The organism is Anaerococcus ihuae (assembly GCF_928368155.1).
Classification (GTDB): Bacteria; Bacillota; Clostridia; order Tissierellales; family Peptoniphilaceae; genus Anaerococcus; species Anaerococcus ihuae.
In genome coordinates, this window is record NZ_CAKMRU010000001.1 from 1,016,715 (window position 1) to 1,099,435 (window position 82,721).

General features: G+C 29.6%; 70 protein-coding genes and 1 pseudogene (1 of these 71 only partly in view). 14 read left to right on the top strand and 57 right to left on the bottom strand.

Annotated features, from left to right (window positions below; genetic code table 11):
• The 8 genes from L6653_RS04940 to L6653_RS04975 form a co-directional block, all read right to left on the bottom strand.
• Positions 1-428, bottom strand: partial view of a cell division protein ZapA gene (locus tag L6653_RS04940; RefSeq protein ID WP_236785769.1) — the 5' portion only. Its footprint begins 97 nt before the window's first position; only the first 428 of its 525 coding nucleotides appear in the window; it begins with the start codon at positions 426-428; the stop codon falls past the left edge of the window.
• Between the two features lie 8 nt (positions 429-436).
• The gene (gene pheT, locus L6653_RS04945) at positions 437-2,815 is read right to left on the bottom strand and encodes a phenylalanine--tRNA ligase subunit beta (protein WP_236785770.1); all 2,379 of its coding nucleotides are present in this window, start codon (positions 2,813-2,815) and stop codon (positions 437-439) included.
• Between the two features lie 8 nt (positions 2,816-2,823).
• Positions 2,824-3,846 (bottom strand): phenylalanine--tRNA ligase subunit alpha, encoded by a 1,023-nt coding sequence (gene pheS / locus L6653_RS04950; RefSeq protein ID WP_236785771.1) that lies wholly within the window; start codon positions 3,844-3,846, stop codon positions 2,824-2,826.
• Positions 3,847-4,063: 217 nt separating this feature from the next.
• A complete protein-coding gene (locus L6653_RS04955; RefSeq protein ID WP_236785772.1) occupies positions 4,064-4,789 on the bottom strand; it encodes a TrmH family RNA methyltransferase in 726 nt (241 codons plus the stop codon).
• On the bottom strand, positions 4,789-5,142 hold the full coding sequence (gene rplT / locus L6653_RS04960) for a 50S ribosomal protein L20 (RefSeq protein ID WP_004815624.1): 354 nt from the start codon (positions 5,140-5,142) through the stop codon (positions 4,789-4,791). Before rplT ends, L6653_RS04955 begins: the two co-directional genes overlap by 1 nt.
• A 12-nt stretch (positions 5,143-5,154) precedes the next feature.
• A complete protein-coding gene (gene rpmI, locus L6653_RS04965) occupies positions 5,155-5,355 on the bottom strand; it encodes a 50S ribosomal protein L35 (protein WP_004815623.1) in 201 nt (66 codons plus the stop codon).
• Between the two features lie 9 nt (positions 5,356-5,364).
• The gene (gene infC, locus L6653_RS04970) at positions 5,365-5,919 is read right to left on the bottom strand and encodes a translation initiation factor IF-3 (protein ID WP_236785773.1); all 555 of its coding nucleotides are present in this window, start codon (positions 5,917-5,919) and stop codon (positions 5,365-5,367) included.
• A gap of 161 nt (positions 5,920-6,080) precedes the next feature.
• Entirely contained in the window at positions 6,081-7,457 is a 1,377-nt protein-coding gene (locus tag L6653_RS04975) for an NAD(P)/FAD-dependent oxidoreductase (protein ID WP_236785774.1), read from the bottom strand.
• Between the two features lie 135 nt (positions 7,458-7,592).
• Here L6653_RS04975 and L6653_RS04980 point away from each other — a divergent pair, with 135 nt between their 5' ends.
• Both L6653_RS04980 and L6653_RS04985 read left to right on the top strand, forming a co-directional pair.
• The gene (locus L6653_RS04980) at positions 7,593-8,234 is read left to right on the top strand and encodes an SdpI family protein (RefSeq protein ID WP_236785775.1); all 642 of its coding nucleotides are present in this window, start codon (positions 7,593-7,595) and stop codon (positions 8,232-8,234) included.
• 141 nt (positions 8,235-8,375) lie between these two features.
• Positions 8,376-10,118 (top strand): phosphoenolpyruvate carboxykinase, encoded by a 1,743-nt coding sequence (locus L6653_RS04985; protein WP_236785776.1) that lies wholly within the window; start codon positions 8,376-8,378, stop codon positions 10,116-10,118.
• Positions 10,119-11,318: 1,200 nt separating this feature from the next.
• On the opposite strand, the gene L6653_RS04990 is transcribed toward L6653_RS04985, so the two are convergent.
• The 12 genes and pseudogenes from L6653_RS04990 to L6653_RS05040 form a co-directional block, all read right to left on the bottom strand.
• Entirely contained in the window at positions 11,319-13,565 is a 2,247-nt protein-coding gene (locus L6653_RS04990; RefSeq protein WP_236785777.1) for an AAA family ATPase, read from the bottom strand.
• Positions 13,562-16,198, bottom strand: coding sequence for a DEAD/DEAH box helicase family protein (locus L6653_RS04995; RefSeq protein ID WP_236785778.1), 2,637 nt, complete (start codon positions 16,196-16,198; stop codon positions 13,562-13,564). The genes L6653_RS04990 and L6653_RS04995 overlap by 4 nt, the downstream gene beginning before the upstream one ends.
• Positions 16,185-18,194, bottom strand: coding sequence for a DNA methyltransferase (locus tag L6653_RS05000; RefSeq protein WP_236785779.1), 2,010 nt, complete (start codon positions 18,192-18,194; stop codon positions 16,185-16,187). Before L6653_RS05000 ends, L6653_RS04995 begins: the two co-directional genes overlap by 14 nt.
• A gap of 39 nt (positions 18,195-18,233) precedes the next feature.
• On the bottom strand, positions 18,234-18,341 hold the full coding sequence (locus L6653_RS08805) for a helix-turn-helix domain-containing protein (RefSeq protein WP_369806167.1): 108 nt from the start codon (positions 18,339-18,341) through the stop codon (positions 18,234-18,236).
• Positions 18,342-18,932: 591 nt separating this feature from the next.
• Positions 18,933-19,598, bottom strand: a complete 666-nt coding sequence (locus L6653_RS05005) for a hypothetical protein (protein WP_236785780.1) — start codon at positions 19,596-19,598, stop codon at positions 18,933-18,935.
• Between the two features lie 18 nt (positions 19,599-19,616).
• Positions 19,617-20,285, bottom strand: coding sequence for a hypothetical protein (locus L6653_RS05010; protein ID WP_236785781.1), 669 nt, complete (start codon positions 20,283-20,285; stop codon positions 19,617-19,619).
• A gap of 472 nt (positions 20,286-20,757) precedes the next feature.
• Positions 20,758-20,985, bottom strand: a complete 228-nt coding sequence (locus L6653_RS05015; RefSeq protein ID WP_236785782.1) for a helix-turn-helix domain-containing protein — start codon at positions 20,983-20,985, stop codon at positions 20,758-20,760.
• Positions 20,986-21,092: 107 nt separating this feature from the next.
• A complete protein-coding gene (locus L6653_RS05020; protein WP_236785783.1) occupies positions 21,093-21,428 on the bottom strand; it encodes a plasmid mobilization protein in 336 nt (111 codons plus the stop codon).
• 336 nt (positions 21,429-21,764) lie between these two features.
• On the bottom strand, positions 21,765-23,246 hold the full coding sequence (locus tag L6653_RS05025; protein ID WP_369806159.1) for a VapE domain-containing protein: 1,482 nt from the start codon (positions 23,244-23,246) through the stop codon (positions 21,765-21,767).
• A gap of 117 nt (positions 23,247-23,363) precedes the next feature.
• Complete coding sequence (locus L6653_RS05030) at positions 23,364-23,726, bottom strand: plasmid mobilization protein (RefSeq protein WP_236785785.1); 363 nt, start codon at positions 23,724-23,726, stop codon at positions 23,364-23,366.
• A pseudogene (locus L6653_RS05035) lies at positions 23,719-24,860 on the bottom strand (site-specific integrase). Before L6653_RS05035 ends, L6653_RS05030 begins: the two are co-directional and overlap by 8 nt.
• On the bottom strand, positions 24,844-25,038 hold the full coding sequence (locus L6653_RS05040; protein ID WP_002839721.1) for a hypothetical protein: 195 nt from the start codon (positions 25,036-25,038) through the stop codon (positions 24,844-24,846). Before L6653_RS05040 ends, L6653_RS05035 begins: the two are co-directional and overlap by 17 nt.
• A gap of 262 nt (positions 25,039-25,300) precedes the next feature.
• Here L6653_RS05040 and L6653_RS05045 point away from each other — a divergent pair, with 262 nt between their 5' ends.
• The 3 genes from L6653_RS05045 to L6653_RS05060 all read left to right on the top strand — a co-directional run bounded on the left by L6653_RS05045 (position 25,301) and on the right by L6653_RS05060 (position 27,218).
• A complete protein-coding gene (locus tag L6653_RS05045; protein WP_070737869.1) occupies positions 25,301-25,732 on the top strand; it encodes a helix-turn-helix domain-containing protein in 432 nt (143 codons plus the stop codon).
• A 684-nt stretch (positions 25,733-26,416) separates the two neighbouring features.
• Positions 26,417-26,791: a hypothetical protein gene (locus L6653_RS05055; RefSeq protein ID WP_019116623.1), complete on the top strand. Its 375-nt coding sequence runs from the start codon at positions 26,417-26,419 to the stop codon at positions 26,789-26,791.
• Between the two features lies 1 nt (position 26,792).
• Complete coding sequence (locus L6653_RS05060) at positions 26,793-27,218, top strand: MarR family winged helix-turn-helix transcriptional regulator (protein WP_004837506.1); 426 nt, start codon at positions 26,793-26,795, stop codon at positions 27,216-27,218.
• A 328-nt stretch (positions 27,219-27,546) separates the two neighbouring features.
• Here L6653_RS05060 and L6653_RS05065 read toward each other — a convergent pair whose 3' ends face one another.
• The 18 genes from L6653_RS05065 to L6653_RS05150 all read right to left on the bottom strand — a co-directional run bounded on the left by L6653_RS05065 (position 27,547) and on the right by L6653_RS05150 (position 45,345).
• Positions 27,547-27,798 carry a mobilization protein gene (locus L6653_RS05065; protein ID WP_072071454.1) on the bottom strand — a complete coding sequence of 84 codons (252 nt, stop codon included), beginning with the start codon at positions 27,796-27,798 and terminating at the stop codon, positions 27,547-27,549.
• 210 nt (positions 27,799-28,008) lie between these two features.
• Complete coding sequence (guaA, locus tag L6653_RS05070) at positions 28,009-29,544, bottom strand: glutamine-hydrolyzing GMP synthase (RefSeq protein WP_236785786.1); 1,536 nt, start codon at positions 29,542-29,544, stop codon at positions 28,009-28,011.
• 9 nt (positions 29,545-29,553) lie between these two features.
• On the bottom strand, positions 29,554-30,069 hold the full coding sequence (locus tag L6653_RS05075) for a GNAT family N-acetyltransferase (protein ID WP_236785787.1): 516 nt from the start codon (positions 30,067-30,069) through the stop codon (positions 29,554-29,556).
• Positions 30,070-30,115: 46 nt separating this feature from the next.
• Positions 30,116-30,928 carry a pyruvate, water dikinase regulatory protein gene (locus L6653_RS05080; protein WP_236785788.1) on the bottom strand — a complete coding sequence of 271 codons (813 nt, stop codon included), beginning with the start codon at positions 30,926-30,928 and terminating at the stop codon, positions 30,116-30,118.
• A gap of 8 nt (positions 30,929-30,936) precedes the next feature.
• Positions 30,937-33,006 carry a glycine--tRNA ligase subunit beta gene (gene glyS / locus L6653_RS05085; RefSeq protein WP_236785789.1) on the bottom strand — a complete coding sequence of 690 codons (2,070 nt, stop codon included), beginning with the start codon at positions 33,004-33,006 and terminating at the stop codon, positions 30,937-30,939.
• Positions 33,006-33,881 (bottom strand): glycine--tRNA ligase subunit alpha, encoded by an 876-nt coding sequence (glyQ, locus tag L6653_RS05090; RefSeq protein ID WP_236785790.1) that lies wholly within the window; start codon positions 33,879-33,881, stop codon positions 33,006-33,008. Before glyQ ends, glyS begins: the two co-directional genes overlap by 1 nt.
• A gap of 11 nt (positions 33,882-33,892) precedes the next feature.
• Positions 33,893-34,651: a DNA repair protein RecO gene (gene recO / locus L6653_RS05095; protein ID WP_236785791.1), complete on the bottom strand. Its 759-nt coding sequence runs from the start codon at positions 34,649-34,651 to the stop codon at positions 33,893-33,895.
• Positions 34,638-35,519 (bottom strand): GTPase Era, encoded by an 882-nt coding sequence (gene era / locus L6653_RS05100; RefSeq protein WP_236785792.1) that lies wholly within the window; start codon positions 35,517-35,519, stop codon positions 34,638-34,640. The genes recO and era overlap by 14 nt, the downstream gene beginning before the upstream one ends.
• Positions 35,516-35,920 carry a cytidine deaminase gene (gene cdd, locus L6653_RS05105; protein ID WP_236785793.1) on the bottom strand — a complete coding sequence of 135 codons (405 nt, stop codon included), beginning with the start codon at positions 35,918-35,920 and terminating at the stop codon, positions 35,516-35,518. The genes era and cdd overlap by 4 nt, the downstream gene beginning before the upstream one ends.
• A complete protein-coding gene (locus tag L6653_RS05110; RefSeq protein ID WP_236785794.1) occupies positions 35,917-36,735 on the bottom strand; it encodes a diacylglycerol kinase in 819 nt (272 codons plus the stop codon). The genes cdd and L6653_RS05110 overlap by 4 nt, the downstream gene beginning before the upstream one ends.
• Positions 36,732-37,196, bottom strand: a complete 465-nt coding sequence (gene ybeY / locus L6653_RS05115; RefSeq protein WP_236785795.1) for an rRNA maturation RNase YbeY — start codon at positions 37,194-37,196, stop codon at positions 36,732-36,734. Before ybeY ends, L6653_RS05110 begins: the two co-directional genes overlap by 4 nt.
• On the bottom strand, positions 37,177-38,115 hold the full coding sequence (locus L6653_RS05120) for a PhoH family protein (RefSeq protein WP_236785796.1): 939 nt from the start codon (positions 38,113-38,115) through the stop codon (positions 37,177-37,179). The genes ybeY and L6653_RS05120 overlap by 20 nt, the downstream gene beginning before the upstream one ends.
• 100 nt (positions 38,116-38,215) lie before the next feature.
• On the bottom strand, positions 38,216-38,653 hold the full coding sequence (locus L6653_RS05125) for a hypothetical protein (protein ID WP_236785797.1): 438 nt from the start codon (positions 38,651-38,653) through the stop codon (positions 38,216-38,218).
• Positions 38,653-39,594: a flotillin-like protein FloA gene (floA, locus tag L6653_RS05130; protein WP_236785798.1), complete on the bottom strand. Its 942-nt coding sequence runs from the start codon at positions 39,592-39,594 to the stop codon at positions 38,653-38,655. The genes L6653_RS05125 and floA overlap by 1 nt, the downstream gene beginning before the upstream one ends.
• Entirely contained in the window at positions 39,585-40,217 is a 633-nt protein-coding gene (locus L6653_RS05135; RefSeq protein ID WP_236785799.1) for an NfeD family protein, read from the bottom strand. The genes floA and L6653_RS05135 overlap by 10 nt, the downstream gene beginning before the upstream one ends.
• Positions 40,218-40,508: 291 nt before the next feature.
• On the bottom strand, positions 40,509-43,067 hold the full coding sequence (locus L6653_RS05140; RefSeq protein WP_236785800.1) for a S8 family serine peptidase: 2,559 nt from the start codon (positions 43,065-43,067) through the stop codon (positions 40,509-40,511).
• 89 nt (positions 43,068-43,156) lie between these two features.
• Complete coding sequence (fni, locus tag L6653_RS05145; RefSeq protein WP_236785801.1) at positions 43,157-44,176, bottom strand: type 2 isopentenyl-diphosphate Delta-isomerase; 1,020 nt, start codon at positions 44,174-44,176, stop codon at positions 43,157-43,159.
• An 11-nt stretch (positions 44,177-44,187) separates the two neighbouring features.
• Positions 44,188-45,345 carry an LCP family protein gene (locus tag L6653_RS05150; RefSeq protein WP_236785802.1) on the bottom strand — a complete coding sequence of 386 codons (1,158 nt, stop codon included), beginning with the start codon at positions 45,343-45,345 and terminating at the stop codon, positions 44,188-44,190.
• 87 nt (positions 45,346-45,432) lie between these two features.
• Between L6653_RS05150 and L6653_RS05155 the strand changes: the two genes are divergently transcribed.
• Positions 45,433-46,257, top strand: a complete 825-nt coding sequence (locus L6653_RS05155) for a Cof-type HAD-IIB family hydrolase (RefSeq protein ID WP_236785803.1) — start codon at positions 45,433-45,435, stop codon at positions 46,255-46,257.
• Positions 46,258-46,282: 25 nt separating this feature from the next.
• Here L6653_RS05155 and L6653_RS05160 read toward each other — a convergent pair whose 3' ends face one another.
• From L6653_RS05160 to L6653_RS05190, 7 genes are all read right to left on the bottom strand, one after another.
• Positions 46,283-46,489, bottom strand: a complete 207-nt coding sequence (locus tag L6653_RS05160; protein ID WP_236785804.1) for a hypothetical protein — start codon at positions 46,487-46,489, stop codon at positions 46,283-46,285.
• A complete protein-coding gene (gene sufU / locus L6653_RS05165) occupies positions 46,479-46,913 on the bottom strand; it encodes a Fe-S cluster assembly sulfur transfer protein SufU (RefSeq protein WP_004839286.1) in 435 nt (144 codons plus the stop codon). Before sufU ends, L6653_RS05160 begins: the two co-directional genes overlap by 11 nt.
• A complete protein-coding gene (locus tag L6653_RS05170; RefSeq protein ID WP_236785805.1) occupies positions 46,913-48,133 on the bottom strand; it encodes a cysteine desulfurase in 1,221 nt (406 codons plus the stop codon). The genes sufU and L6653_RS05170 overlap by 1 nt, the downstream gene beginning before the upstream one ends.
• A 1-nt stretch (position 48,134) precedes the next feature.
• Positions 48,135-49,181, bottom strand: coding sequence for a SufD family Fe-S cluster assembly protein (locus L6653_RS05175; protein ID WP_236785806.1), 1,047 nt, complete (start codon positions 49,179-49,181; stop codon positions 48,135-48,137).
• A complete protein-coding gene (sufB, locus tag L6653_RS05180; protein ID WP_236785807.1) occupies positions 49,181-50,596 on the bottom strand; it encodes a Fe-S cluster assembly protein SufB in 1,416 nt (471 codons plus the stop codon). The genes L6653_RS05175 and sufB overlap by 1 nt, the downstream gene beginning before the upstream one ends.
• 1 nt (position 50,597) lies before the next feature.
• The gene (gene sufC / locus L6653_RS05185; RefSeq protein WP_236785808.1) at positions 50,598-51,329 is read right to left on the bottom strand and encodes a Fe-S cluster assembly ATPase SufC; all 732 of its coding nucleotides are present in this window, start codon (positions 51,327-51,329) and stop codon (positions 50,598-50,600) included.
• Positions 51,330-51,746: 417 nt separating this feature from the next.
• Positions 51,747-52,013, bottom strand: a complete 267-nt coding sequence (locus L6653_RS05190; RefSeq protein ID WP_058990024.1) for an HPr family phosphocarrier protein — start codon at positions 52,011-52,013, stop codon at positions 51,747-51,749.
• Positions 52,014-52,570: 557 nt separating this feature from the next.
• On the opposite strand from L6653_RS05190, the gene L6653_RS05195 reads away from it, so the two are divergent.
• Positions 52,571-53,740, top strand: a complete 1,170-nt coding sequence (locus L6653_RS05195) for an IS110 family RNA-guided transposase (RefSeq protein WP_236785121.1) — start codon at positions 52,571-52,573, stop codon at positions 53,738-53,740.
• A gap of 395 nt (positions 53,741-54,135) precedes the next feature.
• Here L6653_RS05195 and pepD read toward each other — a convergent pair whose 3' ends face one another.
• Positions 54,136-55,554 carry a beta-Ala-His dipeptidase gene (pepD, locus tag L6653_RS05200; protein ID WP_236785809.1) on the bottom strand — a complete coding sequence of 473 codons (1,419 nt, stop codon included), beginning with the start codon at positions 55,552-55,554 and terminating at the stop codon, positions 54,136-54,138.
• A gap of 171 nt (positions 55,555-55,725) precedes the next feature.
• Between pepD and L6653_RS05205 the strand changes: the two genes are divergently transcribed.
• From L6653_RS05205 to L6653_RS05220, 4 genes are all read left to right on the top strand, one after another.
• Positions 55,726-56,772 (top strand): D-alanine--D-alanine ligase family protein, encoded by a 1,047-nt coding sequence (locus L6653_RS05205; RefSeq protein ID WP_236785810.1) that lies wholly within the window; start codon positions 55,726-55,728, stop codon positions 56,770-56,772.
• On the top strand, positions 56,769-58,148 hold the full coding sequence (locus L6653_RS05210) for a UDP-N-acetylmuramoyl-tripeptide--D-alanyl-D-alanine ligase (RefSeq protein ID WP_236785811.1): 1,380 nt from the start codon (positions 56,769-56,771) through the stop codon (positions 58,146-58,148). The genes L6653_RS05205 and L6653_RS05210 overlap by 4 nt, the downstream gene beginning before the upstream one ends.
• A gap of 47 nt (positions 58,149-58,195) precedes the next feature.
• Positions 58,196-59,128 (top strand): 1-phosphofructokinase family hexose kinase, encoded by a 933-nt coding sequence (locus L6653_RS05215; RefSeq protein WP_236785812.1) that lies wholly within the window; start codon positions 58,196-58,198, stop codon positions 59,126-59,128.
• A gap of 82 nt (positions 59,129-59,210) precedes the next feature.
• Positions 59,211-60,449 (top strand): YkvI family membrane protein, encoded by a 1,239-nt coding sequence (locus tag L6653_RS05220; protein ID WP_236785813.1) that lies wholly within the window; start codon positions 59,211-59,213, stop codon positions 60,447-60,449.
• 659 nt (positions 60,450-61,108) lie between these two features.
• On the opposite strand, the gene mgtE is transcribed toward L6653_RS05220, so the two are convergent.
• The 7 genes from mgtE to uvrB form a co-directional block, all read right to left on the bottom strand.
• Entirely contained in the window at positions 61,109-62,467 is a 1,359-nt protein-coding gene (gene mgtE / locus L6653_RS05225) for a magnesium transporter (RefSeq protein WP_236785814.1), read from the bottom strand.
• Between the two features lie 4 nt (positions 62,468-62,471).
• A complete protein-coding gene (locus L6653_RS05230; protein WP_236785815.1) occupies positions 62,472-63,677 on the bottom strand; it encodes a S41 family peptidase in 1,206 nt (401 codons plus the stop codon).
• Positions 63,678-63,830: 153 nt separating this feature from the next.
• Positions 63,831-64,415: a DJ-1 family glyoxalase III gene (locus L6653_RS05235; protein WP_236785816.1), complete on the bottom strand. Its 585-nt coding sequence runs from the start codon at positions 64,413-64,415 to the stop codon at positions 63,831-63,833.
• Positions 64,416-64,677: 262 nt separating this feature from the next.
• Positions 64,678-67,983, bottom strand: coding sequence for an Ig-like domain-containing protein (locus L6653_RS05240; protein ID WP_236785817.1), 3,306 nt, complete (start codon positions 67,981-67,983; stop codon positions 64,678-64,680).
• Between the two features lie 474 nt (positions 67,984-68,457).
• Entirely contained in the window at positions 68,458-68,793 is a 336-nt protein-coding gene (locus tag L6653_RS08810; RefSeq protein WP_369806168.1) for a MiiA motif-containing surface protein, read from the bottom strand.
• 574 nt (positions 68,794-69,367) lie between these two features.
• Positions 69,368-72,181, bottom strand: a complete 2,814-nt coding sequence (uvrA, locus tag L6653_RS05245; RefSeq protein ID WP_236785818.1) for an excinuclease ABC subunit UvrA — start codon at positions 72,179-72,181, stop codon at positions 69,368-69,370.
• Positions 72,182-72,616: 435 nt separating this feature from the next.
• A complete protein-coding gene (uvrB, locus tag L6653_RS05250) occupies positions 72,617-74,596 on the bottom strand; it encodes an excinuclease ABC subunit UvrB (RefSeq protein WP_236785819.1) in 1,980 nt (659 codons plus the stop codon).
• A 240-nt stretch (positions 74,597-74,836) separates the two neighbouring features.
• Between uvrB and L6653_RS05255 the strand changes: the two genes are divergently transcribed.
• Positions 74,837-76,684 (top strand): HAD-IC family P-type ATPase, encoded by a 1,848-nt coding sequence (locus L6653_RS05255; protein WP_236785820.1) that lies wholly within the window; start codon positions 74,837-74,839, stop codon positions 76,682-76,684.
• 30 nt (positions 76,685-76,714) lie between these two features.
• On the opposite strand, the gene L6653_RS05260 is transcribed toward L6653_RS05255, so the two are convergent.
• Positions 76,715-77,479, bottom strand: a complete 765-nt coding sequence (locus tag L6653_RS05260) for a hypothetical protein (RefSeq protein WP_236785821.1) — start codon at positions 77,477-77,479, stop codon at positions 76,715-76,717.
• 110 nt (positions 77,480-77,589) lie between these two features.
• Here L6653_RS05260 and L6653_RS05265 point away from each other — a divergent pair, with 110 nt between their 5' ends.
• Positions 77,590-77,865, top strand: a complete 276-nt coding sequence (locus L6653_RS05265; protein ID WP_236785822.1) for a GNAT family N-acetyltransferase — start codon at positions 77,590-77,592, stop codon at positions 77,863-77,865.
• Between the two features lie 417 nt (positions 77,866-78,282).
• Here L6653_RS05265 and L6653_RS05270 read toward each other — a convergent pair whose 3' ends face one another.
• The 3 genes from L6653_RS05270 to L6653_RS05280 form a co-directional block, all read right to left on the bottom strand.
• Complete coding sequence (locus tag L6653_RS05270) at positions 78,283-79,452, bottom strand: IS110 family RNA-guided transposase (RefSeq protein ID WP_236785121.1); 1,170 nt, start codon at positions 79,450-79,452, stop codon at positions 78,283-78,285.
• Between the two features lie 326 nt (positions 79,453-79,778).
• A complete protein-coding gene (locus L6653_RS05275) occupies positions 79,779-80,909 on the bottom strand; it encodes an MFS transporter (protein WP_236785823.1) in 1,131 nt (376 codons plus the stop codon).
• Positions 80,906-81,502, bottom strand: a complete 597-nt coding sequence (locus L6653_RS05280) for a hypothetical protein (RefSeq protein WP_236785824.1) — start codon at positions 81,500-81,502, stop codon at positions 80,906-80,908. Before L6653_RS05280 ends, L6653_RS05275 begins: the two co-directional genes overlap by 4 nt.
• A 78-nt stretch (positions 81,503-81,580) precedes the next feature.
• On the opposite strand from L6653_RS05280, the gene glsA reads away from it, so the two are divergent.
• Positions 81,581-82,510: a glutaminase A gene (gene glsA / locus L6653_RS05285; RefSeq protein ID WP_236785825.1), complete on the top strand. Its 930-nt coding sequence runs from the start codon at positions 81,581-81,583 to the stop codon at positions 82,508-82,510.
• Positions 82,511-82,721: the final 211 nt, after the last annotated feature.

An 82,721-nucleotide genomic window follows, 5' to 3' on the forward strand; every position in this document is an offset into this window, starting at 1 on the left:
TCTTTTGATTTATTTATCTTGTTTTTCTTATCAATTTCTGCATTAAGCCTATTTATTGTAGAATTAAGAGCGTCAATTTTTTTCATTGATTCCATAAAATCTTTTTTAGATTTTTCAAAATCATCCTTTATTTCTTGATTTTCTTCTTCTAAATTTTCATAAGCTTCTTTTATTTTTGGATAATTTTCAATTGGCTCCTCGGCTTTTTTTCTTAAATCTTTGTGCTTTATCAAAAGTTTATACATTTCATCAGCAATATTTAAGGATGCAAGAACCAATTGGTTTTCACGACTTAGCTTATTGTTGTCGATTTCTTTTATTTTTTTGTCGACATAAGCTGCTATTTGTTCAATTTGATTTTCGTCTTGGTCACTTATCAAAGTGTAGTCCATGCCAGCAATATTAACAACAATTTTATTATCTGCCACTTTAACTCCTAACTACGCAAGTTTATATTTTCCTTACTTAAATCTTCTAAAAATTCTTTTTCAATTTTTTCTACTTCTTCATCTTTTAATGTAGCGTCATTTTTTCCGTAGGAAACTTTGTAAGAAATTGATTTTTGTCCCTCATCAATTTGACTTCCAGTATAAATATCAAAAATTTCAATATTTCTTACCAAACCATTAGCTCTTGAAATAATCATATCTTCAATCATTTGACTTTCTACATTCCTATCACAAGTAAATGAATAATCACGTAAAATTGATGGGAATTTTGAAAGGGCCTTGTATTTTACTTGGTCGATTTTTTTATCTTTTATCATAGAAAGGTCAATCTCAAGGGCTAAGCAAGGATTTTTGATTTTAAATTCTTCCATAACTTCATAGGAAATTTGTCCCATTATACCAATTTTTTCTCCATCAAGATAAATATTTGCACATCTTCCTGGGTGGAAAGTTTTGATATTTTCCTCAGTTTCAAATCTAAATCCATAAAAACCAGTTTTAGCCATAGCCTTAATAAAGAAATCTTTCAAATCATAGAAAGAATAATCTCCATAAAGACTCATGGTCAAATATTGTTTTTCTTCTGGAAGGTCAGCTCCATCTTTAATAAAGGCTGTTCCAATTTCATAAAATCTCAAATCATTTTGTTTTTTGGAAATATTTTTATAAAAAGTATCAAGCATATTTGAAAGAAGAGTTGTTCTCATTACAGAATAATCTTCTCCCAAAGGATTTATAATTTTTATATAATCTCTTAATTTTGAATCTTCATCAACCAATAATTTGTCATAATCTCTTGGAGAAATAAAAGAATAGGTTGTGATTTCTGAGAATTTTTGTCCAAACAAATTATTTTTCAGTTCATCTTTTAAAAGTCTCATTGAAGTTTTCTCTCCCCTTTGTAAAGATGAATAAAGTGGTTTTGACTCAACTTTTCCCATACCATAAAGTCTTGCAACTTCTTCGATTAAATCTGCCTCAATTGAAATATCCATTCTAAAGTTTGGAATATTTGCTTCGATTGTGTCATCATCAATATCTTTAACTTCAAATTCTAAAGCTTTTAAATAAGAAATAGCTTCATCTTTTGAGAAATCTCTTCCAATTAAAGAATTTAGTCTAGAAATTCTAAGTTTCACCTTATTTTCTGGACTTTCTTTTATTCCTTCATCAAAATAATCTTCCAAAACTTCCCCAATTCCAAGATCTGTTATTAGTTTCATAACTCTTTTTGATGCAAAATCTGCATTTTCTACAGAAATTTCTTTTTCAAATCTTGATGATGCTTCAGATCTTAAATTTAAAAATTTAGAAGATTTTCTAATATTATCAGAATCGAAATTTGCTGATTCAAGAAGAATAGTTTTTGTATTTTCTGTAATTTCGCTATCCATTGAGCCCATAATTCCTGCAAGACCGATTGCTTCTATGCCATCAGATATTACCAAAACTTCTTCATTCAATTTTCTTTCTTCCCCATCAAGAGTTTTAATAATCTCTCCATCTTTTGCATCTCTTACAATAATTTTTCTGTCATGTAAAGTTTCAAGATCGTAAGCGTGAAGAGGTTGTCCTGTTTCAAGCATTACAAAATTTGTAATATCTACAACATTATTTACAGGTCTCATTCCAGCAAGCATCAAACAATTTTTAAGCCATTGAGGAGATTCTCCGATCTTTACATTTTTAATAATTCTTCCTGTAAATCTTTTACAATTATTAGATTTGATTTCAATCCCATTAAAATAATCATCTTTTTTATCAGAAACTGTTGGATATTCTAATGATGGGTAGGTAATTTTTTTATCAAAAGATGCAGCAGATTCTCTTGCCATTCCAATAATTGAAAGACAATCTGGTCTATTTGGAGTAATTTCATATTCAATAACTGGAGTATTTGAAAATAAAACTTCCACCGCTGGTGTTCCTGGTTTAAATTCTCCAGATAAAACTATAACTCCATCCTTTGATTTTTTTTCAATAACTGAATCATCATAGCCAATTTCTTTGTATGATGTGAGCATGCCTTGGCTTACGATTCCAAAAAATTCATGGTCATCAATTTTTTGTCCATTAATTTCTGAACCTGATCTTATTACTATAAGATAGTCACCTTCTTTAGTATTTTTTGCAGAAGTTACTATAGTAATTTCTTCTCCAACATCAATTGTAAGGACAAATAATTTGTCTGCATTTGGATGTTTTTCTTGTTTTAAAACTTTTCCTACAACAAGTCCATCAAGTTTATCAGAAATAAAATTTACACTTTCTACGTGTGAGCCTGTTTCTGATAATCTGTCTGTAATTGTTTTTAAATCTTTGTCTAATTTTATATAATCATTTTGCCAAATTAAAGGTACTAACATAATCCCTCCTAGAATTGCTCAATAAATCTTTTGTCATTATCAAATAGTAATCTAATATCATCTAGTCCGTACTTAACCATGGCAATTCTATCAACTCCAAGACCAAAGGCAAAACCAGTATATTTTTCACTATCTATTCCACAATTTTCAAGTACATTTGGATGAACCATTCCTCCACCCAAAAGTTCCATTGACCAACCAGTATTTGAACAAGCAGGACAGCCCTTGCCGCCACAAATTGGACAAGTTACGTCAACTTCAAGAGATGGTTCTGTAAATGGAAAATGGTGAGGACGATAACGCATTTTCATTTGGTCACCAAACATTTCTTTTATAAAAGTCTCAAGTGTAGCTTTTAAATTTGCAAGTGATACATTTTCATCAACAACCAAACATTCTAATTGGTGAAACATTGGTGAGTGAGTTGCATCAACTTCATCATTTCTAAAAACTCTTCCAGCTGAAACCATTTTTATTGGAAGTTTTCCTTCATTCATTACACGGATTTGCATGCTTGATGTGTGAGGACGAAGAAGTGTATTTTCATTTATATAAAAAGTATCAGAAAGAGATCTTGATGGGTGATTTTTTGGTGAATTTAAATCATCAAAAACATTTTTTACAGTATCAATTTCTGGTCCTTCTACAACGTCAAATCCCATATTTTGGAAAATTTCTTCAAGTTCTGCCATAGTTTGATTTATAACTGAAAAATGTCCACTAGAATAAAGGTCAAAATTTGCAGTTACATCAATTTTTTCTTCTTTTATTTTTTTATCTAAAAGAATTTTTTTGATTTCTTCTTTTCTCTCTTCAAGTTTATTTTCAACTTCGTTTGAAGTTTGGTTTATAAGTTTTCCTGCCATTGGCTTTTCTTCATTTGGCAATTTTGAAATATTTTTCTTTAATGAAGTTATTTCACCTTTTTTACCAAGATATTTAACTCTTAATTCGTCAAGAGATTTTAAGTCTTCACTTTTTTCTACGGCCAATGTGGCTTCTTTAACCAAGGACTCTAATTTTTCTTTCATTTTTTCTCCTTTAATTTTTGGTACAAAAAAACTGCCCTATAAAAGGACAGACTTATCTGCGGTACCACCTAATTTGATTTTAATAATCCACTCGAAAATTATAACGCATTACCGTATCAACTACTTTATTCGTATCAAAGCTAGGCGGTGAATTACTATACCGTTACAAGATGGCCTCTCATCATCTACCACTTGCTTTACTTGAATAGCATAGCTTTTATCCGCTTTGGCTAAAATTATTCATCAATATTGATGCAGCTATTGCTGCATTTAATGATTCGATTTTTCCATCCATTTTTATGGATACAAAATCATTTGATAAATCTTTTAAAGATTTGCTGATTCCATTAGCCTCGTTTCCTATAGCTAATATTATTTTATCACAAGATTTATAATGATCTACAGATTTCCCATTCATATCAGCCAAAATTAATTTGTAATCTTTAAAATTTTTCAAATCATCTATATCTAATTCTAAAAAATTTAACCTAAAAATAGATCCCATGCTGGCTCTTATAGTTTTTTCATTGTATAAATCTACACAATTGTTTACTAAAATTATATCCTTAAAGGAAAAAGCTTCAGCACTTCTTATAATTGTGCCAAGATTTCCCGGATCTTGCATATGATCTAAAAGTAAAATTTTATCAGAAGAAATTTCTTTTTCTTTTTTTATTTTAAGTAAGGCTGAAACGCCTTCAGGATTTTCAAGCAAAGATAGCTTATCAAATAATTTATTTGAAAAAACTATCTTTTTGAAATCAGTCTTATAATCTTTCATATCCTCATTTACAAAAACAAATTCGCATTCAAAATCTTCTGGGATTTGTTCTACTATCTTTATTGATTCAACTATGAAAGAATTAAACTTTTTCCTGTATTTCTTCTTTTTTAATTTATTTAAATACTTATATTTTTCGTTAGATTCTGATTTTATAATCATTAAGCTGCTTGGTTAGCAATCTCTACTAATTTTGTAAATTCTTCTGGATTTGATACAGCAATTTCAGCAAGCATTTTTCTGTTTATATCAATGTTTGCTTTTTTAAGATTTCCCATTAATTTTGAGTAGCTTGTTCCATTTGCTCTTGCTGCTGCATTTATTCTTGCAATCCATAATTTTCTGAAATCTCTTTTTCTTCTTTTTCTTCCAATATATGCATATTGTAAAGATTTCATTACTGCTTGGTTTGCAGTTTTGAAAAGTAATGATTTAGAACCGTAGTAACCTTTAGCTTGTTTAAGAACTTTTTTATGTCTTTTTTTTGCGTTTAACGCTCTTTTAACTCTTGCCATTATTTCCTCCTATTAGATATTTAATAATCTTTTGATGTTTTTAGCATCACCTTTTGCAGCTATTGTTGATTTTCTTAATCTTCTTTTTCTTGCTGGTGTTTTCTTAGCTGTAAGGTGTCCCTTGTATGCCTTATGTCTTTTTATTTTTCCACTGCCTGTAACTTTAAATCTTTTTGCAGCTGCTCTTTTTGTTTTAATTTTGTTTTTAGCCATATTTTCCTCCTAATTTTCTTCTGTATTTGGTGAGATGAATAATACAAGTGATCTTCCTTCCATAGCTGGTTTCTTATCAACTTGTGCACAATCTCCAACAAATTCCATAAATTTATCTAATAAATCATAGCCTAAATTTTTATGACCCAATTCTCTACCTTTAAATCTTACAGAAACTTTAACTTTGTCGCCATTGTTTAAAAATTTCTTTGTTTGATTAGCCTTAGTTGATAAATCATGATCTTCAATGTTTAAGCTAAATCTTGTTTCTTTTGTTTGAGTTGTTTTTTGTTTTTTCTTATTTTCTTTAGCTTTTTTTTCTTGGTCGTATTTGAACTTCCCATAATCCATAATTCTTGCAACTGGTGGCTTAGCATTTGGTGACATTAATACTAGATCCAAATGTTTGTCATAAGCTCTATCCAAAGCTTCATTTTTTGATACAACTCCAATTTGTGATCCATCTTCGTCTATAAGTCTAAGCTTATTGTCTCTAATTTCGTCATTAATTTTTAACTCTTTTATAATGTTACCTCCAAAATATTCGCATAAAAAAATGGGCACTCAAAGTACCCATTAAAATACAAAATATAATTAGAAAAATTCTAATATAGAGATTGTAACCTGAAAACTTATGTCGGCAGGTGAGTAGTGGGTACTTCTTAACTCTCTTTTGTTATGATACATGAATTTCTAATTTTTGTCAAATTTTTATTTTCGATTTTTTAATCTCTTTCATTTAATATTCTTGCCATCTCTACACCAGATGCTGATGCTTGAGAAAGTGAATGTGTTACACCCGATCCATCTCCAAGAACAAATAAATTTTCCTTGCTTGTTTCGAATTTATCATTAACTTCTACAACTGAATTATAAAATTTAACTTCTATTCCATATAAAAGTGTATCATCATTTGCCATTCCTGGTGCAATTTTATCAAGAGCATAAATCATTTCGATTATATCGTCTAGTTGTCTTTTTGGCATTACTAATGACAAATCTCCAGCAGTTGCGTTTAAGGTTGGTCTTAAGAAAGATTTTTTCATTCTTCTTTCTGATGATCTTCTTCCCTTTACAAGATCTCCAAATCTTTGCATCAAAACTCCACCACCAAGCATATTTGAAACTCTTGCTATTGATTCACCGTATTCATTTGAATCTTTGAATGGTTCTGTAAATTTATTTGTAACTAAAAGTGCAAAATTTGTATTTTCTGTTTGTAATTCTGGGTTTGCATATGAATGTCCGTTTACTGTCATAATTCCATTTGTATTTTCTGTTACAACTTCACCGTATGGATTCATACAAAATGTTCTTACAAGGTCATTATATTGTTTTGTTTGATAAACAATTTTTGCCTCATAAACTTTATCAGTTATGTGCTTGAAAACTTCTGCAGGAACTTCTACACGAACTCCTATATCCACCCTATTTTTTTTCATTTCTACATCAAATTCTTGGCAAGTTTCTGAAATCCATTTTGAACCAGATCTTCCTGCAGCAAGAACAAGATATTTACATTTTATTGTTTCATTCTTGTCGGTTTTTACAAAATAATATCCGTCTTCAAAATCTACACTTATAACTTTTGTCATAAATTCAAAATCTATAGTATCTTTTACATAATCGTAGATTTTTTGTAAAATTTCTCTATTTCTTTCTGTACCAAAGTGACGAACTTTTGCTGTTAACAAGTGAAGATCATTTCTTAAACATTCTCTTTTAAGTCCAGTATTTTCTGTAGAATAAAGTTTAGCATCCCCCTTGTCAAAACTCATCAAAACAGAATCCACATATTCCATTAATTCCAAGGCCTTCTTTTCGCCAATATAATTATGTAAATCTCCACCAAAATTTGTTGTTATATTATATTTTCCATCAGATAAGGTTCCAGCTCCACCAAATCCATACATTATATTACAAGGTTTGCATCCAATACAAGAATCAACTTTTCCTTCTGAAATAGGACATTTTCTAGCTTGAACTTTTCTCCCTTCATCTATTACACAAACTTTTTTATCTGAATTTAATTTAGTAAATTCGTAGGCCATAAAAGATCCACTAGCGCCACTGCCTACTACTACAACATCATATTCTCTCATAACATTCCTTTCTTTATTTCACATACATAATCATTATAGCATTTTAAATAATAAAAATGAAATAAATTTTATTTTTATATACTTTTATCTTAAAATTTAATATAATAAAATTACAAAATAAAAAGGAGGTCTAAAATGAAAGAAAATAAAAAAAATCTTCTTGTCTCTGGATTTATTTTTGTCCTATCAATTATAATTGCTACAATCTTTTACGACAGATTGCCAGAAAGAATTCCAATTTCTTATGATTTAAATTCAAACGCTAATTTTTATGCTAACAAAACCAAGGCGCTTTTATTTGTTATTATTTTTATGATTTTAATTTATATAGCACTTTTTCTAATAATTAGCCTTGATCCAAAATCTGATAAGCACGATCAAAATTACAAACATATATTTTTATTATTTATTCCTGTTTTAAATTTTTTAATCGTTACTTTAACAGTTTGGAAAACTTTTAACGATAATATCGATGTGGGAAGAATTTTATTGGTACTATTTTCAATTTTAGTCGCCCTTAGTGGAATATTTATGCCGAAGATAAAAAGAAATTATACTATGGGTTTTAGAACTTCTTGGGCTATGGAAGATGATTTTGTTTGGAAAAAAACTCAAAAATTTGCAGGCATTTTCTTTTTTCTTAGCGGAATTTTTTCAATAATGGCCCTAACAATTTCATTTGATTTTGGATTTTACTCCTTTATTGGGTCCTTGTTGATTTCTTCCTTACTAACTTTTATATATTCATATCTTATTTATAGGAAAAAATCCAAATAAATTTATGGGTTCTTTGCAAGAATTTTATTAATATCTATTTATTTTCTTGCAAGGAACCTTTTCTTGTTTTTTACTTTAATTTGATATATAATTAGTAAAATTATAAATTAAAATGGAAAAGAATTAAGAAAGTGAGAAAAAATGAGTAAAGAATTTTCAATAACTGGCAACAAAGCTATCCTTAATTTGTCAGAGCAATTTTTTAATGATGTAAATGAACTTTTAAATAGTGAGTCTTTTCTTGATTTGACAAAATCATTTATAAATTATCACAAAAAAGATTCAACAAGAGTTTATGCTTATATAGAACAATTTTTTATAAATTCTTCAGTAGACTCCCTTGCAAGAGAGCTTGTAGATATTTTAAAACTTCTTACAGTTATGAATATTGATGAGATTTCTTCGAAAATTAATAAATACCACAATTTAAATAAGGAAAAAGATGGTGTATTAAAAATTGTTGAAGAATTTTATAATTACTGGAGAAATCTTGAAAGATATTCAATCATCGAACAAAAAGAAGATTCTAGAGGAGTTGGAGTTGTAAATTTTGTTGAAATAAATGAAAAATTAAAAAACATGATTCTTCAAGCCTATAGAAGAATCGAGATGAACGTTTTGGGTGAATGGCCAAAAGTTTACAGGCAAGTCCCAGCAGCTGCCGATGCATCAATTATGATTAGAAAATTTGACAAAAAATATCCAGAAATTTACCAAAGTTTAAATGATATACCTTTTATAACCCAAGTTATGATCGAAACACCATACATAACCTACACAAAATCAAATAAAAGAGATGGGATTTTTGAAGAAGTTTATGAAAACCCGATTTTAGATTCTAATATAAATTCCCCTCACTTTTTTTGCTATCCTGCAAAAGTCGGAGATAATTTAATTTACATTTATTTTCACAGAGATTTACTAACCCACGGAGTTTCCGCATCAAACCTTTTTGAGCTAGCAGATGTAAAAGAAATTGAAAATAAAAAACCAGATGCTATTTATATTTACGGACCAAAAGATAAGGGCAAAAGAAAAAATTCTTTTTATTATGATAAAGAAAATAAATTATACGTTGGATACGTTGCCTACTCCGATAAAGTTGATTACTTTGGATATTTGAAAAAAATGGTCCTTACTTTAAATAATGTAATAAACATTAAAAAAGGATATTTACCAATCCACGGCGCTGGACTTTCTGTAGTTTTACAAAATAATAAAACAGTAAATATAGTAATTCTCGGCGACAGTGGAGCAGGAAAAAGTGAATCAATAGAGGCTTTCAGGACTCTAGCCAAAGATTATATAAAAGAAATGACCATAGTCTTTGACGATATGGGTTCATTTAGAATAAAAAATGGAAAAGTTTATGCCTATGGAACAGAAATTGGCGCTTTTGTAAGGCTAGATGACCTTGATGCAGGCTACGCCTTTAAACAAATTGACAGGTCAATTTTCATGAACCCAGATAAAATAAATTCAAGATTAATAATGCCAGTTGCAAGTTTTGATGAAATAAATTTAGGATACCAAGTAGACTTTTTCCTATATGCTGACAATTATTCAGCGGTTCTTGATGGATGTGACTCAATTGAAATTTTTGATAAAAAAGAAGAAGCTTTAAGAGTTTTCAAAAGAGGAGCAAGACTTGCCAAAGGAACAACAACAGAAACAGGCCTAGTCCAAACATATTTTGCAAATCCATTCGGACCAGTCCAAAAAAGAAAAGAATGTGATAAGCTATTAGATAAATATTTTGACAACTTATTTGAAAATAATATAAAAGTAGGAACAATAAAAACCCAATTAGGCATAAGCCACATGGAATTCGAAGGCCCAAGATCCGCAGCCATAGAGCTTTTTGAATTGATTAAAAATATGTAAAAAAATATATGAAAAAATCAAAACTACAAACTTTTATTTTATAGTTAAAAAGCACTTATAAGTCTCAAATGCCGACTAGCCCTATTGAGGATGCAAAATATTCTATCAATTACTATCAATCCAATAACTTCTTAAGACCATTTTTATTTACTGACTTACTCGAAAATTTTAACAGTATTCCTTTATACTTATTGGTTTATAAAGTAATCTTATTTTAATTAATTTTATATATTTTTTGTCCTCTATATTTGGGTACAAATTTTATATAACACAAATATTTCACTCGAAGTGTTAAAATTATTTTTATCTAATTTAACCTCCTTATTATAATTGTGCGTATGGTTAGCACAATTATAATAAGGAGGTTTTTTGTGCTTGAAGCTAAAGCTTAATTTTTCCACCTGCATAGCAGTTGGTTGGTTTTTTGTTTCGTTCTCTTTAGTTCGCTCAACTCACTTAAGTAAACACAAAAAAATGCAAGATGAAATTTACACCTTGCATTTAATACCCAAAATCCTGGAAGGTTTTTGGAAGGAAACTAGGTTAATTTTAATGATTTTAAATCATTTAGTACCATCTAAAACGTGTATTTTTAAGGATTTCCCTTTCAAGTAATCTTGTATCTTTATTTCCATTAGTAATAAAAAATGAAGTTTGTGAAATAACAAATTTCATCATTCCAAAATCAAATATAATAGCTTGATCAATATTATAAACTTCATTTTTATCTTCATTGTTATAATCAATCGTAATAATATCTATTACTATCTTTATACCTACAACTTGCTTATTGATTTCTTTTTATAGAGTTCTTGTTTCATAGAAGAAGAATCAAACTAATTATTTTTTAATATTTAAGCATCATAGTCTGCAAACTCTTCCGCTCCAAAATATGGTACTAATTTATAATGATTTTCTATTTCTATTTTTATATTTCCATAACTTATATTATAATCTTTCCAATCATCAGCACATATATTTACTATTGAATTGCCTTAACCTTTTTCAAGATATCTAAATCCTTGTCTTAAATAATTAATTCCATTAATTACCCACTTTAGATAAAATTAATTTTCTTTGATTTTGTATTATTTGAATTTTTTAAACTATAAAAGATTTATTTTTATATTATCTTAATTAAATTAAGTGTTCCTAATAATAACAACATTTGGAATAAACTATTATATTTTATAAATTTACTTATTCTGATATACCCATCATCATATTATAGTGTTCAATATGCCCTGTTTTATCAAAAACATCCCTAAAGATCCTTTTAAAAATATCGCTTATATCAACAGAATGCATGTCTATATGCAAATCATCAAAAATAGTGTGAGAACCATCATTTATCCAATGCAAAAGTGATTCACAAACAATTTTTTCTTCTTCAGTTTTAAACTTTGATATTATGTAGTCATCTTGCTTTTTACCAATTATTTTAAAATAGTTTTCAATAATTCTTCTCATAGTGTTTTGCATAGAAACAGCAGAAATATCTTTATCTTCTCTAAGCTCTTTCCATAATAATTCATATGTAGATGAAATCGGATTAACCATGTCATAACTTTGAATTTTTGATATACCATTATTTTTTCTTACAATCCAAAAATTAACATCTTTATCTTCCTTTATTCTTCCATTTATAAATGATGCTTCTTTGTGAAAATAAACATTATGAGTGAATATAAATAATTGTTCCACATCAGACTTACCATTTTTTATTTCAATTACTAACTCTTTGACCATAGCACTAACCAAATATAGTATATTGCTATCTAAACTACTTATAGGGTCGTCCAAAATAATTATTTTCTTTTCATTAACAAATTCTTTATTAGTGGAGCCCTTAGTCAATTGCATAAAATACAAAAAAGTAATAAAAGTCGACTCTCCTTCACTTAAAGTATGATTAGCCTCTGTCCCATCATTTCTAATTATGCGATATCTATTTAATTGTTCGCCTTTTACTTCAGAGTATGGTTCAAGTTCAAAATTCGTAAATCCATAAGCTACTAAAGTCTTATTTATTTGATCTACTGCAGGTTGCACACTTGTTAAATTATTTGACTTCTCACTTATTTCTTTTTTGATTTTCCCAATTTCATCACACTTATTCGTAACGTTTTTTTTCATACCTATTAAAGCTTTATTGATTGCATTCATATTTTTCTCATATCGCTTTATCAAATTTTCTGAATCATAAATGCAATAGCACCAAACATCATCAACTAGCTTTTTATATTCTTTATTGTATTTATTTACTAAATTATTATTATTTTCAATCTTAGCATTGAAACTAAATAACAAATTGTTAATCTCATTAAATGATTTTACTAGTTCAGAAAAGGAAATTTTATTTTCTGGAGCCTTAATCTTATTTTCTATTTTATTATTAGCACTTTCTATTTGTGCTTCTATTTTACCTATTAATGCATTATATGTATTCACATTTAATTCAGCAATATTGCAAGATTCTGTCATTTCTAAATTATTACGGAGACCATTTAATATTGAATCTACTTCATTATATAATTCTTTCTTTTTCAATTTCATATAGTCTAATTTTTCTATATACTCATTGTTAAAGAAATAATTTAATTTTTTTCTAAAGATATCATCTATCGTATTCTGTTGACAAAATGGACACACAGAGCTGTTTTCTTCTATGTATTCTATACCTTTATGAACCCAAGATGAATTATCCAGTTTTTTAATCAGCTTAGCTATTTCTACATCATCACTACCAAAAATAACTTGATTCCAAATTGAATCTTCACTTATTTTTTTTACATTTTTTATTAAATTATCTGGTATTTCATATAAATTTTCAACACTAACTGGCTTTCTTTTGAATAGCACAGAGGATCTTTCTATCAGATTTTTCCTTTCATTTAATTCTCCATTAGGATTTTTGATACGCCTTTGTAATTCTTCAATAAATTTATTTTTATTTCCTCTAAAACCTTCAAAAGCATTACTAAAATCATTTTCATTACGTTTAAGAATTTGTATCCATGCATCTTCCTTAAAATTTTTTTCTAATTCTTCTTTTTTATAATTTTTCTTTTCAATAGATTCTTTGGTTTTATTATATTTTTCTTCTTTTTTTCTTAAATCCTCTTTAAGCTTTTTAATAGCTTCGATATCTTCTATTGAGTCTTCTCCTAATGTAAATACACCTGGAATTCCTACTTCATTTTTAAAATTATTTTGTCGAAATTGACGATTGTAGACATATATTGGGGTTTTATTATTAGATTCCCATTTTATCTGACAAAATTTATATCTATCTGAATCTATTCCATAAGTCCTTAAATACTCACTAATGGTAGTCTTCCCACTACCATTAGCTCCGTAAATAAAATTTATTTTTTTACAATTACTTATATTAGCTCCCAAATCATTATAAGGAGTACAAGATTTTATACAAATTTCGTTAATCATTTTTCACTTCCCATTACACACTTCAAACTTATATCAAATTCTTCCATCCTATATTCCCTATTAAAGAATGGTAATCCTATAATCCTATACTTATTATCATCCACATAAGTTTTTGTAGGTATGCCCCTTTCTTCAATTTTTAGTAGAAAATCTTCTTTCCACTTATCATTTTCTTCTCCGATTAAATGACTTCCCTTTGGTTCAATATAAATTTGTTCTTGCAAATATCCGTTTGTTCCTTTCTTTTGTAAGAACAATAAAAAGTCTGGCTCAAATCTTTTGCCTGTGTCAAATTCATAAATAGCCAAGGCCGGAATTCTTTCATTTCTTACTAAATAAATCTCATCGTATTTATTTTTTAGATCTTTTACTATCCCTTTAAAATATTTTACAAAAGCTTTTTCTTCACCTGTTCCATAATTATCATTATAGATATACCATGGCTCGTATGACAAATCCAAAACATCTTCATTTGCAATCATGGATTGAGACACTCCTACTCCATCACCATGTGGATTAGATATATATTTTTTTTTATCTTTTAAAACCTCGTAAATCCTCTTAGCGTAGAATTCCTTTGTCCCTTCATACTCAGTCTCTATTTTTTGTAGATATAATGATATTTCTTTAAGTATTTTCATTGTTCCATCATAAAGATCTTTAGCTTGCAATTTTTCATATGGACTTTCTATTTGCAACATTATATTTCCTAAATAACTATTAGATTGTAAAAATTCTTTCTTCGATTTTAAGTTAGGAAAATATGATTTAAGTGTATTGAATTTTAAGATCTCATAATTTGACATTGCACCTTCAAGAATATTTAAAGGTATATTTTTAAATTCATATCGAAAAGTATTGGTCATCCCATTAGCCTTTACTTTTTCTTCATCAAATAATCTATATATAAAAGAACTGCCTGTTGATACTTTATGCTGATATAATCCATTTCGTATTTTTTTATCTATTCCTGTAACCGACTTTCTTGACTTTTCAACTTTCCTATTTGAAAATACATAGGCTTCTCTGAAAAAATTTGTTTGTTTAAATTCATCTTTCAATATATAATTTATTTTTATCGGAGCATCTGCTAATAAACCCGTCTGTTTTAGAGCATACCTTAACTCTCCAATATATCGTGAATCTTGCATTGAATGATATAAAAGTGTTTCTAATATCCTATTTTGATTACTTAAATCATAATCATATTTACGCTTATTTCTTGGCTGATCATCTTCAATTTTAAATGGACAATACCTGGCTCCACGACCTATTAGTTGAGCTTCACTAATAGTTGTTTTTCCTGGCTTTCCATTTTTTCCATCTCGTGTTTCATACAATCTTACAATATCAAAAAGATTTAATACATCCCAACCCTCATTTAGCATATCAACTGTAAAGATTATTCTATATGGATTATCTTTTGCTTCAAGAGAATTTACAGCAACCTGTTTTTCCTTTTCTTCAGATTCACTCTTAGAATTTAATATTATAGAATTTTCCGTTGAAAACCCTAATTTTATATCAGATACAAGAGCATTCAAACTTTGATCTTTTTTAAGAAAATATCCTATTGCGTTTGTTAAATATTCATTTTCAGAATCCTTATATTTTAGAATTTCTTCAGCCTTGAGATTATTTAATTTCTGGTAAAATTCATCATAAAATGCTTTTGACTCTTTAATGGTTTTTGATTTTAATAAAACAACCGGCTTTATATTTTGACCATTGTCTCCAAACAAATGTCTCCTATATTCACTTATTACAAGAGCAAGCAGGGTCCTCGTCCACCTATCATAATCACCTTGCATATTATTAAAATCTTTGGTGTATCCGCTCTCTCTAAACTTAGATAAAGTATAATCGTATACGATTTTATCCAAATATTTTTTCTCAACATTAGGATCTTTCAAGTCAGCAGTTGCTGTAAATTCTAACAAGACATTATCTCTATTTGCTCTGAATATTCTTTCAATTGTATATTCCCAGCTTTTGGTATTTTCTTCTAAGTTTATTTTCTCAGTCTTTGTAAGTCCCTTAGTAACAGTATTTATATGGTGGGATTCATCTGATATTAAAACAATCTTATCATCCTCAAAATCATCAATAGTAGGAGAATTCTCCTTTGGAAAATTCATGTCCATGTGAAGTTTTTGTGTGGAAGTAAAACAAATATTTATAGCATTTTTATCATAAAAGGCAAAATTATTCACTTCTTTTACTTGAACTTGATCTCCCATCAATTCAATATTATCAGCAAAAAGATACTTTATTGAAGATTGATTAAGGAAATTTTCTTTAGTCTTTTCGATAATATTATTCTGATTTACAAAAAATAAAAACTTTCTATATCCCTTAGTATATAAATATAGAATAAGTCCTGCCATGATAACAGTCTTACCAGAACCAGTTGCCATGTGAAATAAGTTATGGATTTGTTTATTTTTAATCAAATCACTTTCAACATATGTTATAAAATACCTAAAAGCGTTGTCTTGGTAATCACGCAAAATGATATTAGGATTTAAGTTTGACTCAATATAGGAAGGCAATTCTTTCAATGCTCCTATTTTTTTAATAACGTCTAACTCTTGGTACAAATATTGGTCATTCATAATATCACTCCTTGCCATAGAAGCTTCTGGTAAATGCCTTGTTAGCCTCACTCACCTTATAATCTTCATCATCAATATCTGATAAATTTACATAAAGCTGGTTTTTATTTAAAAGCTCCATAACAAGATTCTTTTGCTCATCAAGGCTAAGCTTATCAAAATCATCTTCATTTTCTTTTAAATCACCAGGAATAACAGAAGGAATCAGTTTTCCATTATCAATGGCCTTATTTAGAATTTCTTTAATGGCATCTGAGTTCTTGGCATCTTCTAATTTATTAACAATATTTTCATTATCTTCTAATAGTTCACAATAAACAAAGGAACCACCACCTTGCCAGTTTACATCTTCTTTATTTGATATTCCCGTTGAATCTCCATTTATTACATTATTCAATCTTTTTACTGCTTTATCTTCAATATAATCCATCTGTTCAATACCTATATATCTTCTATTCATTTTATGAGCAACTGCAGCTGTTGTTCCAGAACCTAAATGATAATCAATAACAATATCACCTGGTAATGTTGTCATTTTAATTATTCTATATATAAGTTTTTCAGGTTTTTTCCCATTATTTAATTGCACACCACCTTCACGTGCAATAGCTCCTGTCGTTTTAATGTCCTGCCAAAAATCACCTGGGTTTTTGTATATGTTTGTATCAGCAAATATTACTCTCAGTCTAGGCTGATCAGTATTTCTATTAAAGTCTGTAATATAAAAAAATAGAACTCCCTGAGATGATAATTCCGATCCTATATCTTGATTTGGAATGTTTTTTGCATTCATCACAACTTTTTTTAAACTTGAAGATCCTGCGGTTTTTATAATCCTGTAGCTATTCTCAAATAACCAATTCTTCTCATCTTCAAAACTTCTAAAAGTATATTCCTTTAGTTTTTCACTTAATGATTTTATTTTTACTTGATTTAATATTTCATTAGCTAATTCTCTATCTTTTTCATTATTAACATCTTTTTCTTCTAATATCCTTATAGTATCACGATCATTTTTTGTAAAATTTTCTAAAAAAATATTATTTTCGTTATCCCATTCCTCACTTTCATACTTATCTATTTCATAAAAACCATCAAAATTTGCTTTTTTATAGAATAATAGATATTCTTTCAATTTTGGAAATCTCTTTGAAGCGTGTGACATTTTTACACCCGTGGCTTCGCTCATTTTTACTGATATATTATTTATAAAATTCATCTCTCCAAATATTTCATCCATGAGCACTTTTAAGTATGCTTGTTCATTATCATCACATTGAACAAAAATTATACCATCATTTCTTAAAAGACTATAAGCAATAGCAAGTCTGTTCTTCATAAATGTTAACCAACTGGCGCGATTAAAGGAATCGTTGTATAAGAAAGAGTCTGATTTTGTGTTATAAGGTGGATCTATATAAATTAACTTAACTTTCCCTTCGTATCTTGATAGAAGAGAAGATAAAGCAAGCAAATTATTTCCCTTAATAATTAAATTATCATCATCCCTAAACTCTATATTCTCTTTAACACCATCTTTAGTATATCGCTTAGCATTTCCTAAAACTTTTGGAGCTAGAAGTCTATTTACCTGGTCTGGTGCAAGAGTTTCATTATAAAAAATTTCATCTCTTTTTTGATTTTCTTTGGTTTGTCCACCTTCAAGGATACAGTCTTTGTAAGGCCATACCAAAAAAACATCTTGTTTCTGACTAATTAGATTATTGTTAGAATCTACAAGTCCTATCTTATTTTTATACATAGTATATGAATCCGGAAGAAACTCTTTTGATTCTAGTACCCAGACAAATTTATTTTTATCAAATACATATATATCATCAACTTTTGTAAAAAAAGCTTCTTTCAATAAATCGTTATTTAGCAAGGCCTTTAATAATTTCTCATCATTAGCCCTTGCTACATCTGATACCTTTGTCTTAATAATTTGATTAGCTTCTCCAACAAAACGCTCGTCAAAACTCAAAACTTTTTGTAACTCATCTAAAAATTTCATAACCTACCTCACATAATCCATAATATCTTTAACCTTACACTAAAGAACACAACATATCTTTGCAAAAGTTTCCAAATCAATTCTTTTAACTTTATTATTACAATAAAAATTAAGTTGTGTTCTTTGAAGATTACTTATTTTTCTAATTTATTTTTGCCTATATCTTTTTCTTATAAAACTTGGTCTATTTTAAAAAATCTTGCTAAAACTTTTCATCGTTTTATCACTTGATTAAAAATATGAAAATTAATTCAATTATATTCTATCATAATTCCGAATCTTCTTATAGCTCTAAGATTATCTAATAAATTTATTTTACAGCAAAACAACTTATAAAATTAAATGCACAATTATAATTTATCTTATCTTCTTTAATTTTAATTATTGTTAGAAAAATAAATTTTTCAACAAAAAATGCAAGATGAATTATCAATCTTGCATTTAATATCCAAAATCCTGGAAGGGTTTTGGAAGGGAACTAGGTTAATTTTAATGATTTTTAATCAATTAGTGCCATTTAAAACGTGTATTTTTAGGGATTCCCCTTTCAAGTTATCTTGTATCTTTATTCCCATTCTTCTTTTCCAAACGTCCGATATATCCCAAACCATTCAAAATACAAGATTCTATTTTTTGCAGTACCACTAAATCCATCTAATTATAGGACGTTTTCAAATTTTTAGTCCCGTCCCAGTACCAGTACCAGTACCGACTTTATAATTTGTCTTAAAATTCATATTATTTATCTTTCATATCTTCAATCAGCTGTTTTATAAAGTTTAAAATTTCTTCGTTAGTCATCGTGCTAAAAATGACTATTGAACCAGAGTCAGAAATACTAAAACTAACATCATCTCCATCGTATGGATATGTTACTGCAATTGCACTAAGTTCACCCGCATCTAACATAGTACAATATAATTCAGTATCAGTGACATTATTTCCTGATAAACTACTACCATTAATAGTTTCTATTGTTAGTCTTCTAAATTGTGTTCTTTTTACATTTGTTGACTCACTTATAATATCTTGTAAATCTATTATATGTTTTTCAGAACTAGTTCCATAGTAGTTATTAAATTGGTTGTTTATTATTTCTGCACTTTTTTTATTTGCTAGTACCAAAAATATACCGTTTTTAAAGTTAAGAAATGCCTCATAAGTTGAGGTTATAATTACCTCAGATATTTCTTGTTCTCCTATTCTACCTTCAATAGCAAAGGGTTCTTCCATTCTTATATGGCACCTTATATACTCTTGTATCTTTTCGTTGAAAAATAGTTGAAATTCCAAACTTTCTTCTTTGTCATTAATAGTTTCTTTTCTTGATGTTTTAATATTTTTTAAGTCTTCATCTTTATATTCTTTTTCTACCACCGGCTCAAATATTGTTAATGATTGCATATTAATACCTCCTTAAAATTACATAGCTAAAATAATATTGGCAACATCTCTTAAATCATTAAAATCATCAGTTACATAACTTGCTTGATTCATATTAATTTGAATATCTTCCTCATTATCTAATTCAGAAGTGAATACTGAAGTAGATAAAATCATATAAAAATGCTTTATTTTATTAATCCCTACTTTAGTAATTGATTTATTTATGAAAGGATTACTTTTGTTAAAATTTGAAGAAAAACAATATCTTTTATTTTTAATACCATTATTATCCAATATATTTTTAATAATCAATTGTATTGTTTTTACATTTTTGCATGCCATTTTATATGTTGAATTGGAATTCTTTATAAAAATAGTGTTTACAAATTCTTCATATGGAAATTCCGATTTTTCAATTTTAACAATTAAATTATCCAACTGAAAGACTTCTTTTCTTTTAGATGAACTAATATTTTTAAATTCATGAGATGTTTCTTTTTTGAAATATTCTTTTATTTCTTTTATATTGTCAAATTGTCCATCAAAATCAAAAACAATGTTGAAATTAACATCTTTTTTCCTTTTAAAAATTCTATTAATGAATATAAAAAACCTTAATTTATTATAATAAAAGAAAGAAAATATTCCAATAATATAACCTATAGCTGGAATAATAATTCCAAATACATTTTGTAAAAATTCCATAAACCCTCCTTATGCTTAACAATGCTTTAAAAATAAAAATATAAGACTCTTCCATCTTTTATAATCTGTGGCATAAAAAATATGAACCAAAACCTATTTTTTTATATATAAATTTAAGCTTCATCATACTTTAAGTTCTGAATTGTTTATAATAAAACTAAATTATTAACTTATATAAATGCATTAATTAAATTATTGTTTCTCATAGATTTTACTCCTAGCCTTACAATTCTAGTATGAGATTAACTAGAGTCACTCTATAATTGACAAGATGATCGTCCAATTATCTAACCACATTAAGCAAAATTCACCCTATGGTATTCCATATATCACCTTTTACCAAGTTTGATTTATTATTTTTTTATATATTTCCCAAATAATCCTATTGAATTTATTGACTATGACAACCTAATAGGAGCGTTTTTAAATTCTAAATGAAGCTCACTTACTTCAGAAAATAAATTAATCAATTTTATCTTTTTATCTCATTTGCTTCGAACTCTACACATTCCATTATATCCGAAATATCACAATCCAATGTATTACATATTCTTAAAAGCACATCCGTGGTAACATTTTGCCCATTTTTTATTTTGTAAAATGTACTTTTTCTTATTTGTGATTTATCCATAAGGTCAGTACTTTTCATTTCTAAGTCTATAAGTTTTTTAAACAATTTTTTATAACTAAATTTGAGCATGAGATATTCGAAACAACTCCCTATATTTATCTATATTGTCATAATTATACCATTAAAACAATTCTTTTAATAGGCTTTTATTCTCTTATCTCGAACTAGCTCTAAAATTATTTACTTAATAACAAGGAATGTATATCCCATATTTCTTTTGCCAATTTTTCTATTTTTTCTCTCATATAATCTATATCTTTCTTGTAAATAACACCAGTTGTATTAGTTGCTTTTGCAATCTGGTTTATATTATTTGTTGCATTTGAAAGCAGCCATTGAAGATCTCTAAATGGTTCTAGATCTACTATATAAATTTCTTTTTCTAGTACACATTTTCTAAGAAAGTGGGACATGGTTTTGCAATTTGAAAGTTTCATTTTCTTTTCAAAAATTTCTTTTTCTTCATCTGTTAAATATATTTTAAGTTGATTTTTTCTTGTTCTATTATCCATACATTTCTCCTTTATATTTGTTTTTTGGGGTCTTAGGGTTCTCCCTAACAAGGTAAAAATCATAAAATTAGATAGTCTTAAAAGCTATTGATTTTTTGATTTTTTCGTAAGTGGGTACTCACTTACTGTGCTTGCTATTACTAACAAGTCTTTAATTTAATTTTCCATAATTTTTCAAATAGGAATTAATAAGTGTAACTGTAACTTATAAAATAAAAACTTCTAAAATTAGGCGAGCTTGTTTTAAGAGTTTGCGACAACTCCTTATTATCAAGCCATAAATTTATGTAATCCTAATTTAAGAAGATTTATAACGATGGGTTACAGGTTACAAAGTTACATTTGTATCTTTACTTGATTTGCAGTATCTATTTCTAATTGATTTTCTTTTTTCCATTCTTCTGGCAATAAATTCTTGTCAGCTTCTATAAAGTCAGTTTCATTTTCTGCTTTCTTTTCATAATATAGTTTTACTGGAATTGAGACTCCACTTGGTGATATTCTCTTGGTCTTTGATGACCTAACTGGAATCCATTCTTGGAAATAATTATCCATAATCTCTGAGAAAGATTTTGATTTTATTTGGTAGCCTTGCATGGTTAGTTCTTTGAAACAAGTTATATTAGGATCTGCACTTTTTGGCTTATATTCTTCCAAGAAATATCTAATGTCTTCCACATCTGGGTTTAGATATTTGAACTTTTCTTGTTCCTTATACAAGTCTTTTAAAAGATTTTTTGGTATAGTCCATGCGTGAGTCATGTTTTTAAAGATTTCATACCCTAAGGCTAGAGCCTGATTAAAATCTTCTCTTATAAGAGATATATATTCTTTATCCGAGAGTTTTTCCTTATTATTTTTATCTGGATATATAGTCCTTACTCTTTTATTTGGGTTGCATTCCACAGGCAAATATCTTCTTTCTCCAGTATGATCATTAAGAAAAGTTCTTTCGTTTAATGTCCCTATGAAGATACAAGTTCTAGGCACATCTGTTGCATATTTTTCGTAGGGTATTCTTATCCTATCACTTAATTTTGATAAAAAAGATTTAGCTTCATTAGCCGATTTTGCATTTCTTAAAGCAACAAATTCTTCGATTTCAACGACAGTTTTACCCATAAGGTTCATGACGGCATCCTTGCCTTGAATGTTTTCAATTGTGCAAAACCAATCATCTGTTATGGACAAGTATCTTGCAAAAGTCGATTTGCCTATACCTTGCCCACCAACTAAAACAATCATTTCATCAAACTTAGATCCTGGATTAAAAATTCTTTTTATCATACCCAATATCATATGTTCCATTATCCAATTATTTAGCTCTGTATCAGCAGCTCCTAAATACCTTGGTAATAGTTTTCTAATTGCATTTTTATCTCCATTCCATTTTAAATTTTGAAGATATTGCTTTGGCGGACTCACTTCATATTGATGAGCTACAAAACGAATAGCTTCCCACATTTTGTTTGCGTTATAATTAATTCCAAAATGTTTTTCTATCTCTAATCCTAATCTATTATTTAAAGAATCATCCCAAAGTCGTATTTGATTTTCCTTTATATTTCTTTCTCCAATAATTTTCCCCTGGAATTTTATTTCATTTGTGAATTTATCAAAGAATATTTGTCCATCAATGATTTTTTGATTTTGACAATATTTTGGATTTAAAATAGCTGTTACAATATTACCAGTAATTTGTCTAACCGTCCCCTTATCCGTAGTTTGTAAGTCTAAAAAGGCGTAAGTCTGATCTATTTCTGGGAATTTCAATTTAATATCTGTCATAAGGCTCACTCCTTTTCTTTTTACAATCATCTATTCTCTTTATTGTTTTATATGTGTTTTCCATTTTATCCTCCTGTCTGGTATAAATAAGACTCCTGTGGTAAAATGAACTTGTCTAGAGAACACTTCTCACAGGAGTGTATGCCTTTACTCTTCGTAGTAGGGGCTTTTTTCTTTTTTAATTTCTTCATATATTTCTAAAATATAGATTAAAATATCAGCTTCATCATCATTGAGTTTACCGAACTTTTTAATAACTTTTGCTAGTTGAAATATTTCCTTGGCTATATTATCAGAAAGTCTGTAATCACTTACTAACTTAACTTCGTGATTTAATAGCATTTGTATAAAATAATCTTGTTTTTTAAGTCCGCTTATTTCAATCTTTTTGTTTATTAAATCATATTCTTCTTCAGATACTCTGAAATTTAAAATTCGATTTCTTTTTCTGTTCTTCTCTTTATTTTTAGTTTTTTGTGAAATTTCATCTAATGAATGTCTTCTAAACATCTTGATCGTCCTCTTCTAATAAATCTTTCCAATCATTTGCCTTATTACTTCTTACTTGAGTTAAAGACAGAGCCATTTCTTTTTGCTTGCTAGGGAAGAGATGAGCATACCTATAGGTGATGTCAATCGATTCATGTCCAACCCTATCAGCTATTGCAGTTGCAGTAAATCCAAGTTCAATCAAGAGTGAAACATGAGAATGCCTTAAATCATGTATTCTAATTCTTTTTACTTGAGATTTCTTAGATCCCCTATCCATTTCATGGTGAAGGTAGCTCTTAGAAAAATTAAATATTAAGTCTTTTGGTTTTATCTTATAAAAACTGTCTATATATTCTTTAATCTCATCAGTTAAAAATTCAGGCATAACTATTGTCCTTATGCTTTTTTTAGTCTTAGGAGCAGTTATTACATTTTCCCATCAATCCTTTGTAAAGATTCATCAATTTTTAATGTATGCTTTTTAAAATCAAATTTTTCTTTTGTTAAGGCTAATAATTCTCCCATTCTAAGACCACACCAATATAAAAGTTCAAAAGCATAGAATGATTCAGGTTTATCTTTAATAGCTTCTATAAATCTTTCATATTCATCTTGAGTCCAAAATAGCATTTCATCAGCTTCTTTTTCTCCCATAGAACCAACATCACGAGCAACATTAGTTTTTAAATTGTAGTACCTACAAGCATGATTTAAGATACTAGATAACTGGGCATGAATAGTTCTCAAATAAGTAGGAGAGTAGTTCTTCCCATTCTTATCCTTAATCTTCATAAGCTCATTTTGCCATTGAATAATGGTTACATTACTTATCTCATTAAGCATTAAATCACCTATATATGGAAGTATTTTTTGATTTACAATTGCTTCTTTTGTCCTCCAAGTATTTTCTCTTATTCTTGGTTTTCTATCCCTCTTGTAAAGTTCAAAAAACTCCCTAAAGCTCATCTCAATTGATTCAGAATGTTGATTTAAAAATTCTTGTTCCCATTTTAATGCTTCTTTTTTCGTTAAAAATCCACGTTTTTTCTTAGTTAATTTTTCTCCTTTCCAGTTTGTATAATTAAATTTACAAAACCAAGTCTTGTTCCCGCTTTCATCTCTAAATGCTGGCACTTTAAACCTCCTTTGCATTTGTTGGTTTATAGCAATACTTTTCCATAAAGTATTCTCTATTTACCTTTCCTCTTTGCACACGATAACCTAATTTAAGTAGGTCTTGATTCATATCGTTTATTATCTGATATGCTGTTGTCCTACTTACATCAAGAAATTCTTGTACATCTTTTGCATTCATAAAAATACCTTTCATAATCTCCTCCTTTTATAGTTTGTAAGGTTCTACATCCTCAAAAGGGCGAGCATTAATTTATATGTCTTACAATTTCCGTTCAATAATGAACGGTATGTATATATAATAACAGTTCGTATTTGTTCTGTCAAGTTTTTTCTATTTATTCTTTTTCTAAAATATTCAGATATTTGCAAATATTAACAACAGAACAGTTTTGTTGAGCTTTTGTTCGTTTTGTGATAAAATATTTATAGTTATTGTGAAATAAGGAGGAGTTAGTTTGATTTCTGGAGAAAAATTAAAAAAGTTAAGACTTATGCGAAACTTAACTCAAAAAGAACTTGCCATTAAGTCTGGTTTGACAGATGCTGCTATAAGAAATTACGAGCTTGGAAATAGATCTCCAAGTAAAGAACAATTACAAAAAATATCTGAAGCACTTGATTGTGATATATCAGCATTAATTAATCATGAGCCTAATTCTATTTTTGAAATAATGCATATAATATTTGATTATGAAAAAGACATGAAGTTTAGACCTTTAGCAGGTGATGGAGAAATTAATGGACTTTTATCAAATGATGTAGACTTCAATAATTTTCTTATAGAATGGAATGAGATGAGAAAAAAGCATTACAACGATGAGATAACAGACGAGGAATTTGAAGATTGGAAGTTATCTTATCCTAAAAAATCAAGATTTTTAAAATAAAAATATGTACTCAAAAGACCGTAGCTTGAAACTACGGTCTAATTTTTGTCCAAATGTAAACCACTTGGAACTATTATTTTAATTATTTTTTTTACTCCCAGTACCATTTGAGTACCAGTAGCCATTTTTTACAACTTTCCTCTCGAAAACCATTCTGGTTTTCTCGCTTAATTGGTATGGATACAATAAATAGCACAATTTATTGTATCCATACCAGATCGCCTGACAGATGATGATGATGTCATGCTGTTGTTGAAACTCATTTTTCACAGGCAGGACACGCAGGAACTATTGAAAAAACAGCTGTAACGGGAGAAGCCTGAAATCCCTTAGTTTACTAAGGGCGTAATTATACACCACCCAGAGGTTGGTGCATTGTGTTCTCCGAAGGCTCCTCGCCAGAGGGCTGTGATTTTCCGCAGTCATGGTCTGTTCCAAATCAAAAAGAGGACACTACGCTTCCCCTGCACTGGCTGCCGCCAGCTACCCTTTGAAAGGAAAAATTTATAGAAACAGTATTTACTACGAAATTCACCACTAAAATATTATTTTAAGAGATATAAACTTAAAAACAAATTAGTTGACGCATCAACTAATTTGTGGTATACTTCACTTATTATGAAAAGTGATGTAAGAGTAATGAAATATAAACGTTATATTTTCCCTATATTGATGGGGAGTACAATGAGTTGCATTATGTCTCAGATGAATACTGGAAAAATTGTTTTTCCGTCTATACTTTTAATGATGTTATTGCAATCTATAGTTGCAAGTATAGCATCTTTGATTTTTCCGGCTGGACTTATAGGTGCAAAAGTAACAGAGAAACTATATACTGGAAAATCATATATTGTTTTTTTAGTTCTTTCATCAATAATTCCAGCGATATATTTTACTACAATTATGTCTGTAAGCGGATTGTTAAGAATGAAGGGATATGATGAGAATTTCTGGAAAATATATTTTTCCTCATTTCCTATTAATGTTGTATTAGGATATTTTTCGAGTATTTTTTGGAATGTGATATTGGACAAAGTTTTAAGAAGAAAAGAGGCATAAAGTGGAGAAAAGTATCGGAAAACTTATAACTTATTTATCGAGATGTATTCAGCAAGAATTAAAAAATGTAGTTGTTCCATTTGACATAAGTGTCGGAGAAGAGCCTTATTACATGGCACTTACAAAACAGGATGGATTGACTCAGGATGAATTAACAAAGCTTGTGAAAGTAGATAAGGCTGGTACGGCTCGAATGGTTAAATCATTAGAGCAAAAAGGATATATCACACGAGAAACAGACCCTAAAGATAAAAGAAACAAAAAAATACATCTTACAGAAAGAGGACGATTAAAATATGAACCTTTAAGTAGAGCATTAAAAGAATTTAATCAGAAGTTGACATCAGAATGGACAGATGAACAATATGAAATCGTTTATCAAAGTCTGGAAATGCTAAAAAAAAATTTTGAGATTGATAATAAATAACTTTCAATTTATTGCCCCTCTACACATCGGGTCAACTTGCCTCGAACTTTTACACCTTGGATTGTCAACACTTATTTGTACAATTTAAAATCGAACGCACTAATTTAAGATTAAATGATAATTACTAGTTAATCTTGATTGTCTATATTTAACTGGGGCTGTAAATAATTTTGTGTATCAACCTAAATCCTGACATAAGGGTAAGGGTTGATACATTTTTTGCTTTTAAATATCTATACACTCCTATAGAAATAGAGCATATCGTAGTATTATAAAACTTTAATTATTGAACTAGAAGTTTAAATATTATCATAATTTCTACATTTTTTCATTCCCTCCTTAATAATAGTGAATGCACATCCCACAACTCCTTGGATATTTTCTCTATTTTTTCTCTCATATAATCTATATCTTTCTTATAAATGACTCCCGTTGTATTAGTTGCTTTTACGGTCTGGTTTATATTATTTGTTGCATTTGAAAGTGACCATTGTAAATCTCTAAATTGTTCTAGGTCTATAATATAAATTTCTTTTTCTTCATATGTTGAGTATATTTTTAGTTGATTTTTTAAATTTATTTTATACTAGATGTCGCTTTTAATTGTACAACCTATCAAATAAAAAAGACCATAACACTTAAGTTATGATCTAATTTTTTGTCCAAATGTAAACCACTTGGAACTATTATTTAGTTTATTCTTTTTAGCTTCCAGTACCATTTGAGTACCAGTAGCCATTTTTTATTCTCTATATAGCTTGTAATCAAGCCATTTTAGAAAATTTTGCGATTATTCCCATTCAATAGTTCCTGGTGGTTTTGAGGTTATGTCGTAGACTATTCTTCCTACTCCTTTTACTTCGTTTATCATCCTGTTTGATAGGGTTTGTTGGAGTTCGTATGGCATATCGAAGGCTTCTACTGTCATTGCGTCTTTGCTTGATACTGCTCTTACTACTACTACATAATCGTAGGATCTTTCGTCGCCTTTTACTCCTACTGTTCTTAGTGGGGTAAATACTGTGAAATATTGCCAAATATCTCTGTTTAATCCTGCATTTTTCACTTCTTCTCTTAGGATTGCATCAGTTTCTCTTACTATTTCTAATTTTTCTTCTGTTATATCTCCTATAACTCTTATTGCAAGTCCTGGTCCTGGGAATGGTTGTCTCCATACCATTTCTTCTGGAACTCCGATACTTTCTCCAAGGGCTCTTACTTCGTCTTTGAAAAGTTCTCTTAGTGGTTCTACTACTCCTTCAAAAAGCATATCTTCTGGAAGGCCTCCTACATTGTGGTGGGATTTTATTACTGAACCTTTTCCTTTTCCACTTTCTATTACGTCTGGATATATTGTTCCTTGTACTAAATATTTTGCATCACCAAATTTTTTGGCTTCTCTTTCAAACACTTCTATGAAGTGGTTTCCTATTATTTTTCTTTTTTCTTCTGGTTCTTCTACGCCTTTTAGTAAATCAAGAAAATCTTTTGAAGCATCTACCATTTTTACATTTAGACCAATCTTTTTGTATTGTTCCATTACTGATTTTGATTCGTCTTTTCTTAGTAGGCCGTGGTCTACAAATATACATTGAAGATTATCTCCAATTGCTTTGTGAACGAGGGTTGCTGCTATTGTTGAATCTACTCCTCCTGATAGTCCACAAATCATTTTTTCTCCAGCATATTTTTCTTTTATGTTTTCTATTGTTTCTTTGGCCAAGTCTTTCATTATCCAAGTTTTTTTTGCCTTACAAATATTTAAAACGAAATTTTCTAATATTTGAAATCCATATTCGGAATGAGCAACTTCTGGATGAAATTGTACTGCATAAATATTTTTTTCTTCGTTTTCAAATCCTGCTATTGGACAATTTAATGACCAGGCAGTTTTTTTGAAACCTTCGCCTATTTTTGTAACTTGGTCTCTGTGGTTCATCCAAATTATTGATTCTTGGGCTACATTTTCGTATAATTTTGATCTTTGGTCAACAAATAAAGGAGTTTTTCCATATTCCCCTTTTTCTGCTTCTGTAATTTCTCCATCAAAATGAAAAGCTAAAGCTTGCATTCCATAGCATATTCCAAGAATTGGCACGTTTAAATTTAAAATTTCTGGATTTAATTTTAGGCTGTCGGCACTGTGAATTGATTGTGGGCCGCCTGTTAAAATTATTCCATCCAAACTTTCAAGATCAAGAGTTTTTAAATCTACATCACAATCGTGAAGTGTTGCATAAACTCCCATTTCTCTTATTCTTCTTACAATAAGTTGGTTATATTGGCCACCAAAGTCCAATACCATAATTTCGGATTTTTTTTCCATCTATCCCTCCTATATTTCTCCAAATATTGCAAAATATTTCATATAATCAAGATTATCCATCTTGTAGTAGCTATACTTCGTATCTTCATCATACTTTTTAAAGTTTAAATTTTCTATAAGAGATTTAAAAGCTCCATTATTTTTTTCTGCTTTTAAATATATTTCTTTTTTCTCGCCAAGGGTAAAGAAATAATCTATAACTGCCTCTAGGGCTTCTCTTCCATATCCCCTGTTTCTTAGTGATTTATTTATAATTATAAATAGACCCACTCCTTCGTTTTTGTCAAAGGCTTTAACAACTCCTATTGAATCATTCATTCCTTTTTTTACAATATGCCAAAATTTATAATCTTCTTTTTCTTTATAATACTTTGCAGTTTTTTCGATTAATTCTTCTTTTGTTTCTGTATTTGTAAAATAGAAAAATTTTGGATCTTCTATAAATTCCATATTTTTTTCTAAATCTGCTTTTTCAAATTTTCTAATAATAAGTCGTCTTGATAAAATAAGTTTGGTGTTTTCCATAAGCCTCCCTCACATAAAAAATAAGCTGCATTTGCAGCATATTTTTTTAAGAAAAATTCTTTTTGTAATATTCTAGAACGTCAGTTGCTGTTTGTTCTATTGTATTTAATGATACATCAAAAACTTTACAATCTAAATCTTCAAACACGCCTTTTGCATATTCTAATTCTCTGTTGATCCTCTCCTTATCAAAATATTCGCTTTTTGATTTTAAGCCAAGACCCTTTGACCTGTCTTCTCTGATTTTTGATAATTTGTCAGGATCTATGGTAAGACCAATGATTCTTTTTGGATCAATTTCAAAAACTTCTTCTGGAAGTCTAATTTCTGGGACCAAAGGAAGATTGAATACCTTGTAGTCCTTGGTTGCAAGAAGCATTGTTACTGGAGTTTTTGATGTCCTTGATACTCCAAGTAACAATATATCTGCCTCTTTTATTCCTCTTGGATCTTTTCCATCATCATATTTTACGGCAAATTCAATGGACTCAATCATAGAAAAATAATCTTTTGATAATTTTCTTGTGAGTTTTTTCTCTCTTAGGGCCTTTTGTCCTGTAACTTCTTCAAAAAGTGAAAGTGCAGGTCCCAATATATCTATAACTTTGATATTTTCTTTATCAGCTTTTTGTATTAGATATTCTTCGAGTTTTTTCTCAGCTATAGTTTGGATAATTATTGAATCTTTTGGAATTTTCTCAACAATTTTGTCGATTTTTTCTTCGCTATCTATATTAAATTTTCTCTTAACATCAAATTCTACATTTGGAAAATGAGTAACTACTGATTTTGCGAATGTTTCAGCTGTTGCTCCAGTAGAATCACTGATTATATAAACATTCAAAACATCACAAGCCATATTATCTCCTATTTAACTAAATCTTTTATATTAAATATTCTAGAAATATTTTTAGCTAGTTTATTTAATAAGGCCAACCTATTATTCTTAATTTCTTCATCTTCAACCATTATCATTGTGTTATCTAGATATTCGTTACCAATTTGTCTTGTTGATGCAATTTCATCGAGGGCTTTTTTATACAATTTTTGACTTAAATATTTTTCAAAATCTAGTCCTTCTATCGCATCATAATATTGTTTTTCTAGACCTTGGTCTAATTTTTCTACATCAACATCTACGCTTTCATAATCTTTTGTGAAGTTGTTGATTCTTGTGAAATAATTTAGGATTTCTTCACTATTTTCATTTTCAACAAATTCTCCCAAAACTTTTACCTTTTCTATTACAGAAAGTATATTTGTTTCTCCAGTATCTAAAACTGCATTTACTAAATCATACCTATATCCCTTATCAATAAGCATATTTTTAAGCCTGTCTATGAAAAATTCTGTAATTTTATCTAAAGTTTTGTCATAATCAAAGGAAATTTCATTTTTTTCTGTGTAAACAAAGAGAGAATCTTTAATCAAATCTTTTAAATCAACATTAATTTTATTATCCGCAAGAATATTTATAACACCAATTGCTGATCTTCTAAGTCCAAATGGATCTTGGCTTCCTGTTACATAATTTTCGATTATATATAAACCTGTTATTGTATCGATTTTATCTGCTATTGAAAGAACAATTCCTGCTACTGATTTTGGAAGAGAATCTTCTGAGCTTCTTGGCTTGTAAGCTTCCTCTATTGCATTTGCTACTTGGCTGTTTTCTCCAGAATTTGTAGCATAAATTCTTCCCATAGTACCTTGAAGTTCTGTAAATTCTATAACCATTTTTGTTACAAGATCTGCTTTTGAAAGGTAGGCTGCTCTTAATAAATTATCTGATACATCTTCACCAAGCTTAAATTCTTCAAGATAGTTTTTGGAAAGAGAAATAAGCCTTTCAGTTTTTTGATAAACTGAACCAAGTCCTTCAAAAAATGTAAGTCTTTTTAATTCTTCTACATATTCTTCTAATTTTTTATTATTATCTATATCATAGAAAAATTTAGCATCTTCAAGTCTTGCTGTAAGAACTTTTTTATTTCCATTTATTACATTTTCTTTTGCATAATCATCACCATTTCTTATCAATAAGAAATATGGCATGAGATTTTCATGATCATCTAAAATTGGAAAATATCTTTGGTGATCTTTCATTGGGGTTATTATTACTTCTTTTGGCAATTTTAAGTATTCATGATCAAGCTCACCCAACAAAACTGTAGGATATTCTACTATATTTATAACTTCTTCAAGTAAATCTTCATCTTTTAAGAATTTTCCGCCTATTTCTTTGGCATAGCGATTAAGACCTCTTAAAATTATTTCTCTTCTTTCTTTATATGATAAAATTACATAATTTTCTCTCAAAAGTTCTAGGTAATTTTCGATTTTATCAACAACAATCTCACTTTTCCCTAAAACTCTGTGACCCTTTGTTGTATTTGAAACTTTTATTCCTTCAGCTTCAAATTCTAAAATTTCATCATCTAAGAGGGATAAGAAATATCTGATTGGTCTTGCAAATCTAATTGATTTTCCTCCCCATCTCATGGATCTTGGGAAATTTAATGATTTTACAAGTTCATATACATTTTTTTGTAAAACTTCTTTTATTGAAGGACTTTCTTCTCTTTTTTCTACATAAATATATTCTTCGCCCTTAAAATCTTTGATTATTACATCAGATACTTCAGCTTTTTGTCCTCTCAAAAATCCTAAAAGTGCCTTTGAAGGATTTCCTTCTTGATCATAGGCGATTTTTTTTGAAGGTCCTTTTACACTAATAAGTTCATCTGATTTATTTTCACTTAGTCCATCAAGTAAAATCGCAAATCTTCTTGGAGTTGATTCTACTTTTATTTCTTCTAAGCTTAACTTGTTTTCTTCAATTAATTTTTTAAATTTTTCTTCAAGTTGGTTTTTTGTTGAATTAATGTAAGCTGAAGGAAATTCTTCAACTCCTATTTCTAATAAATATTTGCTCATTACTTATCCTTTCTTAAAAGTGGATATCCTAGTTCTTCTCTTTTTTCAATATATGATTTTGCTACCTTACTAGAAATATCTCTTACTCTTTTAATATAGTGACTTCTTTCTGATGCTGAAATTGCTCCCATTGCATCTAAAGTATTAAATGTGTGGGATGATTTTAAAACATTATCGTATGCTGGATATACAAGTCCCTTGTCAATTAATCTATTCGCTTCTTTTTCGTAAATTTCAAATAATTTTTCCAAAACTTCGCTATCAGCATCTTCGAATGAATATTTTGAATTTTCATATTCTGGCAATTTGAAAACATCTGAATATTTTAAATCTTTAGACCATTGTATGTCAAAAACATTATCTACATTTTGTAAATACATACAAACTCTTTCAAGGCCCATGGTTATTTCTCCACTTTCAAGCTCGCAGTTTATTCCTCCAACTTGTTGGAAATAAGTAAATTGGGTTATTTCCATTCCATCAAGCCAAACTTCCCAGCCAAGTCCCCAAGCTCCAAGAGTTGGTGATTGCCAGTTATCTTCTACAAATCTTATGTCGTGTTCTTTTGGATTAATTCCAATTACCTCAAGACTTTTTAAATATAAATCTTGGATATTTTCTGGAGTAGGTTTTAGTAAAACTTGTAGTTGGTGGTGTTGGTATAATCTGTTAGGATTTTCTCCATACCTACCATCAGCTGGTCTTCTTGATGGTTCTACATAAACAACTTTCCAAGGTTCTTTTCCCAAAGATCTCAAAAAAGTATGAGGATTCATTGTTCCTGCTCCTTTTTCTGAGTCGTAAGGAAGCATGATTGATGCACCTTGCTCTTCCCAATATTCTATTAATTTTAGCATTAAATCTTCAAAATACATTTTCTCTCCTATTATTTGACTAATTTTATTGCCCAATCAAGTGAGCTAAACTTTTTAATTTCTAAGCAATCTAGTACGTAGCTTGTTAGCAAATTTATCATTTTTTTCTTTTCAATTTTTAAATCAATCTTTGAAACCTGGTCTGTTGGAGTATATACTAATTTTAAAATATACAAATACTCTTCTCTTGTAAGATATACTATATCCTTTTTTATTTTCTTGCAAGATGAATCAATCATTCCCCCGTCTTTTATAGAAAAATAAGCATCTTCCGGATTAATTTTTGATCCACACAAGGAACATTCTTTTAAATTTGGTTTAAAACCTGAAAAAGATATGTACTTTAATAAAAAGCAAAGGAAAATATTAAAATAATTTTCGCTTGCTTTTTCAAAGCTATCAAAAGTCTTGTCCATTAAATTATAGACAAAATCTTTTTGGTCAAAATCAATTGTTCTCAACAATAAATCACAAATTGCCGATTTGTATACTATTATATCAAAATTTTTGTTTGATTTCGAATAAGATTTTAATAATGACGCATCTCTTATTCCAAAAAATTTTTCTCCAGACTTATAAAGATTGTATGATGCTTTGACAAATCTTTGGGTTGAAGAAAGATTAGGATTTTTTTTATTTAAAACTCCCTTTGCAATTATGGAAATTTTTCCCATATCTTTTGTAAAAACTTCTATGATTTTACTTGATTCTCTGTAAGAAAATTCTCTTAAAACGAAACCTTCTACATTTGAATTATCATTTGTAACCAAACCTGTTCACCAATTTTTGTTTTTTACGCCAGTCTTTTTCGACCTTAACCCACAATTTCAAATTTATTTTGCTATCCATAAAAACTTCGATTTCTTTTCTTGCTTCCATGCCGATTTTTTTGATTTTACTACCGTTTTTTCCTATTACAATTTCCTTGTGACTTGGTCTTTCCAAAATAAGACTTGCATATATGTCGTATAAATTTTTGTCATCTCTTTTTTTGAATTCATCTATTCTTACAAAAATTCCATGGGGAATTTCATTTGATAAATTTTTCAAGGCTTTTTCCCTGATAATTTCTGATACAATAAATCTTTCGTTTTTGTCAGTTATCATATCTGACGGATAGTAAAGTGGTCCTTCTGGCAAAATTTCCTTTACTGTTTTTATATATTTTTCAATATTTTCATCGTTTAAAGCTGAAATTGGAATTATGTAATCAAAAGTATTCAAGCCTATGTAGGTTTTTTTTATTTGATCAATTTCTCCTTCTTCTAAAAGGTCACATTTGTTTATAAGAAGAATTTTTGGAACCTTTACTTTTTCTAAAATTTCCAAAATCATCTTATCAAGTCTTCCAATTGTAAGAGAATTATCGACTATAAATGTCACCAAATCTGAATCTTTGAGGCTATCTTCTGAAACTTCCAAAAGATGTTCTTGAAGTTTATTTCTTGGTGTTTGGATACCTGGTGTGTCAAGAAAAATTATTTGTGAATTTTCGTCATTATATATTATTTTTATTTCATCTCTTGTAGTTTGGGGCTTATTTGAAATTATTGAAATTTTTTCTCCCAAAATTTTTTCCATCAATGTAGATTTTCCTACATTCGCCCTTCCTACTACCGATACAAATCCTGATTTCATTTCTCCTCCAAATCTTTTTTTGAAAAGATATATGGAAGAATATCATCAAGTCCATATATCTTGTAATTATTTATAGAATTTGCTATTACAATTTTTGAATCTGAATCCAAAAATTCTGCCATAAATTGCCTACAAACCCCACAAGGATAAGTCATTGTGCTATCTCCTGTAATTACTATCGTGTCAATTTCTCTATCTCCTGCACTTATTGCAGATGATAGGGCAGATCTTTCTGCACATAAAGTTACTGAATAAGCTGCATTTTCTATATTTACTCCCTTATAAATATTTCCTTTTTTTGTTAATACAACACTTGATACCCTAAAATTTGAATAGGGTGAATAGGAATTTTTTTTATTTTCTATGGCAAGTTTTATTAAATCTTTTAAATCTTTTTTCATGAAAAAACTCCAAATATTAAAAACGCTACCGCTGTTCCCAAAATTGCTCCCCTGATAATTTCTGGAAGGGAGTGGATATTTGCTTCAAAACGACTTTCTGCAACTATAGATGCAAGTCCATAAAATACAAAAATCAAAAATCCTTCATCAATTCTCATAGATCCAATTGTTGCAAGGCAAAAGGCTATTGATGTATGTCCTGAAACAAATCCTCCGTGAAAAGCTGTTCCGTGTCCCTTATAAAAAATCCCCTTTAAAAATATGGTCAAAATAATTACGATTGAAACTGTAATTAGGGCAAGGTGGGACGGTCTTCTAGAAATTCTTAAAACAACTGATGAGGAAAAATTTGCTACTTTATCAAAAAACACCAAATAGGCTATAAAAATTGTATTTAAGGCTGATACAAAAGTTGCAGCTGCTGACAAGTCCTTGCTGGCTTTGGCTTCTTTTGATTTTTTGCCGCCGCCGCCAAGATTGACCGCTTGTTCCAAGGAAGTATTTAAAAGTTCACAAGAAATTACAAAGGCAATTGAGAAAACCAAAAACATCATCTCAACTCTTGAAACATTTAAAAACAAAGAAACCAAAAGGACAAGAACAGAAGTTAGGATATGAAATTTCATATTTTTTTCATTGTTTATTGCAAAAACCAAGCCTTCAAAAGCATAGTCAAAGCCCTTTACAAATTTTTCTCCAGGAGTTTTTACACTAGGAACATATTTTTGGGCTTGGTCTTCCCTTTCCTTTTCTTCTTTTATTTCTTTTTTTACTTGGTCTTTTATTTCTTCAATTAGTTGTTTTTCATCTTTCATTTGAATACTCCAAGATTTTTCATAACTTCTTTTTCCTTAGCTCTCATAATTTTTTTATCATTTTCATCAATATGGTCATAACCCAAAAGATGTAAAATTGAATGGCAAGTCAAATACATTATTTCTCTTTCAAAAGAATGTCCCAAATCTTTTGCTTGCCTTCTTGCAACATCAAGGCAAATTACAACATCGCCAAGCATAAGATAGGGTTTTTTAAGTAAAGTTTTCCTATCTTCATTGAAAAAATCTTCAATTGGAAAAGATAAAACATCGGTCACCCTATCAATTGACCTAAAATCCCTATTTAATTGTCTTATTTTTTCCTCATCAACAAAAGAAAGAGAAATTTCACATTTTTTCTCTTCAATATCTTCAAGCTTTAAAACTTCTTTAATAACTTTTTCGAGATCTTTTTCAATGTTTAAATCTTTCTTTGTTTGATTATTTATTATAAGATTCATTTTTTTCTTTTTCCTTATCGGCCTTGTCGTAGGCTTCAATTATTCTTTGAACTAAAGGATGTCTTACTACATCAATTGCAGTAAATTCCATAAATTCTATCCCTCTTACATTTCTAAGAATTCTTGATGCAGATTTTAATCCAGAATTTTTTCCGCGAGGAAGGTCAATTTGAGTTATATCTCCAGTTATAATTGCCTTTGAACCATAGCCAAGTCTTGTCAAAAACATCTTCATTTGCTCGAAGGTTGTATTTTGAGCTTCATCCAAAATTACAAAAGAATTGTCCAAGGTTCTTCCTCTCATGTAAGCAAGAGGAGCAACTTCAATCACGCCTTTTTCAACCAAATTTTGATAGGTTTCAAAACCAAAAATTTCAAAAAGTGCATCATAAAGTGGTCTTAAATATGGATCGACCTTATCTTGCAAATCTCCTGGCAAAAATCCTAGGCTTTCTCCTGCTTCAACGGCAGGTCTTGTAAGAATAATCCTATTTACTTCGTTATTTTTGAAAGCTCTTATTGCCATGGCAACTGCCAAATATGTTTTTCCCGTTCCTGCAGGTCCAATTCCAAAAACCACATCATTATTTTCAATCATACTAACATAAGATTTTTGACCCAAAGTTTTTGGTTTTATAGGCTTCCCATTTGCAGTTGTAACAATCACTTGATCAAGTGTAGATTTTACTATTTCCTTATTTTCTCGAACGAGTAGGTCAGAAAAATATTTTAATTTTTGAAAATCAATATTTCCATCTTTTTTTATAACTTCGATGATTTCATTTATAAGTTTTTTTGTAAGATGTAAATTTACTTCATCTCCCACCAAACTTATATTTCCATTTTCAGTTTTTATTTTTACATCAAATCTATTTTCTATATATTTTCTATTTTTATCAAAATTACCGAATAAACCCATAATTAATTCGGTATTATCTATTTCTAAAATTTCCTTAATTTTAATCACTCCTTTGAGATTATTATACCATCTTAATGGCAAAAGAAAAAAGATGAGAAACTCATCTTTTAGCTTTCGGCTTTCCTATTATTTCTGAATAAATTATAGCCTTTTTTAATTCATTTTTATTTAATTTTATTTTTTCATCATCTGAAAAATTATTTTCAATTTTTTGGGAAATTTTTTTTGAATTTTTATTTAATTTTTCTTTTTTTATCTTATCGTAATATGCCCTTTTTTTATTTTCTCTTTCAATTTCTTGATAAGTTTTTTCATAAGATTTTTTATGGATTTTTTTTGGATCTTGTGCAAGAGATGACATTGCCTTTCCAAAAGCCATTTTGTTTTTTGGTTTTTTTAGATTATTATTTTCTTTTTTCTCTATATTTTTTAACCAAGTATCAAAATCAGGAGTTTCTTTTCCTTCTGCTTTATTATTTTCTTTGTCTAGTTTGTAAATAAATTTATAAAACTTGGTTTTAAAATTATCTTTTGCCATTAAAATTCATCTCTACTATCAGATTCTGATATTTTATTTCTCATTTGAGTGTCGGCGTTGATATTTTTCATATTATAATAATCTAAAACTCCAAGATTTCCACTTTCAAGTGCTTTGGCAATAGCTAGTGGTACCTTTGATTGGGCTTCAACAACTTTCGCCCTGTTTTCTTGTTCAAGAGCAATTGCTTGGGCACGTCTTTCTTCGGCTTTTGCTTGGGCAATATTTTTATCAGCTTCTGCTTGATCTCTTTGTAATTCTGCCCCAACATTTCGTCCTACATCAACATCTGCAATATCAATTGATAAAATTTCAAAGGCAGTTCCTGAATCAAGTCCTTTTTCCAAAACGGTTTGGGAAATATTATCTGGATTTTCTAAAACTTCTGCGTGAGTGTGAGATGAACCAACTGTTGTTACAATTCCTTCTCCAACTCTTGCTATAATTGTTTCTTCTCCTGCCCCTCCTACAAGTCTTTCTATATTTGCTCTTACAGTAACTTTTGCAATAACTTTAACTTCAATTCCGTTTTTTGCTACGGCTGCAATAGTTGGTGTATTTATTACTTTTGGATTTACAGAAACTTGAACAGCTTCAAAAACATTTCTTCCTGCAAGATTCATTGCGGCTGCTTGTTGGAAAGTCAAATCTATATTTGCCCTTTCAGCAGCAATCAAAGCATCTACAACTTGGTTTACATCTCCACCAGAAAGCAAATGACTTTCTAAATCAGAACTTGTAATTTGTATACCTGCTTGATGTGATTTAATCAATGCATAAATTATTCTACTTGGATTAATTCTTCTAAATCTCATCGCAACAAGAGATCCCATTGAAACTGGAACTCCTGATGATCTTGCTGTAATCCAAAGTCCAATCGGTACAAGTGATAAAAAAACTATTACAAAAATTACTATTAAAGCTGGAATTATTATTGGCATTTTCTATCCTCCTTAACATAAATATGTCCATCTTTTATTTCAACTACTTCTATTTCTACATCTTTTTTGATGAAATCTCCATAAGTTTTACCATCATAGATTTTCCCATCAATAATTATCCTACCTGTCGGTCTCAAAATACTGATTGTTTTTCCTTTTTTTCCACAAAGATAAGTGTAATCTTTTTTTGAATTATATCCCCTTTCCTTAGTTTGAGTATTTGTCAAAATTGACTTATTAAATAAATCTGCAGAAAATCCTAATTTTATAAAAACTGTAACACTTATAAAAACTGATGCTGCAGTGACTAATAAAACTATTATTCCAAATAAAGAATTATTTAAAGAATCCATTAGAGAATAAATGGTTAAAATCACTCCCAAGCTTCCCAAAATACCAAAACTAGGTGTAAATAGCTCTATAACAAGTAATAAAATACCAGAAATAAAAGCTATTATGGTTATGAGATCAGCCTCGCCCCTATCAAGGCCCGTTTTATAAAAATAAATAAAAAGACCAAGAGCTACAAGACCAAATAATATTTTTTTGTCTGTAAAAAATATAGCCACAATACAAATAAATGCAAGACTAAAAGATAGGGCTAATAAAATATCACTTAGCATAAAACTCCTTTCTTGATTAAATTATATATTTACATTAATTTTATACCCAAAAATAAATAAAAAAAGAGAGAAAAAATTTCTCTCTCAGAGCGTAGACAAAGTTAGTTTAATAATTCATTAATAGTTTCTACGCTATAACCCATCTCGACTAAGTGAGTGAAACGAACGCATGGAGAGATCTCATGAGATTTCTCCGCTCGTTGCACTCGGTCGAAATGGTCAAATTTTTAGTTTGTCAACAGTCTGAAAGAGAAAAAATTTCTCTCTAAAAATTTTACTTTATTTTTACTTTCAATTTATTTTTTCAAAATTATCTTCCAACAACTCTTCAAGCGAATTATAATTTTGTGTTGAGATTTTAATATAATCAACACCCTCTTGACCTATATCGTGGCCTTCAGTATTATATTTTAAAATTTTATTTTTAGAATCAATTGAATAATCCATATCAAAACCAAACCACCAATAAAGCCAATCAGCTTCAACATACAATCTATTATTATAAATTATTCCTGCATATTTGCTTTTAAGAAAATAGATATCTTCTTCTTTCATATAATCTTTATACCCAAATGAGAAGACCCCGTATTCTGGAAAATATTGATAAGAATAATTTGGCATATTTTCTGGAACATCAATATTTCCAGGGAACAAGCCAAAATAATATGATCCATCAGAATTTTCTTTTATATATTTTCCATTATTTTCTTCCAATATTTCATAAAATTTATTTCTAATATCTAAATCTTGAGGATCTGTAAAATAAGGGGAATCTTTCAGATAAATTTCATTTAATTTATCAACATCAATAAAATGGACATCCCCCATATCCAAAATTGAAATTTCTCCTTGATCTTTTCCATCTTGAATTATTTTATATGAATTTTCTGTTGCCATATTTTTATCACCATCATTACTAGGAGAATTTTTTTGATTGTCTTTGGAGGAAGAAGGAGTATCTTCATTTTCAACTTGTTTTAAATTTCCTTCATTATTTTTATTATCATCACTTTTATTCTCTCTTATTATTTTTTTATCCTTGGTCTTTTTTTCTTCTTTTTTATCTTCAAATTCTTTCTTAGCAAGTTCAGTTAATTTTTTTGCATCAACAAGTTTTGAATTCTCTCCATTAAATTCATCTATTACTTCAATATTTCCAGACTTAACTATTAATTCTTTTGCAATTTCACCATTCATTTTATCAGGATAGGCACTATATAGATTTGCTGCAAGTCCTGCTACAAAAGGAGCTGATGCTGAAGTTCCATACCACAAAACAAATTCTCCATATTGATTATATCCTGGAATACTAATACCTGGAGCAACTATATCAACATTATCAGTGTTTGAAAAATTAGCAAAGTCTAATTTTTTATTATGTTTAAAATATGGTGCAGCTGCCCCTACAACAATCACTCTATTTTTTAAATTTTCATCTAATTCCTTTAATCGACTTGTCCTTTTTATTCTAACATTTGAATATTTTTCTATCGTTCTAATCTCTTCTCCTTCATTTCCTGCACCTTTTACAATCAAGAAATCTTTATCATCTTTTTCCAATCCTTTAAGACCTAAATTCAACCTATCTTTTGTATTTTCAAAATAATTTTTGATATAATCAGCATATTCTTCTACATTTTGCGAATTTACATTTTCATTATATTTAGTAATTTTTTTTAATTTTTCATTATTAAAATCTTTTTTTATGTCTTTATTACTAGCATTAAGATAATATAAAGAATCTGGTATTAAGGCCCAGCTGATATTAAAAATTTTAATTTTATTATTAGATTGATCTATCCTATAAGATATCAAATAAGAAAGTAAAGAAGGATCAAATAAGGTCGGATAAATTTTTACATTTTTTCCAACTCCAGAAAAACCTATATCATTGTGCTTTGCTGCAAGAGTTGAAGAAACTAAATAGGTATGAAGTTTTTCATCATTACTAGCTTCTTTGTATCCTTTTTTAACACTTTCTTTAGCCGACTCATCCTTTAAGTCCTTTGGATTTAAATTTTCATAATTCAAATCCTCTCTTAATATTTTATTTAAGTTTAGAAAATTACTTATTTTTCCATTTTCAAATACTCCAACTTGAGCCTCTTCTTTATAATCTAGATTTTTCCACATATAAGCTAAATTAGTAACTTTATAGGACCAATAAGGATCATCATATAATATTTCAGTTTTGGAATTTTTATCTATCTTTATGCCTTCTTCTATATCATAATTTTCCCATAAGTTATTTACATCGTATTCTTTTATTTTTTCATTTTTTTCAATTTTAAATTTATCATTTGGATATGAATAATCATTATTTTTAAGAGGAACTAGCCTATGAACTTCAGATATTAAAACTCCCTTTTCTTTTTTGATTTTTTCAGAAATTTTTTCAAGTTCTTTACTTGATTTATTTGGAATATTTATTTGGTAACCACCCCAAATGTCACATTTTCCTACGATTTTCGCAGCGTACTTATCAAATATTTTTTCATCAAACTTATTTAAATCTACATCAACTAAAATTTCCCCATCAACATATTCCCCAAACTCATCTTCTTTAATATTTTCTTTTCCAGGAATTGTAAAAAAATTTTTCTTGTCGGAAAATTCCAATTTTTGACTTTTTTCTGGATAATTTTCTTTCATTGAAATCTTTTTTTCAACATACTTTGCTTTTACTTTTTTATTTGAACTTTCATTTGACACTACTTCGGTATTATTTGCATTTTTGTCATTATTGGTTACTATTTTATTTGACTTATAAAAATCTTTTACAAAATATACTAATATAAAACTAAATAAAGCAACTATAAGTCCTATTAATATCTTTTTCAAATTTTTCATGCCTTTTTCTCCTTGTATTTTCTTTTATTATAACAACAAATAAATATTTTTCATATATTAAAACGTAAAAAAAAGGAGAATCTCTTCTCCTAATCTTCTACTAATTCTTTTAACCTTCCAGTAAGTTTATATGGTACATTTTTTAATTCTTTTATATTTTTAACTCCAACAAGAGCCATGAATATTTTTATTTTTGTTTGAAGTTCTTTTAAATATTTTAAGGCATAATCATAATCGCCTCTTAAAAGAAAGGACAAAACTTCTCCAGAAATTGCACACATGTCTGCACCGATTATTATAGACTTACAAACATCACTTGCATTTCTTATTCCGCCACTTGAAATCAAAAAGAAATCATCTGATAAGCTCCTTACATCAAGAATTGATTTTGCTGTAGGAATTCCCCATGAATAAAATTCTGAATAATCCTTATCAAATATTCTCATATCTTCAATTTCTATAAAATTTGTTCCGCCTTTTCCAGCAACATCAATATATTTTACTCCTAAATCCAAAAGTTTTTGACCAACATCCTTGCTCATGCCAAAACCAACTTCTTTTACAATAAGTGGAACCGAAAGATTTTTACTGATATTTGCTAAATTTTTATAATTATTGGAAAAATCTCTTTCTCCTTCATCCATAACAAGCTCTTGAGCTACATTAAGATGGGCTTGAACCGCCTTTGCTCCAATCAAGTCTTTTGCAAATTCAAAATTTTCTAAATTATTTTCCCAACCAAGATTTCCAATTTTTATTATATCTTCCTTCTCTTTTAATAGAGAAAAAGATCTCCTAGCTTCTAAATCTTTTATGGCAATAGATTCGCTTCCAACTGCCATGGGAATATTTAATTCTCTGCAAATATTTGATAAATCTTCGTTGATATCTTCACTTATTTCTGTTCCTCCTGTCATGGCATTTACCATAACCGGCATAGAAATTTTCTCACCCAAAAATTCTATCGATGTATCAATCTCATCAAAATTTACATCACTCAAAGCATTATGTTCAATATAAACATTGTTTAGTAAAGTTTTTGACCTAAATTCACTTCTGAGATAATTTTCAATATGTTCGTCTTTTCTTTCTCTTCTTTTTTCATCCATTATTTCACCTATTAATTATCATCCGTAAAACTATTCAAATCATCGTCAAAATAATTTCTATCATCAATTATATCTGTCTCTTCTTCATTCAAATCATCTTCTTGGTAATCATCTTCATTTTCTCCAAAATCATTTTGATTTTCTAAATCTTGATCTTTTTGAATTTCTTGATGATTTTCATTCAAATTTTGATAATCTTCATTTGATAAGTTTTCATCGTTAGAAAATCCAAAATTTTCATATTCTCTGTACCAGCTATCTTCCTTATTCCAATTTTTCAATTTATATTTTGAAAATACTTTATCAACTATCTCCCAAGTTTTTTCGTAATCTGGTATATAGTAGCTTACACCATCAATCATACTTGGAGTTCCTGGAACTGTGTAAGTTGAAAATTTATCTGAAGAAAAATTAGAAATTTTACTAGCCATATCAAGTATTGTAGCCATTGGTAGATTTGTTTTTACATCCTTAAAATAAGATTCAACCAAAGAAGTCATACTAATTGATTCTGATTTTCTTACCATTTCATTTACCATAGCTTTTAAAAATTGTTGTTGAGCATTAACCCTTCCAAGATCAGCATTTTCATATATTTTTCTAGTTCTAAGATACCACAATACATCTTCACCATTCATTTTATTCATTCCTGGTTTTATATGAGTGTTATCTTCATCAATTTTAACACCTTTTGGAACATTGTAATTAACTCCACCCATACCATCAACTATATTTTTAACTGCATCAAAATTAACTTCAGCATAATAATCTATATCAAGACCCAAAAAATCTCTCAAAGTTTTTAAGGTAAGTTCAATTCCACCATAAGCATGGGCGTGATTTACTTTTGTAAACTCATCCCTAACTTTCACCCTAGAATCTCTTGGAATTGACAAAAGATCAACTTTTCCAGTTTTAGAATTGATTTTACAAAGCATAATCGTATCAGTTCTAGTTGGCTCAAGGTTTTCTTTATTTTGGCTTGCATCAACTCCAACCAAAAGAACAAGTATTTCATCATCTACTTTTTTTCCTTTATTGCTAACAGCTGCTTCCGTTCCATAATCTTTTATATTTTTTTTGTCTTGTAATCTATTTAAATAAGCATTCGAAGTAAAATAAACAAAAAATGCTAAAAAAACTGTAATCAAAAATCTTTTAAACTTCATAATATCTCCTTCTCATCTTGTAATTATAGCATAAAAGAAGTCTTAATAAAAATAAGAAAATGTAAAAATATATGATATAATCAAGTTATGATTAAACTAATAACAATTGATATAGACGGAACCTTGCTTACTAATACAAGGCGTCTTCCTAAAAAAAATAAAAAAATGATATTAAAGGCAAAAAAAATGGGTGCCCACATAGCCCTTGTTAGTGGAAGACCATTTTCTGGAATTCTTCCTTATGTCAAAGAACTCGACCTAGAACATGAAGGTCATTTTTCAATTTCCCAAAATGGATCATATATTTTTGACAACCACACTAAGGAAGTAATTACAGGAGTTTTCCAAAAACCAAAAGATTTAATCGCACTTGATAAATCTTTGAAAGATTTTAAAGTTCAAGTTTCAGCCATGGATGATGATAGTTTTTATACAAGACATAAAAATCCAAATATTTTGACAAGACTTGATTCTTTTATAACAAAATTAAAACTTCAAAAAATTCCCTATGAAAATTTTGATGAAGATAAAAATTTTGGTAGGTTTTTAGTTATGGGCTGGCCTTGGAATATTGAAAAAGTCATGGACAATATGCCAAAATTTGTAAATGAAAATTATTACTACGCAAAAACTGCCCCTGTTTTAATTGAAGTTATGAACAAAAATGCAAACAAGGGAAATGCCATAAAATTAATGAGCGAAAAACTCGGTTTTAAAATCGATGAAATTATGGCAATTGGAAATGAAATGAATGATATTCCTATGCTAGATATGGCAGGATTTTCTGTAGCAATGGAAAACGCCAACGATTACCTAAAACCCCACGCAGATTATATAACCTTATCGAATAATAAGGCAGGAGTTGGAGAAGTTATAGAAAAATTAATAGAAAATAATTTTGAAAAATTTTAAATTTAAAAGCATTCCTAGATTTTTTCTAAGAATGCTTTTTGTTATCTTTAAATTTTTTGTATTTTACATAGGCGTTTGCGCCCATTAATATTGATACTAATAAAATTATCCACCAATATTTTTTGTCACTTATATATTGAATTATAGTTAGGATTATCAAAAGCACAAAAGTTATTGCACTTGTTACAAATTCTAATAACCTATAATCTTTGAAAATATTATTATTTGACATCTTTATCTATCACTTCGTCCAAAGTTTTCCAAGATAAAAGAGCGCATTTTACTCTTTGTGGCATATTTGAAATGTTTTGGAAAGCTGCAGCATCTCCAATTTTTTCCAAATCTTCATCGCTTATATCTTCTCTTTTTATCATTCCTATATAAATTTTTGCCATCTCTTTTGCTTCTTCAATTGTTTTTCCAACAATTTCATCACACATTACAGAAGTTGCAGCTTGGCTTATTGCACAACCGTGTCCCGTAAAAGCTGCCTCTGTTATTACATTTCCGTCATGTTTTAATTCCAAAACAATTTCATCTCCACATGAAGGATTGTGTCCTGGCTCTTTTATATCTGGATTTTCTAAATTTCTTTTATTTTTTTGATTTCTAGAATTTTCAAGAATTACTTGAGTATAAACATCATTTAAGTCCATTAAAGTCCCATCACCTTTCTTACATTTTTAAGCTCTTTTGCAAAATATTCTACTTCTTCTCTAGTATTATATATTGCAAACGAAGCTCTGCAAGTTGATGATACATCAAGGTAAGTGTGAAGTGGCATAGCACAATGATGGCCACTTCTTACAGCAATTCCTTTCATATCCAAAATTGTTGCAACATCGTGTGGATGAATATCATCAAAAGTAAAGGCTACAACTGATCCTGTATTTCTTTTTTCTGGGAAAAATACTTTTATATGATCAATGTCTTTAATCAAATCGTAAGCATATCTTGCAAGTTTATTTTCATGGTCATAAATATTTTCTAGACCAATTTCATTTATAAAATCAATTGCAGCAGAAAGACCTACAACCCCACCTACATCTTGTGTTCCCGCTTCAAATTTTTGGGCAGGTTTTGCAAAAGTAGATTCTTGTTCATAAACATATTCAATCATATCGCCGCCGAGATTATATGGTTTTAATTTTTCAAGCAAATCATATTTTCCATACAAAATTCCAATTCCCATTGGTCCATACATTTTGTGGGCAGAAAAAGCAAGAAAATCACAATCCAAATCTTTTACATCAATTTTTTTATGAGGAGCAAGTTGACAAGCATCAACAATTGAAATTGCTCCTACTTGATGGGCAAGTTTTGTAATTAATTTTTGATCAGTCATCTCTCCAGTCACATTTGATGAAGCTGTAATTGAAACAATTTTTGTTTTTTCTGTGATTTTTTCTTTTAACTCGTCATAATTTAAAGAATAATCATCATTCAAATAAACATATTTTAAAATTGCCCCAGTTTCCTTGCAAACTCTTTGCCAAGGAACCAAATTTGCGTGGTGTTCTAAAATTGAAATTACAATTTCATCACCTTTTTTCAAATTTTCTCTCGCATAAGAATAAGCAATAAGATTTAAAGATTCTGTCGCATTTCTTGTATAAATTATTTCTTCAGATCTTTGTGCATTTATAAAATCTCTAACTTTTTCTCTCGTATTTTCAAAAGCTTCTGTCGCCTTCCAAGATAAAAAGTGAGCACCTCTGTGAGGATTTGCATTTGAATATTTGTAATAATCAGCTTGAGCATTTATAACTGAAATAGGATTTTGGCTAGTTGCCGCAGAATCTAGGTAAATAACTTTTTTTCCAGTATTTTTTTCGTCCAAAAATGGAAATTCTTTTCTTATTTTTTCTATATCCATCTTAATCCCTCGTATTCATTGCATGAACTTTGTATCTTACTTTTTCTCTCAACTCTTTATGATCAATTTTATCAATTGTTGGGGCAAAATTTGCTTCAAGCATCAAACTTTCAGCCTTTCTTTTTGAAAATCCTCTGCTCATTATATAAAATAACATGGCCTTATCAAATCTTCCCACACTTGCAGCGTGCTCCCCTGCTACGTCTTTTTCTTCATTTAATAAAACTGGAGCAGACCTATTGATGGCATCTGGACTTAACATTACTGCATAATCTCCAATTTTTCCATCAGCGTGTTCGCAACCTCTTTTAAGATCAACAACACCCTTCCATCTTTTTTCGGCTTTTCCTTTAAGGGCACCGTTAAACATACAATTTGATTTTGTAACTTTTGCCTTGTGGTCATTGAAGGCACCAATATCTAAAAAGTCATCATTTTGTTTGAAATAAACTCCATTTTCTTCAAGATTTGATTCTTCTCCATCAAGGAAATTTCTAATATTTACATAAGACTTGTCTGCACCAAGTTCAATATAAGAAATATCAAAATTTGCCCTGTCACCTATAATTGATGAAATTTGTTGTAAATTAATAGAATTTCCTAATAAATCAACAACTACAACCAATTTTACAAAAGAATCTTCTTCAAGATTTACCCTTATTAAAGAATTTAGGTAAGATGAATCCCCATCACTTTGAGAAAAATTAATTAAAAATGAAGATTTGGATCCTTTTTTTGCATTTATATCAATCTTATTAACCAATTGATTTGAATTTTGGTCAAGATTTAGGTTTATAAATTCTAAATCTTTTTCTCCATCAATATCCCTATAAATATCTAAATTATTAAAATTTTTATTTTCTATTAAAAAATCTTTTGAAAGTCCGTAATTTTTTTCCCTAAAAATTTCATCTAAAGATTTATTTTCTTTATTTGAACTTTCAAAATTTTTATAATCTTTTTTTTCGTTTAAACTTGGAGCTTTTTTGCTATAATTTAGCTTGGTGTATGACCAAGTAGGCTCTCTCATTACATTTACTTTTTCCATCAGCCATTTGCTCCTTCCAATTCCATATCAATCAAATTATTCATCTCAACTGCATATTCCAATGGCAATTCTTTTGCAACCGGCTCTGCAAATCCTCTTACAATCATAGATTTTGCTTCGTTTTCTGGAATTCCCCTACTCATTAAATAAAATATTTGTTTTTGGTCAAGAGAACCAATTTTTGCTTCGTGTCCGCAATCAACTTCATCATTTCTGATATCAAGAGTTGGAATTGTATCTGACTTTGATTCGCGTGATAACATCAAATTTTCGCAATCAACAGTTGACTTTGAGCCCTTGGCATTTTTGCCAATTTTTACATAAGATCTTGTCATTGATTTTCCATTTCCTTGAGTAATGGATTTTGTAAGAGCAGTTGAATAAGTGTTTGGTGCGTTGTGAATCATTGAACAGCCATTGTCAATATATTGACCGTTTGATGCATAGGTTATTCCTGTATATTCTGCTCTTGCTCCTTCTCCATTTAAAATTGTGGTTGGATAAAGCATTGAAACTTTTGAACCAAAAGATCCAGAAATCCATTCAACTTGACCGTTTTCTTCAACAATTGCTCTTTTTGTATTAAGGTTGTACATATTTCTTGACCAGTTTTCTATTGTAGAAAATCTAACTTCAGCATTTTTGTGAACAAAAATTTCTACACTTCCTGCGTGAAGATTTACAACATTATATCTTGGTGCAGAGCATCCTTCTATAAAATGAACTTTAGCTCCTTCTTCTGCAATGATCATTGTGTGTTCAAATTGTCCAGCTCCTGGAGCGTTCAACCTGTAATAAGATTGGAGAGGAATATCAACATTTACTCCCTTTGGCACATAAATTAAAGAACCACCAGACCAAACTGCTCCATGAAGAGCTGCATATTTGTGTAGGGTTGGTGGAATTGCTCTTTGAAAATATTTATGAACAATTTCTTCATGTTCTTTTAAAGCTGTATCAAAATCTGTAAAAATTACACCTTGATCTGACAAATGTTTTTGAATTGAATGATAAACTTCCTCACTATCATATTGAGCCCCAACTCCTGCAAGAGATTCTTGCTCAGCTTGAGGAATTCCTAGCCTATCAAAAGTATCTTTTATCTCTTCTGGCAAAGCATCCCAATTGCTTTTTTTATCAGTTTTTGGCTTAACATAGGTTGTGATATCTTCCATATTTAATTCAGAAAGATCTGGTCCCCATGATGGATTATCAGTTTGTTCAAAAATTAAAAGAGATTGTAGTCTTCTTTTTAGCATCCATTCTGGTTCATTTTTCTTTTTTGATAATTCTTCTACTATTTCTTTATTCAAACCCTTGTCGGAAATGTCTGAGTATTCAAATTTGTCAATGACATCATAAATACCCCTGTCTATATCCTTAAAAGTTGATTCATCAAATTTCTTTTCTGTCATTTTAAACCCACTCGTATCCTTCTTTTTCGATTTTTTCCATTAGACTTGAATCAGATGTTTCTTTGATTACTCCATCTTTTAAAACGTGAACATAATCTACATCAATATTTTCCAATAATTCATTGTGGTGAGTTACAACTATAACTGCATTATCTTCATTTAAATAATTTTTGATTCCTTCACTTACAATTCTTACCGCATCAACGTCAAGTCCTGAATCAGTTTCATCAAGCATAGCAAGTTTTGGATTTAAAATTTTTAATTGCAAAATTTCAGATTTTTTTCTTTCTCCACCAGAAAATCCAACATTTACATATCTGTTTGCATATTCCTCAGATAATTTTAAATCATCCATTTCCTTTGTAAGTTCTTTATTGAAACCTAAAATTGATGGTTTTTTTCCTGTTACTTCTTCTTTTGCTTGCTTTAGAAAATCTCTAAGTTTTACACCATTAATTGCATCAGGTGATTGGAAAGACATAAAAATTCCTGCCTTTGCTCTTTTATCAGTTGTAAGATCTGTAATATCTTCACCTTCAAAAAATATTTTTCCTTCTGTTACATCATAAACTGGATTTGCCATTACGGCGTTCATTAATGTAGATTTTCCTGAACCATTTGATCCCATTATTACATGAACTTCTCCAGCATTAACTTTTAAATTTATACCTTTTAATATTTCAGTATCTCCAACTGAAACATGTAAATTTTCAACTTTTAATAATTCTTTCATCGCTTACCTCTTTTTTATATTTTGAGAAAATAAATTTATATACATTTAAAGTATACTGCTTTAGTACGGATTGTCAAAACTTGAAATATTAACATTCTAATATGAAAATTTTGACAATATTTGCAATTTTTATATTTTATTTATTTTCATATTTTTAAATTTTTCCAAGAAAAAGCACTTAAAAAAGTGCTCTCCCATAAATATTAAATTATTTCTAAAAATTATTATGTAATTTTTAATAATCACTTTAGAGTGTACCTAACCACAATTTTCCCATTTCGAAAAGATAGATAACCGCCCGTTTCACTTATTTATCCCGATTTAACACATCTAGTTATTAGAGATTGTAAAGCATAATTTAATTATAAAAAATTATTCATTATTTATAATTAGACTTTTTACTCTCTAATGTAACTTTCAATAATTACTTAATTTATTTTCAACCAAATCAACAAGGCTTTTTACAGCTTCTTCTTCTCCATCGCCTTGGGCTTTAATTACTATTTCTTCGCCCTTGCCAGCGCTCATAGATAAAACTGACATTATTGATTTTGCATTATAAACTCTACCTTCTTTTTCTACATTTATATCGCACGCATGCTTTACAGCCTCTCTGATAAATATGGAAGCAGGCCTAGCGTGTAAACCGATTTCATTTACAAGTGTAACTTTTTCCTCGTACATATTTCCTCCATTAATTGTTGATAAATTAAAATTTATAAATGTTATTTTTTTAACTATAATTCTTTAACTTAAATTTATTATACACGTTTTCCTAATAAAATACAATACTTGATTTTTTTAAAATACATGGTTAAAAAAATATTAATTTTATAGAAAATGATTTCCTTGTCTTTAAATATTATAGCATTTAATGAAATTTATACAAGGATATTTTATATTTCTTATAAGCAAAAATATAAAGAGGCCGAAGCCTCTAAGTCTATTGACAAACTAAATTTTTTTTCATTTCGAGCGAACATAGTGAGTCGAGAAATCTCGTGAGATCTCTTGTATCATATAGTTGTAGTCATTCTATGGAAATTTACAATAGAATATTATACACTAAACATAGTGTTGTGGAATGTTTGATATCTCTATAGCTTTGACTATTTCATGGAGACTACAACCACATAGCTATGTTTTTTTGTTTATTAGTTAGATAGCGCTTGACGCTTTATTGTACAAGGTTACATGACATTTCTTATGTGGATGCACAACTATTTTTTTCGGAGGTTTTTATGATTTTTTTGGGAATTGATGTTTCTAAGTTTAAACATAACTGTTTTCTTTCTGATGGGGATAATTTTGATATGGGGGAACATTTTGAAATTAAGAATTCTAGAGAGGGTTTTGATTTTTTAATTGATAAACTTTCTTCTTATGATAGGGATAATATTAGAATAGGATTAGAATATACTGGTAATTATCATCTCAACTTATCTAGATTTCTTCTTGATTTGAATTTTAATATTCACTTTTTTAACCCTTTTCAAACTTGTCTTTTTAGAAGAGCTGATAGTTTTAGAAATACTAAAACTGATAAGGTTGATGCTTTCTTCATTGCTAAGCTTTTAAAAACTACCTGTGATTCTAATCCTACTCTTTTTGAATTTTATCATAATTATGATCTTAAGTCACTATGTAGGTATAAGTCTATTTTGAAAAGGGATAGGTCTAGATTAAAAAACTCTATTGTTTCTTTTTTGGATATTGTTTTTCCTGAACTTTGTAATGTTTGTAATGATGTTTTTTCTAAGTATGTTCTTGCTATCCTTTATGAGTTTTCTTCTGCTTATGAAATTTCTAAGGCTAATATTACTAGGCTTTCTAATTTAATTAAGAATGCATCTAGAGGTGCTTATTCTAAGGATAAGGCTTTGATTATTAGGGATGCTGCTAGAAATTCTATTGGGTATTTTTCTTATTCTGTTTCTTTTCAATTGAAACAGTCTATTGATTATTTGTATTTTTTGGATAGGAAAATTGATGAGATTAATGTAATGATTAAGCCTTTACTTGATGATATTAATAGTCCTATTATGAGTATTCCTGGTATTGGTATTGAACTTGGTCCTACTATTATTTCTGAAATTGGGGATATTAACAGATTTGATTCTTCTTCTAAGTTGTTGGCTTATGTTGGTTTGGATCCTTCTATAAGTCAATCTGGGACTTTTCATTCTTCTTTTAGTACTATGAGTAAAAGAGGTAGTTCTTATTTGCGTGATAGTTTGTTTAAGGCTGCTTTTATTATTAGTCAAATTGAACCTGTTTTTAAAGAATATTATTTAAAAAAGAAGGCTGAGGGAAAACATCATTATGTGGCTCTTACTCATGTAGCAAGAAAATTGGTTAGGGTAATATTCTATTTATTGAAAGAAAATGAAGTATATGTGAGTAAAGTTTAAAAATAATATTAGAATATTTTAAACCATCAAGCTTGATGGTTTGTTTACTATGCTCATTTTTATGTTATTTTATATTTAAATCTCATATTTAATAGAAAAATAGGTTCATATTTAATGAATATTCATAAAATATAAACCTATTTTTATTAGTTTGATTTTTTTATTTTTTTCTTGACATCCGATAGTTAGTCTCCATGCGTTCGTTTCACTCACACTAAAACACGTTTGCTTCGCAAACTTCTTCGTGCTTTCGCACTTAGTTTTAGGGATTATTGTGCCAAATCAAGGCACAATAATCTAGTCGAGATGGGTTATAGCGTAATTTTGTTTTTGATTTATTAATGAATTATTAAACTGACTTTGTCTACGCTCTAAGAGCCCGAAGCCTCTTATTTTTATTTTAATTCTTTTAAAATTTCTACCAAGAATTTATAATTATTTTCTGTTGATTTAATATTTACTCTTTCTTCTGGTGAATGAGCTCCTTGGATTTCTGGACCAAAGGAAACCATTTGAGTTTCTTTCATATCTTGTTTTAGAAGTCCACATTCAAGTCCACCGTGAGTTGTTAAAACTTGTGGTTTTTCTCCATTTAATTTTTCCCAAACATTTTTCATTATCTCCAAAAGTTCACTGTCTTCTCTTTCCCAACCAGGGTATTCGTTTAGGCTTTCAACTTTCGCTCCAAAAAGTTCCACTTGGTTTTTAATTACATCACGTCTAAATCTTTTAGCTGATGTTACTTCGCTTCTTGCAAGAATTGTAAAGGTGATTTTTTCTTCATCTTCTTCAATTAGTCCAAGGTTTGAGCTTGTTACAAGATTTCCATCGTATTTTTTAACTGGACCATCTGCTACGATCAAGTTTGCTTTTACAATTTTTTCTGATAGGTCTTTTGTTAAAACTTCTCCATCAAATTGACATTCTTTTATTATAATTTCACCTTTTGGATCAGAATTTTTGTATTCGTGAAGAATTTCATCTTTTACTTTTGAAAGATTTTTTATAGCATCTTTTGCATTTTTTACTTCTATTATTGCAAATGCTTCTGATGGAATTGCATTTCTTTTTACTCCACCTGAAATTTTTCCGATTTTATATGAGTCTAATTCGTTTATAATTCTTACGAGACCCTTGATTGCGTTTAATCTGTACTTATCAATTTCCATTCCAGAATGGCCACCTTGGAAATTTTTAAGTTCTATTGAAATAAATTCTCCGTCTTTTTTTTCGTATTCTTTTTCAAATGAATATTTTATATCCATTCCTCCAGCACAACCAATGGTTAAAATTCCTTCTTCCTCGCTGTCAATATTTAATAAATATTTTGGATTTCCCAATTTTTTTGTATCTAGATTATTTACTCCAACCATGGAAGTTTCTTCTCCTGTTGTAATTAAAACAGAAATTGGTCCATGTGAAACTTTTTCATCATCTAAAATTGCAAGAGCATAGGCAACTGCAATTCCATCATCTGCCCCAAGAGTTGTCTTGTTTGCACGAATCCATTCGCCATCTACAACAAGTTCAATTGGATCTTTTGAAAAATCGTGGTCTGATCCGTTTTCTTTTACACAAACCATATCCATGTGTCCTTGGAGTAAAACTTCTGGATAATTTTCAAAACCCTTGCTTGCTTCTTTCTTTATATATACATTCAAAACATCATCTTGCCAATATTCTAAATTTCTTTCTTTTGCAAAATTTACCAAAAAATCTGAAATTTCTTTTTCATTTCCGCTTTCTCTTGGTATATTTGAAATTTCTTTAAACCAATGAAAAACTTCTTTTGGTTGTAAATCTTTATATTCCATAAATCCTCCTAATATTTTCTTTATCCATTATACTTTGAATTGCAAAAATAAAAATGAAAAAATTTAAAATAAAATAATAAATATTTATTTCAAAGCAATTAATTCTCCTTTTATTTGCTCTAATTTCCAATATGTAGTAAAATTTTTATATAAAATTAGATGGAGAAAGAAATGATTAATACTTATTTATTATGCGGTGGACCTTCAAGTGAGCATGATATTGCCCTAAGAAGTGCCCTTAATATTTCAAAAAATTTAGACAAAGAAAAATATAATTTAAAAATTGTATATATTGACAAAAAAGGAAGATTTTCAAAAGCTTTTGATTTTATAGATACAAAAGACGAATTTGATCTTGTAAAAACTTGCAAGGAAAATATTCTCGAATCAATTTCTGATTTTCTTTTAGAATTAAAAGATAAGGACAAGGACAAAACAATAATTATTCCATGTGTTCACGGAACCTACGGGGAAGATGGAACAATCCAAGGATTTTTGGATGCAATCGATGTGGCATATATTGGAAATGGACTCTTGTCTTCTTCTGTTTGTATGGACAAGGTTACTGCAAATGACATTTTCGAAAAAAATAAATTAAAACAAGCAAGATATCTTTATGCAAATGAAGAATCTTTTGATGAAGATTTTGCAAAAAAATGTGAGGAATATATAAAATTTCCAATGATTGTAAAGCCTTCAGCGAACGGATCATCAGTTGGAGTAAACAAGGCAGAAAATATTGAAGATCTTTTAAAATTTGGAAAAGAAGCATTAAAATATGATGAAAAAATTCTAATAGAAGAGGCGATTATCGGTCAAGAAGTAGAAATTGCCATAATTGGAGATAATGATTTAAAAGCATCAAAACCTGGTGCCTATGTAACAGACCATATTTTCCTTGATTATGATGCAAAATATTTTGATAAGGGCACAAAGGAGATGCTTCCTTATCCAATGGATGAAAAACTTGAAAAGAACTTGTTAGAATTTGCAAAAAAATGCTACAAGGCTTGTGGTTGTCAAGGTTTTGCAAGAGTTGATGTATTTTTAAAAGATAATGAATTTTATATAAATGAAATAAATACCTTCCCAGGTTTCACCCCTACTTCATTTTTTGCAAGGCTTTGCCAAATTAGTTTTGGCCTAGAATTTCAAAATATCCTAGATATGCTAATTGATGAAGGATTCAAAACTTTTCAAAAAAGGAGATTTAAATGATTGAAAAAAGATTAGATGAAATTGCAAAAATGCTAGGCGGAGAAATTTCTGATGATAAATTTAAGGATACAAAAATCAAGGGAGTTTCTATAGATTCTCGTACAATACAAAAAGATAATCTATACATTCCAATAGTTGGAGAAAAATTTGATGGGAGAATATTTATTGAAGAATGTGCGAATTCTGGGGCCCCTGCATTTTTGATTGATGAAAATTATAAAATTCCAAAATCAGTTTCAATTCCTTATGTAAAAGTTTCTGATACAAAAAAAGCCCTACAAGATCTGGCAAAAGCCTACAGGGATGAACTTGATATAAAAATCATTGCAATCACCGGTTCAAATGGAAAAACAACAAGTAAAAACTTGATTCATTCGGTTTTATCAGAAAAATACAAGGTTCAAAAAACCCATGGAAATTACAATAACAACATAGGTCTTCCCCTAACACTTTTGGATTTTTCAAAAGATACACAAATCGGCGTAGTTGAAATGGGAACAGAAGATTTTGGGGAAATTTCAGAACTAACTCATATAGCAAGACCAGATATGGCAATGATTACAAATATTGGCGATGCCCATCTTTTAAAGTTAAAATCAAGAGAAGGAATCGCAAAAGCAAAACTTGAAATTCTTGAAGGCCTAAAAGATGATGGAATTTTTATTTATAATGGCGATGATGAAATATTAAAAAAAATTCTCCCATCTTACGATATTAAACAAAAAACTATAAGTTTTGGAACAAGCACTGGAGTTGACTTTAAAGTAAGTCCAAAAGAATTTTCAAGCACCTACACAAAATTCACCTATGATAATGAAGATTATACAGTACCACTTTTAGGATCTCATCAAGTTTTAAACGGTGCCTTGGCAGTTTTAATTGGAAAATTATTTGATCTTTCCTACAAAGAAATTAACAAGGGTCTTTCTCTTGCAAGTAACAATGCAAACAGAAATGAATTAATTGAAAGAAATGGCTTTGATATTCTTGATGATGCCTACAAATCAAATCCTCAATCTTTAAAACAAGGGCTTGAGCTTGCAGGATATTTGGATGGATATTTAAATAAAATCGTAGTTTTGGGAGATATGTTAGAGCTTGGTGATGGAGAAAAAAATCTCCACTACAAGTCAGGACTTGATATAGACCCAAAAAAAATAAATTATTGCTTATTTTATGGCCCACTTTGTAAAGAAATGTACAGAGCAAGTCTAGAAAATTTCCCAGAAGATAGGAGTTTTTATTTTGAAAATAAAAATGACCTAATCGATAAATTAAAACTTCTCATCACAAAATCAAGCCTAGTTTTTGTAAAAGGATCTAGAGGCCTTCACATGGAAGAAGTTATAGAAGCAATTTATGATATAAGAGTGTAAAGTAATATTAGAAAAGATAGAAAAGAAAATAAGAATTTGGAGGAATTATGATTTACACAGTTACCTTAAACCCATCAGTAGATGTAATTTTAGAAGTGAAAAACCTAAATATTGGTGATAAAAACCATGTTTCTGATGAATTTACCCTTCCAGGTGGAAAAGCTCTTAACGTTTCAAGAGTTTTATCCCAATTAAAAATCCCAACAGTTGCAACAGGATTTATAGGCGGCCACCAAGGAAAATTTATCGAAGAATGGCTTGATAAAGAAAATATCATGACCGATTTTGTAAATATTGAAGAAGAAAGCAGAACAAATATAAAATTATTGTTGGATAATGAAGAAACAACAATAAATTCCAAAGGACCAAACGTAAGCCACTACGAGGTTGATGAACTTTTATACTATTTATCAAGAGTTGGCGAAGGAGATACCATTGTTATGGGAGGATCAGTCCCACAAATGGAAGAAAAAGCTGACGAAGATATCTACTCAAGGATGGTTTCAATAGCAAAAGCAAACGGGTCTCAATTTATTGCAGATATTCCAGCAGAGTATTTACCAGCAGTAATAAAAGAAGGTCCAATTCTTGTAAAACCAAACGTAGAAGATTTGATGGAAATTTTTAAAACAAAAATTGAAACAATAGAAGATATGGACAAGTATGGCAAAAAAATTATAGAAATGGGAGCCCAAAATGCCATAGTTTCCTATGGAAAAAAAGGATCTATGTTCTTTAATAAAGATGGCCACTCATATATTTCTGAAGAAATTCACATAAATGAAGTAGTTAATTCTGTAGCCTGTCGTGATGCAATGATCGGTGGATTTATAGGAACTTTGGTAAGGTCAAGCGATACAATCGAAGCTTACAAAGTTGCCGTGGCATCCGCAACAGCAACAGCAGAAGTTCTAGATCTTCCAACAAGAGAAGAAATAGAAAAAATAATACCAAAAGTTGTAATAAACCAATTTTCTTAAACAAAAAGGGACTCTTGCAAAACTATGAATAATAAGCAACAGTCCCTATACTTATTTTAAAAAATTTATAAAAGGAGAAAAAATGAACAAAAAAACTGTAAGCATAATGCTTGCCTATGTTGGAGTTTTGACTGGAGCAGGACTTGCAAGTGGACAAGAGCTTATGCAATATTTTATTTCCTTTGGAAAAGCTGGACTTTTTGGACTAGCAGCCATAGGAATCCTACACATCTTAGTCGGAGGAATAATCCTTCAACTTGGTTCGCATTATTTGGCAGAAAGTCACATCGATGTTCTTGAAGAAGTTTCAAACAAATATATGACAAAATTTATGGATTACGCCCTAATAATAAATTGTTTTTTGATGGGCTTTGTAATGATAGCTGGAGCAGGTTCAAATTTAAACCAACAATTTGGCTTTAAACCATGGGTTGGATCATTAATTTGTACAATCCTTATAATTGTAATAGGAATGTTAGACTTTGACAAAGTTACAAAAGTAATAGGAGCCTTTACACCATTAATAATTATTTTCGCAATTATCGGAGGAATTTTTACCTTTGCAACAATAAAACCAGATTGGCAAAGTCTTGATCAAATTGGAAAAGCAGTAAAATCTCCCCTACCAAACATAGCCCTTTCCACCCTAAATTATTTTGGTTTATGTATGATTAGTGGAATTTCTATGGCATTTGTACTTGGAGGAAGTAAAACAGATTCAGCCGAAGCCGGACTTGGAGGAATGCTCGGAGGACTTATGGTTGCAATTCTAACAGCCCTTGTTGGCTTTACCCTATTTTTTAATTTGCCACAAATAAAAGATGCCGACATACCAATGCAAGTTGTTTTGCAAAATGTAAGACCAGTATTAGGACTTATAATGTCATTAATAATATTTGGAATGATTTTCAACTCATCCATTTCCCTATTTTATTCAGCAGCAAGAAGATTTTCAGATACAGAAAATAAATTTCGAAGAAACCTAATAGTATTTACCCTAATGGGCTTTGGACTTTCATTTTTAGGCTTTAAAAAATTAATGTCAATTCTATATCCAATCCTTGGATATCTTGGATTAATCCTTACAATAATTCTAGTAATAGCTTGGTTTAGAGAAAGAGAAGAAATAAAACGCGAAATCAGAAGAAGATTTGCCATATCCGTTCTTACAAGAAGAAAACTCGACGATGATTTAGAATTTGGAAAAATGGAAAAAGACAAACTAAACAGACTTGCAGAAAACTCAATAATAGACAATAAAGATATAAAAGAAGCCGTCCATGAAGAAGTAAAAGAAGAATTAGAAGACGAAGAAGAATAGTAAAAATACCAGATAAATAAGTAATAAAGCTTATAAATCTGGTATTTTTTTAATCTTTAAAAATTATTTTTGTGATTTCAAATAATTAAAGAAATATTTATATTACAAGTTTTGTAAAAAAAAATTATTTATGAAAATTAAAACTTTAGCTCAAATATAAAGCAAAATATTACCCATCTCGAGCTGATAAATGTGCCTTGATTTGGCACATTTATCCCTAAAACCAGTGTGAAAACACGGAAAAGTTTGCAATGCAAACGAGTTTTAGTAATCGAGAGATCCCTTGATTAACTTTATCCATAAATTAACCAAATCCATGAGATCTCTCCACTCCTTTCAGTCGGTCGAGATGGTTTTTAGTAATGCTTTTATTCGCTAAAGATTAGGTTTTTTTTGATTCTTTCTAAATTCTTATAATTAAATTTTCAACTCATTTTTATTCTTCAGTTTTTAATTTCATAAAAAATTTACCCATCTCGAGCCTAGTCGAGAGATCTCTTTTATTAACTATATCCATAAATTTACCAAATCATTGAGATCTATCCAATTCTTACATAGTTCGAGATGGGATACTTTATTCTAGATTCTAGAAATAAATTTAATTTTATCTCTAAAAATTTCTAAAATAAAAAAGCTTACTAATCAAAGTAAGCTAATTTCTATATTCCCATTATTATTTTTGCAACTTCAAAATAACAAATAAGTCCTATTGAATCTACTATGGTCGTAATTAGTGGACTTGCCATTATTGCTGGGTCAAAGCCTAATTTTTTGGCTCCCATTGGAAGTAGGGCACCTACAACTTTTGCTATAATTATTATTGCAAAAATTGTTATTCCTACAATCCCTGCAACTTCCATTGCCACATGATCAAATAATAAACATTTCAAAAATGCCAAAATTGACATTACTAGTCCAACTATTACTCCAACTTCAAATTCCTTAAAAACTACTTTATACCAATCTTCAAGTTCAACATCGCCTGTCGCCATTCCGCGTATTACTAGGGTTGATGATTGACTTCCTGCGTTTCCGCCTGAGTCGGTTAGCATTGGTATAAACATATTTAGGGCAATTATTGATTCTATTACCCTTTGACTTGATTTTAAAATTGTTGATGTAAATGATGCCGATACCATCAAAAACATTAGCCATGGCAATCTATTTTTTGCAAGTTTTAAGGCTGATGTGCTTGAGTACTCTTCTTCGTCCGGTGTAGTACCAGCCATTCTTTGGAAGTCTTCTGTTGTTTCAAGTTCCATTACGTCCATGATGTCATCAACTGTAATTATTCCAATCAATCTTCTTTCACTATCAACAACTGGAAGAGCAGTAAAACCGTATCTTCTAAAAGTTTTTGCTACGTCTTCTTGGTCTTCATAGGCTTCCACGCTAATTACATCTTCATACATCAAATCTTTAACTTTTGTATCCAATGAGCTTGTTACAATCAACCTTAGTGAAACATATCCCAATAAAGATTTTGTATTATTTGTTACATAACAAGTATATATTGTTTCTTTTGTAGAACCTACTTTTTTTATCCTATCCAAAACTTCTTGGCAGGTCATTTCTGGATTTACTTCTACAAATTCTGTTGTCATCAAACTACCAGCAGAATCTTCTGGAAATTGTAAAAATTGATTTACTTTTTTTCTCATTTCCGCATCAGAATTTCTCAAAATTCTTTTAACAACAGTTGCCGGCATTTCTTCAAGAGTATCTATAACGTCATCAAAATTTAGGGCTTTAACTATAGCATCAAGTTCAGGATCTGTGATCGATGTCAGAAGTCTGTGCTTTCCATCACGTTTTAATTCCGCAAAAACTTCTGCAGCATCATCTTTTCTAAGTAGCCTATAGACTATAAGACTTTGTTCGCTATCAAGCTCAGACATAAATTCTTCTATATCTACTGGGTTGGTTCTTCTCAAAGAATCCTTTAGAGCTGGAATATCTTTTTTTGCCAAAAGTTCATTTAGCTCTTCAATCCTAAGCTCGCTGTTGTAGCTATTCATAATATCACCCCTTAATTTCTTCTAACAATGTTTCAAGTGCCTTGTTGAATTGGTCATCTTCATCAAGTTTTTCAATGTCCAAAGCCTTGTCTTCATTTTTATTTTCAACTTCTATATCTGGTTTTACACCAATTTTGTGAATTTTTGTTTTATTTGGTGTAAAATATTCGCTAATTGTAATTTTTACCCCAGATCCATCATCAAGTGGGAAAAGTTTTTGAACAATCCCCTTGCCAAAAGAAGTTTTTCCAACAATTTTTGCCCTATTTCTATCCTTAAAAGCTCCAGCCAAAATTTCAGACGCTGAGGCAGAATTTTCATTAATAAGAACAGTCATAGGAGTCTTGTCCATTTCCTTATCACTTTTTTCAACTATTTTTTCACCTTTTTTGTCAACAGTTGAAACAATTACACCCTCATCCAAAAATGTATCAGCAATTGCAAGACAAACATCAAGATTTCCACCAGGATTGTTTCTAAGATCCATAACAATACCTTCAGCGCCTGCATCTTTAACAGCCTTTAATTCCTTGGCAAATTCTTCCTTAGTAACATCTTCAAATTGTTTAAGCTTAATATATCCAATTTTTTTATCATCTTTTTCTACAATTTTGCTTTCAACAGTATCAACTTTGACATCGGCTCTTTCAACTTCAATATCTTTTTCCTCAGCCTTGCCCTCATCATTTTTTCTTAGAACAGTAATTTTGACCTTTTCGCCAACATTACCCCTGATTTTTGATACAGCCTCTTCCAATTGCTCAGAAGAATAAGACACATCATCAACCTTGGTTATAAAATCTCCAACCTTAATACCAGCTTTTTTTGCAGGAGATTCATCAAAAACAGAAATCGCCTTGATATATCCTTCTTCACTGGCTTGGACAGCCACACCAATACCAGCATATTTCCCATTAACATCTTCCATAAGTTTATCAAATTCATCTTTAGTATAATAAGCAGTATAAGGATCGCCCAAGTTTTCAAACATACCCTTCAAAGATCCGTCATACAATTGTTTATCATCATAATCAAAAAGAAAATTTTCATCAATCAATTCCTTCATAGCTTCCATTTGAGCCATATGCTTTTGATTATCTTTAGAAATTAGAGGATTGTCCTTAGACGAATTTTTACCAAGAGTAAAACCCGTAAAGCCAATACCAATAACCAATAAAAAGGCCAATAAAACCTTACCAATTTTTTTCATAATACCTCCAATTAAAATTTAAAAGCCCAAAAAAAGCTTTTATTAAAATAAAATACCTATCAGTATTCTTATATTTTAACACATCTAAAGCTTTTTTTAAATAAAGGAAATTTTCCAATAAAAAACTGGAAAAATATTTTTCCAGCCTAATTTTTAATACTTAAAAGAAAAATAATTTTCAATAAAATCTTGTTGGATTCCAGGTTTTAATTTTTCTTTCGCATCATTTCCTAAAATTTTTTCTATCAATTTAAAAGACAAATAAATACTTGCACTGGCCCCTCTTGATGTTAAGATATGAGAATCTTGGGCTACAAGCTGGTCTTTTTCATATTTTCCAATATTTTTTAAATCACCTTCTACACTTGGATGAGAAACCACTCTTTTATCAGAAACAATTCCTGCTCTTTCAAGAACAATCGGTCCTGCACAAATTGCAGCAATTATTTTCTCATTTTTATCAAAATTTTTAACTATATCAATAACCCTTTGGTCATCCCTTAATCTTTCAGCACCCTTTGTTCCTCCTGGAATATAAAGGGAATTATAATCATCCAAATTAATATCATCAAGCAATTTATCAGCCTTAACAATAATTTGATGAGAACCATTAACAAAAAAATCATTTTTTATAGAAACAGTGTCAACAAAAATACCAACACGTCTAAGGTAATCAACAATAGTTAAAGCCTCAACCTCCTCAAAACCATCCGCCAAAAAAACTAAAACTTTATCCATAAATTCCTCCTAATAAAAATATACCCTAAATATGATTTTAAATACTTATTTTAAAAATATACAAAAATTTGAGATTTCTCCGCTCGCTAAACTCGGTCGAGATGTTTCTTTAAATAAATACTTTTGTGTATTTTGGCATGAAAAAAACCCCTCCATCCGTATTGCGGATTTTGGGGTTCAGTTCAAAAGTGCTTGTCATTATTTATGAAAAACTCATTAACATCCTAATATAATATTAAAAATGTTTTATATTACTTAAAATTTATTTATTCTTTCTTTTTTTGCTTACTACCAATCCACCAATTGAAGCAGACAAAGTAGCAATTATTCCAGATAATGAACTTACACCTGTTTGAACATTATAAGATGTTGATGATGGTTTTACATATTTTACTTTATATATATCATCATTTGTTTTATTTTCTTTTACTATTTTTTTATCAGTTTCATTATTATTAGATGGTTTTTCTTGTTTTCTAGGTTTTTGTAATTCTGTCCAAGGTGTTACTATTTTTTCATAAACGTAAGTTATTTCTTGTTTTACACCTGGTTTAAAGTTACCTGTTGTACTTTCACCTTTTTCGTTGTAGCTTGGATCTTCTACTGGATTTTCTGTTCTTACAAATTTGAAGCCATCTTTTTCAGCTTTGCCTGTTGTGTAAGACATGTCTTTTGTTCCATCACTTACTTTGCCATCTACTACTTCTCTTTTGATTACTTTTCCATTTTCATCTTTTGTGATGTAGATATGGTGTTCTTGGAAGGATCCCTTTTCTTCAACTGGTTTAGATGGTTCCAAAGGTGTCCATGGTGTCTCTATTTTTTCATAAACATAAGTTATTTCTTGTTTTACTCCTGGTTTGAATTTTCCTGTTGTACTTTCACCTTGTTCGTTGTAACTTGGGTTTTCTATTGGATTTTCTGTTCTTACAAACTCAAAGCCGTCTTTTTCTTTCTTACCAGTTTCGTAAGTCATGTCTTTTGTTCCACCACTTACATCACCGTTTTCTACTTCACGTTTGATTTCTTTGCCATTTTTATCTTTTGTAATATAGATATGGTGTTCTTGGAATTTTCCTGTTTCTTCGATTGGTGTCCAATCATTTTGTGTTTTTACATATACATAAGTCTTTTCTAAAGTTTTTCCTGGTACATAGTTTTCTGATTCTAGAGTAGTTTCTGAATTGTATTTGTAACCATCTTTAGGTTGTTGAGCTGTGCTAATTTTTTCATTGCTATAACCTTCTTTTGCTGGTTCACCTTCTTTAGGATTGTTTACTGTATAATCTGTTGAAATTTCTTTTCCATCTTTATCTACTGTCTTGTAGATATGGTGTTCAATGAATCTTCCTGGTTGTTTTACATATTCATATGTTACAGCTAGTTCTTTATCTTCAACGTAGTTTCCTGATTGAACTTCTTTTCCATCTTTGCTGATTGTTACTTCGTCTGAACCTTTATCTGCTGTTACTTTTGTGAATACATAACCGTCTTTATCAACTTTTGATGATGTGTAGGATTCTTTTTTTGTTCCCTCTGTTGATTTTCCTGGTTTTGTTATTGTCTTGTCTTCAATTACATTTCCTTCAAAGTCTAATGTTTTATATACGTGAGTTTCTTTGAAGGAACCTTTCTTTTCTGTTTTTTGATAAATGTAAGTTACTTCTAACTTCTCGCCATTTACATAGTTTCCAGTTGTTTCTGCACCTTTTGAATCGAATTTTACTCCTAGTTTTGCAGATTGATCATTTGTTGCCTTTACTTCAGTTAGAGTGTAACCATCTCTATCGATTTTAGATGTTTTGTAGGAATCTTCATCAATACCTTTTGTTTCATCTTTATTAACAGTATCATCTGTAGATATTACATTTCCCTTTTCATCTACTGTTTGGTAAATATGGTGTTCTTGGAATTTTCCGCTTGTTATATCTCTTTCATAGATATAAGTAACTTCTTTAGTTTTGCCAGGTTCGTAGTTTCCACGAGCAATAGTTCCATCTTCATTATATACTGGGTTTTCTACTAATTTATCTGTATCAACTTTTATAAATTTGAAATCATCAATTACATTTTTGCTTGTAAAGTATTTGTCGTAATCGTGACCTTCAGTTTTGTTTGAATGAAGAGTAAATGTCTTATCTTCTTGAAGTACGCCATCTACTTTTGTGTAGTAAACGTGATGTTCTTTGAAGTAACCAATTTTATCGCCTTGTGCTTCAGTATCTCCTTCTGTCGTTACAATATTGTTATCCATTATATGGAATCTAGTTCCATCACCATAAAGAGTTGCTCTTGAGTATACGTTGTTTCCAGTCTTGCTTGGTGCAGCAGTGGATGTAACTGTAACAATATATGGACTGTCAATATTATCATGACGTAGTTTGTCATCTCCATTTTCAGCAAATGTGATTTCAATACCGCCATCTCTAAAAACTGTTTTTACCACGGTTTCTTCATCTGTTTGTACTGGATTTTCTATAATCGCAGATGGAACATCAGTGCCTGCAGGTAGTTTTTGAATTGTTACTTTTGTGTTTTCTTCCGTATAGTTCACATCAGAAGGAGATCCATCAGGTGTTATTCCGTCGATAAACATAGCAACTTTACCAGTAGCCCAGTTTCTATTAGATGTGGTGATAGTTTTTGAATCAGGGTTTATATAAAATACTTGAGTATATTCACCGGTTTTAGGATCAAATTCAGTAAATTGACTCATACCATTAAGCTTATCGCCAGTGTAAAATGGTTTGCCATATTGAACATTAATATTGTGTTCATCTACTGTATCTCCTAATGCAATAGAGATTTTTTCATCTGTTTTGTTATTAGGAACTTTTGTCTTATCAATATAAGCAAAACCCTTAACAGATACAACTACATTTCTTTCATCATTAATATTTTCGTTGAAAGTGTATTTAATAGTGCTTCTGTCAACTCTCACACCATCGGCAACAACTTTTCCGTCGATATCGATAGGATATTCATTTTCGTGATCCGGTTCAATTCCCTTTAAAGATAGGTTATCTGAAAGGTCAATTGTAAAGTAATCTCCTGCCTTTGTTCCCTTTGGAGATGTGAAAGATACTTCCCAACCAATTGCTTCACCAGCGTCTGGTTTTACAGTTCCCTTTGTTTCGTGTCCTTCTTCTGTTAAGGCAACATATTTGCTTTGAACATCATTAGATACATCTTTTGCTTCTCTAGTTTCCTCTGCTGATACAGCTTCTGGTTTAGAATCTTCAGCCATTTCAAGTTCTGAAGCATTTTCTTCTTTTTTATCTTCTTCACTTGCTTCTTGTGGAGTTAATTCTTCACTTGATTTTTCTTCTACTGGAGCTTCTTGTGTTTGTTTTTCTTCTGTTGTTTTTTCTTCTACTGATTCTTCAACAGGTGTTTCTATATTTTCTATTTTTTCTTCTTCAGCTACATTTTCATTATTTGTTATAGCTTCTTCTTTAGTTTCTGCTTCTTCTGCTACTACTTGACTATTACTATCAAGTTCAGCAGCTTCAACGGAAGATGGAGATACTAAAAGTGCGTATCCAAGCATACAAGAAACTAATCCCATTGATAATTTTCTTGTTGCGTATTTTGGTTTCTTTTTAGAACCATTTAACTTTTTTTCTTCAATGATTTTTTTAAAAATGTCATTTTTTTCCTCCTGGATTTAATTCACATATAAAACTACTTATAGAACATATGCTTATAAAATCTTGTAAAGATTGATATATTTAAATCAAATACTATCAATTCCTAAAGTTATTTTATTTGTTTTTGATTATAAATCAATAGAAATTTGAGAAATATTTATCGTTTTATTTATATTTTTATTTATTTTGCCTAATAAAATGAATAATTCTAAATTATTATTGATTTTATTTCAAATTTAAATTAAATTTTATTTACAAATATAAAAATCTTCCATAATATATAAAAAAACAGGCCCTCATTTGAGAGCCTGTTTAAATTTAAGAAAAATCAAATAAATATTTAAGATCAGGAATCAATCAAGGTTCCCCTCAGTCAATCAATTTTTCAAAAATTATTTTCTTTTCTTTTTCTTAGAAGCAAATAATCCACCTATAGCTGCTGTTAAAGTTGCTAAAGTACCTGCAAGTGATTCTACACCTGTTTGAACATTGTCAGATTTTCCACTAGCATTTCTACCTACATTAACTTTTTTAGATTTTCTATCAGCTTCTGTTGTCTCTTGAACAACAAGTTTTGATCCTTCGATCGTATTTATTGATCCATCTGGATAAGTTAAAGTTGCAGTTCCATTATCAGCTACAACTACCTTAGTAGCTTTTGGAAAGGTGATCTCAGCCTGTTGACAAACTAAAATTTGACAATTTCGAGCAGATAAACAACCGTTGATTTCGCTTGTTTATCCCGATTTATCGTACGTAGTGAGTGGAGAAATCTCACGAGATCTCCGTGCGTTCGTTTCACTCACACTAAAACATATTTTCTTTGCAAATGTCTCCGTGCTTTCGCACTTAATTTTAGGGATAAATGTGTAAAATCAATGCACATTTATCTGCTCGAGATGGGTGTTGGTTTTATTTGATTTATTACTGAAGGTCTGATTTTTCTGATATTTGAGTTTGATTAATTTTTTTCTAATCATTTTAATAACACAAACGTTAGCCATTAAATGAATATCCATCTTACCCATCTCGACTAAACGTAACGAAGTGAAGTGCATGGAGAGATCTCTTTTTTTATTTTCGCCAAAGGTTAGGTTTTATTTTTAGATAAATTTAATACAGAGATCTCTCGGCTGGTCTCGAGATGGGTTTTGCTTTGTTTACTTTAATTGTAGGGTAAGTTTTTATTTTTTTGGCTCTATTTTAATTAAGTTCACACTTTATCTACAATCTGTGCCCTTTTTATGGTCTTTTTTTCTATATATTTTATACTAATAGGTTTATATATTATAGTAATAAGTTTTATAAGATTTTTTTAAGAAATTGCCCTGTATAAGATTTTTTGCATTTTGCTATTTCTTCTGGACTTCCTGTTACTAGAAGTTCTCCTCCGCCATCTCCTCCTTCGGGTCCTAGGTCTATTATGTGGTCGGCGACTTTTATTACGTCAAGGTTGTGTTCTATTACTACTACTGTATTATTTTGGTCGACTAATCTGTTTAAAACTTCTATTAATTTATGAACATCTGCCATATGAAGACCTGTTGTTGGTTCGTCTAAAATATATAGAGTTTGGCCCGTGGATCTTTTTGCAAGCTCGCTTGCAAGTTTTACTCTTTGGGCTTCTCCTCCGGAAAGTTCTGTTGATGGTTGGCCGATTTTTATATAGCCAAGTCCTACATCATAAAGTGTTTGCAATTTTCTTACTATTGATGGGTGGTTTTCGAAAAATTTTAAGGCTTCTTCTACTGTCATATCCAATACTTCAGATATATTTTTTCCCTTGTATTTTACTTCTAGGGTTTCCCTATTATATCTTTGGCCGTGACAAACTTCGCACGGAACGTAGACATCTGGCAAAAACATCATGTCAACTTTTATGGTCCCATCGCCCTTACATGCCTCACACCTTCCACCTTTTACATTAAAGGAAAATCTTCCCTTATCAAAGCCTTTCATTTTTGCCTCTGTTGTAATTGCAAAAACATCTCTGATATTGTCAAATAATTTGGTGTAGGTTGCAGGATTTGACCTTGGTGTCCTTCCTATTGGGGATTGGTCAATGGAAATTATTTTGTCAATTTGTTCAACGCCTTCGATTGAATCGTGTTTTCCTGGGTGGGTTTTGGATTTATTTAATTTTTTTGTGATTGACTTATATAAAATTTCATTTACTAGGGAAGATTTCCCTGATCCTGATACTCCTGTTACTGCTGTAAAGGTTGATAGAGGAAATTTTACATCAATTCCTTTTAAATTATTTTGTCTGGCGTTTTTTACTTCTATATATTTGTCCCATTTTCTTCTTTCTTTTGGTACTGGGATTTTTTCTTTTCCTGAAAGATAGGCGCCTGTAATTGATTTTTTGCATTTTTTTATATCGGAAAGAGATCCTTTTGCTACAATTTCTCCTCCATGAACTCCTGCTTTTGGTCCAATATCTACAAGAAAATCTGCAGCTTTCATGGTATCTTCGTCGTGTTCTACTATTATTAGTGTATTTCCTATATCGGTTAAATTTCTTAATGATTTTATTAATTTATTATTGTCTCTTTGGTGAAGTCCGATTGATGGTTCGTCCAAAACATAGCAAACTCCAACAAGGCCTGAGCCGATTTGGGTTGCAAGTCTTATTCTTTGGCTTTCTCCTCCGGAAAGGGTTGATGCTGCTCTTGAAAGTGAAAGATAGCCAAGTCCTACGTCTTGTAAAAATTTGATTCTTGCCTTTATTTCTTTTATTATTAGTTCGGCAATTTTTTCTTTCATTGGGGAAAGTTTCAAATTATCAAAAAATTCTATGCCTTTGTCGACTGACATATCTGCAATTTCTGAAATTGATTTGCCGTCAACTTTTATAGCTAAAATTTCATCTTTTAATCTTTGTCCGTGACAAGTTTTACATTCTTCCTCGCTCATAAATCCTCTCATTCTTTTCTTTTGAGCGTCTGAATTTGTTCTTTCGTACCTGTCGGATAGGTTTTTGATTGCTCCTTCAAAATGTCCTGTATAATTTTTTCTTCCTGAAAAATGACTGTCAAAAGTAAAGGAAACTTCTTTTTTTGTTCCGTACAAAATTTCATCAATCATTTTTTTGGGAGCATTTTTGATTGGCTCATCAATGGAAAATTTGTGATTTTTGGCTATGGCCTTAATCATTTCGTTATAATAAGTTCCTTTTCCGCTTGTGGCGTATGGGTCGATGGCCCCCTCATTTATGGAAAGATTTTTGTCGGGAATTACAAGTTCAGGGTCAATTTGCAAATGAAATCCAAGTCCGTTACATTCAGGACACATGCCTTGGGGAGCGTTGAAGGAGAACATATTAGGTGTAATTTCTGGAAGGGAAATGTGACCTTCTGGGCAGGCAAGTTTTGATGAAAGGATAAAATCTTCTCCGTCCAAAACATTTATTTCTACAAGTCCATCTGTAAGTTCAAGGGCAGTTTCTAAGGAATCGGAAAGTCTTGAATTTATTCCTTCTTTTATTACAATCCTATCTACAATTATTGAAATATCGTGTTTTTTTGTTTTTGAAAGTTCAATTTCTTCTTCTAGATCATACCTTTCGCCGTCAATCATCACCCTAACATATCCCATTTTTTGGATATTTTGAAGTTTCTTTTTGTGTTGACCTTTTTGGGCCCTTACTACTGGTGCAAGGATTTGGATTCTTGTTTTTTCTTCAAGTTTTAAAATCCTATCAACCATTTGGTCAATTGATTGTGCCTCAATTTTTTTGCCACAAACTGGGCAATAAGCATCTCCAATTCTTGCAAACAAAAGTCTATAATAATCGTAAATTTCTGTTACGGTTGCAACTGTTGATCTGGGATTTCTGTTGGTTGTTTTTTGGTCGATTGAAATTGATGGGGAAAGTCCTTCGATTGAATCGACATCTGCCTTGTCCAAATTTCCCAAAAATTGTCTGGCATAGGACGATAAACTTTCTACATATCTTCTTTGACCTTCGGCATAAATTGTGTCAAAAGCCAAGGTGGACTTTCCCGATCCGGAAAGTCCAGTAAATACAATCATTTTATCTCGAGGGAGGGTAAGATCAATATTTTTTAAATTATTGGTCCTCGCCCCCTTTATTACTATTTTATTTTCACTCATTTATACCTCCGCAAATTTTCTTTCGTAGTTTATAGTATGTTAATTTAGAGTTATATTGGAATTTTAAAAACAAAGTAAATTAAAAGATAAACTTAATCACGAGATCTCTCCACTCGCTTTGCTCGGTCGAGATGGTACCTAGCTTGTTCTTTAATAAATCTTACTTTATTTCTAATTTTTTTATTATAAAATTAAATATTATTTTAATTCATATTTTTACGTTTAGCTTTTTATTTGCAAACTCATATTTTAGGTAAATTCTAAATATGAAAAATAATTAAATTAGACTCTCACCCATTTCGAGCGAACGTAGTGAGTCGAGAAATCTCATGAGATTTCTCTATACGTTAGTTTAACTCATTCGAATGGGTTAGAGCTTGTTATATCTCTTATAAAAATATTACTTTATTCTACTTTTTTTAATATATTTAACTTTTATACCCCAGCAAAATCTCTCTTCATTTTCGCTATTTGATCACGAATTTCTGCTGCTCTTTCGAAATCTAGCTCTTCTGCAGCCTTATACATCTCTGTTTCTAAATTAATTATAATATTTTCAACTTGTTCGTGTGAGAATTCTTCTTTTACTTCTTCTATTTCATTTGTTGATTTTGTTACTTGGATAATTTCTGCTATATTTTTCTTTATTGTTGTTGGGGTTATACCGTGTTTTTCGTTAAATTCTGTTTGGATTTTTCTTCTTCTTTCGGTTTCATCAATGGCTTTTTTCATTGATCTTGTAATTTTATCTGCATACATTATTACTCGACCTTTTGAATTTCTCGCAGCTCTTCCTATGGTTTGGATAAGGGAGGTTTCACTTCTTAAAAATCCTTCCTTGTCTGCATCCAAAATTGCAATCAAAGAAACTTCTGGTAAATCAAGTCCTTCACGAAGAAGGTTAATTCCAACTAAAACGTCAAATTTCCCAAGCCTTAAATCCCTAATTATTTCACTTCTTTCGATTGTTTTTATGTCTGAGTGAAGATATTTAACCTTGATTCCATTTTCTGATAAGTAATCGGTCAAGTCTTCTGCCATTCTTTTTGTAAGTGTTGTAACAAGAACTCTTTCTTTTTTCTCGATAGTTTCGTGTATATTTTCTATCAAATCATCAATTTGATTCTCCACTGGTTTTACTTCTATTATTGGATCCAAAAGTCCTGTTGGTCTTATGATTTGTTCAATAACTTTTCCACCAGTTTTTTCCATTTCGTATGGGCCTGGGGTTGCTGAAACATAAACTGTTTGATTGATTAATTTTTCAAATTCAGGAAATTTTAGAGGCCTGTTATCAAGGGCTGATGGAAGTCTAAAACCAAAATCTACAAGATTTTGTTTCCTTGACCTGTCTCCTTCATACATTCCACCAACTTGAGGAATTGAAACGTGGGATTCGTCTACAAAAAGGACGAAATCGTCTGGGAAATAATCTATTAATGTATAAGGTCTTGAGCCTGGTTCTCTTTGGGATAAGTGTCTTGAATAATTTTCTATTCCTGAACAAAATCCAATTTCTTCTAGCATTTCTATATCATAATTTGTCCTTTGCTCAAGCCTTTGGGCCTCGACCAATTTATTTTCGTTTTCAAGCTCAGCTAATCTTTCCTTTAATTCTTCTTTTATAGTTGTAATGGCTGCGGCAGCTTTTTCGGCACTTGTTGCATAGTGACTTGCAGGATAAATATAGCCGTGGGATATATGGCTTATGACTTTTCCAGTCAATGAATCAAATTCTGAAATCCTGTCAATTTCATCTCCAAAAAATTCTACCCTAATTGCTTTTTCTTCGTTTCCTGCTGGGAAAATATCCAAAACGTCCCCTCTTTTTCTAAAAGTTCCACGAGAAAAATCAAAATCATTTCTTACAAATTGTCTTTCGATTAATTCTTTCATGACTTCTTCTGGAGAAATTTCTTGGCCCGGCCTTAATGATAAAACCAATTTTCTGTATTCTTCCGGATCTCCCAAGCCATAAATACAAGAAACACTTGCCACAATTATTACATCTCGTCTTTCAAATAAACTCATGGTTGCTGAGTGTCTTAATTTATCAATTTCATCATTGATTGAAGAATCTTTCGCTATATATGTGTCGGTTGCCGCAACGTAAGCTTCTGGTTGGTAATAATCGTAATATGAAACAAAATATTCAACGGCATTGTCCGGGAAAAATTCTTTAAATTCTGTAAATAATTGGTAGGCTAGTGTTTTGTTGTGGGCAAGAACAAGAGTTGGTCTTTGGACATCTTGAATTATATTTGCCATAGTAAAAGTTTTACCAGAACCTGTAACTCCCTGGAGGATTTGGTGATGTTTTCCTTCTTTTATTCCTTCAGCAAGTTCTTTTATTGCCTCTGGTTGGTCTCCTTTTGGAGTGTAGTCTGATTTTAAAATAAATTTATTTTCTTTCATTAAACACTTCCTTATGTAAATCTTGAATTATTTTATTTCTTTTAAAAGTCTAATCTAAGTCTTTTCCAATATACGCTTATAGGATTTAAATTCAACCTATTTGGTCGGGATTAAAAGCTTTAAATCTTGCCACAAATCCCCCTTTCTGCTATAATTTTTTGTGAATATAGATTTGATTTAAACTATATTTTAAAAGAATGAAATTATAGAATAAGAACTAAAGTATGAAAGGTTATATAAATGGAAATTTTTATAAATATGAAAAAAGAAAGAAAAAAGGATTTAATAAGTTTGGTTTTTTTTGCAATTTTATTAGTCCTTATTACATATTTTTATAGGCACAGAGGGAGAAATTTTTTTATAATTATAAGCTATCTTGCAATGTATCTAATTATTGGAGATGATATTTTTATAAAAGCTATAAATGCTTTTTCAAAGAAAAATTTTAGAGATGAATCTTTTCTCATTACTCTAGCAAGTTTTCTTGCATTTTTTATAGGATTTTTTCTTGAAGCTTGTCTAATTATGCTTATTTATGATTTTGGAAGATTATTTCAAAAACTTGCTTATGATAAGGCAAGAGAAAATTTCAAAAATATGTCTAATATAGTTCCAAAAAATGTAAATAAAGTTTTAAAAGATGGGTCAATTGTAAAAATTTCCACAAAAAACATAAAAAAAAGCGACATTCTTCTTGCAAAAGAAGGTGAAAAAATTCCCGTTGAAGGAATTGTAATCTCGGGTGAAGGCCTATTGGATACTTCAATTTTAAATGGAGAGACTCTTCCTATTGAAGTTAAAGAAAAAAGCAAGGTCTTTTCTGCTTCTGTTTTGAAAACTGGGCAAATAAGATATGAAGCCAAAAAAGTTTTTGCAGATTCTTTAGCCTATGAAATTGTTGAAATGATTAAAAAATCTTCAAAAACAAAAGCTCAAAGTGAAAAAATAATAGTAAATTTTTCTAAGATTTTTACTCCAATAATTTTTACACTTGCAATTTTTCTTGCTGTTGTTCCTGCAGTTTTGGGAGCAAATATTGGGAAATTTTTGCAAAAATCAATTTCTTTTATGATTATAGCAAGTCCTACAAGTCTAATTTTGGGAACTTCTCTTCCCTATATTTATGGCTTGATTTTTTCAAACAAAAATAAAATTCTAGTCAAAAATAAAAAAACTTTTGAAAAATTAATTGATAGCCATTATTTTTATACAAATATGACAAAAACTTTGACTGTCGGCGAGTTTGAAGTTAAGGATATAATTTTTTATGGAGATTATAATAAGAATTTGATTTTGGATTATCTTTATAATTTGGAGAAATTATCAAAAAGTCCAATTGGAAAATCTATTGTAAATAAGCTTAAAAGAAGGGATAATCCTTCATATTTTTTGGCAAGTAAGCTTGTAAATGACCTTGATATTTGGGCAAAAACTTATGATAATGAAGAAATAAAAATTGGTAGAAAAGAATTTGTAAATATCGATGATAATTCTTTTGACAAGGCAATTTATATGAGCTTGAATAACAATTTGGTTTGTAAAATTGTTTTGGAAGATTTTTTAAAAGATGATGTAAAAGAAAGTATAGATTATTTGAAAAATGAATTTTCTGATATAGGAATTCTTTCTTCAAACGATGAAATAGAAGTTGAAAATCTTGCAAAAGATCTTGAAATTTCTTATGCATATGAACTTAGCCAAAATGACAAATTAGATATTATTTTGAACGAGAAAAAAAATGGAAAAAATATAGTATTTGTTGGTGATGATCCTTTCGATAAGGATATTTTGAAAGCCTCAAATGTTGGAATTAGTTTGGCAAAAAAAGATTGTGATTTTTGTTTAAAAAATTCTGATGTCATAATATTTGACAAGGCCTTTGGAAAGACAAAAGATTTGGTAAAAATTGCAAAAATTATTGATAAAAAAGCGAAAAAAAGTCTCGCCTTAATTATTCTAACAAAAATTCTTCTTATGATTTTGACCCTTATTGGATATGGGCCAATTTGGCTTTCAATTGTTGGCGATGTTGGAATTTTGATTTTTACAATTATTTCATCAGTTAATATTTTAAAGAAAAAAATATAGCAGGAAAGCTTAGAGCTTCCTGCTAATTTTTTATACATTTCTTGTTATAGTGAAATCATCTTGATTTTCTATATTTTTATTTTCTTCTTCTATATCTCCTGTTAAATTTAAATAATTATCTGCAAGTCTTGCTGCTATAAGAGGAGAAATTAAGAAAATATATATTCCTAAAATTCCACCACCCAATATAATAATTCCAATCCCCATTTCAGGACTTTTTGTTCCAACGCTAATTCCAACAATTATTCCAAAAATAAGGATAATTGGTAAAACTATATACAAGAAATATAATAGGATAGTTTTACCAAATAATTTTGCTCCAATTGAAAATACACTTTTAAAAGCATCCATAATTGATTGGTCTTTATTTCTAGGATCTGAAACTATGTGATTTGCATAGGCTGTGAAAATTGAAAGAATTCCACCAAGAATTGTTCCAAGTAAACCAGCTGATAAAATACCTAATGGGTTATCTTTTACAGCTGCAAGTCCAGCTCCTCCTCCAAATGCCACAGTTAATAAAACTGTTATTGCTATAAGCAATAAATTTACAATAATCGCTTTTTTATCTAGTCTTCCAATTTGATTTAAATAATCTCCAATGCTTCCTTTTCTATTATTTATTAAAGCTGAAGCAATAATAAATGATCCTAACCAGGTTATAATAGAACTAAAAATAGAGTAAATTACACTTTCATTTGCCTTATCTCCAAAAGCCATATAAAGACCAAAAGCTAGAACTGCAATTATAATTTCAACTAGGATAACTGATCCATAACTATATTCTCTTTTCATAATTTTCCTTTCTATCTTAATAAATTTTCATCTTACATAAATTTTATACCCAAATATAATTGATTTTCTATAAAAAATAATTATGGCTATAAAGATAATGAGGTGATAAAATGCAATACAAAATTAATGAAAAAGAAAATCAAGTACAAGTTTTTGATGGAGATAAAAAAATTGGTTTTATAAGTTTGATAAACAAGGGCGAATTGATAGATGCTCCCCACACAGAAGTTGACAAAGAATATAGCGGTCAAGGAATAGCAGGAAAGTTAGTAGACAAATTGGTAGACTATGCAAGAGAAAATAATAAAAAAATAATACCAACCTGCCCTTATATAAAAAATAAATTTGAAAAAGATGAAAAATATAAGGACGTTTATTTTAAATAAAATATTTTAATATAAAAAATCTCTCGATTTATTTTCGAGAGATTCACAGCGTAGACAAAGTCTAATTATTAAGAATTATTAGTAAATTAGAATTAAATTAATACTAACCCATCTCGACTAGATGATTGTGCCTTGAGTTGGCACAATCATCCCTAAAACTAGTTCGAAAGAACAGAAAAATTTGCGAAGCAAATGTGTTTTAGTGTGAGTGAAACGAACGCATGGAGACTAACTATCGGATGTCAAGAAAAAAATAAAAAAATCAAACTAATAAAAATAGGTTTATATTTTATGAATATTCATTAAATATGAACCTATTTTTCTATTAAATATGAGATTTAAATATAAAATAACATAAAAATGAGCATAGTAAACAAACCATCAAGCTTGATGGTTTAAAATATTCTAATATTATTTTTAAACTTTACTCACATATACTTCATTTTCTTTCAATAAATAGAATATTACCCTAACCAATTTTCTTGCTACATGAGTAAGAGCCACATAATGATGTTTTCCCTCAGCCTTCTTTTTTAAATAATATTCTTTAAAAACAGGTTCAATTTGACTAATAATAAAAGCAGCCTTAAACAAACTATCACGCAAATAAGAACTACCTCTTTTACTCATAGTACTAAAAGAAGAATGAAAAGTCCCAGATTGACTTATAGAAGGATCCAAACCAACATAAGCCAACAACTTAGAAGAAGAATCAAATCTGTTAATATCCCCAATTTCAGAAATAATAGTAGGACCAAGTTCAATACCAATACCAGGAATACTCATAATAGGACTATTAATATCATCAAGTAAAGGCTTAATCATTACATTAATCTCATCAATTTTCCTATCCAAAAAATACAAATAATCAATAGACTGTTTCAATTGAAAAGAAACAGAATAAGAAAAATACCCAATAGAATTTCTAGCAGCATCCCTAATAATCAAAGCCTTATCCTTAGAATAAGCACCTCTAGATGCATTCTTAATTAAATTAGAAAGCCTAGTAATATTAGCCTTAGAAATTTCATAAGCAGAAGAAAACTCATAAAGGATAGCAAGAACATACTTAGAAAAAACATCATTACAAACATTACAAAGTTCAGGAAAAACAATATCCAAAAAAGAAACAATAGAGTTTTTTAATCTAGACCTATCCCTTTTCAAAATAGACTTATACCTACATAGTGACTTAAGATCATAATTATGATAAAATTCAAAAAGAGTAGGATTAGAATCACAGGTAGTTTTTAAAAGCTTAGCAATGAAGAAAGCATCAACCTTATCAGTTTTAGTATTTCTAAAACTATCAGCTCTTCTAAAAAGACAAGTTTGAAAAGGGTTAAAAAAGTGAATATTAAAATTCAAATCAAGAAGAAATCTAGATAAGTTGAGATGATAATTACCAGTATATTCTAATCCTATTCTAATATTATCCCTATCATAAGAAGAAAGTTTATCAATTAAAAAATCAAAACCCTCTCTAGAATTCTTAATTTCAAAATGTTCCCCCATATCAAAATTATCCCCATCAGAAAGAAAACAGTTATGTTTAAACTTAGAAACATCAATTCCCAAAAAAATCATAAAAACCTCCGAAAAAAATAGTTGTGCATCCACATAAGAAATGTCATGTAACCTTGTACAATAAAGCGTCAAGCGCTATCTAACTAATAAACAAAAAAACATAGCTATGTGGTTGTAGTCTCCATGAAATAGTCAAAGCTATAGAGATATCAAACATTCCACAACACTATGTTTAGTGTATAATATTCTATTGTAAATTTCCATAGAATGACTACAACTATATGATACAAGAGATCCCATGAGATTTCTCCGCTCGTTACACTCGGTCGAAATGGGAAATTTTTTAGTTTGCCAACAGTCTGATCTCTCGATTTAGTTTCGAGAGATTATTTTTTTATTCTTCTATAAAATATTCCTATAATAATTAAATAAATTATCACAAATCCGATAAATCCTTTTGATAAAGAATTTGTCTTAAGGATTTTATCCATAATTTTCATGAAAATTGGTGCTAGAAATACTCCTATATTACAGCCTATAAAAATTAAATTTGTGGCAATTCTTGAGCTGTGTCCTTTTACATATTTGGGAACTTCTGCAAAGATATAGGGCATACACATGGATTGACCAAAGGTCAAAAGCAAAATGCAAAGTAAAAATCCAAGAAGATTTTTGTCAAAATTAACTATCAAAAAATTTGCCAAAATAAAAAATCCAAGTCCAAAAAATATGGTCTTATTTTTTAATTTTCTATTTATTGGCGTAAATAAGAATGCTGAAAGCATACCAATAATTGGAACAAAATTTAGATAAAAACTTATATTTACGTCCATACCACGACTTAAACTTGCCACAAAGGGAAATCTCATTGTCATGGCACTCGCGTTTAATAGAACAAACATTGCAAAAATTATAAAAAGAAAGATATTTGAATCAAAGTTTATTTTTGTCCTTTCTTTACTTATTTTCACTTCATCTACACTAGTTTTGAAAAAAATCAAAATCAAAAAAGCCGAAGTGTAAAGTAAAAATGTATAAAAATAATCAACTTTTACAAGAATTCCTGCAAGTGTAAATAAGATAATTTGACCAATAAATTCCGCTGCATTTCTTAGTCCGTGAAGTTTGGTTCTTTCTTTATTATCATGATAAAGCAAATTTATATAATTTGCCGAATGCCCATTAAACAAGCCTAAGCCTGCTCCCAAAAAAAGTCTTGAAACAATTATTGAAGGATATGTTTTTAAAATTACAGGAATTATTCCACTAAGTCCAACCAGAAAAAGTCCCAATAAAACCGTATTTTTTATTCCTATAAAAAGAGCAAGATATTCTGCTAAAAATATAAAAACCATAACCGCAAGGCTTGAAAGGGTAATTATAAATTCAGCTTCATTTCTTGTAAGATTGAAAGCTTCTTGGATATAGACCAAACTTCCAGAAATTATACTATTACTTGTTAAAATCAAAGAAATTGATAAAATTGCAAGCTTCTGTCTTAAAGAATTTTCTTTCATTGGCGCTCCACATATTTTTCAAATAAAACTTGTGAAAATTCGATTAAATCGTGAGAAAACTCATTTCTCAAATATTTTTCATTCAAATCTCCAAGCCTAACCCTATCAAGAGCATCAGCATCTTTGAAAAGTCCTGACAAATATTTTGCCCTTGAAATATTTTTTACAAAAAATTCATCTATGGTTTGATCCATAATTTTGTCAGGTCTTGAATGAACTGCCAAAACTGCTTGGAGAATATTTTTATCATTTTCCTTTATTTTTGCATAATCTATTGAATATAAAGCTGCCCTATAACCATGTTCAGTATCATAAGAATCATCAACTCTTTTTGTATCGTGAAGAGCTGCAGCATATCTTAATATATTTGTATCATCTTCATTTAATTTATAATAAAAAGCCAAAAGCATAGAAAGTAAAATAACTCTTTCAATGTGACCTTGACCGTGAATATGACTTTGGTAAAGAATTTTTGTGTTCAAGTTTTCATAAGTATCTAGTAAAATTTCATAATATGAAGAATTTTTAAAATCTTTGAAAAATTCATAATCTTCTAGCCACTTATCTTCATTTAAAATTTCTAAAATAAGCATAAATTACTCCTTTTTTCTTGCTAATTATTATTATATCAAATTGGGTAAATATTTTATATAAGTAAGTAGGTGATAAAAATGTTTACGAAAAGAGAAGATATAGAAAATAAAATAATAGAATGTATAGAAAAATCAAAAAAATACAAGGGAGTTGGAGAAGTTGCATCATACATACCTGAACTTGAAAATGTCGACAAAGATGCTTTCGCCCTATCTATTGTTACAACAAGTGGAGATGTTTATAATTTTGGAGAAAGTGAAAAAATATTTTCTGTTCAGTCAATTTCTAAAATTTTCACCTTGATTATGGCATTAAAAGATAACACAATCGATGAAGTTTTTTCAAAAGTTGGAACAGAACCAACCAGATACGAATTTAATTCCCTAATTCCAATTGACCAAAGAGCTGCAAATCCATTTATAAATGCAGGAGCAATCACAACAACTTCAATGATTTATGGAAAAAGCAAGGAAGAAAAATTTGAAAGAGTTATAGAATTAATAAATGAAATGAGCCAAGGTGGAAATTTTTCTTTTATGGAAGAAATTTATAAGTCAGAAATTTCAACCACAGACAGAAACAGGGCCATTGCCTATTATTTAAAAAGCAAAAATATTTTTAACCAGAACGCCGACGAAGTTTTGGATTTATATGTAAGAATTTGTGCAATAGGAGCAAACGTAGAAACACTTGCAAGATTTGGGGCAGTTCTTGCCAACGAAGGCTTTGACATATATTCCTCAAATTTAATAATTCCACAAAATATTGTACAAATGACAATCGCCCAAATGGCATCATGCGGCATGTATGAAACCAGTGGAGAATATTTGATGAAAGTAGGAATCCCATCAAAATCCGGAGTAGGCGGAGGAATTTTAGGAGTAGTCCCAAATAAATGTGGAATATGCGTATATTCCCCAAGACTCGATAAGTCAGGAAACTCTGTTGTTGGAAAAAATTTATTAAAAATATTATCAGCAGACTTAGGGCTTAATATATTTCTGTAGAAATATGAAAAAGACTTTTAAATTATATTTTTAAAAATTTTTAATAATATACTAAATTACAATTTGTTTTTAATACTTCGTAATGTTAGGGCGGAGGAAATGGGGGAGTTTCTATTCTCCCCCTTTTTCCTCCCCCTAACGACCCCCACTTTTTTGCCCCCCTGCAACCGACCATTGCATGGAGCTTTTCTTGTAAGAAGCTTCGCTTCTT

Excerpts from the sequence above, each read along its gene's own strand:
- L6653_RS05265 (WP_236785822.1), top strand. The coding sequence starts at position 77,590 with ATGCAATACAAAATTAATGAAAAAGAAAATCAAGTACAAGTTTTTGAT.
- sufB (WP_236785807.1), bottom strand. The coding sequence starts at position 50,596 with ATGACAGAAAAGAAATTTGATGAATCAACTTTTAAGGATATAGACAGG.
- L6653_RS05235 (WP_236785816.1), bottom strand. The coding sequence starts at position 64,415 with ATGGATAAAGTTTTAGTTTTTTTGGCGGATGGTTTTGAGGAGGTTGAG.
- L6653_RS05135 (WP_236785799.1), bottom strand. The coding sequence starts at position 40,217 with ATGCTAAGTGATATTTTATTAGCCCTATCTTTTAGTCTTGCATTTATT.
- L6653_RS04995 (WP_236785778.1), bottom strand. The coding sequence starts at position 16,198 with ATGGCAAGGAGTGATATTATGAATGACCAATATTTGTACCAAGAGTTA.
- L6653_RS05075 (WP_236785787.1), bottom strand. The coding sequence starts at position 30,069 with ATGGAAAACACCAAACTTATTTTATCAAGACGACTTATTATTAGAAAA.
- L6653_RS05170 (WP_236785805.1), bottom strand. The coding sequence starts at position 48,133 with ATGGATATAGAAAAAATAAGAAAAGAATTTCCATTTTTGGACGAAAAA.
- L6653_RS05055 (WP_019116623.1), top strand. The coding sequence starts at position 26,417 with ATGAGTTGCATTATGTCTCAGATGAATACTGGAAAAATTGTTTTTCCG.
- L6653_RS05270 (WP_236785121.1), bottom strand. The coding sequence starts at position 79,452 with ATGATTTTTTTGGGAATTGATGTTTCTAAGTTTAAACATAACTGTTTT.
- L6653_RS05005 (WP_236785780.1), bottom strand. The coding sequence starts at position 19,598 with ATGCAATCATTAACAATATTTGAGCCGGTGGTAGAAAAAGAATATAAA.
- sufU (WP_004839286.1), bottom strand. The coding sequence starts at position 46,913 with ATGGACTTAAATGATGTTTATACTCAAGTAATTCTTGAAAATTCTAGA.
- fni (WP_236785801.1), bottom strand. The coding sequence starts at position 44,176 with ATGGATGAAAAAAGAAGAGAAAGAAAAGACGAACATATTGAAAATTAT.
- uvrA (WP_236785818.1), bottom strand. The coding sequence starts at position 72,181 with ATGAGTGAAAATAAAATAGTAATAAAGGGGGCGAGGACCAATAATTTA.
- pepD (WP_236785809.1), bottom strand. The coding sequence starts at position 55,554 with ATGGAATATAAAGATTTACAACCAAAAGAAGTTTTTCATTGGTTTAAA.
- L6653_RS05160 (WP_236785804.1), bottom strand. The coding sequence starts at position 46,489 with ATGTCAAATAATAATATTTTCAAAGATTATAGGTTATTAGAATTTGTA.
- L6653_RS05275 (WP_236785823.1), bottom strand. The coding sequence starts at position 80,909 with ATGAAAGAAAATTCTTTAAGACAGAAGCTTGCAATTTTATCAATTTCT.
- L6653_RS05255 (WP_236785820.1), top strand. The coding sequence starts at position 74,837 with ATGGAAATTTTTATAAATATGAAAAAAGAAAGAAAAAAGGATTTAATA.
- rplT (WP_004815624.1), bottom strand. The coding sequence starts at position 5,142 with ATGGCAAGAGTTAAAAGAGCGTTAAACGCAAAAAAAAGACATAAAAAA.
- L6653_RS05125 (WP_236785797.1), bottom strand. The coding sequence starts at position 38,653 with ATGGCAAAAGATAATTTTAAAACCAAGTTTTATAAATTTATTTACAAA.
- L6653_RS05000 (WP_236785779.1), bottom strand. The coding sequence starts at position 18,194 with ATGAAATTTTTAGATGAGTTACAAAAAGTTTTGAGTTTTGACGAGCGT.
- L6653_RS05190 (WP_058990024.1), bottom strand. The coding sequence starts at position 52,013 with ATGTACGAGGAAAAAGTTACACTTGTAAATGAAATCGGTTTACACGCT.
- L6653_RS05020 (WP_236785783.1), bottom strand. The coding sequence starts at position 21,428 with ATGGATAATAGAACAAGAAAAAATCAACTTAAAATATATTTAACAGAT.
- L6653_RS05155 (WP_236785803.1), top strand. The coding sequence starts at position 45,433 with ATGATTAAACTAATAACAATTGATATAGACGGAACCTTGCTTACTAAT.
- L6653_RS05240 (WP_236785817.1), bottom strand. The coding sequence starts at position 67,983 with ATGGGATTAGTTTCTTGTATGCTTGGATACGCACTTTTAGTATCTCCA.
- L6653_RS05230 (WP_236785815.1), bottom strand. The coding sequence starts at position 63,677 with ATGAAAAAAATTGGTAAGGTTTTATTGGCCTTTTTATTGGTTATTGGT.
- guaA (WP_236785786.1), bottom strand. The coding sequence starts at position 29,544 with ATGGAAAAAAAATCCGAAATTATGGTATTGGACTTTGGTGGCCAATAT.
- L6653_RS04985 (WP_236785776.1), top strand. The coding sequence starts at position 8,376 with ATGAGTAAAGAATTTTCAATAACTGGCAACAAAGCTATCCTTAATTTG.
- floA (WP_236785798.1), bottom strand. The coding sequence starts at position 39,594 with ATGCCAATAATAATTCCAGCTTTAATAGTAATTTTTGTAATAGTTTTT.
- L6653_RS04955 (WP_236785772.1), bottom strand. The coding sequence starts at position 4,789 with ATGATTATAAAATCAGAATCTAACGAAAAATATAAGTATTTAAATAAA.
- L6653_RS05150 (WP_236785802.1), bottom strand. The coding sequence starts at position 45,345 with ATGAAGTTTAAAAGATTTTTGATTACAGTTTTTTTAGCATTTTTTGTT.
- sufC (WP_236785808.1), bottom strand. The coding sequence starts at position 51,329 with ATGAAAGAATTATTAAAAGTTGAAAATTTACATGTTTCAGTTGGAGAT.
- L6653_RS05025 (WP_369806159.1), bottom strand. The coding sequence starts at position 23,246 with ATGATTGTAAAAAGAAAAGGAGTGAGCCTTATGACAGATATTAAATTG.
- rpmI (WP_004815623.1), bottom strand. The coding sequence starts at position 5,355 with ATGGCTAAAAACAAAATTAAAACAAAAAGAGCAGCTGCAAAAAGATTT.
- L6653_RS05120 (WP_236785796.1), bottom strand. The coding sequence starts at position 38,115 with ATGGGTTTATTCGGTAATTTTGATAAAAATAGAAAATATATAGAAAAT.
- L6653_RS05205 (WP_236785810.1), top strand. The coding sequence starts at position 55,726 with ATGATTAATACTTATTTATTATGCGGTGGACCTTCAAGTGAGCATGAT.
- L6653_RS05010 (WP_236785781.1), bottom strand. The coding sequence starts at position 20,285 with ATGGAATTTTTACAAAATGTATTTGGAATTATTATTCCAGCTATAGGT.
- L6653_RS05220 (WP_236785813.1), top strand. The coding sequence starts at position 59,211 with ATGAACAAAAAAACTGTAAGCATAATGCTTGCCTATGTTGGAGTTTTG.
- L6653_RS05015 (WP_236785782.1), bottom strand. The coding sequence starts at position 20,985 with ATGCTCAAATTTAGTTATAAAAAATTGTTTAAAAAACTTATAGACTTA.
- L6653_RS05260 (WP_236785821.1), bottom strand. The coding sequence starts at position 77,479 with ATGAAAAGAGAATATAGTTATGGATCAGTTATCCTAGTTGAAATTATA.
- glyQ (WP_236785790.1), bottom strand. The coding sequence starts at position 33,881 with ATGTATTTTGAAGATTTAATGCTAAAATTAATAGAATATTGGGAAGAG.
- pheS (WP_236785771.1), bottom strand. The coding sequence starts at position 3,846 with ATGAAAGAAAAATTAGAGTCCTTGGTTAAAGAAGCCACATTGGCCGTA.
- L6653_RS05215 (WP_236785812.1), top strand. The coding sequence starts at position 58,196 with ATGATTTACACAGTTACCTTAAACCCATCAGTAGATGTAATTTTAGAA.
- L6653_RS05110 (WP_236785794.1), bottom strand. The coding sequence starts at position 36,735 with ATGAAAGATGAAAAACAACTAATTGAAGAAATAAAAGACCAAGTAAAA.
- L6653_RS05210 (WP_236785811.1), top strand. The coding sequence starts at position 56,769 with ATGATTGAAAAAAGATTAGATGAAATTGCAAAAATGCTAGGCGGAGAA.
- era (WP_236785792.1), bottom strand. The coding sequence starts at position 35,519 with ATGAAATCAGGATTTGTATCGGTAGTAGGAAGGGCGAATGTAGGAAAA.
- ybeY (WP_236785795.1), bottom strand. The coding sequence starts at position 37,196 with ATGAATCTTATAATAAATAATCAAACAAAGAAAGATTTAAACATTGAA.
- L6653_RS05175 (WP_236785806.1), bottom strand. The coding sequence starts at position 49,181 with ATGGAAAAAGTAAATGTAATGAGAGAGCCTACTTGGTCATACACCAAG.
- pheT (WP_236785770.1), bottom strand. The coding sequence starts at position 2,815 with ATGTTAGTACCTTTAATTTGGCAAAATGATTATATAAAATTAGACAAA.
- cdd (WP_236785793.1), bottom strand. The coding sequence starts at position 35,920 with ATGAAAAAAGATTTAAAAGATTTAATAAAACTTGCCATAGAAAATAAA.
- uvrB (WP_236785819.1), bottom strand. The coding sequence starts at position 74,596 with ATGAAAGAAAATAAATTTATTTTAAAATCAGACTACACTCCAAAAGGA.
- glyS (WP_236785789.1), bottom strand. The coding sequence starts at position 33,006 with ATGAGCAAATATTTATTAGAAATAGGAGTTGAAGAATTTCCTTCAGCT.
- L6653_RS04980 (WP_236785775.1), top strand. The coding sequence starts at position 7,593 with ATGAAAGAAAATAAAAAAAATCTTCTTGTCTCTGGATTTATTTTTGTC.
- L6653_RS04990 (WP_236785777.1), bottom strand. The coding sequence starts at position 13,565 with ATGATTAACGAAATTTGTATAAAATCTTGTACTCCTTATAATGATTTG.
- L6653_RS05195 (WP_236785121.1), top strand. The coding sequence starts at position 52,571 with ATGATTTTTTTGGGAATTGATGTTTCTAAGTTTAAACATAACTGTTTT.
- L6653_RS05040 (WP_002839721.1), bottom strand. The coding sequence starts at position 25,038 with ATGAAAGGTATTTTTATGAATGCAAAAGATGTACAAGAATTTCTTGAT.
- L6653_RS05030 (WP_236785785.1), bottom strand. The coding sequence starts at position 23,726 with ATGTTTAGAAGACATTCATTAGATGAAATTTCACAAAAAACTAAAAAT.
- L6653_RS05280 (WP_236785824.1), bottom strand. The coding sequence starts at position 81,502 with ATGCTTATTTTAGAAATTTTAAATGAAGATAAGTGGCTAGAAGATTAT.
- mgtE (WP_236785814.1), bottom strand. The coding sequence starts at position 62,467 with ATGAATAGCTACAACAGCGAGCTTAGGATTGAAGAGCTAAATGAACTT.
- L6653_RS04975 (WP_236785774.1), bottom strand. The coding sequence starts at position 7,457 with ATGAGAGAATATGATGTTGTAGTAGTAGGCAGTGGCGCTAGTGGATCT.
- L6653_RS05080 (WP_236785788.1), bottom strand. The coding sequence starts at position 30,928 with ATGGCTTGTGATGTTTTGAATGTTTATATAATCAGTGATTCTACTGGA.
- L6653_RS05140 (WP_236785800.1), bottom strand. The coding sequence starts at position 43,067 with ATGAAAAATTTGAAAAAGATATTAATAGGACTTATAGTTGCTTTATTT.
- glsA (WP_236785825.1), top strand. The coding sequence starts at position 81,581 with ATGTTTACGAAAAGAGAAGATATAGAAAATAAAATAATAGAATGTATA.